Origin of the sequence: Nonomuraea sp. LPB2021202275-12-8 (assembly GCF_037044575.1) — a bacterium.
Taxonomy (GTDB): Bacteria; Actinomycetota; Actinomycetes; order Streptosporangiales; family Streptosporangiaceae; genus Nonomuraea.
Genome location: NZ_JBAHWD010000007.1, coordinates 171,217 through 285,569, shown reverse-complemented (window position 1 = coordinate 285,569; position 114,353 = coordinate 171,217). Strand labels below are relative to the sequence as shown.

The window sequence follows — 114,353 nt, the reverse complement described above, 5'->3', positions numbered from 1 at the left end:
CGGGGAAGGCCGTCAGCACGGCCCGATACGCGTCCTCCTGCTCCTGCGCCTGCGGAGGGTGCCTCCTGCCCAGGTAGAGGAACTCGGTACGGAAGAGGCCCACGCCCTCGGCGCCGGCCTCCAGCGCCGCTTCGAGATCGCCGGGGCCGCCGATGTTGGCCAGCAGCGGCACCGGGAACCCGTCGCTGGTCCTGCCGGGGCCCTGGATCCGCGAGATGGCCGCCAGCCTGGCGGACGCCTCGCTCTCCGCCTCGGCCACGTCCGACTCCGTCGGCTGCGCCCGTACCTCGCCCGAGGTGCCGTCGACCAGCACCTGGACGCCCGGTTCGAGGCGGGTCGCGCCCGCGCAGGCCACCACGGCGGGCACCCCGAGCGCCCTGGCCATGATCGCCGTGTGGCTGGTGGGCCCGCCCTCCTCGGTGACGAAGGCGGCCACGGACGTCCTGGACAGCAGCGCGGTGTCCGCGGGCGCGAGGTCGTGCGCGACCAGCACGTACGGCTCGGCGCCCGGGGCGGGCAGGCCGGGCAGCACCTGGCCGGTGAGCACCGCGATCACCCGGTCCCGGACGTCGTCGAGGTCGGCCGCCCGCTCGCCCAGGTAGCCGCCGACCCCGGCCAGCACGTCCCGATATTTGGTGAATCCTTCATAGACGGCCCGCTGGGCGGCCAGGCCGCGGTCGATGTACGCCCTGATCTTCACGACCAGGCCGGGATCCTCGGCCATCAGCGCCTGCGCCTTGAGTATCTCCCTGGCCTCGCCGCCCGCGCGGTCGCCACGCGACTCCAGCTCGCCGGCCACCTGCGCCAGCGCCGAGACCGCGCGCTCCTTCTCCTGATCCGCTTCACCCGCGTATGTGGCGCCCTCGGGGGGTTCGGGCACGTGGGTGGTCAGGATGTAGGCGGGTCCGTGCCCGATGCCCGGGCTGACCCCTACCCCCCGCAGGTTCATGGCGTCGCGGCGATGCTCGCGAGCTGGTCGAGGATCTCTTCGGACCCCTCGCCCTCGGCTCTGATCACGATGGTCTCGCCCTGACGGACGTCCAACCCCATGATCTGCAGGATGCTCTTGCCGTTGACGGGATCACCTCCCGTCGCCTTGGAGACGCTGATGTCCATCGGCGCCTTCATGGCCGTCTGCACGAACGTGGCCGCGGGCCGGGCATGCAGTCCCACCTCCGCCGCCACGGTCGCCTTGCGCTCGCCCATGAATCCTCCTTCCTTCTGCCGGTCCAGACCAGCCGGACCTCGAATGCCGCTCACGCCCACTGGAAGAGCTCGTCCCCGGCGTGCACCGTGCCCAGCGCCACGCCGGTCACCGCACCGGCGACCGCGTCCAGGGCGACCACAGGACAGACCGGAGACCGCCCGCCGGCCTCGATCGCCGCCGGATCCCAGGCCACGACCGGCTGTCCGGCGGTCACCCTGTCGCCCTCTGCCGCCAGCAACTGGAACCCCTTCCCCTTGAGCTGGACCGTGTCGATCCCCAAGTGCACCAGAACGCCCTTGCCGTCATCTCCTACGATGACGTACGCATGCGGGTGCAGCTTCATGATTTTTCCAGCTATGGGGGCGACGGCCTCCAGCGGCCCCCGCATCGGGTCGATCGCCGTTCCCGGCCCCACCATGCCTGCCGAGAAGACGGGGTCCGGCACCGCCGCCAGACCCACGGCCGCCCCCTCGACCGGGGCGAGAACAGTCGTCATGGTCTCGCCCTCTAGCCGATGATGTCCTCGATGTCGCTGGCGATGGTGTCCGCCTCCGGCCCGACGACGACCTGCACCACGTTGCCCGCGGCCATCACGCCGTGCGCGCCGGCCGCCTTGAGCGCGGACTGGTCGACCTTGGACGCGTCATGGACCTCCGTGCGCAGCCGGGTGATGCAGGGCTCGATTTCGATGATGTTGTCCGCACCGCCGAGACCGGCGATGATCGCGTTCACGTCGGCCGCCATCCGGGCCTCCTCGTCATGGCTCTGCGACCAGGCTAAACGACGCTGTGTGATCAGTCCGTCTGGGTCACCTTGTTGAGCCCGCGCGGCGCGTCGGGGTCGATGCCGAGCTTCCTGGCCAGCGCCTCGGTGAGCAGCTGCCCGGGCACGATGAGCCCCATCGGCGCGACCCACTCGGGCAGGTCGGGGCCGTTGAGCGCGGCCGTGCCCGCGCCGGCCAGGGCGTTGCCGCCGCCGATGGTGAAGGCCTGCGCGCCCGCCGCGACGACCCGCTCGGCCAGCGCCACGGTGCCCTGCAGCGTCGGGCTGTTCTCGGCCGCGACGAGCAGCGCCGGGGTGTCGGCGTCGACCACGGCGATCGGGCCGTGCAACAGGTCGGCGTACGACAGGCCCATCGCGTGCAGGTAGCAGGCCTCCTTGAGCTTGAGCGCGGTCTCCAGCGCGGTGGAGAAGGCCAGCCCGCGGCCCGAGACGACCACGCCGGGCTTGTCCGCCAGGCCCTCCACGACCGCCTCTATGTCCCCCGGCTCGGCGATCAGCTTCCCCACCGCCTCGGGCACTCGGAGCAGGTCGTCCTGGTCCACGTCGGCGCCGAGCCCCAGCGCGAGCACGGCCAGCGCGGCGAGCTGCGTGGTGTAGGTCTTGGTGGCGGGGACGGCCTTCTCCTCACCGGCGACCGTGCACAGCGCCAGGTCGGCGACCTGCGCGAGCGGGCTGTCCGGGCCGCCGTTGGTGACGCCGACCGTCCTGGCGCCGCAGTCACGCGCCCAGGCCAGCGTCTCCACGATCTCTTCGGTACGGCCGGACTGGGAGATGGCGACCGCCAGGACGCCGTCGAGGTCCAGCTTGCGCTTGTAGGTGGTCGCGATGGACGGCGCGGCGAGCGCCGACAGCCTGCCCGCGTGCGATTCGACCAGGTAGCGGCCATAGACTGCGGCGTTGTCGGAGGTGCCACGCGCGATGAACAGAAGCTGGCGGGTCTGCTCGCCCAGCGCCCTCACCTCGCCGACCCTGGGGAGCAGGGAGTCCAGCGTGGCCCGCAGCGCCTGGGGCTGCTCGGCGATCTCGCTGCGCATCTTGGTCATCTGGCGCTCATCCCTCGAAGTTTTGCCGTACGGACTTGACCCTGTTTTGCGACATGTGGTCTAGTCCGGACTAGACCAGTACGAACCATAGCTCATCGCCCAGGTCAGATCGAGGGGAGGATCCGTGGCGCACATCGATCCGGACAGCCCGGTGCCCAAGTACTTCCAGCTCCGCGAGATCCTGCTCGATCTCATCGACAGCGACGAGCTGAGCATCGGCGCCGCCATCCCGTCCGAGCGGGAGCTCTGCCAGCGCTTCGGCCTGTCACGGATGACCGTGCGGCAGGCCGTCGACCACCTGGTGTCCGAAGGTCGCCTGCACCGGGTGCCGGGCAAGGGCACGTTCGTCGCCAGGCCCAAGATCGAGCTGGCGTTGCAGCTCACATCCTTCACCGACGACATGCGGGCTCGCGGCATGGCGCCCGGCTCGCGCGACCTCGACCGGAGGACCGTGCGCGCCAGCGCCCACCTGGCCAAGGAGCTCGGCATCCAGCCGGGCGAGGAAGTGCACTTCATCGAGCGCCTGCGCACGGCCGACGGCGAGCCGCTGTCGATCGAGCGCGCGCACATCCCGGTCAAGCTGGCCCCCGACCTGGCCGAGCACGACCTGTCCGGCAGGTCTCTGTATGAGCTGCTGGAGAGCCGCTACGGGCTCGTCATGGACGCCGGCGAGCTCACCATCGACGGCGGCATCGCCGACCCGAGCGACGCCGACCTGCTGAAACTCCCCCGCGGCGGAGCCGTGCTGCTGCTGCAGCGCAGATCCTTCTCCGGTGGCGTCTGCGCCGAACTGGGCGTGTCCACCTACCGCGCCGACCGCTACCAGTTGCGCACCATTCTGGAAATGCCCGCAAGACGGGGTTGAGGGCCCGACCCGGAGGAACGCCCGGTGAACGAGACCACCGCCGCCCGGCCTTCGCCGTTCTCACGCCTGATGAACGTGCTCCAGCGGCTGGGCCGCTCACTCATGCTGCCCATCGCCGCCCTCCCCGTGGCGGCCCTGCTGCTCCGCTTCGGCCAGCCCGACATGCTCGGCGCCAACGGCGCCGAACCCGGCGGGCTCGCCGACGTGGCCGGCCTGAGCTGGATGAACGACGTCGCCGAGGTGCTCGCCGCCGCCGGGGGCGCGCTGCTCGAGAACCTGCCCCTCCTCTTCGCCGTGGGCGTGGCCATCGGCTTCGCCCGTAAGGCCGACGGCACCACCGCGCTCGCCGCCGTGGTGGGCTATCTGGTCTTCGACCGGGTGACCAAGGTGATGTTCTTCGGCTCGGCCATCAGGGACACGGTCGTCATCAAGGAGGCCCAGGACCAGGGCGTCGTCGAGATCATCGACCGCGGCCTGCAGAACCCCACCCAGGTGCTCGGCGGCATCATGATGGGGCTGGTCGCCGCGCTGCTGTGGCAGCGGTTCCACCGCATCAAGCTGCCCTCGTGGCTGGCGTTCTTCGGCGGGCGCAGGTTCGTGCCCATCATCACCTCCCTCGCGGCGCTCGCCCTCGGCGTGCTCATCGGCTGGGTGTGGCCCATCCTCGGCGGGTGGATCGGCCAGGCGGGCGAGGCCCTGACCACCCTCGGCCCGCTCGGCACCGGCATCTACGGCCTGATCAACCGGCTGCTCATCCCCCTCGGCCTGCACCACTTCGCCAACTCCATCGTCTGGCACGTGGTGCCGCAGTGCGAGGTAGGCGGCCGGGTGCTGGGCGGCGACTGGAACTGCTACTTCGGCGGCGCACCCGAGTCAGGCCAGTTCATGGCCGGCTTCTTCCCCATCATGATGTTCGCGCTGCCCGCCGCCGCCCTGGCCATGTGGCGGGCGGCTCCCGCGCACCGGCGTGCCACCGTGGGCGGCATCATGCTGTCGGCGGCGCTGGCCTCGTTCGTCACCGGCATCACCGAGCCGATCGAGTTCGCGTTCATCTTCGTGGCGCCCGTGCTGCTGGCCGTGCACGCCGTCCTCACCGGGCTCGCGATGGCGCTCACCACGCTGATCGGCGGCCAGCTCGGCTTCGGCTTCTCCGCGGGCCTGCTCGACATGCTGCTCAACGCCAGTAAGTCCAACACCCAGAACTTACCCGGCATACTCCTGCTCGGCGTGATCTACGGCGTCGTCTACTACGTGGTGTTCAGCTTCCTGATCCGCAGGCTGAACATCATGACCCCCGGCCGCGAGCCGGAAGCCGACGTGGACTCGGGCGAGCCACGCGACCCGTAGCCCGTTTTCCGCCACCCAGGTCGTGGTAGGAACCGACCGACCCCCGTGAGCTGCGGGGGGTTCCATGACCAGCACGGGCACCTCGGCCTTCGCGGTGTTGCAGCGCGTCGGCCGCTCGCTCATGATGCCCATCGCCGTCCTGCCCGCGGCCGGGCTGCTGTTCCGCTTCGGCCAGGACGACATGCTCGGCAAGGACGGGCTGGGCGGCCTCTGGCCATGGCTGCTGCCGGTCGCCGAAGTGCTGGCCGCGGCCGGCGGCGCCCTCTTCGACAACCTGCCGCTCCTGTTCGCCATCGGCGTGGCGATCGGCTTCGCCCGTAAGGCGGACGGCTCCACGGCGCTCGCCGCCCTGACCGGCTACCTCGTCTTCGACCGCGTCACCAAGACGCTGTTCTTCGAAGCGGGCGGCGGAGCCGTCTACGACCGGGTCGCCATCACCACCGTCCAGGACGGCGCCACCCTCAACCTGGCCGCCCAGAACCCCACCGGCGTGCTCGGCGGCATCCTCATCGGGATCGCGGCCGCGCTGCTCTGGGAACGCTTCTACCGGATCAAACTGCCCTCCTGGCTGGCCTTCTTCGGCGGCAGGCGGTTCGTGCCGATCGTCACCGCCGTCGCCGCCGTGCTGCTCGGTGTCGTGTTCGGCCTGCTGTGGCGGCCCGTCGCCGACTGGCTCGCCACCGCCGGCGACTGGCTGTCGGCCCACGGCACGGCAGGCGCCGGCATCTACGGCGTAGCGAACCGGCTGCTCATCCCCCTCGGCCTGCACCACGTCCTCAACACCATCGTCTGGTTCACGCTGCCCGAGTGCCAGGCGGGCGTGAACGGCGCCACCAGGGACGCGGCAGGCGACCTGAACTGCTACTTCGCCGGGGAGCAAGGCGCCGGCATCTTCATGACCGGCTTCTTCCCCGTCATGATGTTCGGCCTGCTCGGCGCGGCGATCGCCATGTGGCGTGCCGCCCCGCCGGACCGCCGCGCCACGGTCGGCGGCATCATGCTCTCGGCCGGCCTCACCTCCTTCGTCACCGGCATCACCGAGCCCCTGGAGTTCGCGTTCATCTTCGTCGCCCCGGCCCTGTTCGCCGTCCACGCGGTGCTGACGGGCGTGTCGATGGCCCTCATGGCCGAACTCGGCGCCCGCCTCGGCTTCACGTTCTCCGGGGGCGCCATCGACATGCTGCTCAACGCCGGCAAGTCCAACACCCACCGCCTGGAACTGATCATCATCACCGGCCTCATCTACGCGGTGCTCTACTACGCCCTGTTCACCTTCCTGATCCGCCGCCTCGACCTGCCCACTCCCGGCCGCGAGCGCGACACCCCCGAGACGACCTGACCGAATCCAGGATTTCCGCCATCCCCGAAGTGTTTGGGGCCGTGACCTGAGCGAACACACCAGGACCGGAACGGCGGGCGAGGAGGCGCCACCCGCTCCAACTCGCGGTGATCTTCTACGCCAGGAGCCGCAAACCAGGGCGGGAATCGAAGAAGTTGGCGGCCGACGTATCTGCGGCCCGGACCGGAAACTCCTTGTACTGATCTCTCATCCCCCCATGACATCTGGAAGGACCACCAATGTCATCGTCACGTCCTCGCGTCGGCATCACCCCCGTCCCCGACTCGCCGTACGACGGCGACCGCGGCAGAGCCGGAACCGCTCGCCCCGACGTCCACGGATCGCTGGCACTGGACTCCAGGCCCCTCGTGTGGGGCCCGCCGGGCGCCGTGCCCGACGAGCGCAAGCTGCGCCACCTCGGGCAGGCCCTGGCCGAGGTGCTCACCGGCCGCCGCCCGCCCGAGACGGTCGCCGACCGGCTCACCGGCCAGGCATACCGGGAGCTGGTCAGGGCCGGCAGGATGATCGACACCCGCCGCCCGCCCTTCGCCGGCGCCCCGCACATCAAGGAACCCAGAGACGGCGCCATCGAGATGTGCCTGCTGGTGCACTGCGACGAACGCAGCCACGTCCTGGCCGTCCGCCTGGAACGGCGCGGCGTCCAGTGGCTCTGCACCGACTTCGAGACCGCCTGACGACCATCCGCTGAAGCGTCCCTGAGAGGCGCCGCGCTTCTCAGGACCTCGATGGACGGGAACGTGGGCGCCGTACGGCGGCGGGCCCGGCGCCGTACGGCGCCCTCGCCCGTGTCGCAGGCGAACGACATCCAAGCGCCCAGAACGCGAAAACCCCCGCTCAAGCGAGCGGGGGCCTTCGTGCGATCTGTCGATCAGGCGGCGTTCTTCGGGTCGCCGTGGCAGCGCTTGTACTTCTTGCCCGAGCCGCAGGGGCACGGCGCGTTGCGCTCGACGTTGCCGTAGGCGGCACGCTCGGCCGAGGTGCGGACCCGCGTGTGCTCGACCTCACCCGCCTCGCCCGGCGCGGTGTACTCGAGTTCGGCCGGCCGCTCGGGGCCGCGCAGACCACGGGCGATGATGGAGCGGGTCTCCGTCATCATCGGGTCCTCTTCCTCGACGATCGGGTTCTCCTGGATCTCAACCTCGAGGTTGAACAGGAAGCCGACCGAGTCCTCCTTGATGCCCTCGAGCATCGCGGCGAACATCTCGAAGCCCTCGCGCTGGTATTCGATCTGCGGGTCCTTCTGCGCATAGGCCCGCATGCCGATGCCCTCGCGCAGGTAGTCCATCTCGTAGAGGTGCTCGCGCCACTTGCGGTCGAGCACCGACAGGATGACGCGGCGCTCCAGGTCGCGGGTCGCCTCGCCGCCCCACTCCTCCTCGCGCCTCGCGTACGCCTCCAGGGCGTCCTGCTTGACCTTCTCGGCGATGAACTCGGAGGTCAGCTCCTCGCGGCCGCCCGCCTCCGTGATGAGGTCCTCGAGCTTGAGCGAGATCGGGTAGAGGCCGGAGAAGGCCTTCCACAGCTTGTCGAGGTCCCACTCCTCGGCGAAGCCCTCGGACGTGGCGCCCGCGACGTAACCCTCGACGACGTCGCCCATGAAGCCGCGCACCTGCTCGTGCAGGTCGGCGCCCTCCAGCACCCGCAGGCGCTCGCCGTAGATCACCTTGCGCTGGCGGTTCATCACCTCGTCGTACTTGAGAACTTCCTTGCGGATCTCGAAGTTCTGCTGCTCGACCTGGTGCTGGGCGGAGGCGATGGCCTTGGAGACGATGCCGGACTCGATCGGCTGGTCGTCGGGGATGTTGAGGCGCGTCATGATCATCTCGACCCTGGCCGAGTTGAACAGGCGCATCAGGTCGTCGCCGAGCGAGAGGTAGAAGCGCGACTCGCCCGGGTCACCCTGACGGCCGGAGCGGCCGCGGAGCTGGTTGTCGATGCGGCGCGACTCGTGGCGCTCGGTGCCGAGGACGTAGAGGCCGCCGAGATCGGTGACCTCGTCGTGCTCGGCCTTGACCGCCGCCCGCGCCTTCTCCAGCGCCTCGGGGTAGGCCTTCTCGTACTCCTCCGGCGTCTCGATCGGGTCGAGCCCGCGCTGGCGCAGCTCCAGGTCGGCGCGGAACTCGGAGTTGCCGCCGAGCATGATGTCGGTGCCTCGACCGGCCATGTTGGTGGCGACGGTGACGGCGCCCTTGCGGCCCGCTTCGGCGATGATCGACGCCTCGCGCGCGTGGTTCTTCGCGTTGAGCACCTCGTGCGGGACGCCGCGGCGCTTGAGCGCCTTCGACAGCCGCTCGGACTTCTCCACCGAGGTGGTGCCGACGAGGACGGGCTGGCCGGCCTCGTAACGCTCCTTGATGTCCTCGACGACCGCGTTGAACTTGGCGTCCTCGGTCTTGTAGACGACGTCCGCCTGGTCCCTGCGGATCATCGGGCGGTTGGTCGGGATCGGGACCACGCCGAGCTTGTAGGTCTGGTGGAACTCGTTGGCCTCGGTGACGGCGGTGCCGGTCATGCCGGACAGCTTCTCGTAGAGGCGGAAGTAGTTCTGCAGGGTGACCGTGGCGAGAGTTTGATTCTCGTCCTTGATCTTCACGCTCTCCTTGGCCTCGATGGCCTGGTGCATGCCCTCGTTGTAGCGGCGCCCGTGCAGGATGCGGCCGGTGAACTCGTCGACGATCAGGACCTCGCCCTCGGTGACGATGTAGTCCTTGTCCTTCTTGAACAGCTCCTTGGCCTTCAGAGCGTTGTTGAGGAAGCCGACCAGGTGGGTGTGCTCGGGCTTGTAGAGGTTGTCGATGCCGAGCCAGTCCTCGACCTTCTCGACGCCCGACTCCAGGATGCCGACCGTGCGCTTCTTCTCGTCGACGATGTAGTCGCCGGTGCTCTCCTCGCCCGGGTTCTTCGCCTCGACGCCCCTGCGCAGACGGGGCACGATCTTGGCGAACTCGGTGTACCACTTGCCCGACTGCTCGCCGGGGCCGGAGATGATCAGCGGCGTGCGGGCCTCGTCGATCAGGATGGAGTCGACTTCGTCCACGATCGCGTAGTTGTGGCCGCGCTGCACGCACTCGTCGAGCGCCAGGGCCATGTTGTCGCGAAGGTAGTCGAAGCCGAACTCGTTGTTGGTGCCGTAGGTGATGTCGGCCTCGTACTGCTTGCGCCGCTCGTCGGGCTGCTGGCCCGACAGGATCATGCCGACCTCCAAGCCGAGGAAGCGGTAGATGCGGCCCATGTTCTCGGCGCCTACCTTGACCAGGTAGTCGTTGACGGTGATGACGTGCACGCCCTTGCCAGCCAACGCGTTGAGATACGCGGGGAGCGTACAGGTCAGGGTCTTACCCTCACCGGTCTTCATTTCGGAGATATTGCCCATGTGCAGGTTGGCGCCGCCCATGATCTGCACGTCGAAGGGCCGCTGGCCGAGCACGCGGCGGGCCGCCTCGCGCACGGTCGCGAACGCTTCGGGAAGCAGATCGTCGAGCGATTCACCGTCGGCAACGCGCTGCTTGAATTCGTCCGTCAGCGCGCGCAACTCCGCGTCGGACAGGCTTGTGAAGTCGTCCTCAATGGAGTTGACCTGGTCTGCGATCCGCTTGAGCTTGCGCAGGATCTTGCCTTCGCCGGCACGTAGGATCTTGTCGAGAATGGCTGCCACTTTATGTAAAGCTCCTCGCAGGTCTACCCCGGCGGCGCCGCCAGGAGGAGAGGCCGAGACAAACTTCCCCGTTGCCATCGTAGGCGGTTCGGCAACCAGACACAGCCACCGTGCCGACAAGGGCGCAGGGCGCGTCTGGGAGAATGGCTCAAGGCAGAGGGTATGCCGGTTGAGAGCCGGTTCGCACCGATAAGCGGGATTTCCGGCGAAGGGAAGGATTTGCCATGGTTGAGGGGCAGAAGACGGAACAGACCGAGCATCTCGGCAGCCATGGCGGCCGGGCGTCTTCGTGGCTCGCTGTGACGGTGATGCTGGTCGGGACCATCGTCGGCGGCTTCGGACTCACCGCCGCCAACTGGACCATCGTCTGGGTCGGCGCCGGTCTCTTCGTGGTGGGAGGGATCCTCGCCCTGGTCTTCGACATCTTCACCGACGTCGTCATCGACGCGCCCCGGGTGGGCCTGCGCGCCGAAGACCACCGCTGACCCGGCGGGGCGACCAGGTCGGGGCACCTGCCGGGTGCCCCGACCCCATGCACGCACACTGACGGGCGCGCCTTCGTCGGAGCCGAAACGGCCCGACCCGGCCAGTACGGATCGCGAACGTTCACCAGCACGCATCGACGCGCACCTTTCGTCGGAACCCGCCACCCAGCCGGCACGGCCACGGACGCACCTTTCGCCGGGACAGTGACGATGCGGCCTGCACGGGGTCACCGCTGACGCCCGGCTCCCGCCGAGCCCCGGCCTCACCCTCCGCGTCCTCCACCGAGGCGCACCGCGAGACTCCTCAATCCCACGCTGAGGCGTACCAGCGTGGCTGCCCGGTCCTCCGCCGGCCCTTCTCAGCCGAGCACAGACCTCCTTCCGCAGGTGGCGGGCGCATCCTCCGATGCCCGCCCGTTTCTGTCAGTGCCCGCCGCTAGCATTCCGGCATGCTTCGCCGTACGGAATGGCCGACATGACGGACCTGACAGCCGAGGAGGCCCGCAGGATCATCCTGCGCGCCCAGGGCTTCGTCGGCGCGGACGCGCGCCGGGGCGGGGTGCCCGCGATGCTCCGCAGGCTCGGCGCGGTGCAGCTCGACACGATCTCGGTGCTGGCGCGCTCCCACGAGCTGGTCGCCTACGCGCGTCTGGGCGGGGTGTCCAGGCCGACCGTCGAGCGCGCCTACTGGGACGATCCCGCCCAGAGCTTCGAATACTGGTGCCACGCCGCCTGCATCCTGCCGATCGAGCACTGGCCCCTCTACGCGTTCAGGCGGCGCGACTTCCGCGAGCGCCGCTACCGCTGGCACGAGGTCCCCGACAACGTCGACAAGCTGCTGCAGCAGGTCCGCGACAGCGGCCCGGTCACCACCTCGGACGTGGGCGGCGCCAAGAACGGCGGCCCGTGGTGGGACTGGTCCGACTCCAAGATCGGCATCGAGTGGCTGCTCGACATCGGCGAGGTGGTCTGCTCCCGGCGCGTCGGTTGGCGCAGGGTCTACGACCTGGCCGAGCGAGTGGTCCCCGCCGACCTCGCCGCACAGGAGCTCTCCGACGAGGAGTGCATCATCAGGCTGGCGGCCATCGCGGGCCGTGCGCTGGGCGTGGCCACCAGGGGCGATCTGATCGACTTCCTCCGGCTCAAGGGCCGCTTCTCGGCCATTCTCGACGAGGCGCTCCTGAGCGGCGCCACCGGCCTGGTGCCGGTCCGCGTCGCCGGCTGGCCCGCCACCCGAGCCACCGCCAGATCCGCCACCACCGTCACGACCCGGGCCGGCACCTCCGCCGAGGTGGGGGCGGCCTTCAGCACGGAAGGGGCCGGAGCCGGTTCATCGGCGGCCGGCACGGATTCGTCGGTCATCAGCACAGGAGGGATCGGCGCACAGTCCTCCGTGATCAGCGCTGGAGGGATCGTCACGGACTCCTCCGTGGTCAGCACCAGAAGTGTCAGCAGCTCGACTCCCGGTGGCGCGGCCAACGCCTGGGCGGACCCGGCCGCACTGGAGTCGGAGCCTCGCGGCCGTCACCGCACGACGCTGGTGTCGCCGTTCGACTCGCTGATCTGGCACCGTGGCCGCACCGAGCGCGTGTTCGGCTTCAACTACCAGCTCGAGCTGTACGTCCCCAAGCACAAGCGGGTGCACGGCTACTTCACCATGCCCGTGCTGGCCGGTGGCCGCCTGATAGGCCGCGTCGACCCCGCCCGCGAGGGCACCACGCTGGTGGCCAGACAGCTCAGCCTCGAGCCGGGACTGACCAGCGCCAAGTGGATCGACGCCCTGCGAGACGCGCTGTGGAGTGCCGCCGAGTGGGTGGGCTGTGACTCGGTCCGAGTCGAGCGCACCGACCCGCCGGACCTGGCTCCCCTGCTGAGCAGACCGCCCACCTGACCTCCACTCCAGCGTGGGGCTCCCCGCACGAGCCGACCGACCTCGCGCTCCGGCCCTGCCACGGGCCGGCGCTCCGCTCACGACCCCGCCGGACCTCGCGTTCCAGCTCCGCCACCGACCGGAGGCCACCGCACGTCCGAGAAAGCCTGAGACGCCGCCACACGGCCTGCGACGGCCCCTACGGGAGCCGTATTGCCGCGACCTCGGCATCGCGGCCATGGATCGTCAGACGAGGCGCTCGCACCGGCTCTGAAGGCCGCACGACAGGTCCCTGTCGGCGGCCCGTGGAGGGCTGGCTCCCCGTGCCCCGCGCGGAGGGGCGGTGGGGTCAGGTGATCTCCAGCATGCGTTCGCGGACCGCGTAGACGACAGCCTCCATCCGCGAATGCAGTTGCAGTTTGTCCAGGATGTTGCGGACGTGGTTCTTCACGGTGTTCTCGGAGATGAACAGCTGCTTGGCGATCTCACGGTTGTTCATTCCCTTGGCCACCAGGCGCAGGACCTCCATCTCGCGCTCCGTCAGGCGCGGGACCGGCAGCTGGGGTGGGCGTTCGCTCTCCTTGCGGCTCATGTTGGCGAACTCGCTGATCAGCTTGGCCGCCATGGCCGGGTTGATTAACGACTGCCCTTCGTGCACACCGCGCACTGCCGCCGGGACGTCGTTGATCTGGACGTCCTTGAGCAGATAGCCGGTGGCCCCGGCCTTGATGGCCTCGAAGAGGTCCTCCTCCTCGTCGCTCACCGTCAGCATGATGATCCTGGTGCTGGGGACGGAGGCCTTGATGCCCTTGGTCGCCTCTATGCCGTCCTGCCTGGGCATGCGTACGTCCATCAGCGCCACGTCGGGCATGAGGCGGTCGGCCAGTTCGACCGCCTCCTGCCCGTCGCTCGCCTCACCGACCACCTCGATATCGGGCTCTGCGGCCAATGCCAGCGCCAGACTCCGCCTGATCAGCTCGTGATCGTCAACGATCATCACGCGGATCGGCTCGCCGCTCGGCGGGGGCGCGTCGGCGGATCCCGTCACGAAGCCTCCCTGATCCGCCTCGCGACCGCTGTGTCCTCGCTTCGCTCGCTCACTTTCGCCTGACTGAGCTCGCTCACGTCTCCTCCTCGTCGGGGGCCAGAGCCGTCGAACCGCAATGATGGCACGTGTGCCGTGGTTCTCGGGTGGTCGAGAAGATCTTTTAGCGGATTGATCAGGGCTCTACGAGCCGCAACACGCCGTAGTTATATCCGCGCCGGTTGTACACGACACACGGCTGGCCGCTCTCCTTGTCACGGAACAGGTAGAAGTCGTGGCCGACCAGCTCCATCTCGAGGAGGGCCTGGTCGATGGTCATGGGTTCCGCTCGGTGGTATTTCTCCCTGACGATGAGCGGCCCGTCGCCGTCCATCTCGATGGGGACGATGTCGTCGTCGTACGGCTCGTCTGCCGGCAGGTCGGCTTCCTGCTCGGTCTCGGGGATGACGGCGGCCTGCTGGGGAGGCGGCCCGGCCAGATCCGGCATCGCGGTGATCTCGGCCATGGACGGCTGGCCATGATTGCCGTGGTGTACTTTGCGCCGGTCGGCGAGGCGCCGCAGGCGTCCTTCCAGCTTGTCGAGTGCCATGTCGAGGGCGACGAAGCGGTCGTCGGCGGAGGCTTCGGCGCGGATGGCGGGTCCTCGGGAGTGAATGGTGAGCTCGACGCGCTCGCGCTGGTCGGCGAGGCGCGGATTGCGCTCCTTCGACACCTCCACATCGACTCGGATGAGTTTGTTGTCCAGACGCTCGATCCTGGCCAGCTTGGTCGTCACGTGGTCTCGGAACCGATCACTAACTCCTGTGTGCCGGCCCTTGACGATGATGTCCATGCAACAGCCCCCCTTCGTCTAACGACTGAGAAAGAGCGCCCGACGACGTGCATGCCGGGCGGGGTCTTCTGTCTGCCTCTCTGTCACCGTTACCCTCTTCCGACGCGTAGTCACCGGGAACCCGGGCGGCACCCGTCCGGCCGACCTGGTCTTCGACCCCACATCCGCCTGCTGAGGATTTCGCGGCACTGTTGCCACTACTGCCCTTCTCTCCTGGCGAGGGACATCTGGACCCTCGGGGAGGCAGGACTTACCCCTAAGCCGCACCGTGATCGGTCGACAAAGAGTCGCCTTACGTGGACCGTTTTGCCTGCGGCTGGCATCGGCTAGCAGAGCCGGGAGCCCCGGCTCTGCGCAACCACGGACCCGAACGGGTGCCATGTTCAGACGCTATCCGGATCGGCGGCGAATGTCAGCCGGAGGATCGCCCAAAGGATCACTTTCTGTGATTTTCTCTGGGTGTTTCGGCTGTGACGGATGCCCCGTTTGACCGGAAGGCATCCCTTATGCAGGCGCGAGAACAGACGGCTGAGCTGCACCACTACGCCCAGCGGGTTACGGACATGTGACCGCAGGGTCAGACCCTAGAATTGGATCTTTCTTTACTGACCGTAACCGTAATCGTTGTCCCTATTTTCGGCGTGTCGCGGCGACGGTTACGGCCAGGGGCACTAATCTGCCCGCCGCCCGCAGCGCCCGGGCCGCCTCGGCGAGTGTGCAGCCCGTGGTGACGATGTCGTCCACGAGCAGCACAGGCGCCCCTGGCGGCGCGCCGGGGGCGTCCAGCACCCGGAGGGAGGAGGCGAGGTTGGCGGCCCGCTCCGTCGAGCTCAGCCCCGCCTGGTCGGCCACCCGCCGCGCCTGCCCCAGCGCCGGCCACACCCGAGCCTCCACCCCCGAGGCGGTCAGCCGCCGCGCGGCCAGCGCGGCGAGCCGGCCCACCGGATCGTGTCCCCGCGTCCTGACGGACCGCCGCGCGCTGGGCACCGGCACCACGGCGAACGGCCCGGCCAGCCGATCGGCGTGCGCCCCGACGGCGCGGGCGGCGGTGAAAGCCAGCACATCCGCCAGGGCCGACGCCATCGCCGCCTCCCCGCGCTCCTTGTAGGCGACGACGGCCTTGCGCACCACTCCTGAGTACGGTGCGGCCGACCAGCATTCGGGCAGCCCGGCAGGACACGGCTCCGGCATCCGGCGCGCGGGGGCGGTCACGCCGGCCAGACAGCCGTCGCACAACCGCGCCCCGGCACGGCCGCATCCCACGCACGGCTGCGGCAGGAGAAGATCCAGCCAGGCGTTCAGCACGCCGCCAAGCATGCCGGTCCCGACCGACATTCGGCGGGGTACAGGCCTCCCGGCTGCCGCTATCCCAGGGCGAAGAGCGGGGCGTCGACCGCGGTCGCGGGCTTGGGGGTCCAGGTCTGCTTGTCGCGCCCGAACTCCAGGATCTCCTTGCCGTCCTCCGTCGTGGCGAGGATGACCTCGCCCACGGCGGCCAGGCTGACGAGCGGCTTGCTGGTCGAGGGGAGCTGGGTGGTCTCCCCGTCGCTCACGTTGATCTCCTTCACCACCTGGCCGGCCTTGGTCTGTACGAGCACCAGCAGGTGACCGCCGTCGCCCCAGGCGATGTCGCGGATCTCGTCGTCGCCCTCGGCGGAGGTGAGCGGGTGGAAGTTGCTCAGCATGGTGCCCGCGCCACCGCCTGCGAGCGCGCCGACCTGGACCTCCTTGGTGCCGATCCGGACCGCGACCCGTACGCCGTCCCTGGCCATCCTGAGCGAGGTGACGTCCAGGCCCTGCAGGGCCGGGGCGGCGACGTGCTCGGCCGCCCTGCTCACGGCCGGGTGGGACCGGAGCACGCCGCCGTTCTGCCGGTCGAAGGTCCACAGGCTGCCGTCGCGGTGCCAGGAGGGATCCGTCAGCTTCGTGCCCGGGATGGACTCCTGCCAGCGGGCGTCGGCGGCGTGCCTGGTCACCCAGATGCCGCCGGAGGTGGCCCTGGCGGCGATGCGGTCCCGATCCTTGGAGATGGCGAAGCCGGAGTAGAGCTCGCCCGGCTGGCCGGCGGGACCCGCGAGGGGAAGGCCCTCGCCGTCGCTGCCGAGCATGTGGACCGCGCCCTTGCTGGCGTAGAAGACCTGGTTGTCCTCGCCGCCGAGCCAGCTCTCGGGCAGGCTGGCGGGGACGATGAGCGGGCCCGACGAGGAGAAGGGCTCGCCGTCGAGCTGCACTTCCAGGGCGCGGCCGCTGGCCAGCCTGTTGTCGCTCAGGCTGGCTCTGAGCTGGGCGGTCAGGCCGCCGACGAAGATGTCGCCGGTGGCGAACGGGCCGGTGAGGTTGACGACCACGCGGTCCTCGCTGGACCTGATCGACCTGACCCGCGCGCCGGCGGGGAACTCGTTGCCGACGGCGCCCTGCAAGCCGCTGGTCGGCCCCTGGATGAGGCGTTCGACGATGGTCTGGGCGTAGCTCTCCGTCGGCTTGATGCGCAGCCGTACGCGGTCCGCCACGAGCCGGTCCGGCTCGCCGTCGCCGCCGGAGGTGCCGTTCAGGTAGTACAGGTTCGTGGGGCGGTACGCGCGCCGCACGTCGGCGTCGGTCAGCAGCAGGCCCTGCGGCAGGAGGTTGACGCGGTAGGCGCCACTGCGGTCCTTCACCAGGGTGATCGCCCTGCTGATCTTGGGATCCTCCGAGGGGCCGATCGGGACGTAGGTGCCGTCCTCGTTGATCTGGGCCATCTTGTTGCCGAGGATCGTGACGATGGTCTCTTTCTTCTCCTTGTTCTCGACGATGTCGTCGAGCCGGAAGGAGTCGTCGATCACGGTCACCGCGCCGTCGGGCTTCCAGACGCGCCGGGCCTCCTCCGTCAGGTAGAGCGGCAGGATGCTCGGGTCGTCGCCGTAGGCGGCCATGGCGGCCTGCAGGCCCTCCACGACCTGCTGCGCGCCCCACTGCGGCTGGGGCGGCACGGCCACCATGCGCTGGAAGGGCACGGTCACCGAGTCGCCGCTGCCCGCCTCGTCCACCGGGAACGGCCCGCCCACGGGGATCACTGCGCAGCCCGATCCGGCGATGACGGCGGCCGAGACGACGGCGATCATGGCGGCGAGGCGCCTAGTCAAGGTCATGGCCGCCTCCGTCGCCCACAGCGGGCAGCAGCACGGGGGTCATCTGTCCCCGCCAGGTGCGGCGCATCTCGATCTCGGGTGGCACCAGCGACAGCGGCGAGCCCTTCAGGTCGACCCCGGCCCTCCTGGGGAGCGTCAGCCGGAACTGCGAGCCCTCCCCCGGCTGGCCCCACGCCTGCAGCCAGCCGCCGTGCAGCGTGGCGTCCTCGCGGGAGATCGCCAGGCCCAGCCCGGTGCCGCCGATGGTCCTGGCCCGCGACGGGTCGGCGCGCCAGAACCGGTCGAACACCAGGGTCTCCTCCCCGGCCTTGAGACCGATCCCGTGGTCGCGCACGGCCACGGCGACGGCGTCCCTGTCCGCGCCCACGGTCACCACGACGTCCCTGCCCTCGCCGTGCTCGATGGCGTTGAACAGCAGGTTGCGCAGGATGCGCTCCACCCTGCGGTTGTCGATCTCGGCCATGCACGGCTCGTTGGGCAGCCTGAGCTCGAAGCGGGTGCTGTGGCGCTCGGCCAGCGCCTCGGAGTCGGCGATCGCGCGCAGCACCACGTCACGGACGTCCACGGAGTCGACGTCGAGGTCGGCTGCGCCCGCGTCGTAGCGGCTGATCTCCAGCAGGTCGGCGAGCATCGACTCGAAGCGTTCGAGCTGCGCCTGCATGAGCTCGGCCGAGCGGGAGGCCATCGGATCGAAGTCCTCGCGGGCGTCGTACAGCAGGTCCGCGGCCATCCGGACGGTGGTCAGCGGGGTGCGCAGCTCGTGCGAGACGTCGGAGACGAACTGCCGCTGGACCTGGGAGAGCTCCTCCAGCTGGTGGATCTTCAGTGCCAGGTTGGCGGCCATCTCGTTGAACGAGGTGGCCAGGCGGGCCAGGTCGTCCTCGCCGCGCACCTTGAGCCGCTCGTCGAGCTTGCCGGAGGCCAGGCGCTCGGCGGCCTGCCTGGCCAGCCGCACCGGGCTGACGACCTGGCGCGTGACCAGGTAGGCGATGGCGGCGAGCAGGAGCACGAGCCCGAAGCCGACCACGACGATGGCGAGCCGGACGTTGGAGAGCATCTGCTCTTCGTCGCTGATCGGGAAGAAGTGGTAGACCTCGTAGCCGTCCGACAGGTTGACCATGGCGCCGATGACCAGCGTCTGCGTGGGCTGGCCCTCGCCGGCGAAGCGGATCGGCTGGGTGGAGCGCTGGGGCCGGTCGACGAACTTCTCCGCCTGGCGCCTGAGCATCTGCTGCAGGGCCGGGGGCACGTCCCGCGGCGTGACGTTGCCCGAGGCGCGGGACTGGCCGGGCTTGGCGGTGTTGAGTATCAGCACCTCGTAGCGCGTCTTGGAGCCGTCGCCGCCCGCCCCGATGATCGCGTCCATCACCTCGTCGAGCGGGTCGGCGGGCACGTTCTTGCCGGCGTCGGCGGGTTTGGCCTGGGCGTCCTGCTGCCGGTTGAGCGCGTCGGCGATCCGCAGCCGGTCGGCTGAGGCGTCGCTGGCGGCCGACTGCTGGCGGCGTTCGATGACCGAGTTGTTGATCTGGTCCGACAGGAAGGCGCCCAGCACCACCACCACGATCACCGAGATCACCAGCGTGCTGGTGACGACCTGGAGCTGGAGCGAGCGCCGCCAGACGCGCCGCGCCCCGCCCGCCACGCGCCGGGCCCGCCGGCGCACCCCGCCGAGTATTTGGCGGAGTGTCCGGCGGCGGAGGCGTCTGGTCTTGGTCGGGGGCATGGCGGTGAGGCGGGCAGGCTACGCGGGTCCGGCTTTGTAGCCCACGCCGCGTACCGTCACGACGATCTCGGGGTGCTCGGGGTCCTTCTCGATCTTGGCCCGGAGACGCTGCACGTGCACGTTGACCAGCCGCGTGTCGGCCGCGTGGCGGTAGCCCCAGACCTGTTCGAGCAGGACCTCGCGGGTGAACACCTGGCGCGGCTTGCGGGCCAGGGCGACGAGCAGGTCGAACTCGAGCGGCGTGAGGTTGATCGTCTCCTCTTCCCGCTTGACCGAGTGGCCGGCCACGTCGATGGTGATGTCGCCGATCTGCAGGATCTCGGGGGTGGGCTCGTCGGTGCGGCGCAGCCGCGCGCGCACCCTGGCCACCAGCTCCTTCGGCTTGAAGGGCTTGACGATGTAGTCGTCGGCGCCGGACTCCAGCCCCAGCACGATGTCGATCGTGTCGCTCTTGGCGGTGAGCATGACGATCGGAACGCCGGACTCCGCCCTGATCCGGCGGGCGACGTCGATGCCGTCGGCTCCGGGGAGCATCAGGTCGAGCAGAACGAGATCCGGGCGAGTGTCCCGGAAAGCGTCCAGCGCTTTGTCACCGTCGCTGACAAAGGATGGTTCGAAGCCTTCGCCGCGCAACACGATGCCCAACATCTCGGCGAGAGCGGCATCGTCGTCGACGACCAGCACGCGACCTTTCATGGCCCCTCATTCGTTCTACGCATTCTGGGACATACCAGCACGATCGCTGAAGGTTACCCTCGCTCGGCCCATGTGTGGGACATCAGACCGGCGAAAGGTGAATTTTAGGCTCGCAGCCACGATCGCATTCTCAGTCTGCGGTAACGGAGTGACTTTCGGCCATCCCTGAGCGAGATCCGTGGCTCCAATCGCCAGGGAATGCGGCCGTGACGAGCCCGCGAATCACCCGGACGACACCACTGACCCGCCCAGCGTGCCAGGATTGGGATATGTCAGACGGTCACGGCTCCACGTCCGAGACGCCATCAGGCTGGGCCGCGGAGCAGCCCCCGCCTTACGGCGCGCCTCCGGCATCTCCGTGGACCGCCCCCGGCAGCGCACAGCAGGCCCCGCCCGGGCAGCCGTACGCGCCCGGTCCCCAGCCCCCGAACCAGCCCCCGAACCAGCCCCCGAACCAGCCCCCGGGGCAGCAGCTTCCTGGTCAGCCCCCGCCACCGCACGGTCAGGCGCCGCCGCCTTACGGGCAGATGCCGTACGGCGCCGGATACGGCTACCAGCCGCACCCACCGGCACTGCGGCCGGGCATCATCCCGCTGCGCCCGCTGCGGCTGGGCGACATCTACGACGGCACGATCAAGCTGGTCCGGTCCAACCCCAAGTCCGTGCTGGGACTGTCGGCGATCGCCGCCCTGCTCGCCGCCATCCCGCTCGCCGTCGGGCAGGCCTTCCTGTTCGGCAGCGTGGGCAGCGTCCTGAGCGACCCCACGCTGGCCGAGACCGGCGACGTCGGCGCCGTGTCCGGCGGTTTCATCGCCCAGTACGGCGGCACCTTCGTCTCCTACGCCATCAGCTTCGTCGTGGTGACGCTGCTGACCGGCGTGCTGACCCGCATACTCGGGCGCGCCGTCTTCGGCGGCAAGATGACCACGGCCGAGGCATGGCAGGCGGCCAAGGGCCGGATGCCCGCGCTGTTCGGCGTGGTGGGGCTGATGGCCCTGGTCATGCTGGCGCCGCTGGCCGTGTTCGCCGCCGTGCTCGCCGTGATCATCTCGACCGGCATGGCCGACTCCCCCGAGGCCGCGGGCTTGCTGGTGCTGCTCTTCCTGGTGCTGTTGCTCCTCTACCTCGGCTACGTGCTGTTCTTCAGGACGCGCTTCGCCTTCGCGCCCGCCGCCGTGGTGCTGGAGGGCAGAGGGCCGATCGACGCGCTGCGCCGCTCGTGGAACCTGGTGACCGGCGACTTCTGGCGGGTCCTCGGCATCCTGCTGCTCACCATTCTGGTGGTGGGCATGGTGGCGACCGTGCTCCAATTCCCGTTCGTGATCGGAGGCACCGTCGTCGGGGTGATCGGCGGCGGCTCCATCGGGACCGTCATCGTGGGCGCGATCCTGGTGGCGATCGGCGGCACGCTCGGCGCGATGATCACCTATCCCTTCGAGGCGGGGGTCGCCGGACTGCTCTACGCCGACCGACGCATGCGCGCCGAGGCCTTCGACCTCGTCCTGCAGACGGCCGCCATCGAGCAGCAGCGCCAGGGCTGGGTGCACGCCTCGGCCGACGAGCTCTGGCACCCGTCCCACTCCGCCAGGCCGTGACGCCGATCGGCAGGGACGAGGCCGCGGCCCGGGCGGCGCGGGAGCTCCTCGATCCCCAATACACCGACGAGCAGCTGTTCGACCGGCTCTACCGCTACTTCAACCAGTTCCTGGGCGACCTGATGGACGGGGTGGCGGGCGGCGGCACGACCGGCGGGATCATCGCCGCGGTGGTCATCGTGCTGATCCTCGTCGGCGTGGCGGCACTGATCGGCTGGCAACTGCGCCGGACCAGCCGCCGCAACGGGACGGCCGCGGGCGCCCTGTTCGGCGAGCGCGCGATGTCCGCCGCCGAGCACCGCCTGGCGGCGGAGCGGCTGGCGGGCGAGGGCCGGTGGTCGGAGGCGATCCAGGAGCGGCTGCGCGCCATCGCCAGGGACCTGGAGGAGCGCGCGCTGGTCGACGGCATGCCCGGCCGCACGGCCGATGAGCTGGCCGCCGAGGCCGGCGCGGCGCTGCCCGGCTTCGCGGGCGAGCTCGCGGCGGCGGCCCGGTCCTTCGACGACGTCACCTACGGCGGCATCGCGGGCACCGGCGACGCCTATGCGACCATGACGGGCCTCGACGAGCGGCTCCGCTCCGCCAGACCTGCGCTCCTGGGAGGCGCCCCATGAGCTTCGGCACGCCATCCCCGCAGCTCGCGACGCCGGGCTCGGAGCCCGGCCGGACGCCGCCGCCGGCCGGGGGCGACGACGGGCCGGCCACCTCCGCCACCTCCCCCACCATCCGCTCCAGGTGGCGGGCCATGCGGTGGGCCGTGCTGCTGGGGCTGCTCTTCGTGCTGATCGCCGTCGGGAGCGTGCTGTTCGGCCCCGAACAGGGCGAGCCGCGCCCCCTGGACCCCGCCGACACCTCGCTGTCCGGTTCGAAGGCGCTCGCCGAGCTGCTCCGGGCCGACGGCGTCACGGTGGACCGGGTCGACTCGGTGGAGGCGGCCGCCGCCAAGGGCCCCGGCCGCGTGCTGCTGATCACCAGCACGCTCTTCTTCGACGACCACGACCTGGCCGAGATCCAGGGCGACCGGGTCGTCGTCGGCAGCCGCTACCTGGACCTGGACCAGCTCGCGCCCGGCGTCGAACGGGTGCCGGAGGCCGTGCGCCAGCGCTCGCGGGAGCCGGAGTGCGCGCTGCCCGCGGCCAGGGCGGCGGGCAGCGCGTTCATCGGCGGCGCGTCCTTCACCGCGCCCGCGGGCGCGACCGGGTGCTACCCGGCGGGCGACGGGTGGACGCTGGTCAGCTATCCGAACGCGGGTGGCACCACCACGGTCATCGGCAGCGCCGAGTTCATGACCAATCAGCGGCTGACCGAGGACGGCAACGCCGCGCTCGCCCTGAATCTGCTGTCCACCGGCAAGCCCGTCACCTGGCTGGTGCCCCCGGACGACCCGCCCGTGGGCCAGTTGCCCGGCGAGGCGGGCAGGTCGGTGTACGACCTGATGCCGGCCGGCATTCCGTGGGCGGTCCTCATGGCCTGCCTGACCGTGGTGCTGGTGGCGTTCTGGCGCGGCAGGAGGCTCGGACCGGTAGTGGTGGAGAAGCTGCCGGTCGTGGTGCGGGCCGCGGAGACGGTGGAGGGCCGGGGGCGGCTCTACCGGGCCAGGCGGGCCAGGGCCAGGGCGGCCGACTCGCTGAGGGCGGGCGCGATCGACCGGCTGACGCCGCGGCTCGGGCTCTCGTCCGGCGCGGACCGCCACGAGGTCGTGGCGGCGCTGGCCGTACGTACCGGGCAGGATCCTCAGCAGGTCGGCGGCGCGCTCTACGGACCGCCGCCCGCGGACGACGGCGGGCTGGTCGCCCTGGCCGGATACTTGGACTTCATCGAAAGGAAGGTCAGTGAACTTTGAGGAGACCACCCGGATGACGAGCTCCGCGGATGCGGCCAGGGAGGCGCTCGGCGCCCTGCGCGCCGAGGTGTCCAAGGCCGTGGTCGGGCAGGACGCGGTGGTGACCGGGCTGGTCATCGCGCTGCTGTGCAGGGGGCACGTGCTGCTCGAAGGCGTGCCGGGTGTGGCCAAGACGCTCATGGTGCGCACGCTGTCCGCGGCGCTGGCGCTGGACTTCAAGCGGGTGCAGTTCACGCCCGACCTGATGCCGGGTGACGTGACGGGTTCGCTGATCTACGACGCGAAGACGGCTCAGTTCGAGTTCCGTGAGGGGCCGATCTTCACGAACCTGCTGCTCGCCGACGAGATCAACCGTACGCCGCCGAAGACGCAGGCCGCGCTGCTGGAGGCGATGGAGGAGCGGCAGGTGAGCGTGGAGGGCGATCCCCGCATGCTGCCCGACCCGTTCACGGTGTGCGCGACGCAGAACCCGGTCGAGTACGAGGGCACCTACCAGCTTCCCGAGGCGCAGCTCGACCGGTTCCTGCTGAAGCTGACGGTGCCGCTGCCGCCGCGCGACCAGGAGATCTCGGTGCTGGAGCGGCACGCGTCCGGCTTCGACCCGCGCGACCTGTCGGAGGTCAAGGCCGTGGCGACGGCCGCGGACCTGGCGGCGGGGCGCGAGGCGGTGTCGACGGTGCACATCGCTCCCGAGGTGCTCGGCTACATCGTGGACGTGGCACGGGCCACCAGAAACTCTCCGTCGCTGCAGCTCGGCGTGTCGCCGCGAGGCGCGACCGCGCTGCTGGCCGCCTCCCGCGCGTGGGCGTGGCTGTCAGGGCGGGCCTACGTGACACCTGACGACGTGAAGGCGCTGGCCAGGCCGGCGCTGCGGCACCGCGTCCAGCTCCGGCCCGAGGCGGAGCTGGAGGGCGCGACGGCTGACGGCCTGCTCGACGGCATCCTGGCCTCGGTCCCGGTCCCGCGCTGATGGCTCTGACGGGACGCGCCGGGCTGGTCGCGGCGCTCGGGATCGTCGTGGTGCTGATCGCGCCCGCGCCGGGGCCCGCCGTGGCGGGGGTCTGCCTGCTGCTGGCCGCCGCGGTCATCGTGGACCTGGTGTTCGCGGGGGCGGTGCGGCCGCTGCGCTTCCACCGTTCGGGCGAGCGGCTGGTCCGGCTCGGCCAGCGGGCCACGGTCGAGCTGGTGGTGGAGAACCCCGGCCGCAGGCGGGTGCGCGGCGTGCTGAGAGACGCCTGGCCGCCCTCCGCCGGCGCCTCTCCCCGGTCACTCGAGCTGGACGTGCCGCCGGGCGAGCGGCGCAAGCTGGTGGTGACGCTGAACCCGACCCGGCGCGGCGACCGCGAGTCCGTCTCGGTGACGGTCCGCTCGCGAGGCCCGCTGGGCCTGGCCGCCCGGCAGGGAGGCCACCGCGCGCCCTGGGCCGTGCGGGTGCTGCCGCCGTTCCTGTCGCGCAAGCACCTGCCTTCCCGCCTGGCCAGGCTCCGCGAGCTCGACGGCCGGCACCCGGCACTGGTGCGCGGGCAGGGCACCGAGTTCGACTCGCTGCGCGAGTACGTGGTCGGCGACGACGTGCGCTCGATCGACTGGCGAGCCACCGCGCGCCGGCACGACGTCGTCGTGCGCACCTGGCGGCCCGAGCGCGACCGGCGGGTGCTGATCGTGCTCGACACCGGCCGCACCTCCGCCGGCCGGGTCGGCGACGCGCCGATCCCGCTGGCCGGGGCCGCCGCGAACGGCTCGGGCGGGCTGTTCAGGCCGGACCCGCGGCCCGCGCCCGGCTGGCCGAGGCTGGACTGGTCGATGGACGCGGCCCTGCTGCTCGCCGCGCTCGCCGCCAGGGCGGGCGACCAGGTGGACTTCCTCGCCTACGACCGGGCGGTGCGCGCCTGGGTGTCCGGCGCCTCGCGGACGGAGCTGCTGTCCTCACTGGTCAACGTGATGGCGCCGATCGAGGCCGAGCTCATCGAGGCCGACTCGCAGGGCATGGTGGCCGCGATCCTGTCGCGGGCCAAGCGCCGCTGCCTGGTCGTGCTGCTCACCGACCTCAACTCGGCCGCGCTGGACGAGGGCCTGATGCCGGTGCTGCCGCAGCTCTCCTCGCGCCACCTGGTGCTGGTCGCGAGCGTCTCCGACCCGCTGGTGGCGGACATGGCCGCGCACCGGGGCACGGCGGAGCAGGTGTACGACGCGGCGGCGGCCGAGCATTCCCGGCTGGAACGCCGCCGCATCACGGCCAGGCTGCGCCGCCACGGCGTCGAGGTGGTGGACGCGCTCCCGGAGGACATCGCCCCCGCCCTGGCCGACCACTACCTCGCGCTCAAGGCCGCAGGGCGTCTCTAGGCGCTCGGGGCCACGTCCGGCGCGCGTTCGAGGTCGCCTGTCTCGTTCCGGCGCACCGCCCGGCGGCCGAAGAGGATCACGTACGCGAGGAAGACGGCCTCGGCGAGCACCCCGATGCCGATGCGGACGCCGGTGGGCAGGCCGGACGGGGTGACGAACGCCTCGATCAGTCCCGAGACGAACAGCACCACGACCAGCCCGAGCGCCACGGCCATCACCGCCCGCCCCTGCTCGGCCAGCGCCTCGGCCCGCCTGCGGTGGCCCGGGTCGATGACGGTCCAGCCCAGGCGCATGCCTGCGGCGGCGGCGAGGAAGACGGCGGTCAGCTCCAGCAGGCCGTGCGGGGTGATCAGCCCGAAGAAGATGTCGAGCTTGTCCCTGGAGGCCATAAGCCCGCCGGAGACGCCGACGTTGGCGGCGTTCTGCCAGAGCACCCACGGGATCGGCAGGCCGAGGAAGATGGCGTAGACGATGACCTGGAGCGAGACCCAGGCGTTGTTGATCCAGACCTGGGTGGCGAAGGAGGAGGCCGGGTGCTCGGAGTAGTAGTCGGCGAAGTCCTCCTCGACGAGCCGGGTGATCTCCTCGGGGGTGGCGATCGCGGCCTGCACGTCCGGGTTGGCGGCCACCCACGCGCCGAACACCCAGGAGACCGCGATGAAGATCAACGATGTGGCCAGCCACCACCATCTGGTCCGGTAGGCGACCACCGGGAAGGTGACGGTGAAGAACCTCACCAGCTCGCGCCAGGCCGGGGTGTGCGCCCCCGTCACGGCCGAGCGGGCCCTGGCGACCAGGGCGGACAGGCGGCCCGCCAGCATGGCGTCGGTCGAGGAGGAGCGGACGATGGACAGGTGGGTGGACACTCTCTGGTAGAGGTCGACCAGCTCGTCGACCTCCGCCCCGGTCAGGGAGGAGCGGTGCTTGACCAGATATTCCAGCCTGTCCCACACAGGGCGGTGCGCGGTGACGAACGCGTCGATGTCCACCCGACCATTGTGGCCGGTCAATCAATGGGCCATTGCCGTTAGGCTCCACATATGTCAGAGGTTGTGACCGGCGACGCCGTCGTCCTCGAGGTGCGGGTGGCACAGATGCCCTCGCGGTTCCTGGCGCTGCTCATCGACATGGCGGTCCAGGTCACCGTGCTGGTCGTGGCGTTCCTGGTCCTGGAGGCGTTCTCCGTGATCACCGACCCCGCCCTGTACGCCGCCGTCTCGATCACGCTCGTCGTGCTCGTCCTGGTGGGCTACCCGGTGATCTTCGAGACGACCACCAGGGGGCGCAGCCTCGGCAAGCTGGCGCTCGGGCTCCGGGTGGTCAGCGACGACGGCGGCCCCGAGCGGTTCCGGCAGGCGCTGTTCCGGGGGCTGGCGGGGGTGATGGAGTTCTGGATGTTCTCCGGCGCGCCGGCGCTGATCTCCTCGCTGATCTCACCGCAGGGCAAGCGGCTGGGCGACCTGTTCGCGGGCACGATCGTGATCTCCGAGCGGGCGCCGCGCGACATCGGGCAGGCCATCGTGATGCCGCCGCCTCTGGCGGCCTGGGCCGCGACGCTGGAGATGTCTCGGCTTCCCAACGAGGTGACGGCCGCCGCCAGACAGTATCTGCTCCGGTGGCACGACCTGTCGCCGCAGATCCAGCACGAGATGGGGATCAGGATCGCGACGCAGGTGGCGGCGTTCGTCTCTCCCGCCGCGCCTGCGGGGGTGCCGCCGCACGCCTACCTGAGCGCCGTCCTGGCCGAGCGGCGCAGGCGGGAGCAGATCCGGCTGGCCCGGAACACGGGCGGCAACGTCCCGGCGCCCCAGCACCGGCCGCCGGCCTACCCGCAGCCCGCGCCGTACGCCTCCCCGCAGGGGCAGCCGTACCAGCCGGCGCCCCCGCAGAGCGGGCCCTACCCACCCCCGCAGGGCCAGCCTTACGCGCAGCCGGCGCCCTCCCCGAGCGGGCCCTACTCGCAGCAGGCCCCCTCAGGCGGCCGCCCACCCGCGCCGGAGTCGCCGGAGACGACTCCGGGCGGGTTCGCGCCCCCGCAGTGAGGGAGCGCCCGCGCGGGCCGCTCAGTAGGCGTACTGGGTCTGCGCGTTGAGCGACCTCTGCCGGACCTTGGCGGCCGGATCGGTGCGCTTGTCGTTGATCCGCAGCACGTCCAGCCCGCGCTGGATGTCGCTGCTGTAGATGTGGCCGTTGTAGTAGTACGCCGACCACGAGCCGGCGACGTCGCGCGGCCTGAACGGGCCGCGGTCGAAGTAGCCGATCTCCTTGGGGGCGGCCGAGTCGGTGAAGTCCCAGATCGAGACGCCGCCCTGATACCAGCCCTGGACCATGATGTCCCTGCCCTTGACCGGGATCAGCGAGCCGTTGTGCGCCACGCAGTTCTCGGCGGCGCTCTGGTGGCGGGGGATCTTGTAGTAGCTCCTCTTGACCAGCTCGCCGTCCACGATGTCGTAGATCGCGTCCGCGCCCAGCTCGGGCTTGGTCGACTTGGTGCAGGTGGCCAGCATGCCGCCGCCGAGCTCGTCGGTGAACACGACTTTGGTACCCGCGTTGTTGAACGTCGCCGAGTGCCAGAACGCGAAGTTCTCGTCGGTGACCGTGGCGGTGACCTTCGGGTGCTCCCGGTCGCTGATGTCCATGAGCACGCCGTCGCCCATGCAGGCGCCGGCGGCGAGGTCCTTGGCCGGGAAGACGGTGATGTCGTGGCAGCCGCTGGTGGGGACGAGCAGCCTGGCCCCGGTCTCGTTGCCGCCGTCGGGGAACAGCACCGGCGTGGCGACGACCTTGGCGGCCTTGGGGTTCTTCAGCGGCACCTTGACGATCGAGATCCGGTCATGGGGCGGCTTGCAGCCGGGGAGCCGCTGGCCGCCTTGCAGGAGTCGCTCGTCAGCGACTCGTCCACGGACAGGAAGAGCAGGTTGCCCTTGACCGAGATGTCGTTCTGGGCGCCGTAGCAGGCGACGCGGCTGACGACCTTGGGCTTGGCCGGCTTCTTGATGTCGTAGACGGTGAAGCCCAGATAGTTGCCCTGGTAGGCGTAGTCGCCCTGGAAGGCCAGGTCGCTGTTGTACGCCTCGGGCTCCTTGAACGGCGCCTGCTTGGGGACGTTGGCCACGTGCTTGACGTTGGCGCCGGCCTTGACGTTGGCGCCGGCCTTGACGTCGTCCGCGGCGTGAACCGGGGACGCCGCCAGGGCCAGCGCCACTCCCGCCAGCGCCAGGGCGCGGCCGAATCTGGACGCCAAAGAGGACCTCCTGCATAGGGGTGACGTAAAGCCACCCACTATGTCAGGAAATAACGTCCCTTATTCGTCGGAGGCGTAATCGCGACCCCAGCCCCACTCGCGGTAGGACTGCTGGGTCTGCACGTTGAGCAGTTTGCTGTGTACGCGGGTCGCGCTGTTGGTCCGCGGATCGTTGATTTTGATGATGTCCAGGCCGTTGTCGAAGTCGGCGGCGTAGACGTAACCGTTGTAGTAGTAGGCGGACCAGACGCCGCCGCCGCTTCCGTCGGCCTTCGGGCCGCGCTCGAAGTAGCCGAACTCCTGCGGCCTGGCCGGGTCGGTGAAGTCCAGGAACGAGACGCCGCCCATGTACCAGGCCTGGACCATGATGTCCTTGCCCTTGACCGGGATCAGCGAGCCGTTGTGCGCCACGCAGTTCTCGGAGTCGGCCTGGTGCCGCGGGATCTTGAAGTAGCCCTTGAAGACGAGCCGGCCCCGGTCGACGCGGTAGATGGCGTCCGCGCCGCGGTTCGGCCCGGTGACCTCGTTGCAGGTGGCCGCGCCGCCGCCGCCGAGCTCGTCGGTGAACAGCACCGTCTTGGCGTCGTTGGTGAACGTCGCCGAGTGCCAGAACGCGAAGTTCGGGTCCGTGGTCCTGGCCGTGATCCTCGGGTTGAGCCGGTTGGAGATGTCGAACAGCACGCCGTCGCCCATGCAGGCGCCCGCCGCGATGTCCTTCTCCGCGTAGACGGTGATGTCGTGGCAGCCGGTGGTCGGCAGCAGCAGGCCCGGCTGGGTCTCGTTGCCGCCGTCGGGGAAGACGACCGGGGTGGCCGCCACCGTCGCCGCCGCGGGGTCACGCAGCGGCACCTTGATGATGGAGAGCTTGTCGTGCGGCGGCTGGCAGTCCGGGAAGGTCGGGTCGGGGTTGTAGGAGGAGACGTAGACGTAGACGTTCTTGAGCCGGTCGAAGCCCTTGCCCGGCACCAGCGTCAGCGTGTGGGACCCGCAGTTGGTCTCGACGGCCTTGATGTACCTGGGGTTGGCCTTGTCGCTGATGTCGAAGATCCGGACGCCCTCCCACGACTCCTTGACGTCCGCGCCCTGGCCGGTGCTGCTGCACGAGTCGTTGTTGCGGGAGCTGTCGACGGCGCCGAAGAGCAGGTTGCCGTAGACGGACACGTCCATCTGGCCGCCGGGGCACACCACCGAGCTGACGACCTCGGCCTTCTTCGGGTTCTTGATGTCGACGATGGAGAAGCCGCCGTAGTTGCCGACGTAGGCGTAGTCGCCCTGGAAGGCGAGGTCGGTGTTGATGGTGCCGGCGAGCGGGGCGGGCTTGGGCAGGTTCAGCACGTGGGTCACGTTCGGGCTGGTGACCACGGTGTCGGCCGGTGGGATGTCGCTGGACATGGCCGGTAACGCCGTCAGCCCCAGGGCGACGGCGATCCCGGCCACGACCAGCGCGCGGCGCTTGCGTGTCATGGCGGATCCTCCTCGATCACAGATGTGCTGCGGCCTCACGCCAAAGGCGGCGGGGGCTTGTGGCCCCCGCCGCCGGCGAAGATCAGTGATGGCCGCGTTCGCGGTACTGCTGCTGGGTCTGCGCGTTCAGGATGTCGAACTTGACGCCGTTCGCCCTGTTGGTACGCGGGTCGTTGATCTTGAGTACGTCCAGGCCCAGGTTGAAGTCCGAGCCGTAGATGTAGCCGTTGTAGTAGTAGGCGGACCAGAACCCGCCGCTCAACGCGGGCGCGGTGTTGTCGGGGCCGCGTTCGAAGAAGGCGATCTCCTGCGGGTTGGCCGAGTCGGTGAAGTCCACGACGGAGATGCCGCCCTGGTACCAGGCCTGGACCATGATGTCCTTGCCCTTGACCGGGATCAGCGAGCCGTTGTGCGCGACGCAGTTCTCGCTGGGGTCCTGGTGGCGGGCGATCTTGAAGTAGCTCTTGAAGGCGAGCTGGCCGCGCTGGATGTCGTAGTAGGCGTTGGCGCCGCGTGTGGGGCCGATCTCCGGGTTGCAGGTCGCCCTCGTGCCGCCGCCGAGCTCGTCGGTGAAGATGACCTTCGAGCCGTCGTTGTTGAAGGTGGCCGAGTGCCAGAAGGCGAAGTTGGCCTCGTCCCTGACGGTCGCGGTGACCCTCGGCTGCTCAGGGTCGCGGATGTCCATCAGGACGCCCTCGCCCATGCAGGCCCCGGCGGCGATGCCCTTCTCCGGGTAGGCGGTGATGTCGTGGCAGCCGGTGGTGGCGGACTTGCCGTTCGGGTACGGCGCGGGCAGGCCGGGGTTGCCGCCGTCGGGGAACAGGTTCGGCGTCGCGATCACCGTCGCGGCCGCCGGGTCGCGCAGCGGGACCTTGATGATCGAGATCAGGTCGTGCGGGGGCTGGCAGTCCGGGAAGTTCGCGTTCGGGCTGTAGGACGAGACGTAGATGTAGACGTTCTTGCCCCGCCTGTCCGGCACCAGCGTGTGCGTGTGCGAGCCGCAGTTGGTCTCGATGGCCTTGATGTACTTCGGGTTGCGCTTGTCACGGATGTCGAAGATCCGGACGCCTTCCCACGACTCCTTGATGTCGGCGCTCTGGCCCGTGCTGCTGCACGAGTCGTTGTTGCGCGAGGAGTCGACCGAGCCGAACAGCAGGTTGCCGTATACGGACACGTCCATCTGGCCGCCGGGGCAGACCACCGAGCTGACCAGGGAGGTCCTCTTGGGGTGCTTGATGTCGTAGATGGAGAAGCCGTAGTAGTTACCGACATAGGCGTAGTCGCCCTGGAAGGCCATGTCCGTGTGGATGTCGGCGAGGGCCTCGGGCTTTGGCACGTTGGTGACGTGCTGGATGTTCGGGCTCATGACGATCTCGCCAGGAGCCGGGATGTCCGCAGCCTGAGCAGGGACGCCGGCCATCGCTAAGGCGATCGCCGCTCCCGCCAGGATGAGGGCTCTGCGGGGGGACAGCACTGGAGGAATCCTCCTATAAAGGGGACATAAATGTATGAAATCTTCGCCCACGCCGCTCATTCCCGGCCAGCACGCAAGATGTCAAATGTTATGCCGGTTTGCCCTCTTTTGTTGATCATTCATACGATCTAGAATGCGCAGTTCCGACCAAATCAGTCAGGGAGGCTGGGTGCGCGCCGCGCTCATCGTCGTCGTCACGGGCACGGTCATCGCCCTGTCGGGCTGCACCGCCGAGGCGCCACCGGCGCCGCGAGCCGACTCCACGGCTCCGGTGATCGCACCGGGCCGGCCCGGCGAGGAGGCCAGGACCCTGTCCCCCAGCGAGGCCGCGACCGCCGTGCCCACGGCCACCGCGAACGCCGCGGACGTGAAGTACGTCCAGGACATGATCGTCCATCACCAGCAGGCGCTCGACATGGCCCTCCTGGCGCCGAACAGGGCCGCCTCCGGCAAGCTGAAGAGCCTGGCCTCGCGGATCACGGACAGCCAGGGCCCGGAGATCCAGTACATGCGCACCTGGCTGCAGGAGCAGGGCCAGCGCATCCCCGACCATCACGCCGCCCACGAGGGCATGCCGGGCATGGCAACGCCGCAGCAGCTCGAACAGCTGAAGGCCGCCTCCGGGACGGCCTTCGACAAGCTGTTCCTGCAACTCATGATCAACCACCACCTGGGCGCGATCAAGATGTCGGGGCAGGTGCTGACCGGCGGCGCGCACATCCGGATCGAGGAGCTGGCCAACGACGTCGGCGTGACGCAGACGGCCGAGATCCGCCGCATGCAGGAGCTGCAGGCCCCCGCCTAGAAGCGGGCCGCCCAGCACGGAGCGCACCGGCCGGCTAGGAGCCCACCCGCCAGGAGTGCAGGTAGGCCTCCTGGTCGCCGGTGAGCACGTCGATGCCGATCCCGGTCGCCGCCAGCTTGAGCCGGGCCACCTCGTGGTCGATCTCCTCCGGCACGTCGTACACGCCGGGAGCCAGCCGCACCCGCTCACGGGCGAGCCAGGCGACGGCGAGGGCCTGTGCCGAGAACGACATGTCCATCACCGCGGCCGGATGCCCCTCGGCGGCGGTCAGGTTGACCAGCCGCCCCTCGGCCAGCAGCAGCAGCCGCCGCCCGCCGGGCAGCACGTACTCGTCGGTGTTGGGCCGTATTCCGCGGTGCACCTCCTCGGCCATCTCGTCCAGGGCCCGAACGTCGATCTCCACGTCGAAGTGCCCCGCATTGGCCAGGATCGCCCCATCCTTCATCGCGGCCAGGTGCTCGGCCCGGACCACGTCGCGGTTGCCCGTCACGGTGATGAACAGGTCGCCCACCTGGACGGCCTGCTCCATCGGGCACACCTCGTAGCCCTGAAGGGTGGCGTCGAGCGCCTTCACCGCGTCGATCTCGGTCACGATCACCCGCGCGCCCAGCCCCTTGGCCCGCTCCGCCACCCCGCGCCCGCAGAACCCGAACCCGGCGACCACCACGGTCCGCCCCGCCAGCATGGTGTTGGTGGCCCGCATGATCCCGTCGAGCGTCGACTGCCCGGTGCCGTAGCGGTTGTCGAACATCCGCTTGGTCCGGGTGTCGTTCACGGCGACGACGGGAAACCGCAGCGCGTCCTCGGCGGCCATCTGCCGCAGCCTGATGATCCCGGTCGTGGTCTCCTCGCACCCGCCGGAGACCCCGTCGAGCAGGTCGGTCCGCTCGGTGTGCAGGATGTTCACCAGGTCACAGCCATCGTCGAGGACCAGATCGGGCCCCACATCGAGGGCCTGGTGAATGTGCCGGTAGTAGGTCGCCCGGTCCACACCGGCCCTGGCGTGCACCGCCATCCCGTAAGCACGCAGCGCCTCGGCGACATCGTCCTGCGTGGACAGCGGGTTGGAGGCGGCAAGCGCGATCTCGGCGCCCCCCGCCTTCAGCGCCCCCATGAGCACGGCGGTCTCGGCGGTGACATGCAGGCAGGCGGCGATCCTCAGCCCGTCGAGCGGCCTCTCGGCGCCGAACCGCGCCCCGATCGCCGTCAACACCGGCATCGAACGAGCGGCCCAGGAGATCTGCCGCTCACCGGTCTCCGAGAGATCCATTGCCAAGCCCTAACCGAAGAACACGGCCAAGAACGCGCTCGTAACGGCGCGCCACCCGTGAGCCTTCACGACCGGCCATGACAGACGGGAGTGGCGTCGGCGCGTGCGGGCGACTTGGCCTGCCGTAAAAAATGGTCTTGAGCGCTCCGTGGGAGCGCGCTGACAAGGGAGAGCCCCAGGGGGGGGGAGAGCACCTCTCTCCCCGGGAGGCTCCGGAAGGAGATCCCCTTCCGGAGCACCTCTCGTCAGAGGAATCAGTAGCGGTAGTGGTCGGACTTGTACGGGCCCTCGACGTGGACGCCGATGTAGGCGGCCTGCTCCTTGGTCAGCTCGGTGAGCTTGACGCCCAGCGCGTCCAGGTGCAGGCGGGCGACCTTCTCGTCCAGGTGCTTGGGCAGCGTGTAGACGCCGATCGGGTATTCGGCCGTCTTGGCGAACAGCTCGATCTGCGCGATCACCTGGTTGGTGAAGGAGTTGGACATGACGAACGACGGGTGGCCGGTGGCGCAGCCCAGGTTCATCAGGCGGCCCTCGGCCAGCAGGATGATCGAGTGGCCATCGGCGAAGACCCACTCGTCGACCTGCGGCTTGATGTTGCGCCGCTCGATGCCGGGGGTCTTGGCCAGCCCGACGATGTCGATCTCGTTGTCGAAGTGGCCGATGTTGGAGACGATCGCCTGGTGCTTCATCTTCGCCATGTGGTCGGCGGTGATGATCTTGAAGTTGCCGGTCGTGGTGACGAAGATGTCGGCGATGCCCACGACCTCGTCGAGGGTGGTCACCTGGAAGCCGTCCATGGCCGCCTGGAGCGCGCAGATCGGGTCGATCTCGGTCACGATGACCCGGGCGCCCTGTCCGCGCAGCGCGTCGGCGCAGCCCTTGCCCACGTCGCCGTAGCCGGCGACCACGGCCACCTTGCCGCCGATCAGCACGTCGGTGGCGCGGTTGAGGCCGTCGATGACCGAGTGGCGGCAGCCGTACTTGTTGTCGAACTTGGACTTGGTGACCGAGTCGTTGACGTTGATCGCCGGGAACAGCAGCTGGCCGTTCTTGTGCATCTCGTAGAGGCGGTGCACGCCGGTGGTGGTCTCCTCGGTCACGCCCTTGATGCTCTCGGCGATCTTGGTCCACCGCTTGTCACCGGTGACCGTGCGCTTGAGCAGGTCGATGATGACGTGCCACTCCTCCGGGTCCTCGTCGGTGGCGGCGGGGACGGCGCCGGCCTTCTCGTATTCGGCGCCCTTGTGGACGAGGAGGGTGGCGTCGCCACCGTCGTCGAGGATCATGTTGGGGGCGTCACCGCCGGGCCAGGTGAGGGCCTGCTCGGTGCACCACCAGTATTCCTCCAGCGTCTCGCCCTTCCAGGCGAAGACCGGCACACCCTGCGGGTCGTCGACGGTGCCGTTGGGGCCGACGACGGCGGCGGCGGCCGCGTGGTCCTGGGTGGAGAAGATGTTGCAGCTGACCCAGCGGACCTCGGCGCCGAGCGCGACGAGGGTCTCGATGAGGACGGCGGTCTGGATGGTCATGTGCAGCGAGCCCATGATCTTCGCGCCGCGGAGGGGCTGCGAGGCCGCATACTCCTTGCGGATCGCCATCAGACCGGGCATCTCATGCTCGGCGAGCCGGATCTCCTTGCGACCGAAGTCGGCAAGTGAAAGGTCGGCGACCTTGAAGTCCATCTGGTTATCCCCTCGCATCACTACGGTGTCGCGTCGAGTTTAGGCGGCCGGAGGGCCCCATCGCATCCCAAGCCCATCGAACTTGACGTAAGAATGTAAGGATGCGGATCACGGAAGCTGCCAAGCGACTCGGCATGTCCCCCAGGATGCTCCGATACCGGGAGGCACTGGGGCTGCTGCCGCCGGTTCGCGAGCAGGGCGCGCACCGCCGGTTCGGCACCGAGGAGCTCGCCGCCGTGGCCCAGGCGGTGGAGCTGGAGAAGCGGTTCGACGTCTCCCCCGCCGAGCTGGCCTTCGCCGTGCGCGCGCTCAGCGAGCCCGCGGTGGCGGCGGCCGTGCGCGATCTCGGCGTGCGGATCGGCCGCATCCAGGTGCCGCGCAGGGCACTGGACTTCGAGCAGGAGAAGGCGCTGCGCCTGCTGCGAACCGCCGCCCCCGGCCGTACGTCAAAGAGGGCATGAGAGAGCTGCTGATGGCCACCGTGCTCGCCCTTTCCCCGGTGCAGGCGGGCAGTGAGGTGAAGGTCTACTTCTCCAAGGGGTTCGGCGTCCCCGGCAAGGTCGTCGCCGTCTCCAGGACGGCGCCCCACCGTGGCGTCGCCAGGTTCGCCGTCGAGCAGCTCATCGCCGGCCCGACCGCGGCCGAGCGGCGCCGGGGGCTGCATTCCGAGCTGAGCCGCCAGATCCGCGGCAAGTCCGACTGCGGCGCGGACTTCACCCTCAAGATCAGAAAGGGTACGGCCACGCTCCGCTTCTGCCGGACCGTGTGGGGCAACGGCGTGGGCGGCGACGCGCGGATCCTGCACGGCATCGCCAGGACGCTCAAGCAGTTCGGGACCGTGAAGAAGGTCGTCACGCTGGACAAGGACGGCCGCTGCCTGTTCGACCAGACCGGTACGGGCACGTCCTGCATCACCGGCCGCGAGTGACCGGCCGAGTCGTGCCCCGCCCTCGGGGGCGGGGCACGACTCGATCAGGCCTTGCTCGGCGCGCGGTAGAGGTCCGGCTCCAGGTAGATCACCCGGGCGATCGGCACGGCCTCGCGGATGCGCCGCTCGGCCTCGTCGATCCCGTCGGCCACCTCGGCGGCCGTGTCGTTGTGCGTCACCGCGATCTTCGCCGCCACCAGCAGCTCCTCCGGCCCCAGATGCAGCGTGCGCATGTGGATGACCCGGTCGACCTGCGGCGTGGAATCGAGCGCGGCGCGGATCTGGCTCTCCGTCTCCGGCGCGGCGCCCTCACCGAGGAGCAGCGACTTGGTCTCGACGGCGAGCACCACCGAGATGACGGCGAGCAGCACACCGATCATCAGCGTGCCGATGGCGTCCCAGACGGGGTTGCCGGTGACCACGGCCATCGTCACGCCGAACAGGGCGAAGATCAGACCGAGCAGGGCGCCCAGGTCCTCCAGCAGGATGACCGGCAGCTCCGGCGACTTGGACCGGCGGATGAACGAGACCCATCCCTGCTCGCCGCGGACCGCGTTGGCCTCCTTGATGGCCGTGCGGAACGAGAACGTCTCGGCGATGATCGCGAAGATCAGCACGCCGAACGCCCAGGCCGGCGTCGTGAGCGGCTCGGCGTGGGTCAGCTTGTGATAGCCCTCGTACAGGGAGAACAGCGCGCCGATCGCGAACAGCACCACGGCCACGACGAACGCGTAGAAGTAACGCTCGCGACCGTAGCCGAACGGGTGCTCCTGAGTGCTGGCCCGCTGCGCCCGCTTCCCGCCGAACAGCAGCAGCACCTGGTTGCTTGAGTCGGCCACCGAGTGGATGCCTTCGGCCAGCATCGACGAGGAGCCGGTGAAAGCCGCCGCCACGAACTTCGCCACCGCGATGGATATGTTCGCGACCAAGGCCGCAATGATTGCTTTGGTTCCGCCGCTCGCGCTCACCGGTCGTCTCCCAGTCTTACGATCACGTACAAAGGCCTGAAACGGGATCCTATTGCGAAATTCTGGCCTTAAGCTCAGTGATCGCCGGCACGGCTGTCGGATCGATGCCGTAACCCAGCGCCAGGTAGGTGCTGGCGTAGTCGCCGAGCCCGACCAGCGAGGCCAGCCGCTCCAGCGGGTGGGTGCCGTCGGCGGCCAGCTCGGTGACCGGCACGTCACGGTCGTGCGCGAGCCGCACGGCGGCCTCGCGGCTCCTGGCCACCTGCGGATGCTCCTCCACGTCGCGCAGTATCACGAGCCTGAGCGAACGGCTCGAGGTCTCGGCGAAGATGTCACGCGCGGCCAGCGGCCCGTCGAACGCGGCCACCTGGTTGTGGCCGGCCTCGGGCAGCTCGCCGGAGATCGCCGGATACTTGGCGTTCGCGTTGAGCTGGCCCGCCAGGCGGTCGGCGGCGACGGCGGCCAGCCGCGACGAGCCCCAGATCATCGGGACGCTCTCGGCCAGATCCATGGCCAGCGTCTTGCCCGGGTTGATGAACGACTCGCTGGACGGCCGGCACCGGTGCGCGATGTCCTCCAGCGACTTGGCCACCCGCTCGAACACCTCGTCGTCGGCACGCACCAGGCCCAGCGAGACGGCGGCCACGACGAGCGGGACCGTCACCAGCCAGAGGTTGGCTCTGGGCTGCCCCTGCGTCGGGAGCGGCACGTGGACGGCCGACGCCTGCGTGGCCACCGCCTCCAGCGGGGAGCCCGCGGGCCCGAGGGCCAGCAGCGTGCAGCCGCGCCGCACCGCCTCGGCGGCGACGGAGAGCGTCTCCTCGGTCTCACCCGACCAGGAGATCGCGACGACCAGGTCGGTGGCGCCCACCCAGCCGGGAAGCTGGTAGGAGCGCAGGGTCACCACGGGCACCGGCGCGCTGTTGCCGCAGACCGCGGCCAGAATCTCGCCCGCGATGGCCGAGCCGCCCATACCCGCGACCACGACGGCCCTCGGCCGGACGTCGGCCGACAGCCGGCCGACGCCCGCCTCGATCGCACAGCGGTGGCCGGTGCGCACCTGGGCGGCGGAGGCGGCGACGGCGAGCAGCATGCCGCCCGGGTCGGCCTCGCTCAGGTGGTGCTGGTCGTCGAGCCGCTCCGGCTCCCAGGTCACGGCTTCCTGGCCTCGTCGACGAGCAGCACGGGGATGTCGTCGCGGACCGGATAGATCAGGCCGCAACCCGTGCAGGCCAGCTCCTCGGACTCGCTCTCCGCGCGCAGCGGTGACTTGCACGCCGGGCAGGCCAGGATCTCCAGCAGCCAGTCGTCGATCTTCACTGTGTTACCTCTCTCAGCATGTCGAGGACCTCGTCCCTGACTGCCGTCATCGTGGTCTGGTCGGCCGCCTCGGCGTTGAGCCTGAGCAGCGGCTCGGTGTTGGACGCCCGCAGGTTGAACCACCAGCCGGGCGCGCTCACGGTCAGCCCGTCGAGCTCGTCGACCTCGCCCCGCCCGGCGAACGCCGCACGCACCCGGCGCAGCGCCTCTTCCTGGTCGGGGACCGTGCTGTTGATCTCGCCCGTGGCGTGGTAACGCGAGTAGGCCGCCACCACCTGCGACAGCGGGCGCTCCTGCTCGCCGAGCGCGGCCAGCACGTGCATCGCCGCCAGCATGCCGGAGTCGGCGAACCAGAAGTCGCGGAAGTAGTAGTGGGCCGAGTGCTCGCCGCCGAAGACCGCCCCGGTGCGGGCCATCTCCGCCTTGATGAAGGAGTGGCCGACGCGGGTCCGCACCGGATCGCCGCCGTGCTCGCGGACGATCTCCGGCACGCCGCGCGACGTGATCAGGTTGTGGATGATCGTCGAGCCGGGGTGCTTGGCCAGCTCTCGCGCGGCCACCAGGGCGGTGATCGCCGACGGGGAGACGGACTCGCCCCGCTCGTCGATGACCCAGCAGCGGTCGGCGTCGCCGTCGAAGGCCAGTCCCAGGTCGGCGCCCGCCTCGACCACGGCCTTCTGCAGGTCGCGCAGGTTTGCCGGCTCCAGCGGGTTGGCCTCGTGGTTGGGGAATGAGCCGTCGAGCTCGAAGTAGAGAGGGGTCAGCTCGATCGGCAGCCCGTCGAACACCGCCGGGACCGTGTGGCCGCCCATGCCGTTGCCGGCGTCGACGACGACCTTCAGCGGCCGGATGCCGTACAGGTCGACCAGCGTGCGCAGGTGGTCGGCGTAGCCCTGCAGCAGGTCCTTCTCGATCAGGGACCCGGTGGGCGTCGCCGTGACGCCGACCAGCTCGGCCGCCCGGTCGCGGATCTCGGTCAGTCCCGTGTCGCCGCCGATGGGCACCGCGCCCGCGCGGCACATCTTCATGCCGTTGTAGCGGGCCGGGTTGTGGCTGGCGGTGAACATCACGCCGGGCAGGCCGAGGCTGCCGCTGGCGTAGTAAAGCAGGTCGGTGGAGCCGAGCCCGGCGTGCACCACGTCGGCGCCGCGCGAGCGCGCGCCGCGGACGAAGGCGTCGGCGAGCGGCACGGAGGACTCGCGCATGTCGTGCGCGACCACGGCCGCCAGGGCTCCGGTCACTTCCACGAAGGCCGCCCCCACGGCCTCGGCGGTGGGCTCGTCGAGCTCGTCTGGCACCACGCCGCGGACATCGTAAGCCTTGAAGATCTTGGCGAGGTCGCCCACTCCAGCTCCGCCCCTAGGTCGTTTCTCCGGCTGGGACGAGCCTACCGGTCACGATGCTGCTGGGCCGACCTCAGCACCCGCAGGTGCCCACGCCGTCCGACCTCGACTCCCTGGCCGACGGGCTCGCCCGCACCGGAGGGGGTCGGCCTGGCGGCCTCCCTGACGGCGTTGGCCAGCGCTTCGAGATCGTCGGAGCTCGGCGAGCCGCTGTCCGTGGGGAGGCGGACCACCTCCCAGCCGCGGGGGGCGGTCAGCCGCTCGGCGTGTTCGGCGCACAGGTCATAACAGTGTGGCTCGGCGTACGTCGCCAGAGGGCCGAGAACTGCGGTCGAGTCGGCGTATACGTACGTGAGCGTGAAGACGGCAGGCTGACTGCAAGCGGTGCGGGAACAGCGGCGGACGGGGCTCACGGAGGGACCGTATCTGGTAAGAGTGCGGGGCGCCACTATCTGAGCGCTCTTAACGAGCGTGTCGCCACAATTCGGACACCTGTCGCAGCCTTTCCACCCACATGCACCGATGGCGTCCCCCCTTAGACTTGCCGTGTGACTTCCAAGCGCGGTCCCAAGCGGCGTGACCGGCACGGTCGCGGCCTGCGCGGGCCGCTCGCCCCCTCCTACGTGCCCATGTCCAGGGCCCGCAGCGAGCGCTTCGACGACCTGGTGCTCGACGCGGTGGACCGGCTCAGGCCCAAGTGGGGCAAGCAGCTGTCGGCCGTGGAGTTCGCGGTGGAGGAGGTGCCGCCGCTGAGCGAGCTGGGAGACGGGCCCGGCGTCGGCACGGGCCCCATCCCGTTCGGCCGCGCCGACACGGCCAAGGGCCCGAATCCCGCCTCGGTCGTGGTCTACCGGCGGCCCCTGGAGGCGCGCGCCCGCGACCGCGACACACTGGGCGCGCTCGTGCACGACACGGTGGTGGAGCAGGTCGCCACGCTGCTCGGCCTGTCACCCGACACGGTCGATCCCGGTTACGACGAGCGCCGCTAGGGCAGCACCGCGCGCGAGGTGTCGGCGAGCTCGGGCAGCATGGTCCAGATCCGGGCCTGCGCCAGCGGCTGCGTGGTGATCAGCAACCCGCTCCTGGACCGCTCCGCCAGCACCCGCCCGCCGTAGACCCGGCCCGCCACGGGCGTGACCACGATCCCGTACACGCCGCGAGCCCGCACCGGCACGTCCTTGGTGCGCCCGGTCGGCACCTCCACCTCGAACGGCGGCTGCGCCTCGCCGCCTTCCGGCACCACCTGCACGCGCACCCGCCCGGCCGGGCCTCCCGCCGGGCCCGGCGCGGTCAGCACCAGCCGGGCGCCCGCGCCGTTGCCCGCGACCGCGCTGCCGAGGTCGAGCGGCGGCGTGCCCGCGGTGAACGCCACGTCGGACTGCTCCCCGGTGCCGGTGATCACCAGTCCGGCGACGATCGGGGCCGTCGAGGTGAGCACCAGACCGGCGGACTCGCCGCCGATGCCGGTGGTCACATCGATCGACAGCACGCCGCCCGCCGGCACGTCGACGGTCTCGCGGCCCTTCATCGCGTAGTCGGCGCCCTGGGTCACCGCCCTGATCTGGACGGTGGCGTCGCTCTCGCCCGGCGCCGCGATCAGCAGCTCCCGCCTGCCGCCACCGCCGGGGATGCCCGGCACCACGACCCGCGTGGCGGGCGGCGCGGCGGCGGGCAGCCAGTCGACGCCGCCGCTCTCCACCGAGGCCCTGGCGGCGACCGCGAGCCTGCCGGTGACGGCGGTGACGCCGACCGCCATCACGTCCGCCGACGGGGCGAGCGTCCTGAGGTCGATCGCGCGGTGCTCGCCCGGCCCGATCTCCAGCCCGAGCCCCTTGTCACCGGAGACGAGCCCCTCCGCGGCGAACACCGTCACGTCGGCCAGGGCGGCCGCCTTGCCGGGGTTCACCAGGTGCAGCGTCACCCGGGCCGCGGCGGGGCCCGGCCCGACCAGCCAGGTCTCGGCCGCGGGCTCGGCGCACCGGACCCCGGCGAGGCCGCGCTCGCCGCCCCTGGTCACGCGGGTGGTGTATCCGGCCTCCAGGCCGCCGGGGCCGGTCACGACGTACGGCTTCGCGTCCTTGATCGTCTCGCGGGACAGCGTTCCGGGCAGGTAGACGCTGACGCTCGCGCCGCGCGTGCCGGGACAGACCGCGGTCGCCGCCTCCACGGCCACCTTCCTCGGCTCGGCCGCCCGGGCGGGCGAGGGAGCGGGCCTGGTGACGTACGCGATGCCGTACAGCACGACCAGCGCCGACAGGACCAGCGCGAGCGGGCCGAACCTGCTCTTCGCCGCCGCCCTCATCGCGCGCCCACCAGCACCGGGGCGGGAGGCTGCGCGCGCTCCTCCACGGGCTCCTCGCGCCTGCCGGGGGCCGCCAGCAGTGCCACCGCCAGCACCAGCGCGCCTTGGATCCACAGCCAGGGACCGTGCAGGATGTGCGCGGGCTGGGCCGGCACCTGGGCGGCGGGCTCGGCCAGCCGCCACAGCCCACCGGCGTCCGACAAGCTCATGCGCCGCAGCGAGAGCTGCGAGTCCAGGGTCCTGGCCAGCTCGGGCGAGACCGGCGGCGCCACCGCCACCATCGCCACGCCGTGCTGGGCGAGCGTCGCCGCGTCGTTGCCGCCGCGCCCGCCCGCGAGCCCCTCCGCCGCGGTGGCGACCTGGGCGCGCGCCTCGGATCCGACCGGCAGCTCCGCCTCTCCGATCAGCGGGGTACGGCCGCGCAGCACGGTGAACTCCGATCCCCTGATGAGCAGCGTGCGCTCGCCCCGCCCGGAGTGGATCACGGCCAGGGCGGGCAGCGCGTCCGGCGCGTCGTTCCGCAGCGGCCCGGACACGCCGTGCAGCATCCAGTGACCGGCGGCGAGCAGCGGCGTGCTGAACGCCACGGCGGCCACCAGCGTCGCTCCCAGCCTGCGCAGGCCGCCCCTGGCCCGCAGCCCGGTCAGCCGGTGCGCGCTCAGCGCGACCGGCACGAGCAGCCCGGCCGCGGCCACCGCGAGCGGCACGCCCGGCCAGGCCGGCGCCCCGGCCACGCTGATCCGGCCGGTCAGCGTCGCGACCAGCACTCCGGACAGCGCCACAGCCCACCCGGCCACCACGGCCACCACGGCCGCCCGCCCGCTCCCCACGAGCAGCGCGGCCAGGGCCACGGCGAGCAGCCCGGCGGTCACCCACAGCGGCGGCAGCCCGGGGCCACCCGGGCTGAGCGCCAGCAGCGACTCGGGGGCGAGCCGGGCGTCGACCAGGTCGGGATCGTGCAGCCCCGCTTCGAGCAGGAACCTGGCCGGCTCCACCACCAGCCCCGCCAGCCACGGCAGCAGCAGCGCGACCGGCACGGCCAGCGCGATGCCCACGGAGATCGCGGCACGCCGCACCTTCCACAGGGCGAGCGCGCCGAGCACCGCGAAGATCGGATAGAGCAGCGGGACGAAGGCGGTCCCCACGGCGAGGAGCAGGCCGAGACCCCAGCTCGCGCGGCGGGCGCGGCGGCGCTCGCCGGACAGCACGCTCGCGCCGAGCACCGCGTAGGCGGGCAGCAGCACGAGCACGACCGCCGTGCCGAGCCGTCCCCCGGCGATCGCGCCCGTCGTGACGGGCAGCAGCGCGTACGACGCGGCCACCCATACGCGCACGGGCACCCCCGAGCCGGGGACTGCCGCGACGAGCCGGCGGGACGCCAGGTAGGCCGACGCCCCCGCGAGCGGGACCGAGCCGAGCAGCAGCACCGAGACCGCCAGCCAGGTCTGCCCGAACGCCAGCGTCGAGAGGGCCGCGATCACCGCCACGTACGGCGGGGCCCAGTCCGCCGAACCGAGCCCGACGTCGTGGTAGCCCTCGGTGTAGAACGCCCACAGATCTCCCGCTCCGCCCGTCACCGGGACGAGCGCGCCACCGCCGAGCCTCTCGCCTCCCAGGAGGGAGCGCTCGGCCACCAGGGCGATCAGGGTGAGCCCGAGCACCAGCAGCACGCCGGGGCGGCCGAGGAAGCGCTTGACGCCGCCGGAGTGGTCCGCCGGGGCCTGCTCGCTCTCCTCGTCACCCCGGGCGGCATCCGGCGCGGCCTGATGGTGGCGGCCCGCGGAGTCGACGGGGCCCTCGCCCGCGAGGAAGCTCTGCACCATGTCGGCCAGCCGCCGGTAGGCCGCTCCGGGCGGCGTGAGCAGCCGTTTGATCCGGAGATACCCCTTCGTGCGGCCTTCGTGCCTGGCCCGTCGCGCCCTGGCCAGCCGCAGCGGGTGGGCCAGGATCGAGCCCAGCGCGACGATCTCGTCCAACGCGTTCGCCGGCTGCTTTCCGACGATGAGGAGCAGCACTCGGAAGAACGAGCCGAACACGTTGCGCAGCAGCGCCCAGAGCATCGCCCTGAGCGGCAGGTTGACCATGATGACGAAGATCGCGTTGCGCCGGTCCAGCCTGCGCGGGTGGTCGCCGCTGACCGTGATGCGGCGGCACCTGCGTGCTGCCGCCTCCGCGTGCCAGGCCACGGCTTCGGTGACGTTCAGCACCTTGTGGCCGGCGTTGCGCACCCGCCAGCACAGGTCCAGGTCGTCGCGGAAGAGCGGGAAGAACGGGTCCAGGCCGCCGGTCCGCTCCCACACGTCGCGGCGGATCAGCATGCCCGCGGTGGACACCGACAGCACCTCGCGGGTGCCGTCGTGCTGCCCCTGGTCGAACTCCCCCGGCTCCAGCCCGGTGTCCCTGCGCCCGGTGCGGTCGACGGTGACGCCGATCTCCAGCAGCCGCCTGCGGTCCAGCCAGTCGCGCAGCTTCGGGCCGAGCACCGCCGCCTTGCGGTCCTGGTCGGCGGCGCGCAGCAGCGCCTCCAGGGCGCGCCGGTCGGGTGCGCAGTCGTCGTGGAGCAGCCACAGCCACTCGTTCTCGCCGCCGGCCGGCAGCTTGCCGAGCACCTCGGCGACGGCCTCCCCGAAGCCGGTGGAGCGGGGCAGCCTGAGCACGTTGCCGCCGCCGAGCGCCTCGGCCAGCAGGTCGGCCGAGCCGTCTCTGCTGCCGTTGTCGGCGCCGACCACGCGATCCGGGCGGCGGCTCTGGCTCAGCAGGGCCTGGAGGGTCTCCCTGAGCCAGCGTCCGCCGTCGTGCGCGACGACGATCACGGTGACGAAGGGGCGGGACATGGGCGTGCGGCTCCAGAGGGGTGATCATCAGGGGGCTGATCAGCCGCGCCCACCATACAGGTCACACCTTGCACACATACGAAAAAGGGTCACACGGCGAACCGTGTGACCCTCCTCCGGATATATCCCTATACGGCCTCGCGTTTGATTCGTCTGCGCTCCCGCTCGGACAGCCCACCCCAGATGCCGAAGCGCTCATCGTGTTCGAGTGCGTACTCCAAGCACTCGGCACGAACTTCGCACGATCGGCACACCTTCTTGGCCTCTCGGGTGGAGCCGCCCTTTTCCGGGAAGAACGCCTCCGGATCAGTCTGCGCGCACAGTGCGCGCTCCTGCCAGCCGAGTTCTTCAGCGTCAAGCTGATCCTGTGCGATGACCAGATCGGTCACTGCACACCTCCCTGCCGCCCGCCCGCAATGGAGCCCCCCATGGAACGCCTTCCTTGTACCCACCCACGGGAAGGCGTAACAACATGGTTGTAATTACACGCGTGTGCCGTACGTGGCGTCAAGCGGCATGCTGGTATCCGGGGAAAGACCAGCTCTCGCCCCGGTCGTGCCTGGCATGTGATGTTCGCACCCGCTTCAGGCCAGAGTCCTGGGTGATGGACGGGTGTGTTCAACGCTGTCAGCGGTCGGAACCGTAGCAGGGCGGGATAGAGCTCCGCCCTCTGCGCCACCTCTTCTCTAGCCGTGCTTTGCCGGTCCGTTACCTGCGTGGCTCGTTGGGCGTGTATATGGCCGTCGGGTCGATCGGGTCATCCCCCTGCCGGGGCTGCTCGCCCAGCGCGTCACCGAACGACGACTGGTCCAGCCGGACGGTCGACTCGGCCGGCGTCTCGGCGCTCCAGCCCGGCGCCTGGTGGTGCGGCTGGTAGCCCTGCGACTCGTACTGACCCTGCTGGGGCTCGTACGGCGCCTGCGAGTGCGGTGCCTGCGAGTGCTGGGGCTGCGCGTGCTGCGGCCGGGCGGGCTGGGACTGCGAGTGCTGCGGTTGACCGTGCTGGCCGTGCTGCGGGTGGCCGAACGGGTCGTCGTACGACCTGGCCGGGCTCGAATAGTCCGGGACCCTGAGGTCGGGCTGGGTGCCGGCGCCCGACTGGTAGGTCTCCGCCTGCTGGTAGGCGTCGAGGAGCTGCTGCGAACGCGGATCCACGGGCAGGTCCGGCTCGGCCGGCTCGTGGGCCGGGGTCGCGAACTCACTGCCGGAGTACCCGGTGAACGGCTGCCCGCCCTGCTGCTGGCCCTGCTGGTCGAAGGCGGACGGGCGCTCGTAGTACGCCTGCTGGCCGTACTGGGACTGCTGGGGCTGCTCGGCCTGGGGGTACGGGACGCTGGGCGCGGTCTCGCTCGTGTTGTAGGGCTGGCCGGCGGTGCCGAACGCGCCGGGCGGTCCGTCGGGGGCGGCGTACAGGTTCGGCCTGCTGTCGGCCGCGGGCGCGTACGGATTGGGCCGGTCGTCGGCCGGCGGATACGCGTTCGGCTGGCCGCCGGAGGGAGCGTAGCCGCCCGCCTGGCTGTCCGCCGGAGGGGCGTACGGGTCCCCGGCCTGGCCGTAGGCGTCCGGCCGGCTCTCGGCCGGCGCGTAGGGGTTCGGCGCGCCGTAGACGTTCGGCTGGCTGTCCGCCGGGACGTACGGCGCGGGCTGGTACTCCGCCTGCGACTGGAATCCCGCGTCCGGCGCGGTCTCGGACGGCGTGTACGCGGCGTGCGCGGGCTGGCTCTGCGGCGTGTACGGGGCCTGGCTCGGCGGGCTGTACGGATCCTGCGCCTGCGAGCCGTGCGCGTCCTGGGTCCGCTGGCCGAAGGGATCCTGCCCCTGCGAGCCGTACGGGTCCTGCCCCTGCGAGCCGTACGGATCCTGCCCCTGCGGGGTGTACGGGTCCTGGGCCTGCGGGGTGTAGACGTCCTGGGGCTGCGGAGCGTAGGCGTCCTGGGTCTGCGGAGCGTAGGCGTCCTGGGGCTGCTGGCCGTACGGCTCCTGAGCCTGGCCGAAGGGGGCCTGAGCCTGCGGGCTGTACGGGTCCTGCGACTGGGAGGGCTGGCCGTAGCCGTCGAACTGGCCGGCCGGCTGCTCCGCCTGGCTCTGGTCGCGGTCGGACGGGGCCGCGGGCAGGGCCGGGAGGGCCGCTCTGGGCTGAGGCTGATAGGCGTCCTGCGCCTGAGCGGGCTGGTCCTGCGGGCCGAACGGCGGCTGGGCCTGGGCGCTGTAGGACTGCTGCGGGTACGGGGGCTGCTCGGGGTGGCCGCCGTGGCTCGGCGGCTGCTGCCCGTAGCCCTGCTGGCCGTACGGCGGCTGCTGGCCCTGGACAGGCGGCTGCTGGCCGTACTCCTGCGACGGCGGCTGCTGGACATACGCCGGCTGCCCCTGCGACGGCGGCTGCTGGCCGTATCCGGGCTGGCCCTGGGACGGCGGCTGCTGGCCGTAGGCGGGGCCGCCCTGCGACGGCGGCTGCGGGCCGTACCCCTGCGGGCCGTACCCCTGGAAGCCCTGCGCGTAGCCCTGGGCTGCGGCGCGGCGCTCGGGGAGGACCTGCGGCAGCAGGTAGACCAGCGCGACGGCGGTCAGCGCGAGCAGCGGCGCGCCCATGAGCACGAACTCCACCGTGGAGCGTGCCCCGGCGCCGGCGAACAGGCCGAGCAGCAGCGACAGCGCGCCGAACACGGTGGCGATGCCCAGGAAGGCCGCCGCGATGTAGGCGACGGGCTTGGCCTTTGGCGAAGGCTGGCCGACCTTGGTGACCAGGATCACCGCGCCCAGGAGCAGCGCCGTGGTGACCGGGCTGGTCAGGCCGGTGAAGTGGCTGAATGCCCGTTCGACGAAGGATGAGCTGCCGCCGAACGACTCCGAGGAGCCGATCAGGATCCGGCCCAGCGTCAGCAGGATGTCCAGCCCGCCGGCGGCCAGCATGATCCAGGCGGCCGGCTCCTTCAGCCGGGCGACGTCAAATTTGCTCACAACTACCCCCAACGGACCCTTTGGCCCGAAGGGAGTTTGCCACATCATGGACTTACCCCGCGGGAGTCCCATGGAGCTCGTAGATCACGATAGCCGTTATCTTCCCCGTAAATCCGCCTTTTTCGGAGGTTGCGGGATGAACTAAAACGGCTCCCGTGGGAGGGCTTCCCGGGCCCGGTGGAAGACTGGCCGCATGCACATCCTGTCCCTCGCCGGCGGCATCGGCGGCGCCCGCTTCCTGCGCGGCCTGCGCGCGACCGCACCCGACGACCAGATCACCGTGATCGGCAACACGGGCGACGACATCACCCTGTTCGGCCTGCGGGTCTGCCCCGACCTCGACACCGTCATGTACACGCTGGGCGGCGGCATCGACGAGGAGCAGGGCTGGGGCCGCGCCAAGGAGACGCACGTCGTCAAGGAGGAGCTGGCCGCCTACGGGGTGCAGCCGCAGTGGTTCGGCCTGGGTGACCGCGACTTCGCCACCCACATCGTGCGCTCCCAGATGCTGGAGGCCGGCTACCCGCTCTCGCAGATCACGCAGGCGCTGTGCGCGCGCTGGCAGCCGGGGGTCCGCCTGCTGCCGATGAGCGACGACCGCTGCGAGACGCACGTGGTGATCTCCGACGAGCACGGCAGGCGCGCCGTCCACTTCCAGGAGTGGTGGGTCCGGCTGCGCGCGTCCGTCCCCGCCGAGTCCATCGCTCTCGTCGGCGTCGACCAGGCCAAGCCCGCTCCGGGCGTGCTGGAGGCGATCGCCGACGCGGACGTGGTCATCCTGCCGCCGTCCAACCCGGTGGTGAGCATCGGCACCATCCTCCAGGTGCCCGGCATCCGCGACGCCCTCACGGCCAAGACCGTGGTGGGCGTCTCCCCCATCATCGGCGGCGCCCCCGTCAGGGGCATGGCCGACGCCTGCCTGACGGCGATCGGGGTCGAGACGAGCGCCCAGGCGGTGCTGGAGCTGTACGGCGCCGACCTGATCGGCGGCTGGCTGGTCGCCCCCGAGGACTCGGCGGTCGCCTTGGAGGGCGTCCGGGTCGAGGCCCGGCCCCTCCTCATGCACGACACGGACTCGACCGTCGCCATCGCGCGCGCCGCCCTCGACCTGGCCCAGGAGCTCGCCCGATGACCGCAGATCAGCACCAGCCGCCAGGAGCCGCCCCCGGCCAGGTCGAGATCGTCGGGGTGCGCGGCATCGGGGAGGTGCGGCCCGGTGACGACATCGCCGCCCTGCTCAAGGACGCCGGCCTGCGCGACGGCGACATCCTCGTCGTCACCTCCAAGATCGTGAGCAAGGCGGAGGGCCGGATCCGCGAGGCCCCCGACAGGGCCAAGGCGATCGAGGACGAGACCGACCGGGTGGTCGCCCGGCGCGGCGACACCGTGATCTCGCAGACCCGGCACGGCTTCGTCATGGCCGCCGCCGGAGTCGACGCCTCCAACACCGATCCAGGCACCGTGCTGCTGCTGCCCGAGGATCCCGACGCCTCGGCGCGCCGGATCAGGGCGGGGCTCGCGCACAGGGTCGGGGTGATCGTCTCCGACACGTTCGGCAGGCCGTGGCGGCAGGGGCTGACCGACGTGGCCATCGGCGCGGCGGGCGTCACGGCGCTGGCCGACTTCCGCGGCGCGGCCGACACCCACGGCAACCCGCTCAGCGCCACCGTGACAGCCCTCGTGGACGAGGTCGCATCCGCCGCCGAGCTGGTCAAGGGCAAGCTCGACGGGGTGCCCGTGGCCATCGTGCGCGGGCTGTCGCACCTGGTGACCGAGGACGACGGACCGGGGGTCAGGCCGCTGGTGCGCCCGGCCGACGAGGACATGTTCCGCTTCGGCTCGCGTGACGTGGTGTTCGCGCGCCGCACCATCAGGGCGTTCGGGGACCGGCCGGTCGACCCCGAGGCCGTGCGGCGGGCGGTCGCGGCGGGCATCGCCGCCCCCGCGCCGCACCACACGACGCCCTGGCGGTTCGTGCTCGTCGAGTCCGCCGCGACCAGGATGCGGCTGGTCGACGCCATGCGCGAGGCGTGGATCGCCGACCTGCGCGGCGACGGCTTCACCGAGGAGTCGATCGCGAAGCGGGTCAGGCGCGGCGACGTGCTGCGCGACGCCCCCTACCTGGTGGTGCCGTGCCTGGTGATGGAGGGCTCGCACACCTACCGGGATGATCGGCGCAACGCGGCCGAGCGGGAGATGTTCGTGGTGGCGACCGGCGCCGGCGTCGAGAACTTCCTCGTCCAGCTCGCCGTCGAGGGGCTGGGCTCGGCGTGGGTGTCGTCAACGATGTTCTGCCGCCCGGTGGTGCGCGAGGTGCTGGACCTGCCGCAGGAGTGGGATCCGATGGGCTGCGTCGCCATCGGCCACGCGGCCGCCCCTCCGCGCGACCGCGCGCCGCGCGATCCACGGGATTTCTACGTGACGCGCTGACGGGCCTGACTCACCACTTCCAGGAGCGGTCACGAATCGGTTTACCGTTAGGAAACTTTCCTTTACATTTGGGCCAACCCCCCAAGTAAAGGAGCCGCTTCAATGAGAAGGTTGCTCACGTTACTGGCCGCGGCGGTGATGACCATCGCCGCAACGATCTTCGTCGCCTCCCCGGCCCTGGCCCACGGCTATGTCAACTCGCCCCCCAGCCGCCAGGCGCACTGCGCCCAGGGCCGGGTCGCCAACTGCGGCGACATCATCTACGAGCCGCAGAGCGTGGAGGGGCCGAAGGGCCAGCGCAACTGCCACGGCGGCCTCAGCCGCTTCGCCCAGCTCAGCGACGAGAGCAAGCCCTGGCCCGTCACCTCGGTCGGCACCACGGTCAACTTCAACTGGACGCTGACCGCCCGCCACTCCACCAGCACCTGGGAGTACTACATCGGCAACACCCGGGTCGCCAGCTTCAACGACGCGGGCCGCCAGCCCCCGCCGCAGGTCTCGCACACCGTGAACCTGTCCGGTTTCAGCGGCCGGCAGAAGGTGCTCGCCGTCTGGAACATCGCCGACACGCCCATGGCCTTCTACGCCTGCATCGACCTGCAGATCGGCGGCGGTGGCGGCAACCCCACCCCCACGCCCACGCCCACCCCCACGCCCACTCCGACGCCGACCCCCACGCCGACCGTCAGCCCGGGCGGCACGTGGAAGGCCGGCACCGCCTACAGCACCGGTTCCACCGTCACCTACGGCGGCGCCACCTACCGCTGCCTCCAGGCGCACACCGCACTCACCGGCTGGGAGCCGCCCAACGTCCCGGCCCTGTGGAGCAGGATCTGACCTCGGCCAGCCGGAGAGCGGCGCCCCCGCCCTCCGGCGCCGACTGATCGAAGGGGGTGCCGGACACCGGCACCCCCTTCACCGTCTCTACGAGGCCGTCCCGCAGGTGGGATGGCACAGGCGGCGGGCCAGGGCGGCGAGGAAGACGTCGATGATCTCGCCCGGCTCCTGGGCGACGTGCAGGGACCCGTTCGTGACCGAGGTGATGCCTGACAGGCCGTCGCGGTCGACGCCGTTGCCGAAGGCGATGATGATGACCTGGACCGGCCTGTCCGGCTTCCACTCGGCACGCAACCGCTCGACGAGCTGCGAGAGCTTGATGCCGTGGCCGTCGTCCTTGCCTGCGGTGATCACCAGCAGCGTGTTGTTCATCTCCTCGCGGTATTCGCTGCCGACCTTGCGGAAGCCGCTCAGGATCGAGTCGTAGAGCGAGCTGTCCCGCTTGGGGTGGGCGGTGATCGTGGTGGTGAGCTCGTTCAGCCGGCCGCGCCTGACGAGCTCGCCCGTCTCCGGGCGGTTGATCGGGCCGAGGCTCACCCGCTCCCGGTAGCCGTTGATCCCGCCGATCCTCTCGGCGAACTCCCACAGTCCCATGTGCGTGGACTCGGGGAAGAGCTGCAGCCCGGTCCTGGCGGCGTCCAGCGCCACCGCCACCCTGGTGCGGCCGCCCAGCGGCTCGGCCATGTGCTTGGAGGTGTCGCTCAGCACGAGGATGTTGGTCGGCGGGGCGAGCCTGCTCCATGCCCGCAGCGCCTCGTCGATGTCCTCGTGCGACACCGAGGGCCGGACCTTGGGGGTGGTGACCGGGCTCTGCGCTCCCGCCGTGACCGGGCCCTGCGTCCCGTCACCCGACCGGAATCCCGCCTCCCGGACCAGTTGCTGCGCCTCGGCCCCGCGCAGCCACTCGGCGAAGGCCGTGGACGCCTCGGCCACCGTCGGATCGGTGGCGGTCACCACGTACGGGTAGTCGAGGGTGATCGTGCCCTCGCGCGGGTGCAGCGCGACGACCGGGTCCGCCGACGGGCTCAGGTTGTGGTTCCGCACCGACTGCTCGGGCACGATGACCACCGGCCGCTGCCAGAACGCCCGGTTGTCGACCGCCGCCAGCATGCTGCGGTAGTCGGGCGCCGAGCCCGCCTGCGCCCACCGGACGAACGCGGTGAGCGCCTTGTCGGCCTCCGGCCCGGTGCCGACCACGTCCCTGGCCGCGGCGACGGTGGCGATGCCCGCCCCCGCCAGCGACGGGTCGGGCACCCGCACGATGTCGGGCTCCTCCTCGGTGGGCGCCACCCGCCCGCGCACCGTGGGCGGGAACACCATGCGCCAGTTCATCTCCGTCTTGCCGACCGAGAAGCGCTCGGCGAGCGAGGAGCGGGTCGCGAACACCAGCGGCGAGGTCGCCACCACGGTCTCGCCCGCGGGCAGCGCGCTCGCCCCCTGCTTGCGAGCCAGGCGGATCCAGGCCGAGGAGTCGGAGATCCAGCCGTCGGGCCGCTCGCTCAGCACGCCCGCCCGTTCGCCGATCAGCGTGCGCAACACCGTGGCGGGAGGCTGCTCGGTCACCTGGACGAGCACGCACCGCCCGCCGGCGGTGGTCCTCGTCTCGTTGAACCGCCCGGCCGCCTCCATCGCCGCCGGAGCCACGTCGAACGCGGCCGCCACATCAACCAGAACAGGCTCTCGTGTGGAGCACAGGGCACCGCGGCCGCCGCCGAACAGCACCACCAGCATGCCCGCGACCACAGCCACGACCGTGACACCCGCCAGCATCCCGCGCCGGAGCGCTCTCCCCCGTCTCTGCTCGGGAGATAACGCGGCGCGGTGTCGGCCAAACCGCACGGTGAACCTCTCTCGGTGGGGGGTGACGATTCTCCCAGCGCCTCCCACAGCAGGCGCAAGGGTCAGTAGAACTTGTTATAACTATGCCAGCGGAAGTACCCGCCGCACGCTCTGGCACACTCCGTCGCTGGCCTCGGACGCGGCCAGCCGCTCGGCGCCCGGCCGGCCGTACTCCGTGGTGCGCTGCCGCACCGGCCTGCCGGTGATCCCGGCCATCTCGCGCAGCTCGCTGATGGTCTTGTACGAGCCGTTCTCCGACCCGGCCATCCGGCTGATCGTCTCCTCCATGAGCGTGCCGCCGAGATCGTTAACCCCGCCGTTCAGCACCTGGCGGCACAGGTCGTCCTGGAGCTTGACCCAGGAGCACTGGATGTTGGCGATCGCCCCGTGCAGCAGGATCCTGGCCAGCGCGTGCACCGCCCGGTTCTCCCGTGCGGTGGGCCCCGGCCTGGCGACGCCCGCCAGGTAGATGGGCGCGCTCGTGTGCACGAAGGGCAGCAGCACGAACTCCGAGAACCCGCCGGTCTCCTCCTGCAGCCGCCGGATGAGCTTGATGTGCTTGACCCAGTGCAGGTGGGTGTCGACGTGCCCGTACATCATCGTGGAGGTGGTCGGGATGCCCACCCGGTGCGCGGTGGTGATCACGTCCACCCACTCGGCGGCGGGCAGCTTGCCCTTGGTCAGCACCCAGCGCACCTCGTCGTCCAGGATCTCCGCCGCCGTGCCCGGCAGCGAGTCCACCCCGGCCTCCTTGGCGGCGTGCAGCCAGTCCTCGACCGACAGGTTGGTGCGGCTGGCGCCGTTGATGACCTCCATCGGCGAGAAGGCGTGCACGTGCATGTCCGGCGTCCTGGCCTTGACGGCCCTGGCGATGTCGAAGTACGCCGTCCCGGGCAGGTCGGGATGGATGCCGCCCTGCATGCACACCTCGGTCGCGCCCGCCCGCCACGCCTCCTCGGCGCGGTCGGCCACCTGGTCCAGGCTCAGCGTGTAGGCGTCGGCGTCCGTCCTGCGCTGGGCGAACGCGCAGAACCGGCAGCCGGTGTAGCAGACGTTGGTGAAGTTGATGTTCCTGTTGACCACGTACGTCACGTCGTCCCCGGCGGCCTGGCGGCGCAGCTCGTCGGCGATCCCGGCGAGCTCCTCCAGCGCCTCCCCCTCGGCCGACAGCAACGCCACGGCCTCGGCGTCGCTCAGCCCCGCTGGATCGCTCTCAGCCCGGCGCAGCGCCTCCCGCACCTCCCCGGGCACTCCGGGACCGCTTCGCGCCGCCGCTGCTCCCGGCACCGGTGCGGCGGGATCCAGCCGGTCCCGCAGCGCGTCCCAGTCCCCGTAGACGTGATCGAAGTCATCGCGCCGATCATGGGTGCGCCCGGAGGTGTCCACCTCCACATGCAGATCCACCCGCCCTGAGGAGGAGAACCCGCCGTCAGGCTCCTGCCAGGGCAGTCCCTGGGGCATGGCCCCCTCCCGGGCGAGCCCCGTCTCGGGATCCGCGAGCGCAGCCACGTGCCCGAACAGGCGGGGGTCCAGCCACGGCTCCCCCGCCTGCACATACTCGGGGTAGATGGTCAGCCGCTCCCGCAACCGGAACCCGTGGTCGGCGGTGCGCGCGGCGAGCTCCTCGATCTGCGGCCACGGCCGCTCGGGGTTCACGTGGTCAGGCGTCAGGGGCGACACGCCGCCCCAGTCGTCGATCCCGGCCCGGATCATCAGCTCGTACTCGGAGTCCACCAGGTTGGGCGGCGCCTGCACGCGCGCCCGCGGACCCAGCACCAGCCGGGTGACGGCGATGGTGGCGGCCAGCTCCTTCAGGTCCGCGTCCGGCAGACCGCGCATGGCGGTGTCCGGCTTGGCGCGGAAGTTCTGGACGATGACCTCCTGGATCGCGCCGTACTCGCGGGCCACCCGCCGGATGGCGAAGATGGACTCGGCCCGGTCCTCGACGGTCTCGCCGATGCCGATCAGGATCCCGGTCGTGAACGGCACGTTGGTCCGCCCGGCGTCCTCCAGCACGCGCAGCCGCACCGCCGGGTCCTTGTCCGGCGAGCCGTAGTGCGGCTGCCCCTTCTCCTCGAACAGCCGCCTGGACGTGGTCTCCAGCATCATGCCCATCGACGGCGCCACCGGCTTGAGCCGCTGGAGGTCCCGCCAGCTCAGCACGCCGGGGTTGAGGTGCGGCAGCAGCCCGGTCTCCTCCAGCACCCCGATGGCCATCGCCCGCACGTAGGAGAGCGTGTCGTCGTAGCCGTGCGCGTCGAGCCACTCGCGTGCCTGGTGCCAGCGGTCCTCGGGCCGGTCGCCCAGGGTGAACAGGGCCTCCTTGCACCCCATGGCGGCGCCCTGCCTGGCGATCTCCAGCACCTCGTCCGGGCTGAGGAAAGGGGACTCGAGCTTGTGCGGCGCGGTCGCGAACGTGCAGTAGCCGCAGCGGTCCCGGCACAGCCTCGTCAGGGGGATGAACACCTTCCTGCTGTAGGTGATGACCCCCTCCCGTCCGACGGCCTTAAGCCCGGCGTCGCGCACCCGGGAGGCGTGGTCAAGGAGGGTTTCAAGGTGCTCGCCACGCGCGTGCAGGAGCACGGTGGCCTCGGCGACGTCCAAGGTCTTGCCGTCACGGGCACGGGCGAGAGCACGGCGGAACGCGGAATCACTGACGAGACTCATAACGGCACACTACGACCAGCTGAGTTCCCGGCCCGCACTCAGGGGCCCGGGTTAGAAGGACCGGTAATCGCGGGCGGCCATCCTGGGGCCGCGCGCGGGCGGGCGCAGACCCGTGAGCGTGATGAGGAGCGCGGCCCGATGCCGGTGCCCCCGGTAGGGCTCCAGCAGCCGCATCATGCCGGGATCGTCGGTCTTCTCGCCGGTCAGCGCATATCCGACGATCTTGGCCAGGTGGAAGTCGCCCACGCTGACCGCGTCGGGGTCGCCGAACACTCGCTGGCGCACCTCCGCGGACGTCCACACCCCGATCCCGGGCAGGGCCCGCAGCAGCCGGTCGAGCTCCTCGCTGGTGGTGGCGGCCTCCAGCTTGGCGACGTGCCAGGCGGCGGTGGCGATGGTCCTGGCGCGCACGGCCTCGGCCCCGGCCTTGTGCCAGTGCCAGCTGGGGATCTCCCGCCACACGGCCGGCTCGGGCATGACCCGCATCCCTTCGGGCGCCGGTCCCGGCGCCGGCTCGCCGTACCTCTGCAGCAGCCACCGCCACGCCCGCCACGCCTCGCGACCGACGACCTTCTGCTCCAGCACGGCGGGCACCAGGGCCTCCATGACCCTGGCCGTCCTGCCGATGCGCAGCCCGGCGTGCTTCCTCGCCACGTCGTCCAGGACCGCGTGCCGCACCCTGAAGCCCGAGACGTCGTCCTCGGCGCCGAGGAGCGCGGGCAGCCTGTCCAGCATCCACTCGGCCCCCGGCCCCCAGGCGTGCCCGTGCACCTGCCGGTGGCCGGCCGACACCTTGAGCGTGACGGGCCCGTCGGGGGTGCGCGAGGTGCGCCAGATGGCGCCGTCGAGCGTCTGGCGCCATGCCGGGTCGCCGGAGCCGCGCTTGTGCGGCGCCAGCTCCATTCCGACCTCGACCGGCCCCGCAGGGGCCCAGACGCGCTCCTTCATCGGCCGACCGGGCCCGATCCGGTGTCCCTCATCTTTCCAGCATGCCCGCCACCGGTCAGACGTCGCTCGAGTAGCGGACCGCGCGCTCGGGCAGCTCCACGCCAGGCCAGATGCGCACCCCCGCCCGCAGCTCGTTGCCCGGTCCGACGACCGCGCCGTCGCCGATGACCGCGTCGCGCACCACCGTGCCCGCGCACACCCGCGCTCCCCGCCCCACGACCGAGTCGGTCACGCTGGCACCCGCCTCGACGACGCAGTCGTCGCTCAGCACCGAGCCGACGACCGTGGCGCCCGCCTCGACGACGCAGCGGGCCCCCACGGCCGTGCCGCCCTGGATCTTGGCCTCCGGCGAGACGAGCGCGCCCGGCAGGGCGAGGTATTCGCCCGTCGGCCCCGGCAGGGCGAGCGACTCCAGGCGGCCGAGCACCAGGTCGCGCGAGCCCTGGACGAACGCGGCGGGCGTGCCGACGTCGAGCCAGTAGGTCCGGTCGGCGTAGCCGAGCACGAGCCGGCCGGACTCGATGAGGCCGGGGAAGGTCTCCCGCTCCACCGACACGACCTCGCCGCGCGGGATCTCGTCGATGACCGAGCGGGTGAACACGTAGCAGCCGGCGTTGATCCGGTTGGTGACCGGGTTGGGGGTCTTCTCCAGGAACGCCGTCACCCGGCCGTCGCCGTCCGTGGGGACGCAGCCGAACCGGGTCGGGTCCTCCACCTCCGTCAAATGGAGCGTTACAGCGGCGTCGCGAGCGAGGTGGTCGCGCACCTGCCGGCCGATGTCGTGACCGGACAGGATGTCGCCGTTGAGGATGAGCACCGGGTCGGACGGCCCGGACGACAGCGCCTCCGCGGCGTTGCGGATCGCGCCCCCGGTGCCCAGCGGCGTCTCCTCGGTCATGTATTCAAGCGAGAGCCCGAACCCCGAACCGTCGCCGAACTCCGGCTCGAACATCGAGGCCTTGTAGGAGGTCGCGAAGACGATCCGGCGCACGCCGAACGAGCGGGCACGTGCCAGTTGGTGGGCCAGGAACGGCACTCCGGCGGTCGGCAGCAGCGGCTTCGGCGTGCCCAGCGTCAGCGGACGCAGGCGCGTGCCCTGCCCCCCGACCAGGAGGATCGCCTCGAGGTCTGGCAAAGAGCTCTCCATAACTGTGCGAGGTTACCGAACTATTCGATGGCGCGTTGATAAGAGCTGAGATGCGCCTCGGCCGACGCCTCCCACGTGAACTCGCGTGCCCTCGCCAGCCCTGCCTCGCGCAGCTGCCGCCTCCTGTCCGGCGCGGCCAGGAGCTGGCCGAGCGCGGCGGCGATGCTGTCGGCGTCCGGCTCAGTGTAGGCGACCGCGTCGCCGCCCACCTCGGGCAGCGACGTGCGGTGGGTGGTCAGCACGGGCGCGCCGCAGGCCATCGCCTCCAGCACGGGCAGGCCGAACCCCTCGCCCCTGGACGGGAAGGCCACCACGAGCGCCCCGCCGAGGAAACCCGCCAGGTCGGGCACGCTCAGGTAGCCGGGCCGCACCACCTTGACGGTGGCCTCGACCTCCCGGCAGGCGGCGTCGACGTCGTCCTCGTGCACCCCGCCGCCGAGCACCAGCGCGGGCGGCTCCCGGAGGTTCTTGACGGCGGTGGCGAAGCCGCGGATCAGGTTTGGAACGTTCTTGCGAGGGTCGAGCGCACCCAGGAAGGCCACGTACGGCTGGCCGTGCAGGCCGCACCTGCTGAGCGCCCGCTGGATCTCCGCCTCGCTCGGCGGATGGAACTGCTGCTGGTCGACGCCGTGGTAGGCGACGTCGATGCGGGTCGGGTCGGCGGAGAGCACCCGCACGAGCTCGTCCCTGGTCGCCTTGGACGGCACGATCACCCGGTTGGCGTGGCGCACGGCGGTGCGCGTGGCCGAGCGGAAGAAGGAGGCCTTGGCCGGGCTGTGCTGGTCCGGCTCGGTGAACCAGGTGACGTCGTGGACCGTCACGACCGTCCGCACCCCGGAGCGCAGCGGGATGGAGTAGTAGGGGGCGTGGATCACGTCGGCCCCGGCCCGGTGGGCGAGCAGGGGCAGGCCCGTCTGTTCCCAGGTGAGCCTGGCCGCCCGGTTGGTGAGCGAGACGGGTCCCGGGATGACGCGGGCCGACGGGGCGATGGCGCGGTATCTCTCGGCGTCCGCCCGCTGGCAGACCACCGCGAGGTCGGCGCCCACCCGGTCGAGCGCCATCACCAAGCCGTCCACATACCTGATCAACGCACCGCGGTCCGCGGGAACTGCGGCCGCATCGACGAGCACTCGAGGCATTACGAAGATCTTCTCCCCTCAAGATCAACGTGGGATCTGGTGTCCCCCTCTAGGTTCAGCTTATGACCAGCCTCCCCTAAATCGTGTGCCAAATCACACCGAGTCGCGCCGCGCCGAAATTCCGGCCAATCCGGCGCAGATCAAGTCGCCGAGAATGATCACTATCCGCGAGCAGAGGGCCACCGCGATGGCCGGGCCGCTGTCCATGACGGGCCCGAGCGCCGCCACCATGGCGACCTCACGCACCCCCGCCCCGGCGGGCACGACGAAGGTCAGGATGCCCAGGCACCACGACAGGGCGAACGCGCCGACGGCGAACGGCAGGCCCATCTCGGGGGCGATGAAGAACAGGTGCACGCCGTAGCAGGTCCACCCGAGCAGCGCCCAGCCGAGCGCGGTCAGCATCCCCCGCCGGGTGAGCGGCCGTTCCAGCGGCTCGCGCTTCAGCCTGCGCAGGCCGAAGCCGATCACCCCGTTGATCACCTTGGGTTCGAGCAGCACCAGGAGCACCGGAACGAGGAGCAGCAGCCAGCCGAACCGGTCCCAGCCGAGCGTGCCGAGCGCGACGAGCAGTCCGGTGGCGAGCTGGATGGGCATCATCAGGAAGAACGCCGCCGCGCTGCGCGGCCGCGGCACGCCGAGATCGCGTCCCATCTCCATCTGGGCGAGCACCGGCCAGAGCGCGCCGGGGATGTACTTGCCGAGCTGGCCCACGAAGAACACCTTGGCCGCGGGCCGCAGCGGCAGCGGCGAACCCAGGTCGGCGAGCAGGGTGCGCCAGGTGAGCATGGCCCCGAGCAGGGCGGCGACGACGGCGACGAGCGACCCGGCGAGCATCGGCCAGCTCAGCGCGGCGAACCCGGCGACCACGGCGTCCCACTGAGACGCCACGGCCCAGCCGCCGAAGGCCAGCGCGAGCAGGAGGAACCCGATCCGCACCACCCGGCGCACCAACGTCCCCCTGCGAGCGGGCGCCCCCTGTCCGGCCGTCACGCCCCCCTCGGCCCCGCTGGTGGAGGTCTCGCGGTCGCCGGCCGTCTCGGGGCGGCCCGGCGTACCGGAGTCGTTCACAGCGGGCGTACCGGCTCGGGGGGCTGCGGGAGCGCGGCGCCCGCGGGGCGCCGCGGCGTCTTCGTCGCCACCCACAGGTAGGTCGGCACAAGAGGGAGGAGCAGCCGCAGCACGGCGCGCGGCGTGCGGGCCAGCACGGCCTGCGCCACGCGCCCCGGCGTCCCCGGGAACAGCTCGGACCCGGCGAACCGGGTCGGCGTCGCCAGCACCGGGAAGGTGTAGTCCCACACGTGGAAGGCCCGCAGCATCCTGCGCAGTCCGCGCCGGGTGCGGAAGCGCTCGTAGTAGTGGTCGGCGCGGCCGGAGGCGCGCACGTAGCGGTCGGCCAGCGCCGGCGGCAGGTAGGACAGGAACGGCAGCTTGTAGTGCGGCTCCATGACGCCGAGCCGGTTGCCGAGTCCCAGGTAGAGGACGCCGTCGTCGGAGAGCACCCGGCGCATCTCGGCCACCACCGCGTCGGGGTCGACCACGTGCTCGTAGATGTGGTTGAAGACCAGCACGTCGATCGAGCCGTCGGGGAAGGGCAGCGCCGTGCCGTCGCCGCAGACGAACGCCACCCGCTCGCCGAACCGGTCGGCCGCTTTGCGCAGCCCCGGCACGTCGATGTCGATGCCGAGCGTGCGCTTGGCCCCGGCCGCGGCGAGCTCGTCGGCGATGAAGCCGGCCGAGCAGCCCACGTCGCCCACGGTCAGCCCGCCGAGCGGCCCGTGGAAGTGCTCCAGCACCGCGATGATCTTCGCGGCCTTGCGCCTGCGCTTCTCCTCGTCGAGCATCGCCGACTGGAACTCGGAGTAGGCCAGCTGCGCGACCCGTTGCTTTCCCACGCCGCCCAACAGTACCCGCGCTCGCCACCGGCAGCCGTCGAACCCGGCTTCGGACGGGGCGAGAATCCGGACACGGCTCACGTCATCAGGACAGTCTGGCTCTACCTGGCGTATCGCGCGTAACCTTGGCGGATGATCCGCCGCCTGTTGCGCGTCGTCCTGGCCCTGGTCGCGCTGGGTTTTCTGGGTTACGCCCTGGCCCGCAACTGGGACGACACCCGGGCGGCCGTGGCCGAGATCTCGCCGTGGGCGGTGCTCGGCGCGTTCGTGGCGGTGCTGCTCGGCCAGTTCTGCATGCTGCTCGCCTGGCGCGCGGTGCTCGCGGGACTGGGATCGCCGCTGCCCGTACGGGTGGCCGGGCGGATCATGTTCGTGGGCCAGCTCGGCAAGTACATTCCGGGCGCTGTCTGGGCCTACGCCGCGATGATGGATCTCGGCCGCGACCACGGCAGCCCGCCGCGCAGGACGTTCGCGTGCATCTCGCTGGCGCTGGTGATCAACCTGGGAGTCGGGATCGCCATCGCCGCCGCGACCCTGGCGACCCAGGAGGTCGTGCGCCAGGCGTGGTATCTGCTGCTGCTCGTGCCCGTGATCGCCGTCTGCCTGCATCCCCGCGTGCTCACCTGGGGGCTCAACGTGGCGCTGCGCGTGGCGCGCAGGCCGGCGCTCGACAGCGTGCTGCCCGGCCGCACGGTGCTGGTCGCGGTGGGGTGGACCGCGCTCGGCTGGTTCGTGTACGGCCTGCACACCTGGATGCTCGCCGGCAGGTGGGACCTCTACGTGATCGCGACCGGCGCCTACGCGTTCGCCTGGGCGACGGGGCTGCTCACCTTCGTGGTGCCCGCCGGGGTGGGGGTGCGGGAGGGCGCCCTGGTGCTCGTGCTCGCGCCGATCATCACCACCGGCCCGGCCTTCGCCGTGGCGGTGCTGTCACGGCTGGCGTTCACCCTGGCCGACGCGGCGGCCGCCGGGCTGGCGCTGCTGCTCGGGCGTCAGGTGTCCAGGAGCGCGGCCGTGTACGCCGACCAGAAGGGCGCGGGGTCGACCGCCTTGACCCCCGACCGCAACCTCTCCGGCTCGCCGGAGGCGTAGAAGCCCTCGATCGCCCGCCTGAGCGCCGCCACGTCGCCGGGCTCCACCAGCAGGCCGTCGACGCCGTCGGTCACATGGTCGGCGAGCGCGCCGACGCGGGTGGCGATCACCGGCACGCCGTGCTCGTGGCCGAGCCACACGTTCTGGCTGGCGGTGGCGTTCCTGTAGGGCAGGACGAGCGCGTCTGCCTCGGCGAACAGCTTGGGCACGTCGTCGGCGGCCACGTAACCGGGCCGCAGGTCCACCCGGTCGCCGATCCCCAGTTCCTCGATCAGCGCCCTGGTGCCCTCCAGGCCGCCCCAGAACTCGCCCGCCACGGTCAGCGCGACCCCGTCAGGAAGCGCGCGCAGCAGCAGGTCGAGTCCCTTGTACGGGCGGACGATGCCGAAGAACAGCAGCCGGTGGCGCACCTCGTCGGAGCGTCCCGCGTGGGTGGAGGGCAGGTGCGGCGGCAGCGCCGACACGCGGACGGGACCGGCCGTCAGCTCCCCTGCCAGCGCGGCCTGCTCCCCGGAGTGGGTCAGCGCCCCGTCGACGCGCTTGAGCAGCGCCTTCATCAGCGGCCTGTCGTACGGCTTGCGCTCGTGCGGCAGCACGTTGTGGCAGAGGGCAATGGTCCTGACTTTTCGGCCTATGCCGTACAGGATCCCCAAATATGCGGGGACCTGCACCGGGCTGAGGACGGCCAGGACCACCAGGTCGGCCGTGCGCAGCCGCCTGCCGGCTGCCACCCACCCGTCGGGCCGGCGCCAGTCGAGGTCGCGCACGGTCTTCGGATAGGGGACGCCCTCGGGTGCGGAGATCGTCTGCTGCCCCGGGTAGAGGAACGACGGATACTGCGCCTTCCACGACTCGATCACCACGTCGTGGCCGAGCGCCGCGAGCCGGTGCGCCAGCTCGGTGGTGTGCTGGGCGCCGCCCCCCTTGTACGGATAGGTGGGGCCGACGATGGCGATCCGCACGCTATTCGCCCCGCGACCGCACGATCAGGTCCGCCAGCAGCGCCACCGACCCGATGAGCAGGCCGGACAGGAAGATCATGACGGTGTTGGCCGGGAAGTAGAAGGGATGCTGGATCATGTCCCACACGCCCTTGACGAACCCGATCGCCACCAGCCAGAGCGCCGGCGGCATGAGCACCTTGAGCGGGTTGAAGTACATGATCATCCGCAGCACCTGCAGGATGTACCGGTAGGCGTCGGACACGAAGCTGAACTTCGACTTGCCCGCCCGCTTGGCGTAGTCGATCGGCAGGTAGTAGATGTCGTGCTGGTTGGACAGGAACGACAGCGTGATCGTCGTCACGCAGGAGAACCCGGGCGGCAGCAGGCGCAGGTAGGGCCTGGCCACCGACTTGCGGAAGGCCCGCAGCCCCGAGTTGAGGTCGGGGATCGTCTGCCCGGCGAGCTTCTCCGCCACCTTGCGGATCACCCACTTGGCCGGGACCCGCAGCAGCTTGTGCGAGCCCTCCTCGCTGGTGCGCGCGCCGACCACCTGGTCGACCGTCTGGTCCTTCTCCAGGAGCTGCACCAGCTCGGGGATGCGCTCGTTGGGGTAGGTCATGTCCGCGTCGGTCCAGACGACGATCTCGCCCCTGGCCTCCTGCGTGCCGATCCTGCGCACGGTGCCGGAGCCGCCGTTGCGGTGGAAGGCGCGGATGCGCAGATGGGGATAGCCGGCCGCGGCCTCCTGCAGCCTGGCCAGCGTCGCGTCGGTGGAGCAGTCGTCGACGGCCACCAGCTCGTAGGTGTAGCCGCTGGAGTCCATCGCCCTGGTGATGCGCTCGACTTCGTCGACGACGTGGTCCTGCTCGTTGTAGCAGGGCAGGACGATGGTGACGTAGGGCGCTTCTTCCACGGCGGATCCACTCTGGGGGGGCTCAAGCGTGCTCACGTGCGTCGAGGGTACTCTGCCCCGCCGGAAGCCGAGTCCACATCCGGGCAGGCAGGCGTCAAGCCATCGCCATCCACACGTTGACCCGCAACGTCCAGGTGCCGTCGGGCGGCCCGGTCAGCGAACGCTCGTCCTGCGGCGTCACCAGGGCGATCACCTGCGACGCCGCGCCGTACGGTGAGACCTGCCAAGGCTCGGCGGCCAGCACGACGGGGGTCCGGCCGGCCGCGCGCACCCGTTCGATCAGGCGGTGCACCTCCGGCTCGGCGGCGGTGTCCCCGGCGGCCCGGCGCACCTGTGCGGCCGGGACATCGCACATGCCGCGCACGACCTGGGTGAACCGGTTGGCCGTGACCCGCTCCACGATCAGCACGGAGGCGTCCGGCGGGATCCGCGCGCACATGGCCGCCACCGCCGCCGCCTCCCCGCGCTCCACCGGGGTGAACGCGGTGCCGATCGAGGTCACGACGGGCGGGACCAGCAGGAGCAGCACGCCCACGGGCGCCACCCAGCGCTGGACCGCGCGCAGGCGCCGGCCGGGCCGGGCGGTGTCGCGCAGCCGGTCGTCCAGCCGGTCGCGCAGCCGGCCGAGCCCCCACACGGCCAGCAGGATCAGGCCCGGGATCACCACCGGCACCAGGCGGCGGGCCGCCCAGGGATGGTCGGGGGTGATCTCCGGGCGGAGCAGGGTGGTGACGGCGGTCCAGCCGACGACCGCGAGGGGCAGCAGCCACTCGGGCGAGCCGCCGCGCAGCAGCCGCCGCACCAGGACGGCCGCGGCCAGCGTGGCGAGCACGATCGCGGGGACGCCGATGTACCAGGCCACCCAGTGCAGCGAGTTCTCGAAGTAGAGGCGGGAGCCGTCCTGGGGCAGCCCGTTGGCCTTCTGGATCTGCTCGATGAAGATGTACGTGAGCCGGTCCTCCGGCGTGGCGGGCGTGCGGCGCACGGTCTGCAGCCACGGCCGCGCGGCCAGCGCGGCCATCACGAGCACCACCAGCGCGGCCGCGGCCTCGGGCAGCCGGCGCGGCAGCCGCACGCGGGCCAGCAGCGGCGCGGCGGCCGTGCCCGCGAGGGTGAGCAGCAGGACGACGGCGCAGATCAGCAGCAGCGGCTTCACGGACCGCGACAGGTAGTCCAGGTACGGCCGGGCCAGCAGGTAGGCGGCCAGCAGCCCCACCCCCACCCCGGCGGCGACCCCGGCCAGCAGCGCCCCGCCAAGCCCTGCTCCTGACCAGGGCGGCTGCCCGGCGAGGCCCGGCGATCCCCCCGCGTCGCCGCCCTTGGCGCGGGATCGGGCGAGTCTTCGCATCCCGATCAGCAGTCCCGCGAACGCCAGCGCGGGCAGCACGTCCCGCAGCCCGTCCACTCTGACCAGCACGCTCAGCCCGAACACCAGGCCGGCCAGGGCCATCTCCAGCCGCCGCCGAGCCGGCGACGGCGCGGCGCCATCGGGCTCACCTCCACCTGGCGAGCCGCCGGCCAGGGAGTGCCTGCTCAGGGTGTCGTGGATCAGCGCCAGGCCGCCGAACAGCAGGATCATCGACGGGATCTCGCTGAACGTGGTGCGCGAGGTGTAGAGGACCGGCATGCAGGCCGCGAACGCCAGCGCGGCGACGGGCGCCCAGCGCGCGCCGGCCAGGCGCGCCACCAGCCCGGCCAGCGCCAGCACCGCCAGGGCGCCCAGCACGGCGGGCGTCACGAGCAGAGCGCCGAACCACTCGCCGAGAGCGAACAGCATCGGCGCGCCGGGCATGAACTGCGGCACGACGGCGCCGTCGACCGTGTAGAGCCCGACGCTGTGGAAGATCAGCGCTGGGTCGGCCCCGCCGAACGCCTCGGCGTGCGCCGGGATCGGCAGCGAGCCGTGCCCGGCGAGCCAGATGGCGTACTGCGCGTAGGTGGCGGGGTCGCGCTTCACGGCGAGTTGCTCGCTGTGCATGACGGCGTTGAAGACGCCGGATCCGGCCGCGATCGCGAGCACCGCCGCGACCTGCCGGGCGCTGGCCTCGACGGTCTTCGCCGGGCGGCGCGCACCGGCCCAGCACAGCAGCGCGACTACGGGCGCCCCCACCAGGAAGGCGGGAAGCGGCTGGTAGGCGCCGAGCAGCAGCAGCGGCAGCCCGGACAGCAGCCAGCCGGCCACGGCCAGCGCGGGCAGCACCGAGACCGCCGCGAGCACCCGGCCCGCCGGCGGCCTGCGCGTCTGTTCGAGCCGACCGAGTTCCATCGGTTTGCGAGCGTATCCAACATCACGATGACCGCTCGCCGGTCCCCCGCCAGGCGGGCGACCCGGCGTGTCCGCGGAGCCGAAGGATGACGGTCCGCTGGTCGAAGCCCGGTAGCGTACGCGACGTGCCGGTGGAACGGGAAGACGTGCGAGTGGATGACGGCGCCGGCGAGCGGCGGGACGCCGGGCCCGCGCCTGTTGCCAGGGCCGCCCTCTTCGTGCGGCGGCACGGCTGGTTCGTGGGGCTGCTGGCCGTGGGCGCGGCGCTGCGCGTGGTCGCGGCGCTCGGCTACCGGCCGGCGCTCTGGTTCCCCGACACCTACACCTACATCGTCACCGTCTTCAAGCCGCGCCCCGACCTGGTGCGGCCGGCGGGTTACTCGATGTTCGTCAAGTTGCTGGAGCCGTTCCACGCGTTCGGGGTGGTCGCGGCCGTGCAGCACCTGCTCGGGCTGGCCACCGGGGTGCTGGTCTACTGGGCGGTGCTCCGGCGGGTGCGGCGCGGGTGGGCCGCGACGCTCGCCGCGGCGCCCGTGCTGCTGGACGCCTACCAGATCCAGCTGGAGCACCTGCTCGTCTCCGACACGCTCTTCATGTTCCTGGTCGTGCTGGCCGTGGTGCTCAGCCTGGCGGACCGGCCCAGCGCCGTCACGATCGGTCTGCTGCTGGCCGCCGCCACCCTCACCAGGACCGTCGGCCAGCCGCTGATCCTGCTCCTGGTGGCCTGGTTCCTGCTTCGCAGGCAGGTCCGGCCGGCCGCTGTGCTGCTCGCGGCGGCGCTGGTGCCCGTCATCGCCTATGGCGCCTGGTTCTACGGCACCTACCAGCGCGTCGGCATCATCGGCGCGAACGGCGTCTTCCTCTACGCCCGGACGATGTCGTTCGCCGACTGCGCCCGGATGGATCCTCCGCCGGATCTGCGGGTGCTGTGCGACGCCCGGCCACCCGAGCAGCGGCCGCCCTCTCAGGAGTACATCTGGGCCAAGGACGCGCCGCTGGTGGCGCTGCCCGGCATCACGTTCACCGAGCAGACCGACGACCTGGCGGGCAGGTTCGCCACGCTGGCCATCCGCACGCAGCCGCTGGACTACGCGGCCTCGGTGCTGTCGGAGCTGGGACGTTCGTTCGTGTGGGGCCGGCCGGTCTATCCCGACCAGGAGATCTACGACTACTACCAGTTCCCCACGACCAGCCCGGGGCCGCCGGGCCGCTACGCGGCCCAGCTCGGCGTCGACTACTCCCGGCACTACGAGCGGGGGCCGATCGGCACCGCCGTCGTCGAGCCGTACGCGGGGTGGATGCGGGCCTACCAGGACGTGGCGCGGCTGCCCGGCGCGGTGCTGCTGGCCGTCCTGCTCGTCCCGCCCGCGCTGGCGGCAGGCCGGCGACTGCACGACAGGCGGGCCGGAGCTCCCCCGGGCCGGTGGCGGGAAGCCGGTCCGGCCCCGTGGCTGCTGCCCTGGTCGACGGCAATTGTGCTGTTGGTCACGCCCGCCGCCGCCGCCGAGTTCGACTACCGCTACGTGCTGCCGGCCGTTCCGCTGGCCTTCCTGGCAGCCGCCCTTGCCTGTGGGAATCGTAAAGACTTCCTGAATGATATTCCACGAAATGTCCGGCTCTGAGTATGCTTTGGCCGACAAACATCACGCCTGGGTCACGGTCGATTCCGTCGGTCATGGCTGCGGGTACGCCGTACGTGACCTAGTCTCTTGGCGCAGTACGACCAAGCCAGCGCGTGGAGCGTAGCGAACGAGGCTAGGGGGCGCATGAGTGACCACAGAAGCGCGTCCACTCCGGACCGCAGGGTCGCCCCGCCACAGCCCGGCAGCCGGATGGCTCGCAGGCAGGCGGCGGCCGTCCCGTCTGCTCGCAAGCAGGCCCCTCCGCCGCCACCCGACGGCGGCGGGCCTCCGCCGCCACCCGAAGGCCCGCCGCCGTCCGGCCACCGAGGCGGTGGCGGCAGGGGCGACGGCAGGATGCGGGTCCTCGCCTGGGTCAGCATCGCCGCCACCTCCCTCATGGTCGCCGGATCGCTGACCGGCTACACCCTCTACCGCGACGCCTTCGGCAACATCAACCAGAAGAGCGTCAAAGCGGACATCATCACCCCGCGTCCCCGCGACACCGGGGCGCTCAACGTGCTGATCGTCGGTTCCGACACCCGCGCGGGCAAGGGCAACGCGCGGTACGGCCAGGAGCTCGCCAGGACCGCCGACGCGGGCGGCAAGCGCACCGACACGATCATCCTCATGCACATCTCCCCCAACCGGGACAAGGCGCGGCTCATCAGCTTCCCCCGCGACTCGATGGTGGACATCCCCAAGTGCAAGAACGAGTCGACCAAGCAGGAGATGCCGCCCCAGCGAGCGATGATCAACTCCGCCTACAACACCGGCGGCATCGCGTGCACGATCTCGACCATCGAGACGCTCACCGACATCCGCGTCAACCACTTCGTCGAGGTCGACTTCAGCGGCTTCAAGAACATCGTGGACGCGCTCGGCGGCATCGAGATCTGCCTCAAGTCCGGCGTCAACGACAAGGACTCCAAGCTGGTCCTGCCGCCCGGCAAGAGCCTGCTCAACGGCGAGAAGGCCCTGGGTTACGTACGCCTGCGCAAGTACGGCGACAACAGCGACATCCAGCGCATCAGGCGCCAGCAAATCTTCCTCAGCAAGGTGGTCGCCAAGGCCACCAGCGGCGACCTGCTCACCGACCCGGGCAAGCTGACCAGTTTCATCAAGGCCGCGGCCGGCTCGGTGACCATGGACCCGGACCTGGCCAACGACCCCGAGCAGCTCATCGAGATCGCCGCCAGCGCCAAGGAGCTGACCGCGGGCGGGGTCAAGTTCACCACGATCCCGTGGATCCCCGACCCCGAGGACGAGAACCGGGTGGTCTGGAAGCAGCCCGACGCCGGCGACCTGTTCCACGCGATCAAGAGCGACACCGAGATCGCGCCCCCGTCGCCCTCGGCCACCGCCAGCACCGCGCCCAAGACCACGATCAAGCCGGAGCAGGTGCAGGTCCAGGTGCTCAACGGCACCACCACCAAGGGCCGGGCCCGCGAGGTGGCCGACCTCCTCACGAAGGAGGGTTTCAAGGTCACCCAGCTCGGCAACTACCAGACCTCTGACGGCCAGAGCCTGTCCACCACCGAGATCCGCTATCCGAAGACCGCCTCCACCGGCGCCGACTACGCCGGCGTGCTGGCCGGCCAGGTGACGCCCAAGGCGGATCCGGAAGCGGGCAGGGCCAAGGCCACCACCACCGAGGCCTACTACGGGCCGGCGACGAGCGCGACCACCACGCCGAGCGGCACGGCCAAGAAGGTTCCGGTCATCCAGCTCATCGTCGGAGCGGACTTCAAGGGGGTCAAGGTGACCAAGCTGCCCGACAGCGTCGAGAAGTCCACGATCACGGCCTCGGAGCAGAAGAACGTCTGTGTGTAACCCTCCAAGTTGGCTGTGTAAGCCCGGCAATCACGGGCTTGTCGTGAGACAGGACCCCGAAGCCGGGATATCGTGTTGCGGGTCGGCGACGCGGCTCGCCTTGCGCCGTCAAGGGCGATGCTGGGCAGGCCGCTTCGCGTTCCCCGGCCCCGAGCGAAGCTGAGCGACTTTCCTGTGTCTGAGACCAAGCACTCTCCCCCGGTCACCGCTCCGAGCGACGAGAGTGCGGGCCCCGCCAACACAGGCGCCCGATGGCCGCTGCCGGAAGAGACCTTCTGGAGCGAGCAGACCGACCCCCACGGCGTGCTGCCCGAGGGGGACAAGCAGGGCAAGCCGGAGGCCGCGAAGGAGCCCGAGCCGCCCAAGCGCAAGCGCGACCCCTACCTGGACAACGTCAAGTTCGTCCTGATCGCCCTGGTGGTCGTCGGCCACTCACTGGTGCCGACGCTCAGCGCCGACTCATCCCGGGCGCTCTACATCTTCATCTACACCTTCCACATGCCGCTGTTCGTGCTCATCAGCGGCTATCTGTCCCGGAATTTCTGGAACTCCAACGCGAAGACCAACAAGCTGGTCGACACGTTCCTCGTTCCGTACGTGATCGTCGAGGTCGGCTACGCCGCGCTCCGCTTCTCGCAGGGCCAGAAGTGGAGCCTGACGATCATCGATCCGGCCTGGCTCAACTGGTATCTGCTGGCGCTGCTGTTCTGGCGGCTGTCCACGCCGGTGTGGAAGCGGATGAAATACCCCATCCCGGTGGCCATCGCGATCTACCTGTTCGCCGGGTTCTCGCAGATCTCCGGCGACTTCAGCATGGACCGGTTCTTCGGCCTGATGCCGTTCTTCGTGATCGGGCTCGTCATGCAGCCGGAGCACTTCGAGCGGCTCAACCGCCGCTGGATCAAGATCGCGTCCGCGGTCACGGTGCTCGCCGCCGCCGCGGTGGCCATCGTGATCGCCCCGAGGGCCCCGCTGGCGCCCTTCTACTTCAAGGACAGCTTCCAGGACATGGACCTGTCGTGGTGGATGGGCCTCGGCGTGCGGACCGGGATGCTGATCTGCGCGCTGGCCATGTGCATCGCGGTGCTGGCGCTGGTGCCCAGGGGTGAGACCTGGTACTCAGATCTCGGCACCCGCACCCTCTACTGCTACCTGCTGCACGGCATCCCGGTGCTCATCGCCAAGGAGCAGGGTTGGCTGGAGCTGCCCTGGCTGCACGGCCCGCTGGGAGTCCTGGCGATCAGTTTCAGCTGTTTCGCCCTGGCGATCGTGCTGTGCCTGCCGGAGACGCGGACGGTGTTCAAGTGGGTGCTGGAGCCCCGCCTGACATGGCTATACCGGCGGCCATCCAGGAGTTAAGCGGTAGTTTCACCCGCATTCACGCCTATGACCTGGTAAGCCCCGAGCATCGACGCATGCGGGTATGCGTTGCCACGACCGTCCATCATCCCGAGGACGCCCGGATCATGCACCGGCAGATCCGGGCCCTGCTCGACGCGGGCCACGAGGTGACCTACGTCGCGCCGTTCAGCTACTTCAACGTGACGCCCGCCGCGGGCCTCACCGCCGTCGACGTGCCGCACGAAGCCGCCTACGGCAGGGCGCGCGCGGCGCTCAGGCGCGGCGTCAGGGACGCGGACCTGCTGATCGTGCACGACCACCGCCTGCTGCGCACGCTGCCGTTCCGGCGGCCACCCGTCGTCTGGGACGTGCGTGAGCAGGTCTCCGGCGGGCGCCTCGCGCGTGCCGGACGGCGGCATCACGTGATCACGCCCGCCGCGGTGCCGGAGGCCACCCTGGTGTCGCCCGCCCCTCCGCCACCCGGCGACACCAGGGTGGTCCATCTCGGGCGGCTGTCGGCGGACAGGGGCGTGCACGAGCTGATCGGGCTGGCCGGACGGCTCGCCCCGCACGGCATCCGGCTGGACCTCATCGGCGCGGCCGGGCCGGGAGCGCGCCCGCTGCTGAGGGACGCCCAGCGGGTGGGCCTGCTCGACTGGTTCGGCCACGTCCCCCACCGCCACGCCCTGCGCATGGTCGAAGGGGCCCTGGCCGGGCTCTCGCTGGCGAGCACTCCGGGCGGGACCCCGACGAAGATCCTCGACTACATGGGCCGCGGACTGCCGGTCGTCACCACCGCGCCGGGCGCCTCGCTGGTGGAGCAGGCCGGCTGCGGCCTCGTGGTGCCGCTGGACGTGGACGCCGTCCTGGACGCCGTCCTGGACCTCAAGGAGGACCCGGAGCGGCGGCTCGCCCTCGGCAGGCACGGTCACGCCCACGCGCTGGCCCGCCATCACTGGCCGGACCAGGCGGCGGCGTTCGTGGCCAGGATGGAGGGCTGCGCGGGCGTGCCCGCCCCCGCCCCCTCACTGCCGCTACACAGGCCTGTGTACGTACGCCGATCCGCGGAGTGATGGTCACCGTGCTCGCCGGTTGATGTACTGGAGGGCATGGCATCGCATCTGATCCAGGGCCGGACGGTGGGCATGCCTGTCCGGATACGGGACGTGACGGTCTGCAGCGCCATGTACGCCGTCCGCGCCGACGCCGCGCGGGCGGTCATCGCGTACTCAGGGCTTGACGTGACGGAGGTCGTCCCCGGCAAGGCCGTCTGCGTGCTCCTGTTCGCCGACTACCGTGACGGCGACCTCGACACCTACCACGAGTTCGGCATGGCCTTCCTGATCAGGCCGCCCGGCTCGGCGGGCGCCACAAGACCGGGTGATCTGCGAAATTCGGCCGCGTTCGTCCACTGGCTCCCGGTCGACGAGCACTTCACCATGGAGGCCGGGCGCGCGCTGTGGGGTTTCCCGAAGGAGCGCGCGGACATCGACCTGCGTCTCGGCTCGCCCTACAAGCGCTGCATCCTGCGCAAGGACGGCAGGCTGGTGCTGGACATGCTGGTCAAGCCGGGCATCCCGCTGCCCGGTCCCGGGCCGCAGGTCGGCTTCGACGCCTTCACCCACCGCGACGGCGTCACCAGGCGCGTCCCGGTGACCTTGCGGGCACGCGGCGTCCACGTCCGGCCGAGCGGCGCCCTCATCAGGCTGGGCAACCATCCGATCGCCAAGGAGCTCAGCGAGCTGGGCCTGCCGAAACGCCCCCTGCTGGCCTCCACGGTCGCCCACGCCGCCCTGTCGCTGCGGGAGGCCGAGCCCCTCCTCTGACCGGCGCCGAGCAGGCCGACGCGGGCGCGTCCGCCCGGAAGCTCCAGGCTGAACGAGGTGGGCCTGCCGTCGCGATCGCGACCTCAGGCCTCACACGATCGGCGGGCGGCCCAGTTTCACCATGCGCCAGGCGGTCCGCCAGGCCATCGGGCGGCGCTCGCCGGCGGGCGTGCGGAGCCCTTCGAAGAACCCGGTGAACCACGCCTTCAGCGCCATCCCCGACCGCCGCTCGCGGATCAGGGTGAGCACCACCCAGTCGATCAGGTAGAGCGCCGCGAGCGGCCAGGGCAGGTTGCGCCGGGCCAGCCACACGCGGTTGCGCGCGTTCAGCCGGTAGAACTCGGTGTGCCGCGTCGGCGGCACCTGCGGGTGGTACATGACGGTCTCGGCGTCGTACTCGATCCGGTAGCCCTCGCCGAGCAGCCGCCAGGCCAGGTCGGTCTCCTCGTGCGCGTAGAAGAACCGCTCGGGGAGCCCGCCCACCTGGAGGAAGGCCGAGCGCCGGATGGCGCACGCGCCGCCCAGGAAGGTGGTGACGGGCGACGAGCGCTCCGGGTCGCCGGCGCGCAGGCGCGGGACGTGGCGGCGCTGGCCGATGCCGCCGTCGGGGTCCATGACCCGGAAGGAGATCACGGCCAGGTCGGGCTCGGTCGCGAACCGGTCACGGACGTGGGCCACGACCTTCTGGTTGGCGTACCAGCCGTCGTCGTCGAGGAACAGCACCACATCACCGGAGCACTCCTCGACGCCGCGGTTGCGGCCTGCGGGAATGCCGGTGTTCTCGTCAAGCCGGACCGTTCGCACGGTCGCGGACGAGCCAACGGGTGGCGTCGCCGACACCTCGGGCACGTCGGCTCCGTTGCCGACGATCACCACCTCGACGTCGCCGTCGACCTGGTTGAGCGCGGACTCGACCGCCCGGGTCAGCTCCGCGACCCGGTTGCCCATGGTGAGGATGACGCACGAGATCTTCAACGAATCATCGTCCTGACGCGTTGAGAGCACGGGCGGAGCATTCTTTCATGATCACCGAGTCTGCTGGTCTGACTATTGCCTGATATGGGTGGAGCTAAGCGTATCGGAACCGATAGTGAACCCCCACCGAACCGCGGACGTCCGATCAATACGACGGACGAGGAGCCCTGTCGGTTCCGACATGAGATCACGCAAGCCGCCTCGATGCCATGATGCTGACCAGATGGAGGACGACCTGTAGGCATGCCGCCACGAAGCAGGCGACCAGCAGCACCCGGGTGGCCGTGAGATCCCCGGCCACCGCGTCGATCACCGCGGTCGCCAGCGCGAGCAGCGACAGCTCGATCGGCTGCACGATCCGATGGAACTTCGTCGCCGACAGCACCTTCCGGCCCAGCCCGAGCAGCCCGGAGCGGAACTGCACCCCGGACGCCTCGGAGGCGGCCGAGAGGCCCCCCTTGGCCCGTGCCACGTCCACGAGGTCGGTCTCGACCTTGATGAGGATCGCGCCGAGCGCGGCGGCGACCCCCAGCACGGTGTACCAGTCGGGCAGCACGGCCGACGCCCGCCAGCCCAGCCCGACGAGCACCGCGGCCTCGGTGAAGTAGGCGCCGACGCGGTCCAGGTAGACGCCGGCCAGCGAAGTCTGCCCCGTCCAGCGGGCCAGCTCGCCGTCGGAGCAGTCCAGCAGCAGGTAGACCTGCACGAGCACGGCGGCGAGCGCCGCGGCCCAGAGTCCCGGCAGCGCCAGCACGACTCCGGCCACGATCCCCGCGACCGTCATCACCCAGGTGAGCTGGTTGGGCGTGACCGACGTCTTGGTCATCAACCATGTGACGTAGATGGAAAGCCTGCGCATATAGAGCACGCCGGCCCAGTGCTCGCCGTTGCGGCGCTCGAGGTGGCCTGCGGGCTGGGCGACCCGCCGCAGCTCAGCGACCGAAGGCCCGGACATAGTCCTCCACCCGATCGCCGATCTCGGACTCGGGCAGGCGCAGATGCTCCAGGATCGTGTAACGGCCGGGACGGGTGGCGGGGGCCAGCGCGACAGCCTGCGCGAACTGCTCGCTGCTCAGCCCGATGTCGGCCGGGACGACGGGCAGCTCGTGCCTGCGCAGGCAGTCGGTGACCTGCGCCAGCCTGGCGGCGTCCTCCCTGAGGAAGAAGCAGAAGGCGGCGCCGATCCCGGCGAGCTCGCCGTGATTGGAGGTGCCGGGGAAGAGCTGATCCACGGCATGAAGGATCTCATGGTCTCCACCACTCGCGGGCCGAGACGAGCCTGCGATCACCATCGACATGCCGGAAAGGATCAGAGACTCGGCCAGAACGGTCAGGAAAGCGTCGGATTCGATGGAGTCGGTGCGGCCGATCAGCGCCTCCGCGGCGGTGCGGGCCATCGCGCACGCCAGCCCGTCGATGGGCTCGCCGCGCTCCACGTTCCCCAGCTGCCAGTCCTCGATGGCCGACAGGTTGCTGACCACGTCGCCGACGCCCGACCTGACCAGCGAGCTGGGCGCGCTGTGCACGAAGTCGAGGTCCACCAGGATCGCCAGCGGCATCGGCACCCCGAACGTGCCCTTGCCGCCCTCGTACAGCAGCGAGGCGGTCGGCGAGCAGATGCCGTCGTGGGAGAGGTTGGTGGCGACCGCCACCATCGGGATGCCGGCCAGCGACGCGGCGTACTTGGTCGCGTCGATGGTGCGGCCGCCGCCGACGCCCACGACCACCTCGTAGGCACCCTTACGCAGGTCGGCGCCGAGCGAGACGGCCGCCTCGACCGACCCGTCGGCGACCCTGAAGACCTCGGCCTCGCCGAGTGTGGGGGCGATCAGTCCCTCGATGTGGTCACCCTGGCCGGGCCCGACGGCCACCGCGACCCTGCCGGAGGTGGCCACCCGGCTGTCGGCGAGCAGCGCGCCGAGCTGCACCACCGCACCGCGCCTGACCTCCATGGTGAGCGGCGCGGGCAGCATCCTCGCTAGAAGCGGCATCCAGACCCCTCAGTAACGGACGGCTATGGTGCGAGCCTTCGCCAGGTCGTCGTGGTTGTCCACCTCGACCCAGTCCACCTCACCGATGGGCGCGACGTGGATCTGCTCGCCGCGCTCGACCATCTCCTGATAGCCGTCCTCGTAGTAGAGCTGCGGGTCACGCTCGAACGTCGCCTGCAGCGCGTCGGCCAGGCGAGCGGCGGCGCCCGGGCGGATGAGGGTCGCGCCGATGTACTCGCCGTAGGCGTCGGACGGGTCCATGAGCTTGGTGATGCGCCGCAGCGAGCCCCCGTCGGAGAGGGTCACCTTCATCTCCTCGTCGGCGAGCTTCTTGACGTCGTCGACGGCCAGCAGGATGTCGCTGGTCTCGGGCGCCGACAGCAGCGTCTTCTCGACCGAGACCGGGTGCACGGTGTCACCGTTGACCAGCAGCGCCCCCTGGGCGAAGTAGTCGCGGGCGCACCACAGGGAGTAGGCGTTGTTCCACTCCTCGGCCTTGTCGTTGTGCACGAGGGTGAGCTCCACCCCGTGGCGCTCCTCCAGCTCCCGCTTGCGATCGTGCACGGCCTGCGCCGCGTATCCGATGATGACCACGACCTCCCGCAGGCCCACCTCGGCGAGGTTGCGCAGCGAGATGTCCATGATCGTGGTCTCACCGTCGACCGGCACGAGCGCCTTAGGCAGCGTGTCGGTGTACGGCCGCAGGCGTCGTCCGGCTCCAGCGGCCAGCACCATTCCCAGCAACGTGCACTCCTCAGTCGAGCATGACTACGTAGGCCCAAAGGTTAGTTGGCTTTAGGCCCTGTGCGGGTAATCCGCCGTTAGTCTTGCGTTCCCGCATCGGCCGCTTCCACCCGAGAGCGCGGGGCGGCGAGCCAGCACGTCAGACTCTCCCAGCCGAACACGCCCCACAGATAGAGGGCGAGCAGCGCGAACCCGCCCGTCGTCCAGCCGACGAGGACCGCCAGGCCGATCACGATCGAGCGCCCGTCCCAGCCGAGTCCCAGCGTCGACAGCCACGGCGGCGGGTAGACGTGCTGCCGCAACCGGTAGACCAGGTCGTAGTGGTGGAAGGCGATCGCCCCGAGCAGCAGGAAGATCAGCACCGGATGCACGGCGTGGGAGAACCCGCAGGCCGCGATGAAGGTGTACTCGATCACCCGCAGGACGGGCGGCGCGAGCCAGTCCAGCCTGCCGTCGTGCGGGTGCGAGCTGCCCGGCCCGGCCAGCAGCAGCGTCACGGCGGGCGCGAACACCGCGATGGCGTCGGCGCCGGCGACGCCGATCAGCAGCAGCACGCCGGTCACGAAGGCTCCGACGATCAGCGGCGGAAGCGGCGGGAGCTGCCCGGCCACGAGCACGCCCATGCCGCGCGAGAGCGGCCCGTCGTCGCGGTAGGCGACGACCCTGCTGTTCGGCACCGGGATCATGTGCACCGAGATCATTCTACCGACCTCACGATTCGCCCGGCGAGTTGGTACAAAGCGGCCACGCTCCCCCAGCCGAGCAGCGCGAGGAAGGTCACCCGGGCGTTGAACAGGACAGCGGTGACGGCGATCAGGGCCATCCGCTCGCCGATCGGCAGCACGATCGCCTTCCTCAGCCAGTGGACGACGCTGCCGCGCTCCATCCGCTGGGCGAACCTGAGCACGCCCTGCCTGGGGACGCGGCGGCGGCCCGCGTCGGCCGGCTCCAGCAGCGAGCGCACCGGTCTGGCCCACGTCGCGCCGACCCGGCCGGCGTCCGCGACCGATCCCGCGTAGGAGAAGTGGAGGGAGTGCCGTACGGACTGAAGGATCATCGCGGCGACGGCGAGGAACCAGATCCCGGCCGGGTTGCCGCTCGGGAACGGCTGGACCGCGACGTAGCCGTAGGCCAGCCCGACGTAGACGACGTACTCCTTGAGCCGGTCGGCCATGCCGTCGGCCCACGCGCCGAGCGGCGAGAAGCTGCGCGTGTAGCGGGCGAGCTGGCCGTCGAGGCAGTCGAGCACGAACGACAGATAGAGCAGCACGGCTCCGAGCAGCCGACCGCCGAGGGTGCCGGCCGAGAACCACACCGCCGACAGCACCGCCAGGCCGATCGAGATGCCGGTGACGGAGTTGGGGGTGAGCTTGAGCGCGGCGGCGGGCCGGATCAGGTAGCGCGACCAGGACGAGACGAAGAACGTGGCGAAGAAGCCGTCGCCGGACTTGACCGAGCCGTCGAGGCGGACCCGCGCCTCGTCGACGTCGGCGAGCCTGCTCACGGCGGTGTCGGCGGAAGCCTGGCCGGTCACCCGGTTGCAGTGCAGCTCGCCGAGCGCCGCGGCGCGTACGCGCACGCCGGACCTGACCAGCCCGACCAGCAGCAGGTCGACCGCCTCCACCGGGGTGACCGGGCCGAGCCTGCCTGCCTCGGCCAGCTCGGCCAGCTCCTCGGCGACGTCGGCGAGTGTGGCCAGATCGGCCTCGCCGGCCTGCAACACGCCGGCGAAGGAGGCGTTGGCCTCGGGGACGGTGTGGAAGGAGCTGCCCGCGGCAGCGATCTTCCCGCCCTCGATCCGCACCGGGGGGCGCATCGGCCCGCCCGCCGCGCCGCCTGCGACCAGCGCCCGCGTGTCGTGCGCGGGATGCTCCAGGAGCGCGGCCAGCGCCTCGGTGTGGGCGACGACGTCGGCGGGCAGCACGGCCACGGCTCCGGAGGAGACGCGTGCGATCTTGGCGATGCCGCGCAGGTCGGCGGCCAGCCCGCCGCCGGCGGAGACCACCTGGACGTCGCGGATGGGCAGCTCGGCGAGCTGGTCGGCGAGCCGGTCGAGCAGCGTGCCGTCCGCGCAGGAGAGCCTGCAGGCCGGTGTCGTGGCGAGCAGGACCACGGAGGTGGTGGTGCTCACGCGGGTCATTGAGTCAGGCAAAGCGCAGGTCCTCCCGTTCGCAGAGGGAGTGCGTGGACTCAGAGTAGCGACAGGTACACGCGAAATCACGGAAGCCGGACCGTTACCCTCGAAGTATGAATTCTCGGCTGAGCTCCGTCGGGGTGGTCCTCGCGGGCGGCGTTGGGCAGCGGGTCGGGCTCGGTACTCCCAAGCAGCTCATCAAGATCGCCGGAAGGACGATCCTGGAGCACACGATCGCCCTGTTCGACGGCTCACCCGAGATCGACGAGGTGGTCGTGCTCATGACGCCGGGGTTCGCCGAGCCTGTCAGGGAGCTCGTCCGGCGGGGCGGTTTCGACAAGGTCGTCCAGATCGTCGACGGCGGCGCCAGCCGCACGGAGAGCACCTGGCGGGCGCTTCGGGCGCTGGGCGAGCGGGAGTGCAACGTGCTGCTGCACGACGCTGTACGCCCCCTCCTGGAGCCCCGGATCATCACCGAGTGTGTTCGGGCGCTGGAGAGGCATTCGGCCGTGGAGGTGGCGATTCCGAGCTCCGACACGGTCCTGGTGGCGGGACACGGGCCCGGCGGCGAGGAGATCGTGGCGGACGTCCTCGACCGGTCGCGGCTGCGGCGCGCGCAGACGCCGCAGGGATTCCGGCTCTCCGTCATCAGGCGGGCCTACGAGCTGGCGCTGGCCGACCCCGAGTTCGGCACCCGGCCGGCCACCGACGACTGCGGCGTGGTGCTGCGTTACCTGCCCGACGTGCCGATCTTCCTGGTGCCGGGCAGCGAGCGGAACATGAAGGTCACGCATCCTGTCGACGTGTCCATCGCGGAGCGGCTGCTGCGGCTCGCCGCCGCGGGCGCGCCCGCCGTCACGCCGGACGGCTACCGGCAGGCGCTGGCCGGCAGGACCGTGGTGGTCTTCGGCGCCGACGGCGAGTTCGCGCGGCTGGCCGGGGAGCACGGCGCGCGCGTGCTCGCCTTCCCGCGCGACGAGGTGAGCGTTGCGGAGCCGGAAGCGGTGGCGAAGGCGCTGGCCGGCGCCGGCGCGGTCGACTACGTCGTCCACCTGGCGGACGTGCCGCGCGGCGGCGCGCTGGCCGAGGTCGGCGACGAGGTCGTGGCCGAGACCGTGGGCGCCGGTTACCTCGGAGCGATCAACGTCGCCCGAGCGGCGCATCCCCACCTGCGCGAGAGCGGCGGCCGCCTGCTGCTGCGCACGGCCGCCGGCGACACGGGCCTGGCCTCCTCGACCAGGGCTGCCGTGGCCTGTCTGGTCAGGTCTCTGGCCGAGGAGTGGGCCGCCGACGGCGTCGGAGTCTGCTGCGTCAACCCCTCCGAGCAGGCGCACGCGGTCGCGCTGGCCTGCCTGGACGGGCTGGTCGCCGGCATGACCGGCCAGGTCGTCGACGCCTGACGGTCAGCGGGGCGCGCGGGCGAGCCTTCGCGGGCTCGTCAGGAAGCCCCACCCCCATGACATGTGCATGGCGGCGTAGACGAGCGGCAGCCTGACCTTGGCCGCGGTGGGCAGGCCGCTGCCGGTCAGCGCCGAGCCGGCCACGATGGCCGCCACGTAGCCCCCGGGGATGACGAGCCCGAGCGGGAAGACCGGCGAGACCAGCACGCCGAGCAGCATGGCCAGCACCGCGGCGGGAGGCGCGAGATAGCGCAGGTTGATGGTGCCCTCGTGGGTCCGGGAGACCACCCGCCGCCACCTGCCGTAGTGGAAGTACTGCTTGGCCAGCGCCTTGACGTTGGGCCGCGGACGGTAGGAGACGCGCATGCGCGGCTGGAACCAGACGAGTCCGCCGGTCCGGCGGATGCGGTGGTTCATCTCCCAGTCTTGGGCCCGCTGGAAGTGCTCGTCGTAGCCGCCGACCCGGTCGAGCGCCGAGCGCCGGAAGACGCCCAGATAGACCGTGTCGGCGGGGCCGGCGGTGCCTCCCACGTGGAAGGCCGCGGCGCCGACCCCGATCTTGGAGGTCATGGCGCGGGCTACGGCCTGCTCGAAGGGCGTGACGCCCTCCGCCGCCATGATCCCGCCGACGTTGTCGGCTCCGGTCTCGGCCAGCGTCTCGACGGCGACCCTCAGGTAGTCGGCGGGCAGCATGGCGTGCCCGTCGACCCTGGCGATGATGCCGTTGCGGGAGGCCGCGATCGCGGCGTTGAGCGCGTTGGGGGTGCGGCCTGTCGGGTTGGGCACGACGGTCACCCGGCGGTCGGACGCGGCGATGGCGTCGGCGACCTCCTGGGTGCGGTCGTGGGACGGGCCCACGGCGAGGACGACCTCGATCTCACCCGGGTAGTGCTGGGCGAGGACCTGGTCGACGGCTTCGCGTAGGTGCCGCTCCTCGTTGAGGACCGGCATGACGACGGAGATGGGCGGCCAGCCGCGCGTCTCCGCTGGCGCGTGCGGCGAGTCGGGGAACTGCTTCATGGCGGGGCTCACGCTACTGTACGGGCAGGGGAGGAAGGCAATCGAAAGCCCAATCCTCCGGGCATCACAGAGGGGGACGGCAATGCGCGACCCGAGCGAGGAGGACGCCGGGGTGCACGTGGGCGGGGACGCCTACGGCGGCGTCAGGCTCGCCGGCGGCCGTCCGCGCAAGCCACGCAAGAGCGCCAGGGCGCGGCGTCGCAACGCGATCGTCGGCGGCCTGCTCTCGGCCGGCGTCCTGGTCGGCACCGGGGTGGTCTGGGCGACCCCGCGCCAGATCGGCTCGGTCGACGCCGGCGTCTCGCAGACGGCTCCCCGCGGGGCCGAGAACATCCTGCTCGTCGGGGTGGACAAGCGCGACGACCTCACCCGCAAGAAGCAGAACGAGCTCAAGCTCGGCCGCGAGGCCGGGCAGCGCACCGACACCATGATGGTCATCCACCTGTCGGAGGACCACAGCAAGGCGACGGTGGTGAGCCTGCCGCGCGACACCTGGACGACCGTTCCCGGCCAGGGCGATCACAAGATCAACTCGGCCTACCAGTTCGGCGGGCCCAAGCTCGCCCTGCAGACCGTCAAGCAGGCCACCGGCCTGGAGATCCACCGCTACATCGAGGTCAACGTCCTCGGCTTCGTCGACGTGGTCGACTCGCTCGGCGGCGTCACCGTGTGCACCCCGGTGGCGATCAACGATCCCAAGACCGGCCTCAACCTCGCCGCCGGGACCCACGAGCTCATGGGCGTCCAGGCGCTCGGCTACGCCCGCACCCGTGCCACCGCCCGTTCCGACCTCGACCGCATCGACCGGCAGCAGCAGGTCATCTCGGCGCTGCTGGACCGGGCGCTGAGCGCCGGCACGCTGGCCAACCCGGCCAAGCTCGCCTCCTTCGTCAACACCACGCTCGGCACCGTCAAGGTCGATCCCGACGACGGGCTGCTCGGGCTGGCCGCCCAGCTCAGGGACGTCAAGCTGGACAATGTGCAGTTCGCGGACGTGCCGCTGGCCGACGTCGACTTCAAGACCCCCACCGGCGAGTCGGCGGTGCTGTGGGACAAGCAGGCGGCCCGCGAGATGTTCCGCCGCATCGAGGCCGACGAGGACCTGGCCAAGCCCACCCCCACGGCGTCACCGTCGGCCAAGGCGTCTGCCAAGGCCACCATCCCGCCGCAGCGGATCTCGCTCAAGGTGCTCAACGGCACGCCGATCAACGGTCTCGGCGCCCGCACCAGGACGGCTCTGATCGCCTACGGGTTCCAGGTGCCGGATCAGGCGGGCAACACCCCTCGCAAGGACTTCGCGAAGACGCTCGTGCGTTACGGCGCCGGCCGCGAGGATTCGGCGCGCACGGTGGCCGCCGCCATTCCCGGCGCCGAGCTTCGCCAGGCCGACATCAACGGCATCGAAGTGGTCACGGGCAGCGACCAGCCGAAGGTCGCCAAGCCGAAGTCCACCTCCTCACCGTCGGCCAAGCCCAGCGTTACCCCGACAACTCAAACGGCGACTCAGAACATATGTAAGAAATAGGTATAACTATTCGCAGCCCGGGCACGTTAGCCCCATGGTGGTCAGATATTGGCAGGAGGATTTCTGCACGGTGCTGCACATCGCGGGCGATCTCGACGTCTCCGGTGCACCACGCCTGCGGGCCGAAATCGAGCAGGCGCTGGCCTCGGCCGACCCGGTCAGACTGGTCATCGACCTGACCGAGGTGCCGTTCTGCGACTCGGTGGGCCTCGGCGTGCTGGTGTCCACGCTCAACCGCGTGCAGCACGCCCGCGGCAGGATGATCCTGGTGCTGGGGCCCGGGATGATCAGGCATCTGCTGACGATCACCAACCTCGACAGGCACTTCGAGACGAGCTCCTCGATCGGAGAGGCACGCGCCGCGCTGGGCGAGGCCGCCTGACCGCTGCGCGACACGCCGCCAGGGTGCGAGACGATGTCCTCGACATCCCGGCACCCCTCCCCGCGGCCTGCGAAACCCGGGGAGAGCCCTTCAGGCGTGGAGGCTCTCGCGTTGTTCGACCAGTTCCCCGAACCCGCCCGATCCCAGCTCGTGTCCGCCCATGAGGAGGGCCGGACCCGGCCGGAGTGGTGCTTCGTGGCGGGGCGGACACGGCTGGCGTTCTGGGCGCCGTTCCGCGGCGCCGAGCCGGTCATCACCTGGCAGTTCGAGCCGGGTCCCGACCCCGCCGCCGCCTCCCGGCTGCTCCGCCATGGCCTGGAGTCCGCAGCACTGAGCAAGATCATCCACGACATCTCGCTTCCGCCCGGCCTGACACCGGTCGTCGACCGGGCGGTCGAGCACCAGGCCCTGCTCGGGGCCGGGTTCGGGATGGAGGTCGAGCGCCTCCTGCTCGAATGGCAGGCGGGCGGCGACCTGCCCGACGACCCGGGCAGGCTGCGTTACCGCCCGGCCAGGGAGCTGGCCGCCGAGGAGGTGCTGGACGTGCTGATGCGCATCTCGGAGGGGTCGCTCGACCACGACACGCAGGTCGAGGTGGCCACCTCGGGCGCCGAGCACGAGGCCCGATGGATGTACGACGACCTGCTCAACCGCAAGGCCAAACCCGACTGGTTCGTGGTCGGTTATCTGGACGGCTCACCCGTCGGGCTGGTGGCCCCCGACGACCACTCGATCGCCTACATCGGGGTGGTGCCCGAGCACCGGGGTCACGGCTACGTCAACGACCTGCTGGCCAGGGGCACCCGGACCCTCGCGGAGGCCGGTGTCGAACGGATCGTCGCGGCGACGGACATCGCCAACGCGCCCACCGCGGCGGCGTTCAAGCGAGCCGGATACGCCGAGGTCGGACGCCTGTTCCGCTACTACTGGAGGGCGGCATGAGACTTGGCGTGATGTTCGACCGCGATCTGCCGCCGGAGCAGCTGGTGCCCTTCGCGCGAGCGCTGGACGGCATGCCGGCGGTCCACGACCTGTGGGTGGTGGAGGACCTGGGCTGGACAGGCGGCATCTCCTCCGCGGCGACCGCCCTCGCCGTCACCTCCCGCCTGCGCGTCGGCATCGGCATCACCCCGGCGCCGCTGCGCAACCCGATGCTGCTGGCCATGGAGCTGGCCAACCTCGCCCGCCTCCACCCTGGACGGCTCGCGGCCGGCATCGGCCACGGTGTCCAGGACTGGATGGCCCAGGCGGGCGCGGCGGCGCCCTCACCGCTGGCGCTCCTGGAGGAGACGATCACCGCCGTCCGCGCCCTGCTGCGCGGCGAGACGGTCACCCTGCAGGGCAGGTCCGTCCACCTGGACGGCCTCTCGCTGGTCCATCCCCCGCAGGAGGTCCCGCCGGTGCTGGCGGGCGTGCTCAGCCCCCGCTCGCTGGCGCTGTCGGGCCGGGTGGCGCAGGGCACGATCCTGCCGGAGGGATTCGGGCCGGAGCGGCTCCCGGACGCCCTGGAGCGGATCGGCGCGACCGACGACCACGAGCTGGTGACGTTCACCTACCTCTACGTCGGCGACGACGCGCCCGCGGTCACCCGTGACGTCGCGGCGGGCGTCGCCGAGTTCCTGCGGGTCGCCCCGCAGGAGGTGTCGATGGCCGTCGGCTCAGCGGAGGAGGCGGCGGCGCAGGTCAGGGGCCTGTGGTCGGCGGGCGCCCGCACGGTCGCCGTCCGCCCCATCGGCTCCGACCCGCTCACCCACGTCACCCGGCTGCTGGCCGCCCTCTGACGGACCGTACGCCCCACGTACGGTCCCACCCGCCTCCCGTCTCTCCGATATGGGCCCGCGAGGAAGATGGGGGCTGCTCCGCGGTAGAGGCGCTCACGCCGGAAACGTAGCGGCCTGCCTTCTGCTGATCGTCGCCCTGTCAGTGCCGCCCTCGGCGTGCGAGGTGCGGAAGGTGCGGCGGTAGGTGTCGGGCGGCACGCCGACCGTGCGGTTGAAGTGCCGGCGCAGCGTCGTGCCGGTGCCCATGCCGGTGGCTGCCGCGATCGCCTCGACACTGTCGTCGGTGGTCTCCAGCAGTTCCTGCGCGCGGCGGATCCGCTGGGTCAGCAGCCATTGCAGCGGGGTGGTGCCGGTCACCGACCTGAAACGGCGGCCCAGGTTGCGCGAGCTCATGGCGGCCTGGCGGGCCAGGTCCTCCACGGTCAGCGGATGGTCCAGCCGTTCGATCACCCACGGGAGCAGCTCCGCGAGCGGGTGGTTCTCCTGCGCGGGCACCGGCGAGGTGACGAACTGGGCCTGGCCGCCGGCCCGGTGCGGCGGCACGACCAGGCGGCGCGCGACCGCGTTCGCGACCGCCGAACCGTGGTCGAGGCGGACGAGGTGCAGGCACAGGTCCATCGCGGCGGCCTTGCCTGCTGAGGTGAGCACGCTGCCGTTGTCCACGTAGAGCACGTCCGGATCGACCTTCACCCGGGGATAGCGCGTGGCCAGCACCTCGGTGTGCGCCCAGTGCGTGGTCGCGCCCCGCCCGTCCAGCAGGCCGGCGGCGGCCAGCACGAACGCGCCCGTGCAGAGGGCGGCCACGCGCGCACCCGCCTGGTGGGCCGCGCGCACCGCGTCGATGAGGTCGCCGGGCGGGTCCGCGTCGACATCGCCCCAAGCCGGGACGATCACGGTGTCGGCGCTCGGCAGCCGGTCGAGCCCGTGGTCGGGCTCCAGCCGGAACCTGCCGGCCTGTACGATGCCTGTTCCGCAGCCGATGAGGCGGTACCAGGGGCCGGCCATGCCGGCCGGTGCGGTGCCGAACACCTCGTAGGCCACCGACAGTTCGAAGTGCAGCATCCCGTCGGTGACGGCGACCGCGACAGTCTTCATGTCCGAAATTGTACGAGGCGTGGCGTTCCAGACACTCGTGCGGGACGGCCGCCGCCGCCATGATATTTGCAGTGGAACAACTGAGCACGATGGGGGAAATGATGGGTTCGGGTCAGGCGGTAGCGGTGTACGGCGCGTACGGGCACACCGGGCGCTTCGTGGTGGCGGAGCTGCAGGATCGCGGGTTCGTCCCGGTCCTCTCCGGCCGCGACGCCGGGAAGCTGGAAGCACTGGCGGCGTCCTTTCCAGGGCTCGACGTCCGGCCCGCGTCGGTCGACGATCCGGCGTCGCTCGACCGCGCGCTGGCCGGCACGGCAGCGGTGATCAACAGCGCCGGGCCCTTCGCCGCGACGGCCGCCCCGGTGATCGAGGCGGCGCTGCGCGCCGGCATCCCGTACGTGGACGTGGCGGCCGAGATCGAGGCCAACGCCGACACGTTCGCGCACTTCGCCGAGCGCGCCCGCGCCGCCGGGGCCGTGATCGTCCCCGCGATGGCCTTCTTCGGCGGTCTCGGCGACCTGCTGGCCACCGCCGCGATGGGTGACTGGACGGCCGCCGACGAGGCGCACGTCGCGTACGCGCTGAGCAGCTGGCACCCCACCGCGGGGACGCGCGCCGCGGGCACGGTCTCCCGGGACCGGCGGGACGGGCGGCGGGTCCGCTTCACCAACGGGAAGCTGGAGTACCACCAGGACGCCCTGCCGTCCCTGAAGTGGACGTTTCCCGAGCCGATGGGCGTCCGGCCCGTCATCGGGGAGTTCAGCATGGCCGACGTCGTCACGATTCCCAGCCACCTGGCGGTCCCCGAGGTGCGCTCGTACATGACGGTCGAGGCGGTCGAGGACCTGTCGGCCCCGGACACGCCGGCGCCGGCGGCGGCCGACGAGCGCGGGCGCTCCGACCAGACGTTCCTCGTCGACGTCGTCGTGCGCTCCGGCGGCGCGGAACGGCGCGCCACGGCGAGCGGCCAGGACATCTATGCCATCAGCGCGCCGCTCGCGGTGGAGGCGGTCCGCCGCGTCCTCACCGGTCAGACCAGGACGACCGGGGTCGCCTCCGCCGGGGAGATCTTCGACGCGGCCGACTTCCTCCGCGCGCTGTCCGCGCACCTGTCGTTCGAACTGCGTCAGTAACCGCCGTCGGGGCCCCTCCGCGGTCCCTCATCAACGGCACTTCGGGCAGGCTGCGCATCCTCGGCGAGGACGGCATGATCAGCGGCGAGCGCCTCCGGTCGGCGGACGTCAGGGCACGCACCGGCACGGGAGCGATCAACCTGTCGTTCACCGCACCTCCGGCCAGACTGGACGCTCGCTCCGGGGACGGGCGGGTGACGGTGGCCGTGCCCGAAGGCGCGTACGCCAGGAGCGCGACCGGCGACGTCCGGATCACCGCGAACTAGGCGCCTCGCACCGGCCCCGCTCCTCTTCCCGAGCCCCACAGCGAAGGCGACCGCCGTACGGCGGTCGCCTTTCTCGCCATCCTCGATCAGGAAGTCCGGCCCGCGCCCTCAGTCGTCGTCGCCGTCCTGCTCTTCGTCCGGCCCCTGGGTGTTGACCACGTCCGGGTCGTCGTCACCGTCGTCGCCACCGCCACCGCACGCGCCGGTCAACCCCACGACCGCCACCATGGCCGCCGCGGCCAGCATCGTCTTCCGGCCGGTCCTGCCGATCATGCAACCTCCAGAGTCCTTGCTGTCCGGACGCCGGCAGACGCCCGATCACCCCTGTATCCCGCCCCAAGGCGATCTAACGTGCCACCTCCGATTCGCCACGTTCACCCCCACTGATAGGCCACCGGCCCGTCCGGTCCTGGAAGATCCGGCGGGCCGTCGGCCTCATCGTGGGCCGGCGCGCCCGAGCCGAGGAGCGTGCGGGTCAGCGCCGCGCGCTCTTCGAGCATCCCGTCCAGCGCCCGCTCCAGGAACTCGCCGGTGAGCGCGGTCACCTGTCCCTGCGCCCGCAGCGTGTCGAGCACCGCCCGGCGCAGCAGCTCCTTGAAGAACGATGCCGTCGCGCCCCCCGTCCTGGCCACGACCGGTTCGAGGTCGGCGTCCAGGGGCAGGTCGCGGGCGTAGAGGCGGAGCAGTGCGGCCCGGCCGGTCGCGTCGGGCTTGGGGATCTCCACCGCGAGGTCCACCCGTCCGGGGCGGTCGGCGAGCGCCCGTTCCAGCACCTCGGCCCGGTTCGTGGTGAGCACGAACGTCACGTCGGCGTCGGATCCCACCCCGTCCATGGCGTCGAGCAGCGCGAACAGCAGCGGGTTGCCGTCCTCGGAGTAGGAGCGGTCCTGTGCCACGAGGTCCACGTCCTCCAGCACCACGATCGCGGGCTGCAGCCGCCTGGCCAGCCCCGCCGCCTGGGTGACGAACCTGATGGCCGACCCGGTCATCACGATGACCGTGCATCCGGTCATCCGCGCCATCAGGTAGCGGACGGTGTGGGTCTTGCCCGTACCCGGCGGCCCGTGCAGCAGCAGGCCGCGCTTGAGGTGCTGCCCGTGCTCGCGGAGCCGTACGGCGTGCTCGGCCACCCCCACGATGTGCCGTTCGATCGTCTCCAGCACCCCGTCCGGGAGCACCACCTGATCCGGCCCCAGCTCGGGGCGCGGCAGGAACGTCACCAGGTCGTTGCCCCGGTGCTCGCTCCACTCGAACGACAGGATCTGCCCCTGATAGACGTCGTGCGCGCGCATCAGCCGCTCCACCTCGTCCCGGGTACGGGTGGCACTCGGCCGGTCGGGAGCCAGCACGACCACCTGGCACTGCGGCGACATGTGCTCGCTCGCGCCCCGCAGCCCCAGCACCACCGGCGTCCCCTCGGGGGAACGTGTCAGCACCAGCCCGAGCGAGATCACCTCGGTCGTCTCGTCGGGCCCCACCGCGGCCGTCTCGTAGTCGACCGCGCCCGGCTCGAACCGCTCCCACCCTCGCGTCGCGCTCGCCAGCATGTTGACGAAGTCGGTGTGCTCCCGCCCCTGCCCCGCCACCCCGAACCAATCGGCATGGGCGCTGTGCTCCGCCAGATAGGCGTCCACTCCCCGTTGGATGTTGACGTGCTCCCAGGCGGGGAACGTCGCCACCACGTTCACCACATATTGCAGATCACACCCGAGATGCCCCACGACCCGGGCCACTAATTCCGGCGGCTCTTTTCCCGCCGTCAGGCTGAGATGCGCGTCCTGCACCAATTCGCTCAGCGCCCGCGCCAGCTCCCTGGCTTCACCGATATCCATCCCCTCACCCTGACAGAACCGGTCGTATCGCACCTCTGATTAATGCGTTCCACGTGCGAAAAGGGACGCCGGAGCGGGCACCGTATAGACAATCTCCATAGAGGAGATCTTGACTAAGGGTGCACATGCGCCACTCGGGTGTGTCCGGGCTCCGTCATCCATCTCCAGAGGGACTGGAAAATGATCGAAATAACGGGCTTGACCAAACGCTATGGCAATAAGACAGCGGTGGACGGATTGACGTTCAGTGTCCAGCCCGGGCAGGTCACCGGGTTTCTCGGGCCCAACGGCGCGGGCAAGTCGACGACCATGAGGGCCATCCTCGGCCTGGACCGGCCGGACGCGGGCAGCGTGACTGTCAACGGCCGCGGCTACGTCGGCCTGTCCAGGCCGATGCACGAGGTGGGGGCGCTGCTGGATGCCCGCGCCGTGCATCCCCGGCGTACGGCGCGCAACCACCTGCTGTGCATCGCCCAGACCAACGGGATCCCCGCCGGGCGCGTGGACGAGGTGCTGCGCCTGGTCGGGCTGGAATCGGTGGCACGCATGCGGGCCGGCGGCTTCTCCCTGGGCATGGGCCAGCGGCTCGGCATCGCGGTGGCGTTACTCGGGGACCCGAAGGTGCTGTTGTTCGACGAACCGGTCAACGGCCTCGATCCCGAGGGCATCAAGTGGATCCGCGAGTTGATGCGCGGCCTGGCCGCGGAGGACCGCACCGTCCTGGTCTCCAGCCATCTGATGAGCGAGATGGCGCAGACCGCCGACCATCTCATCGTGATCGGCAGGGGCAAGCTGATCGCGGACATCGGGATCAGCGAGTTCGTCCGGCAGGGGCAGAACGTGCTGGTGCGGGCCGACGAGCACGAACTGCTCACCCGTCGCCTGACCGAGGCCGGCGCCACCGTTCTGCCGGGAGCCGACGGCGCGCTCATCGTCACCGGTCTGGAGGCCGGCAAGATCGGCAGGGCCGCGCTGGACGCCGGGGTGGCGCTGACGGAGCTGACGCCACAGCGCTCCCTTGAGCAGGCGTACATGGACCTGACCCGTGACAGCGTCGAGTTCCACGCGAGCGCGGCATGAGCGCGGCCTTCGCGGACACGATCCGCTCTGAGTGGACCAAGTTCCGCACGATCCCGGCCAACATCCCCACGTTGCTGTCCGCCGTGGCGCTGATGGTGGGCGCGGGCGCCCTCACCGCCAACGGCGCCGCCGAGAACTACCAGGCGAACTCCCAGGCGGCCAGAGCGCTGTTCGACCCCACCTACATCAGCATGTACGGCGGATTCCTGTTCGCTCAGATCACCGTGGGCGCGCTGGGCGTCCTGATGGTGACCCACGAGTACGCCACCGGCCTGATCCGCACCAGCGCGACCGTGGTCCCGCGGCGCGGCCGGCTGCTGACCGCCAAGACGGCGACGTACGGGCTGGTGGCGCTCGTGATGGGCTGGGTGTCCAGCTTCGGGGCGTACTTCCTCGGGCAGACGGTGATCGGCGCGGGCGGCGGCCCCACCGCCACGCTCGGCCAGCCGGGAGTCCTGCGCGCCGTCGTCGGGATGGGCCTGATCTGGGCGCTGGTCGGCCTGCTCGGCGTGGCACTGGGCATCCTGCTGCGGGCCACCATGGCCGCCACGACCGTGCTGGTGGCGGTGAACTTCATCATCCCCGTCATCGGGCCCCGGCTCATGCCGGATGCGGTCGGCGAATGGGTGACCACCTACTGGCCCATCTCGGCCGGCCTCCAGATCACCACCACCGTGCAGAATCCCGACCGGATGCCGCCGTGGACGGGGCTGGGGGTGCTTGCCGCCTTCACCGCGGTGCTGCTGGTCGCGGCGTTCGCTCTGTTCCGCTCGCGCGACACCTGATCAGGCCGGGACGTGGCTCTCCTTCGCTGGAGGGCCATGTCCGGCTATCAGAGTCCGTTTGCTCGCTTTCGGTGGGATTCGAACTCCCAGGGGTCGTGGGCGCTGACGAGCGAGACCTCGTCTCCGTGGCGGCGGACCAGTTCGCGCAGCCGGGCCTGGGTGCCGACCCTCAGGTCGTGGTGAACCTCCGAGCTGGTCTGCACCAGGTCCAGGAGCGGGTGCGGGTGGGGGTCCTCGTCGAGCTCGCGGTGGTAGTAGTAGGCGTCGCCGCAGTGCAGGATCCAGCGGTCGCCGTCGTGCACCGCGACACCGGTGTGGCCGTCGGTGTGGCCGCCGAGCGGGACCAGGCGGATCTCCGGCGGAAGGCCCTTGGCCCGCAGGGAGGTGAAGCCGAACCAGTCCTCGCCGGAGTCCGCCGGGTAGGTCACCCAGTGCGGGTCGTGCGCCCAGTGGGCCGGGCGGTAACGGAAGCTGGGCGCCTGGCCGAGCGCCGCCTCCAGTTCGGCGGCCAGCACGTGGACCCGCGCCTCACGGAAGTCCGGGAGGCCGCCGCAGTGGTCCACGTCGAGGTGGGTCACGATGATGTGGCGTACGTCGGCAGGGTCGTACCCCAGCCGGGCCACCTGCCGGATGGCGGTCTCGTCCTCGTCCAGCACGGGCTGGGACAACTCGACCCAGTCTGCGCCGAGGGTGTCGCCGGGGTTGCGCACGTCGTCCAGGCCGAGACCGGTCTCGACGAGGACCAGCCCGTCGGAGTCGGTCTCGATCAGCAGGCAGTGGTTGACGGCGTGCGCGGGGGCCAGGCCAGGGTAGGTGGGTTCGATCTGTCGCACGGACCCGCAGTTGAGGTGATGGATCTGCATGGCCGCCAGCTTGCTACTTGAAGCGTGGTTCAAGTCAAGGGGCCGTGGTGGGCGAACCGCTGGACCTCGCCCCCGGGCTCAGCAGTCTCTCCAGCTTCTCGCCGGCCTCCTCGAACCCGGCATCCGAGATCCGTTGCAGCTCGCGCAGGTCACCCGCCGCGACCGCGCGTCGCGTAAGCAGGAACCCGGCGTGCATGGATCCCTCGTCCAGCAACTCGCTCAGCGCCTCGAGGTCGCCGTCGGCATCGGCGAGGTCGGCCAGCCGGTCCAGGGCGGTCTCGTTGCCTTCGTCGGCCAGCTCGCGCAGGGTCTCCCGGTCGAAATTCTCCATGACACCATGATGCGACCTTGCCCCTGGGGAAAGGTCAAATGCGACCATGGCTGTGTGATCACCATCGGGCAGCTCGCGAAGTACGTCGGGGTGTCGACCAAGACGATCCGCGTCTACCACGACAAGGGGCTGCTCCCGGAGCCCGGCCGCGACGCCTCCGGCTACCGCCGATACGATGCCGGCCACGCCATCGAGCTGATCAAGATCCGAACCCTCGCCGAGGCCGGTGTCCCCCTGGCCCGCATCCGGGACCTGAGGTCCGCAACCGACGAAGAGCTCCGGCAATCCCTCCACGAGATCGACACCGATCTCAGCGCCCGCATCCGTGACCTGCGGGCAACCCAGCAGCGCCTGCGACAACTCGCTGACGGGCAACTCCAGGTGCTGCCCGCCGAGGTCGGCAGCCACGTCGAACAGCTGACCCGCCTGGGGTTCACCAGGCGATGGGCAGCACTGCAGCACGACCTGTGGATCCTGGTGTTCGCCACCCACCCGGACACCGCGATCACCCTGTTCCATGACCAAGCCCAAATTCTGGCCGACCCGACCTTGCGGCAACTCTTCCTCGACTACGACCAGGCGTACGACCTCGACCCCCACGACCCCCGCATCGACGACCTCGCCCGCCGCATCATCCAGGCCACCCGCGACCGATACGGAGCCGATGACCTGCCCGGACAGGACGTCAGCACCGAGATCCCCGCACTCATCCAAGGAGCTGTCAACGCCTCCTCCCCAGCGTGGCAACGGCTCGACACCCTCATCCGCGAACACCTGGCCACCTGACCTCAACACCCTGGCGCAGTTAGCGAAAGGAGACGGATCATGGCGACGTATCGCGTCCGATCTGCTCTGGAGCGAAAGCCGTGACGCCTGAGACGCAGGCCGCAGCCGTCGCGCACGACGGCTTCGTCACGTACGACGAGCTCAGCGCGGGGTCGATGCGTGGTGAATACGCGCTGGTAGCGCGCGCAAGGGCTGGGAACCCGGCACGTTCACTGACGTGGCCCGTAATTGGCGTTGCGTGGTTCGACCGGTCCGCCAGGACATGTCGTGAAAGCAGTTGGACGGGTGGCGTTATCGTGTCTCCGTGACGACGCTCAGCAGTGCGACCGAAGCCTCGGAATCGAGATCCACACGACCCCGGGCCTTCATCGTCACGATCTACGGGCTGTACGCGCGCGAGGTAGGCGGCTGGATCAGCGTCTCCGCTCTGATCCAGTTGATGGGGCAGCTCGAGGTCGATGCGCCGTCGGTGCGTTCGGCCATCTCCCGGTTGAAGCGCCGGGGCCTGCTCGAGGCGCGGAAGGCCAACGGGTCGGCCGGGTACGGCCTGTCCCAGCAGGCCCGAGAGATCTTGGACGAGGGCGATCAGCGGATCTTCGGCCGCCGGCGTGCCGAACTGGCGGACGGATGGTTGCTCGCGGTCTTCAGCGTCCCGGAGGCGCAGCGGCAGCAGCGGCATCTGCTGCGGTCGCGGCTGAGCTGGCTCGGGTTCGGCGTGACGGCGTCGGGGGTGTGGATCGCGCCGCACTACCTGTACGAGGAGACCCGTGAGGTGCTGGAGCGCCACGACCTGTCGGGTTATGTGGATCTGTTCCGCGCCGACTATCTGGCCTTCGGGGACGTCTCCGAACTGGTGGCCCAGTGGTGGGATCTGGAAGGGCTGCAACGGCTTTACGACGAGTTTCTGAGCTCGTTCTTCCCGGTGCGGGACCGCTGGCGGCAAGGCGGCGCCGGCAGTGACGCCGAGGCTTTCGGCGACTATGCGCGGGTGCTGACCGAGTGGCGACGACTGCCGTTCCTCGATCCGGGGCTGGCGCCGGAACTCCTGCCGCCCGACTGGCACGGGGCGCGCGCGGCGGCGTTGTTCGACGAGTTGAGGGAGAGGCTGACCGAGCGCGCGCACCGCTTCGCCAGCTCGGTGATCGAAGAACACAAGGGCCGCCCCGCGGCGGCGGATCAGCTGTAGAGCGGGTTGTTCGGGCCTGCCTGTCCGCACCCGTCATCGGTGACCGGGCTGTCAGATGACGGCTGCGGAACGGCGAACGGCATGAAACCGGGGACTGCGTCTTCTTCCAGGAGATCTACGGTCTGTCTGTGATGAGCCGGTCCTCCGGGATGACAGCCACTCCCAGGATCTCGATCATCGCCTCCGGCTGCCACAGGGCGGTGCAGCCGATGCCTGCCATGGCCGGGTAGACGGGCCCGGCGAGCTCGCGCCAGACACGGCCGATCTCCCTGCCGTGCGCTTGGTAGTCGGGAATGTCGGTCAGATACAGCGTGATGCTGACCAGGTCCTCCGGCCGGCCCCCCACCTCCCGGAGCGTGGTGAGGACGTTGCCGAAGGCCTGGCGGAACTGCTCGACGATGCCGCCTTCGACGATCTTCATGTTCTTGTCGAGTGCGGTCTGGCCGCCGAGATGCAGCGTGTTGCCGGCCAGGGTTCCGTGCGAGTAGCCGCTCGGAACCGGCAGTTGGGCCGGGTTGACAGGAATCGGGGTCATCACGCCTCCGTCGAGTCACGGTCCGCGCTGCCCCAGGCAGCCACGGTCTGGGTATTGACTTTATATGACGTCCGTGAAAAAAACGCTATACGCTACTCAGTGAGACGTCCAGTGGGAGGCACGAGGATGAGGTTCGCCACGTTGACCGAGGTCGGTGGCCGTACGACGGCAGCCGTCAGCTTGGACGGCGGCTGGCACCGGCTGCCGGCGCCGGATTTGTCGGCCTACCTCGCGGCGTTCCACGACCGGCCGGTGACCGACCTGCTCGGCGAGGAGGTCCAGGGCGCCCGCGCGGCACTGCCCCTGCCCGCGCCGGGCAAGGTGGTCTGCTGCGGTCTGAACTACGCCGACCACATCACCGAAACGGGACGTGAGCTGCCCACCCATCCCACCCTCTTCGCCAAGTACGCCGACACGCTGACCGGTCCGACCGAAGAGATCCGGTTGCCAGCCGGTCTCGACGTGGACTGGGAGGCCGAACTGGCCGTGGTCGTGGGCACCGAGATCCGCGGCGCCGACCGAAGCGAGGCCGCCGCCGCGATCTGGGGGTACACGGTCGCGAACGACGTGTCGGTCCGCGACTGGCAGCGCAGGACCCTCCAGTGGTTCCAGGGCAAGGCGTGGGACCGCACCACGCCCATCGGCCCGGTCGTCGTCACCGCGGACGAGATCGATCCGGCCGCGGGTCTTCAGGTGGTATGCCGGGTCGACGGCGTGGAACGCCAGCGTGACAACACCCGCTCGCTCGTCTTCGACGCCCCCTCGCTGGTGGCGTACGTGTCGACGTTCACCCGCCTGCGACCTGGCGACCTGGTGCTCACCGGGACGCCGGGCGGCGTGGGGATGGGGATGACGCCTCCGGCCTATCTCACGGACGGCGCCGTCCTCGAAACCGAGATCTCCGGCATCGGCGTTCTGCGCAACCGGATCGCGTTCACCAAGGATTAGGAGTCGATCATGCAGCCGACCGAGGGAGACCTCAGCAACTTCCGCCTGGAGGGCGACAACTCCATGTATGCCACCGAGAGCGGCCTGGTCGTCCCGGTCGTCACCCGAGGTGGGCTGGAGTCCGCTCTGACCGGCCAGTCGGAAGGCGCCTCGCGCATCGCCGGTGTGAGCCCTCAGCACACGCCGGCGACCCGGATCTGGTTCGGGAAGGTCAGCAACGAACCCGGGTACCGCTCGGCCCCGCACCACCATGGCGAGGCTGAGACCGGTGGATACGTCCTGTCCGGCCGGGCACGCATCTACTTCGGGGAGAAGTACGAGGACTACACCGACATGGAGGAAGGCGATTGGGTGTTCGTCCCGCCCTTCATGCCGCACGTCGAGTGCAACCTGGACCGCAACCGGCCGCTCACCTGGATGACCGCCCGCACGCCCGACAACATCGTCGTCAACCTCGCCGACGTCGCGGACGAGGCGCTGAGCGACTGGGTGAACCGGCCGTGACGGCCCCCGCCGGGCACGGCGCGGTGCCCACGTCTGAAATGTTCGCGGCAGCCGTCACCCTGAAGGAGGCCGAGCCGGAGCACCACGACGTGGCCTTCACCGCGGTGACCCAGCCCTGCCCCTGGCCCAAGGCCTACGGTGGCGACCTGGTGGCCGCGGCCGCGGCTGCGGCCATGCGCACGGTCCCGGAGAGCGGCAAGACGCTGCACTCGATGCACTCCTACTTCATGCGCCCGGCCGACATCGGCGCCGAAGTCCGCTACGAGGTGGAGGTGCTCCGCGACGGTCGCGGCTACAGCACGCGGCAGGTCCGCGGCTACCAGAACGGACGGCCCGTCTACGTGGCGCTCGCTTCGTTCGCCGCCGGCGAGCCGAGCGGCACCTTCGCCGTACGACCTCCCGAGGCACCGGATCCGGACACGCTGCCGTCCTCGGCCGCATACCTCGAGGAGCGGTCCGGCGGGACGATGACGCAGGAGTCGAAGGCGTACTGGAGCGGTGGACGCAGTTTCGACATGCGCCACGTCCCCGGGCCCGTCTACCTGACCGTCGACGGAGACCCGACACCCCACCAGGCCGTCTGGGTGAAGCCGTACGACGACCTGCGACCGGTCGAGGGCCTGACCCGTACGCAGCGCGACCTCGCCGCACTCTCCTACGTCTGCGACTACACCATCCTCGAACCGGTGCTGCGCGTGCTCGGTCTGCCGTGGGCTCAGCCCGGACTGGTCACCGCGAGCCTGGACCATGCGATGTGGTTCCACCGGGCGCCGGGCGAAGGAGTCGTCGACAACTGGTTGCTCTACGCGCAGGAGGCCGTCTCCGCCGGATCCGGACGCGGCGTCGGGCTCGGACGCTTCTTCACCCGCGACGGAGAACACCTTGCCACGGTCGTCCAGGAGGGCATGATCCGCGCGTCCTGATCATGGATCGTTCCCCCGAACTGCTGCTGGCCGCCGACGCGGCTCCGGAAGGGCCTCCGATGCAACTCTCACCCACCTCCCACACCGACACCTTCGCCCGCGATCACCTGCCGCCGATCACGCAGTGGCCGCGGCTGGAATTCACGACCGATCTCCTCGAGTATCCGGACCGCCTCAACGCGGCCGGGGAGATCATCGACGCCTCCGTCGCGGCTTTCGGCCCCGATCGACCGGCGATCCGTACCGACGCGGGCGAGATGTGGACCTACGGCGACCTCCAGCGGCGCACCAACCAGGTCGCCCAGGTCCTCGTCGAGGACCTCGGCCTCGTACCCGGCAACCGGGTGCTGCTCCGGTCCCCCAACAACCCCTGGGCGGTCGCCTGCTGGCTCGGGACGCTGAAGGCCGGAGGCGTCGTCGTCACGACGATGTCAGCGCTGCGCGCCCGCGACCTCGCCCCCGTGCTCGCCAAGTCCCAGCCGACGATCGCGCTGGTCGACCACCGGTACGTGGAGGACGCGGAGGCCGTGCGCGACAGCGACGCCCCCGGCCTGACGGTCGTGCCGTTCGGCGGCTCCGGCGACGACGACCTCATCGCACGCTGCGCGGTCAAGCCGGGCGAGTTCACCGGCGTTCCCACCGCCGCCGACGACGTCGCGCTCTGCGGGCCGACCTCGGGCAGCACGGGCGCCCCCAAGATCACCACCCACTTCCACCGCGACATCCTGTCCATCGACAACACCTTCGGCCGGGGCGTCCTCCGGCTCACGCCCGATGACGTGGTCGCCTGCACAGCCCCCCTGGCGTTCACCTTCGGTCTTGGAATGCTCGTGGTGTTCCCGCTCAGGGCCGGTGCCTGTGCGTTCCTCGTGGAAAGCGCGACACCGGCGCAGCTCGCGAACCTCGTCGAGGAGCACCGGGTCACGGTGCTGGCCACCGCGCCGACTGCCTACAAGCAGATCCTGAAGGCGGGCGAGATCGCCAAACTACGCGGCCTCCGCGCGGCGGTGAGCGCCGGCGAGCACATCTCGCAGGACATCTGGGAACAGGTCGAGGCGGCCATCGGACTCAAGATCATCGACGGTATCGGGGCCACGGAGATGTTGCACATCTTCATCTCCGCGGCCGGCGACGACATCCGGCCCGGAGCGACGGGCAAGCCGGTTCCCGGATTCCGGGCGACCATTCTCGGCCCGGGCGGTGAGGAACTGCCCGCCGGCGCCGAGGGCCGCCTGGCCGTGATCGGCCCGGTCGGCTGTCGCTACCTGGACGACCCGCACCAGGCGACGTACGTCGTCGACGGCTGGAACGTCACCGGTGACACCTTCTACCGGGACGAGGACGGCTACTTCTACTACTGCGCACGCACCGACAACATGATCGTTTCCTCGGGTTACAACATCGGTGGTCCCGAGGTCGAGGCGGCCATCAACACCCACCCGGACGTGATCGAGTCCGCGGTCGTCGCCGAGCCGCACCCCGAGCGGGGATCGATCGTGTGCGCGTTCGTCGTGCTCAGGGACGGCGCCGACGGCGACGCGGCGAAGGCCAAGGAGATCCAGGACTACGTCAAGCAGCAGCTGGCGCCGTACAAGTATCCGCGCGATGTCCGCTTCTGTACGTCGCTCCCGCGCAACCCCAGCGGGAAGCTCCAGCACTTCGTCCTCCGGGAGCTCATCGAAGAGGAGCAGGGCCGGTGACGTCGCCGACTCGCAGTGAGAGGAAGACCCGTTGAAGATCGCAATCGTCGGCGGCGGCCCCGGTGGTCTCTACTTCGCGGCGTTGATGAAGCAGCTGGACCCGGCCCACGAGATCACCGTCTGGGAGCGCAACGCGCCGGACGACACCTTCGGGTTCGGCGTCGTCTTCTCCGACGAGACGCTGGGAGGCATCGAGAACGCCGACACCGTCATCCACGACCAGATGGCCCGTCGCTTCGCCCGCTGGACCGACATCGACATCGAGTTCAACGGCCACGCCTTCACGGTGGGCGGACAGGGCTTCGCGGCGATGAGCCGGAAGGAGCTTCTGCACCTGCTGCAGCAGCGCGCCGCGGACCTGGGCGTGACCGTCCACTACGAGACCGAGGCGCCGGATGCCGACGAGCTCCGCGCCGCGAACGACCTCGTCGTGGCGGCCGACGGCCTCAACTCGAGGATTCGCACCAAGTACGCGGACATCTTCGCCCCCTCGCTCGACCACCGGCGGAACAAGTACATCTGGCTGGGCACCGACCTCGTGTTCGAAGCTTTCCAGTTCTTCGTCAAGCAGACGGAGTGGGGCACCATGCAGATCCACGGGTACCCCTACTCCGCGAGCGGCTCGACCTTCATCGTCGAGATGCACGAGGACGTGTGGCGTCGCGCGGGATTCGACGCGACCGAGAGCGAGTCGTTCGCCCCTGGAGTATCGGACGAGAACGCGGTCGAGAAGATCAAGACGATTTTCGCCGACGAGCTCGCCGGGCACCAGGTCCTCACCAACAACTCCAAGTGGCTCAACTTCACGACCGTTCGCAACGAGTGCTGGCACGACGGCAACGTCGTGCTCCTCGGGGACGCCGCGCACACCGCGCACTTCTCCATCGGGTCGGGCACGAAGCTCGCGATGGAGGACGCCCTCGCGCTGGCGGCGTGCCTGCACGAGCACCCGTCGCTCGGCGAGGCGCTGGAGGCGTACCAGTCGGAGCGCAAGCCCGTGGTGGAGTCGACCCAGCGCGCGGCGCAGGCCTCGCTGGAGTGGTTCGAGAACATCGGGATCTACTCCGGCCAGGATCCCGTCCAGTTCTGCTTCAACCTGCTGACCCGATCGCGACGGATCACCTTTGAGAACCTCAAGGACCGCGACCCGGAGTTCGCCCACCGCGTCGAGCAGGCGTTCGCCGCCGCGGCCGGGGCGGATGAGGTCGCTCCGGCGATGTTCCAGCCGGTCGACATCGGGCCGCTGCGGTTGAAGAACCGGGTGATCGTGTCGCCGATGGACATGTACTCCGCGGAGGAGGGCGTGCCCGACGACTTCCACCTCGTGCACCTTGGCTCCAAGGCACTGGGCGGAGCCGGGCTCGTGATGACCGAGATGGTCTGCGTCTCCCCCGAGGGGAGGATCACCCCCGGCTGCACCGGCCTGTGGAACGACACGCAGCGTGACGCCTACCGCCGGGTGACCGACTTCGTGCACTCGCGGACCACGGCGAGGATCGGCCTCCAGCTCGGCCACGCGGGGCGCAAGGGCTCCACCAGGCTGATGTGGGAGGGCATCGATCAGCCCCTCGCCGAGGACAACTGGGAGGTCATCGGCCCGTCCGCGCTGCCGTACGGGAAGAAGTGCCACCTGCCTCGCGAGGCCGACCGCGACGACATGGACAAGGTGGTGGCCGACTTCGTCGCCGCCGCGGAACGCGGCGTCGCGGCCGGCTTCGACCTCATCGAGATCCACGCCGCGCACGGCTACCTCCTTTCCGCCTTCCTCTCACCGGTGGCCAACAAGCGGACCGACGCCTACGGCGGTTCCTTGGCCAACCGGCTGCGGTTCCCCCTGGAGGTCTTCGACGCCGTACGCGCGGCCGTACCCGAGGAGATCCCGGTGACGGTCCGCATCTCGGCGACCGACTGGATGCCGGACGGCAACACCTCGCAGGACGCGGTCGAGATCGCCCGAGCCTTCGTCGCGCACGGGGCGGCGGCCATCGACGTGTCGTCGGGCCAGGTGACCCAGGAGGAGCAGCCGGCGTTCGGGCGCTCCTACCAAACGCCGTTCGCCGACCAGATCCGCCGGCTCGTCGCCGAGCCGGCAGGCGTGAAGGTCATCGCCGTGGGCGCCATCTCCTCCTACGACGATGTGAACTCCATCCTGCTGGCCGGACGGGCGGACCTGTGCGCCCTGGGGCGGACCCACCTCTACGACCCCCAGTGGACCCTGCACGCCGCGGCCGAGCAGGAGTATCGAGGCGAAGGCGCCGGGTGGCCGATCCAGTTCCGCGCGGGAAGCCGGAAGCCTCCGTCGTCGCGCACCGACAAGGTCGCGCCGCGCCTGGCGCTCCTGCGGCGCCAGGCGGACCAGCACATCCACGTCCGATGGAAGCCGGGGCGTGAGCACACTCTCGTTTCATGATCGGAACAACGCCTTGCTGACTCCGCGCGGTATCCACCGCACCCGGGTGGAATGGATCGACACCGACGCGGCAGGGATCTACCACAACTCCGCCGTCGTCCGGTACGTCGAGGCCGCGGAGGCCGAGCTCATGCGGGCCCGCGGACTCCTCGAGTACTTCCCCCGGGCGCCGCGGGTCCGTTACGAGGTCGAGTTCGCGGCGCCCCTCCGGTTCGGGCAGGAGGTGACAGCGGTCGTCGAGCTCGACCGGATCGGGACCACCTCGATGTCGTTCGTCTTCGACGTGTGGGGCGAGGAGCTCCCCGGCCGCCCGCGGGTGCGGGCCGCGTTCGGACGCTACGGCACGGTGCACGTCGGCAGCGGGCACGACGGCGAGGTCGCGGCTCGCAGCACACCATGGCCGGCCGCGTGGGTGGATGCACTCCAGCGCCCGCAAGGACAGCGGCCCCCGCCCTCGTGACGGGTCGCCCGACGGTTCCGGCGCCCCCTGGCGTCGGCGGGAAAACCGTTCGATCATGCTGACAAGCAGTGGATACGCTTGCGGTTTTCGCGGAACAATCGTGGAGGCGGCTGTGGCGATGCCGAAGAAGGGCTCGCGGCTCATCACCGTCGACGGCACTGCCTACCGCTGGCGTGTCAGCCACCGGCCGACATACAGCCAGGACAACAGCTCGAGTCCGCTCAGATTCGCCGTTGAGCGAGCCGAGGAGCCGGGAGACGTTCTCGTGGTGTCGCTCCCCTGCGCCCGGCCGGACAACTGGGACGGAGAGCGCACGGTCATCGTCCGTCCCGTCCTCGTCAGCGGATGCGTCCGGCGGGCCGTCGAACAAGGATGGAACGCGGGACGACCAGGCTCGGGATTCCCCCTCGCCGTCACCGAGGACGAGCTGGCCGCGTTCCTGGGCGGACCGCCGCAGTACCTGATCCCCTTCCTCTGGGGCATGATCCCGGAAGGCGGCGGCATCCGAGACCTCCCTCGCTGCACTCAGATCTGGAGCCGGGACGAGCCGAGCACGTAGGGAGGCAGTCCCTCTCCGCCGAGGACGAGCGCGCACCGACATACCGCCGCCTCCTAGCTTTGTGCGTTCAAGCACAGGACCTAGGAATGGGCGAGGCACTCAAGTCATGCGTAGACGGCTCAGCAAGGCACGCCGGCGAACCCTCGTGGCGGGAATGAGCACCGTGCTGGTGGCGGCGATCGCGAGCGTCCACGGACCCGCGACGGCGACCGCGAACGTCCAGCAATCCGTGGCGGCCCAGCCCGGAGGTCTGAGCGCCTACGACGAGCTGGTCCTGTCGCACGGGCCTGCCGCCTACTGGCGGCTGTCGCACCCGTCCCACGGTACGGAGACCGACCGGGCCGGCAACGGGTACAAGGGCACCTTCCACAATGTCACCAGCTCGGTTCAGCTTCCCAACCGGGACGGCGCCTCGGTATTCAACGGATCATCCGGATACTTCGAGGTGCCCAACGCCGGCAAGTTCCACATCTCCACGACCGGCAAGTTCACCGTGGAGGCATGGATCAGGCCGCACACCTTGCAGTTCCCCAACGAGGAGCACACCGGCTACGTCTACTTCCTGGGGAAGGGCACGAAGTCGAACAGCGGCGGCGACCAGGAGTGGGCGGGCCGGATGTACTCCAAGGTCACCGATGACAACCGCCCCAACCGGATCTCCGGGTACGCCTGGAACCTCGCCGGCGGCTACGGCGCCGGAGCGGGCTTCCAGGAGACCGTGAAGGTCAACGAGTGGATGCACGTCGCGTTCACCTTCGACACCTCCGAAGGCGAGTACGGCAAGGTGCGCATCTATCGCAACGGCGTGCTCAAGGGCTCCTCGAATCTGGTCTTCCGCCCCGGCCAACCTGACGAGGTCATCGTGAAGCCCAAGCCCGGATCGGCCCCCGTCCGAGTCGGGACCCGCAGCAAGGCGTCCTGGTTCAAGGGCGCCGTCGGAAAGTTCGCGATCTACAACCGGGCGCTCACGAACAAGGAGCTCGCGACCCACTATGCCGCGATGACCGCGGCGAACACGCCGGACTTCAACGCCGACGGCGTGGGTGACATCTTCTCGGCCAAGACCGGATCGCTGGACCCCTGGACCGGCAGGGGGGCCAACAACTTCTGGGGCAGAACCCGCATCGGAGACGGCTGGGCCGGCTTCACCCGGCCGATCGCGGGCGACTTCGACGACGACGGGCGCACCGACCTGATCGCCGCCGAGAAGAGCACGGGCCTGCTGCACGTCTGGAACGGCGAAGGCGGCAACCAGTTCACCACCCCGGTGAAGCTCGGGCCAGGCTGGACACCGTACGCGGACACGCTGACGTCCGTGGGCGACATCAACCAGGACGGCCACACCGACATCGCGGCCGTCCACAACGACACGCTGTACCTCTGGAACGGCCTGGGCGGCAACCGGTTCGCAAGCGTGAAGACCGTCGGTCCCGGCTGGACGCCGTACTTCTGACCCGATCTCGGCTCGTCGGCGTCTGTGTCAGCTGACGTCCGGCAGGGTGGAAGAATCCGGATCCTCGGGTGCGAACTCGGGATACATGCCAGTCATGAGATCCCAGAACGAGCGGTACTCGATCTCTCCAGGACGCCAGGCGGCCAGGTCAAATGCCTGCCACTCGCCGTCAGCTCCCACAACGTGCGGGTTGAGGAGACAGACCTGGCCGTCGACGTCCTCCGAGATGCAGAGCATGTCACCGACCGAATCGCCCCATACAGCCATGTAAGGGGCGATGTCACGGATCCAGCCGACCTCGGCCAAGGGCAGTACGCGCAGGCACGAACAGCTTTCCTCATCCCAGCCGTTGGAAACCTGGAGAAACTCCCTGTAGCTCGGCGGAAGACGCATACCAAAACGTTCCTCGTGCCGCGCCAGTTCGGCCTCGCCGGCGCCGGTCGCCCCGAGCCACTCCGGAGGTGGCTGCGCCTCCACCAGGTGCCGCGATCCCGGCGGCGCGGAGGCCACGCTCCGCGCGTGCCGCTCGTGGATTCTGCCGTTCACGGTCCGAAGAAGATCGGCCCAGGGATAGCGCGGACCATCAGAGGCATGGGGCGTGATCACGGATCCACCGTACGGCACCATGATCGGTAAGGGCATTACCCGATGTACGGCGTACCGGTCCATGCGCCGATCGACGCCCACCCGCCCTCTTCCGCCCGCCGCCGATCCTCGGGGCCGCGTGCAGGCTGCGGAAACCGTCTGGAAGCCCCAGCAGCTCCAGCCTTGCGCATGATCACTTACCGGGTTCTCGCACGTCAACTGGCTACTTGAGCAACTGCCGAGCCATCACCATCCGCTGGATCTGGTTCGTACCCTCGTAGATCTGGGTGATCTTGGCGTCGCGCATCATGCGCTCCACCGGGAAGTCCTTCGTGTACCCGTAGCCGCCCAGCAGCTGCACCGCGTCCGTGGTGATCTCCATGGCCGCGTCCGAGGCCGCGCACTTGGCGGCGCTGGACAGGAACGTCAGGTCCTTCTGCGGGGTGCCGTGCATGGCCAGTTCGGACTTGGCCGCCGCGTGGTAGGTGAGCTGCCTGGCCGCCTCGAGCTTCATGGCCATGTCCGCGATCATGAACTGGAGGCCCTGGAAGTCGGCGATCGCCCGGCCGAACTGCTTGCGCTCCTTGACGTAGCCGATGGCGTAGTCGAGGGCGCCCTGGGCGATGCCGAGGGCCTGGGCGGCGATGGTGACGCGGGTGTGGTCCAGGGTCGCCAGGGCCGTCTTGAAGCCGGTGCCGGGGGCGCCGATCATGCGGGATTCTGGGATGCGTACGTTGTCGAGGATCACCTGGCGGGTCGGCGAGGCCTTGATACCGAGCTTTCTCTCCTTCGGCCCAAAAGAGACGCCTTCGTCGGACTTTTCTACGACAAATGCGGAAATGCCGCGAGCACCTGCCGACGGGTCCGTCACCGCCATCAGCGTGTAGTACTCCGAGACGCCCGCGTTCGTGATCCACATCTTGGCGCCGTTGAGCACATAGTGATCGCCGTCCTTGACGGCCCGGGTCTTCATCGCGGCGGCGTCCGAACCGGCCTCCGACTCCGAAAGGGCGTAGGAGAACATCGCCTCACCCCGCGCGACCGGCGCGAGGTAGCGCGACTTCACCTCCTCCGAGGCCGACAGCAGCAGCGGGACCGTGCCGAGCTTGTTGACCGCGGGGATCAGCGAGGACGAGGCGCAGGCCCGCGCCACCTCCTCGATCACGATCACGGCGGCCAGCGCGTCGGCCCCGGCTCCTCCGTACTGCTCGGGCACATGGATGGCGTGCAGGTCGGCCGCGACGAGCGCCTTGTAGACGTCCCAGGGGAACTCCTCGGCCTCGTCCGCCTGGGCGGCATGCGGGGCGATCTTCTCGTCGGCGAGGGCCCTGACCGTCTCCCTGAGCATGTCGTGCTCTTCGGCGGGCGCGTACAGAGGAAAGCTCATGCTCGAATACTAGGACGTCCGAGCATCTTGTTACCAGTCAGTACGGTTTGTCAGGATGACCAGGTGGCACGAAGCAGGTAGCGAGGAGCCGGTAACATGCCTCGCGATCGGAAGGAGCTCACTCGTGCCATATCGCCTCACGGTGATCGGGACCGGATACCTGGGCATCACCCATGCGGCGTGCATGGCGGACCTCGGTTTCGAAGTTCTGGGTCTTGACATCGACGCCGACAAGATCGACCTGCTCAACAACGGTGAGCTCCCGATCCACGAGCCCGGGCTGGAGCCCGTGTTGCGCCGTGGCCTGGAGTCCGGCCGACTCCGCTTCACCACCTCCTACGAGGAGGTCGCCGCCTTCGGGGACGTGCACTTCGTCTGCGTGGGCACCCCTCAGAAGCGCGGCGAGTACGCCGCGGACGTGTCGTACATGGACAACGCCATCGCGTCGCTGGCTCCGCTGCTCGATCGCGAGTGTCTGGTCGTCGGCAAGTCCACGGTGCCGGTGGGCACCGCGGGCCGGCTGGCCGAGATGCTCACCCGGCTCGCTCCGGCCGGCTCCCAGGCGGAGCTGGCCTGGAACCCCGAGTTCCTGCGCGAGGGCTTCGCCGTCCAGGACACGCTCAACCCCGACCGCATCGTGCTCGGCGTCCGCACCGAGCGGGCCGAGAAGGTGCTGCGGGAGGTGTACGAGCCGCTGGGCGAGGTGCCCATGGTCGTCACCGACTTCGCCACGGCGGAGCTGGTCAAGTCCGCCGCCAACTCCTTCCTCGCCACCAAGATCTCCTTCATCAACGCCATGGCCGAGGTCTGCGAGGCGGCCCACGCGGACGTGCAGCAGCTCTCGCTGGCCCTGTCGTACGACGACCGCATCGGCGGCCGCTACCTCAACCCGGGCCTCGGTTTCGGCGGCGGCTGCCTGCCCAAGGACATCAGGGCGTTCATGGCCCGCGCGGGCGAGCTCGGCGCCGACCAGGCGCTGACGTTCCTGCGCGAGGTGGACATGATCAACATGCGCCGCCGCGCCCGCATGGTGGACCTGGCGCGAGAGCTGGCCGGCGGCTCCTTCCACGGCTGCACCGTCGGCGTGCTCGGCGCCGCCTTCAAACCGAACTCCGACGACATCCGCGACTCCCCCGCGCTCGACGTCGCGGTCACGATCGGCCACCAGGGCGGGCAGGTCACCGTCTACGACCCGATCGCGCTCGACAACGCGCGCAAGGCCCACCCGGAGCTCAAGTACGGCGACTCCGCCGTCGAGGCGGTCCGCGGCGCGCACGTGGTGCTGCTGCTCACCGAATGGCAGGAGTTCGTGGACCTCGACCCGGAGCAGCTCGGCGCCGTCGTCGCCTCCCGCAGGATCGTCGACGGCCGCAACGCGCTCAACTCCGAGGCGTGGCGCTCGGCCGGCTGGCACTACCGGGCGCTCGGCCGCCCGTAGCGATCCGGAGGGAGCGCCCGCACGGGACGCTCCCAGGAAGCGCGTACGGGCGCGTGAGGGCATCCGGGCCCCAGGGTGGCACTTTGGGGCCGTACGTCCCGCTATGGGCTCTTTGAGCCCGTTTGAGAAGCTGCTGCGGCAGGCTGCGCCAGGGTGGCGGCCTCGGCGCGCAGGCGCTCGCCCTTGGCGTAGGCCTGCTCCTTCAGCCGGCCCTGAAACTCCTCCATGCGCGAGCGCAGGGCGGCGTCGGAGGCGGCCAGGATGCGCACGGCCAGCAGTCCCGCGTTGCGCGCGCCGCCGACGGCGACGGTCGCCACCGGGACCCCCGCGGGCATCTGCACGATCGACAGCAGGGAATCCATCCCGTCGAGGTGTTTCAGCGGCACCGGCACGCCGATCACCGGCAGCGGCGTCACCGAGGCCAGCATGCCGGGCAGGTGCGCCGCCCCGCCCGCGCCCGCGATGATGACCTGGACGCCGCGGGAGGCCGCCTGCCGGCCGTACTCGATCATCTCGGTGGGCATCCGGTGCGCCGAGACCACGTCGGCCTCGAACGGGATGCCGAACTCCGCGACGGCCTCGGCGGCCGCCTTCATCACGGGCCAGTCGGAGTCGCTGCCCATCACGATGCCGATCGTCACGCGTACTCCCCGGTGGTCAGGTGGACGGCGGCGTGGCGGGCGCGGGCGCGGACCTCGTCCAGGTCGGTGCCGAGCGCGGTCACGTGGCCGATCTTGCGGCCCGGCCGCACCTGCTTGCCGTAGAAGTGCACCTTGATGCCGGGGTCGTGGGCCATCACGTGCTCGTAGCGCTTGAACAGGTCCGGGTCGTCGCCGCCGAGCAGGTTGGCCATGACGACGACCGGCGCCGTCATCGTGGGCGAGCCGAGCGGCAGGTCGAGCACGGCGCGCAGGTGCTGCTCGAACTGGGACGTGCGCGAGCCCTCGATCGTCCAGTGGCCGCTGTTGTGCGGGCGCATGGCCAGCTCGTTGACCAGCAGCCCGTCAGACGTCTGGAACATCTCCACCGCCAGCAGCCCGGTCACGCCGAGCTCGTTGGCGATGTCGAGCGCGACGCGCTGGGCCTGGGCCGCCTGCTCGGGGTCGAGCCCGGGGGCCGGCGCGAGCACCTCGACGCAGATGCCGTCCTGCTGCACGGTCTCCACGACCGGGTAGCTGACGCCCTGCCCGTGCGGCGAGCGGGCGACGAGCACGGCCAGCTCGCGGTCGAACGGCACGAACGCCTCGGCCATCAGCGGGACCTCGGCCGAGAACGCGTCGGCGACGTCGGCGTCGGTGCGGCACATCCACACGCCGCGGCCGTCGTAGCCGCCCCTGATCGCCTTGAGCACCACCGGCCACCCGTGCTCGGCGGCGAACGCGGTCGCCTCGCCGGCGTCGGCGACGCGCGCCCAGGCGGGGCAGGGCGCGCCGATCTCGGTCAGCCGCTCACGCATGACGGCCTTGTCCTGGGCGTGTACGAGCGCGTCGGCGCCGGGGTGCACCTCGACGCCGTCGGCGGCCAGGGCCCTGATGTGCTCGGTCGGCACGTGCTCGTGGTCGAAGGTGATCGCGTCGCAGCCCTTGGCGAAGTCACGCAGGTCGGACAGGTCGCGGTAGTCGCCGATCCGGGTGTCGACGATGACCCTGGCGGCGCTCTCGTCAGGGGCGCCTGCCAGCACCCTCAGTTCTATGCCGAGAGCGATCGCGGGCTGCTGGGTCATCCTGGCGAGCTGGCCGGCGCCAACCACGCCGACGACCGGTCCGATGGGGCTGTATGCGTTCACGTGAGGTGAGCATACCCGTCCACTTCCAGGAGGTTCGGTGGAGAATCGCATACTCAGGCGGCGGGCAGCGGAAGGTGGTCGCAGTCGCAACGCGGTCAGCCGGAACATCCGGCGCATCGAGACCATGCTCCACGCCGACCTGTCCGACCCCCAGCAGAGGCTCGCGCTCCAGCTCGCCTGCCGGGCGGCGAGGCTACCTGGGTGATGTTCTTTGTCGGGAATGTTCGCCACGCTGACGCGGGGCAGTAAGGTACGCCGGTAGGCTGAGATGGTCATCCATGACTAGGGAAGGGCCGAGCAAGAGACGTGCAGGTTCTCAAACGCCTCTACCAGCGACTCGTTTCCCTGGTGTTCCACGAGCTGGGCAAGTTCGGAACGGTCGGCGCCGCCGCTTTCGTGGTCGACACCGGCATGTACAACCTGTCCCTGGCCCTGTTCGGCCTGGGGCCGATGACCTCCAAGGTGCTGGCGGCCGTCATCTCGATCACGTTCGCCTACCTGGGCAACCGCTACTACACGTTCCGGGATCGGGAGCAGAGCGGTCTGGGCCGTGAATACTTCCTGTTCTTCCTGCTCAACGGCATCGCGCTGCTGTTCGGCGTGCTGGTGATCGGCTTCGTCACCTACACCCTGCACCTCGACGACATCGTCAGCCTCAACATCGCCAACATCATCGGCGTCGGCCTCGGCACCCTCTTCCGCTACTGGTCGTACAAGAAGTGGGTGTTCCTGGAGGCGACCGAGCCCATCCCGGCCGAGCTCCCTGAGGCCGGGATCAGGCAGGACCGCTGACCACCCGGTTGCGGCCGTTGTCGTCGGTGGGACGCAGGAAGATCGCGAACTTCGCCGGACGCCGCCGTACCAGCTCCAGCCGTCCGCCGTCGGCGGCGGCCAGGGCGCGCGCGAGCGTCAGGCCGAGACCGGTGCCACCGCCCCCGCTCACGCTCCGCTCGAAGATCTTGGGCGCGATCTCGTCCGGGATGCCCGCCCCCTCGTCGGCCACCTCGATCACCACATAGTTGTCGCCGCAGCTCGTCGTCACCGTGACGGTGCCGCCGCCGTGGCGCAGGGAGTTCTCCAGCAGGGTCGCGATGACCTGGCCGAACCCTCCGGTGGTGGCCAGGGCCTTGAGGTCGCGGGTGCCTTCGAGCACCAGCGTGCGGCCCACGCCGCGGAAGACCGGCTGCCACTCGGTCACCTGCTGGATGAGCACCTCGTCGATGGAGACCGGCTCCGCCTGGGCGTGGCGTTGCCTGCGGGCCGCGGCCAGCAGCTCGTCGATCACCGCTGTGAGCCGCTCGGCCTGCACGATGGCCGCTTCGCCCTCCTCCCGCACCACCACGGGCTGGTCGGAGGCCGCGACGATCTCCTCCAGCCGCATGGTGAGCCCGGTCAACGGGGTGCGGAGCTGGTGGGAGGCGTCGGTCGCGAACTCGCGCTCACGGGTGAGCAGGTCGGAGATGCGGGTGGCGCTGCGGTCCAGGACCTGGGCCACCTTGTCCAGCTCGGGGATGCCGTAGCGGTGCTTGCTCGGCCGGGCGTCACCCGAGCCGAGCCGCTCGGCGATCTTGGCCAGGTCCTGCAAGGGCAGCGTCAACCGGCGCGACTGCACGATGGCCAGACCCACCGCGACCGCGAGAGCCGCGACGGCCAGGGCCACGATCAGCAGCAGGCGGGCATAGACGTCCTGCTCTATCTGGGCCCGGTCGCGGCTCACCCGGACGAAGATGCCGCTGTCGGACTCGGCGTCCTCGGTCATCTGCTCCCCCGAAGACGGCGGGGTGCCGACGATGGTGGCCTTGGGAGGGTTCCCGCGCTCGAAGATCTGGATGTAGCGGTCCGGATACTTCTGCTCCAGTTGCTTGGGGTCGAGCGGCGTCTCCTGGATGCGGGCGTACTCGACCTCCCCCACCAGGCGCGTCGCCTCCGCCCTGAGCTCCTGGGCGGCCTCGTCGACGATCAGTCGGCTGACCACGAGGCCCAGAGGCACCCCGAGCAGCAGAACGGCGATGACCGCGACGACCAGGGTGGAGGTGAGCAGGCGTCGGCGCATGCCTACTCGCGTTCGAAGCGGAAGCCGACTCCCCGGACAGTGGTGATGTAACGGGGCTTGGCGGCGTCGTCGCCCAGCTTGCGGCGCAGCCACGAGATGTGCATGTCGAGAGTCTTGGTGGAGCCCCACCAGTTGGTGTCCCACACCTCCCTCATGATCTGCTCGCGCGTCACCACCTTGCCGGCGTCGCGGACCAGGACCCTGAGCAGGTCGAACTCCTTGGTCGTCAGGTGCAGCTCCTTCTCTCCCATCCAGGCACGGCGGGAGTCGGCGTCGATGCGGACCCCCTGGACCACCGGGGTCTCGGAGGTGCCGCGGCGCAGCAGCGCCCGCACGCGGGCGAGCAGTTCGGCGAGCCGGAACGGTTTGGTGACGTAGTCGTCGGCGCCGGCGTCGAGTCCGACGACGGTGTCGACCTCGTCGACGCGGGCTGTGAGGATCAGCACCGGGGTGCCGTGCCCTTCGGCACGTATCCGGCGAGCCACCTCCAGGCCGTCCATCTCAGGCAGGCCAAGGTCAAGAACGATCAGGTCGATGCCCCCCGACAGAGCCCTCTCCAGGGCCTGCGGGCCGTCGGGGCTCACCTCAACCTGATAGCCCTCGCGGCGCAGGGCGCGCGCGAGCGGCTCGGAAATCGAGGTGTCATCCTCGGCGAGAAGTACGCAGGTCATGAAGCGATCGTAGGACCTTAGAGGATCGTTTCCCGGGCACAGCGCACGGTTTGACTCGTCGTTGACCTATCCATTGACCTGGCCAAACACGGCTAAACATCGGTTAGTCGTGATTAAATTACCGCGATTCTCGGGGAGGAAACCAATACACGAGCATGCCCCGCGGTGACACCGTCAATCCACTCCCGGGCGTGTCGCGCCGCGCCGGCCCCGAAAACGCGTCAGCCCGCCCGGAGGAGCGCGAGAACTCCCCCAGGGCGGGCGTCAGGCGTGATCTCAGTCCGAGTCCGAGGACGGCGGCTCGGCGTAGCGGGCCAGGTAGAGCTGCTCACCGAGGGTCTCCATGAGCCCGAGCTCGGTCTCGAGGTAGTCGATGTGCTTCTCCTCGTCCTCAAGGATCTCCTCGAAGATCCTGGCGGAGGTCACGTCGCCCTTCTCCCTCATGAGCTGGATGCCCGGCCGGAGCCGTTGCACCACCGAAAGCTCGACCTCCAGGTCCGCCCTGAGCTGCTCGCGCACCGTCTGCCCGATGTGCAGCGTGCCGAGCCGCTGGTAGTTGGGCAGTCCTTCCAGGAAGAGAATGCGATCGGTGAGCCGCTCGGCGTGGCGCATCTCGTCGATCGACTCTTCACGGGTGTACTCGGCCAGCTTGGTGTAGCCCCAGTTCTCCTGCATCTTGGCGTGGAGGAAGTACTGGTTGATCGCTGTGAGCTCCGCGGTGAGCTGCTCGTTGAGCAACTCGATGATCTGCTTGTCGCCCTGCATGAACGGGCCCCTTGTGCTAAGCGGTGGTCAGTGCGTCAGACCGCTTCAGGATCGCACAAATCTTCCGCACACAAGAAGCGCAGTCCCCTCCAGCACCCGTGGTGTCGCGAACTTGCTTCGCGCTTCGGGCGCCGCTTGCGATGCAGTCGTGAACCTCGTTCTCGGTCACTGCGCGGCAAACGCACACGTACATCTGGGGCGAGCCTCTCAAGGGAAGTGAGCCATCTTTGGTTAGGCACACCTAAGATAGCTCACTTAAGTAAGGCTTGCCTATGTTAGGTGGGCCACAGTGGCTGACGACCCCGCGAGGGTTCAGTGACCTCGGGCGATCCACTCCTCCAGATGCGGCGCCTCGGTCCCGATCGACGTCGAGTCGCCGTGCCCGGTGTGCACGACCGTCTCGGGAGGCAGCGTCAGCAGTTTGTCCCTGATCGAATCGACGATCGTGGGGAACGACGAGTAGGAGCGCCCGGTCGCCCCCGGCCCGCCTTTGAACAGCGTGTCGCCGCTGAACAGCACGCACACGTCCGGCGCGTACAGGCAGACCGCCCCGGGCGAGTGGCCCGGGGTGTGCAGCACCTCCAGCGAGATCCCGCCGGCCTCGATCTTCTCGCCGTCGGCCAGGGGAACGTACGGCACCGAGTCCCCGTACACCTGCGACCAGAGGACCTCGTCGGCGGGGTGCAGCCGGATCGGCGCGCCGGTCAGCTCGGCGAGCTCGGCCGCCGCGTTGATGTGGTCGTTGTGCGCGTGCGTGCAGACGATGGCCTTGACGTCGCGCTCGCCCACCCGCTGGGCGATGGCCCGCGCGTCGTGCGCGGCGTCGATGACGATCACCTCACGGGCGCCGCCCACCAGCCAGACGTTGTTGTCGACGTCCCACGTGCCACCGTCGAGCGAGAACGTTCCCGAGGTGATGACCCTGTCGAGCATCTAGAGGATCACCACCGAGCGCAGCACGTCACCGCGCCGCATCTTGGCGAACGCTTCCTCGACCTCGTCGAGCGCGATCGTCTCCGACACGAACCTGTCCAGCGGCAGCCGGTGCTGCAGGAACAGGTCGATGAGCATCGGGAAGTCGCGGCTGGGCAGGCAGTCGCCGTACCACGACGACTTGAGCGACCCGCCGCGGCCGAACACGTCGAGCAGCGGCAGCTCCAGCCGCATCTCCGGCGTCGGCACGCCGACGAGGACGACGGTGCCGGCCAGGTCGCGGGCGTAGAAGGCCTGCTTGTAGGTCTCCGGGCGGCCCACGGCCTCGATCACCACGTCGGCGCCGAAGCCGCCGGTGAGGTCGCGGATCGCCTCGACCGGGTCGCCGGTGCTGGAGTTGACGGTGTCGGTGGCGCCGAAGCCGCGCGCCCACTCCAGCTTGCGGTCGTCCACGTCCACCGCGATGATCTTGGCTGCCCCGGCGAGTGACGCGCCGAGGACCGCCGCGTCACCGACCCCGCCGCACCCGATCACCGCGACCGAGTCGCCGCGGGTGACGCCTCCGGTGTTGATGGCGGCGCCGATCCCGGCCATCACACCGCAGCCCAGCAGCCCGGCGACCGACGCGGGCGCCTCGGCCGACACCTTGGTGCACTGCCCGGCGGCGACCAGCGTCTTCTCCAGGAACGCGCCGATGCCCAGCGCGGGTGAGAGCTCGGTGCCGTCGGCCAGCGTCATCTTCTGGGTGGCGTTGTGGGTGGCGAAGCAGTACCACGGCCTGCCGCG

The 114,353-nt window shown here is 70.5% G+C and carries 106 protein-coding genes and 1 pseudogene (2 of these 107 only partly in view); 47 read left to right on the top strand and 60 right to left on the bottom strand.

The features are described 5' to 3' along the window. The 5 genes in view from ptsP to V5E28_RS16600 are tightly spaced (at most 50 nt apart) and all read right to left on the bottom strand, a layout consistent with a single transcriptional unit that may run on beyond the window. Positions 1-949 carry the 5' portion of a phosphoenolpyruvate--protein phosphotransferase gene (ptsP, locus tag V5E28_RS16620; protein WP_336207799.1) on the bottom strand. It extends 731 nt beyond the left edge of the window, so only the first 949 of its 1,680 coding nucleotides appear in the window; the start codon lies at positions 947-949; its stop codon lies off the left edge, out of view. Then, complete coding sequence (locus V5E28_RS16615; RefSeq protein WP_336207798.1) at positions 946-1,206, bottom strand: HPr family phosphocarrier protein; 261 nt, start codon at positions 1,204-1,206, stop codon at positions 946-948. The genes ptsP and V5E28_RS16615 overlap by 4 nt, the downstream gene beginning before the upstream one ends. A gap of 50 nt (positions 1,207-1,256) precedes the next feature. Further along, on the bottom strand, positions 1,257-1,703 hold the full coding sequence (locus V5E28_RS16610) for a PTS sugar transporter subunit IIA (protein WP_336207797.1): 447 nt from the start codon (positions 1,701-1,703) through the stop codon (positions 1,257-1,259). Between the two features lie 11 nt (positions 1,704-1,714). Continuing rightward, positions 1,715-1,951: a PTS glucose/sucrose transporter subunit IIB gene (locus V5E28_RS16605; RefSeq protein ID WP_336207796.1), complete on the bottom strand. Its 237-nt coding sequence runs from the start codon at positions 1,949-1,951 to the stop codon at positions 1,715-1,717. 50 nt (positions 1,952-2,001) lie between these two features. Further along, on the bottom strand, positions 2,002-3,024 hold the full coding sequence (locus V5E28_RS16600) for an SIS domain-containing protein (protein ID WP_336207918.1): 1,023 nt from the start codon (positions 3,022-3,024) through the stop codon (positions 2,002-2,004). A 133-nt stretch (positions 3,025-3,157) separates the two neighbouring features. Between V5E28_RS16600 and V5E28_RS16595 the strand changes: the two genes are divergently transcribed. The 4 genes from V5E28_RS16595 to V5E28_RS16580 all read left to right on the top strand — a co-directional run bounded on the left by V5E28_RS16595 (position 3,158) and on the right by V5E28_RS16580 (position 7,279). Next, positions 3,158-3,898: a GntR family transcriptional regulator gene (locus tag V5E28_RS16595; RefSeq protein WP_336207795.1), complete on the top strand. Its 741-nt coding sequence runs from the start codon at positions 3,158-3,160 to the stop codon at positions 3,896-3,898. 24 nt (positions 3,899-3,922) lie between these two features. Beyond that, a complete protein-coding gene (locus V5E28_RS16590; RefSeq protein ID WP_336207794.1) occupies positions 3,923-5,245 on the top strand; it encodes a PTS transporter subunit EIIC in 1,323 nt (440 codons plus the stop codon). 64 nt (positions 5,246-5,309) lie between these two features. Continuing rightward, positions 5,310-6,584 (top strand): PTS transporter subunit EIIC, encoded by a 1,275-nt coding sequence (locus V5E28_RS16585; RefSeq protein ID WP_336207793.1) that lies wholly within the window; start codon positions 5,310-5,312, stop codon positions 6,582-6,584. Between the two features lie 239 nt (positions 6,585-6,823). Beyond that, positions 6,824-7,279, top strand: coding sequence for an Rv3235 family protein (locus tag V5E28_RS16580; protein ID WP_336207792.1), 456 nt, complete (start codon positions 6,824-6,826; stop codon positions 7,277-7,279). 194 nt (positions 7,280-7,473) lie between these two features. On the opposite strand, the gene secA is transcribed toward V5E28_RS16580, so the two are convergent. Next, positions 7,474-10,260: a preprotein translocase subunit SecA gene (secA, locus tag V5E28_RS16575; RefSeq protein ID WP_336207791.1), complete on the bottom strand. Its 2,787-nt coding sequence runs from the start codon at positions 10,258-10,260 to the stop codon at positions 7,474-7,476. Positions 10,261-10,484: 224 nt separating this feature from the next. Here secA and V5E28_RS16570 point away from each other — a divergent pair, with 224 nt between their 5' ends. Next, positions 10,485-10,745 carry an HGxxPAAW family protein gene (locus tag V5E28_RS16570; RefSeq protein WP_336207790.1) on the top strand — a complete coding sequence of 87 codons (261 nt, stop codon included), beginning with the start codon at positions 10,485-10,487 and terminating at the stop codon, positions 10,743-10,745. 475 nt (positions 10,746-11,220) lie between these two features. After that, positions 11,221-12,636 carry a winged helix-turn-helix domain-containing protein gene (locus V5E28_RS16565; RefSeq protein ID WP_336207789.1) on the top strand — a complete coding sequence of 472 codons (1,416 nt, stop codon included), beginning with the start codon at positions 11,221-11,223 and terminating at the stop codon, positions 12,634-12,636. Between the two features lie 328 nt (positions 12,637-12,964). Here V5E28_RS16565 and V5E28_RS16560 read toward each other — a convergent pair whose 3' ends face one another. From V5E28_RS16560 to mtrA, 6 genes are all read right to left on the bottom strand, one after another. Then, positions 12,965-13,612: a response regulator gene (locus tag V5E28_RS16560; protein ID WP_225276997.1), complete on the bottom strand. Its 648-nt coding sequence runs from the start codon at positions 13,610-13,612 to the stop codon at positions 12,965-12,967. Positions 13,613-13,835: 223 nt separating this feature from the next. Continuing rightward, positions 13,836-14,492 (bottom strand): ribosome hibernation-promoting factor, HPF/YfiA family, encoded by a 657-nt coding sequence (gene hpf, locus V5E28_RS16555; protein WP_336207787.1) that lies wholly within the window; start codon positions 14,490-14,492, stop codon positions 13,836-13,838. A gap of 630 nt (positions 14,493-15,122) precedes the next feature. Beyond that, the gene (locus V5E28_RS16550) at positions 15,123-15,797 is read right to left on the bottom strand and encodes a ComF family protein (protein ID WP_336207786.1); all 675 of its coding nucleotides are present in this window, start codon (positions 15,795-15,797) and stop codon (positions 15,123-15,125) included. Between the two features lie 59 nt (positions 15,798-15,856). Beyond that, complete coding sequence (locus V5E28_RS16545) at positions 15,857-17,620, bottom strand: LpqB family beta-propeller domain-containing protein (protein WP_336207785.1); 1,764 nt, start codon at positions 17,618-17,620, stop codon at positions 15,857-15,859. Then, positions 17,607-19,343, bottom strand: a complete 1,737-nt coding sequence (mtrB, locus tag V5E28_RS16540) for an MtrAB system histidine kinase MtrB (RefSeq protein WP_336207783.1) — start codon at positions 19,341-19,343, stop codon at positions 17,607-17,609. Before mtrB ends, V5E28_RS16545 begins: the two co-directional genes overlap by 14 nt. 18 nt (positions 19,344-19,361) lie before the next feature. Next, a complete protein-coding gene (gene mtrA, locus V5E28_RS16535; protein ID WP_336207782.1) occupies positions 19,362-20,039 on the bottom strand; it encodes an MtrAB system response regulator MtrA in 678 nt (225 codons plus the stop codon). A 269-nt stretch (positions 20,040-20,308) separates the two neighbouring features. On the opposite strand from mtrA, the gene V5E28_RS16530 reads away from it, so the two are divergent. From V5E28_RS16530 to V5E28_RS16510, 5 genes are read left to right on the top strand one after another with little or no spacing between them, the layout of a single operon-like run. After that, positions 20,309-21,634: a glycerophosphoryl diester phosphodiesterase membrane domain-containing protein gene (locus tag V5E28_RS16530; RefSeq protein WP_336207781.1), complete on the top strand. Its 1,326-nt coding sequence runs from the start codon at positions 20,309-20,311 to the stop codon at positions 21,632-21,634. Then, positions 21,631-22,248, top strand: a complete 618-nt coding sequence (locus tag V5E28_RS16525; RefSeq protein WP_336207779.1) for a DUF4129 domain-containing protein — start codon at positions 21,631-21,633, stop codon at positions 22,246-22,248. Before V5E28_RS16530 ends, V5E28_RS16525 begins: the two co-directional genes overlap by 4 nt. Further along, a complete protein-coding gene (locus V5E28_RS16520; RefSeq protein ID WP_336207778.1) occupies positions 22,245-23,477 on the top strand; it encodes a DUF4350 domain-containing protein in 1,233 nt (410 codons plus the stop codon). Before V5E28_RS16525 ends, V5E28_RS16520 begins: the two co-directional genes overlap by 4 nt. A gap of 13 nt (positions 23,478-23,490) precedes the next feature. Next, positions 23,491-24,447 (top strand): AAA family ATPase, encoded by a 957-nt coding sequence (locus V5E28_RS16515; RefSeq protein ID WP_336207917.1) that lies wholly within the window; start codon positions 23,491-23,493, stop codon positions 24,445-24,447. After that, complete coding sequence (locus V5E28_RS16510) at positions 24,447-25,820, top strand: DUF58 domain-containing protein (protein ID WP_336207776.1); 1,374 nt, start codon at positions 24,447-24,449, stop codon at positions 25,818-25,820. Before V5E28_RS16515 ends, V5E28_RS16510 begins: the two co-directional genes overlap by 1 nt. Here V5E28_RS16510 and V5E28_RS16505 read toward each other — a convergent pair. Beyond that, positions 25,817-26,809 carry a stage II sporulation protein M gene (locus V5E28_RS16505; RefSeq protein ID WP_336207775.1) on the bottom strand — a complete coding sequence of 331 codons (993 nt, stop codon included), beginning with the start codon at positions 26,807-26,809 and terminating at the stop codon, positions 25,817-25,819. The genes V5E28_RS16510 and V5E28_RS16505 overlap by 4 nt on opposite strands. 51 nt (positions 26,810-26,860) lie before the next feature. Between V5E28_RS16505 and V5E28_RS16500 the strand changes: the two genes are divergently transcribed. After that, a complete protein-coding gene (locus tag V5E28_RS16500) occupies positions 26,861-27,862 on the top strand; it encodes an RDD family protein (protein ID WP_336207773.1) in 1,002 nt (333 codons plus the stop codon). A gap of 21 nt (positions 27,863-27,883) precedes the next feature. Here the strand turns inward: V5E28_RS16500 and V5E28_RS16495 are convergent. The 3 genes and pseudogenes from V5E28_RS16495 to V5E28_RS16485 all read right to left on the bottom strand — a co-directional run bounded on the left by V5E28_RS16495 (position 27,884) and on the right by V5E28_RS16485 (position 32,002). Further along, a pseudogene (locus tag V5E28_RS16495) lies at positions 27,884-29,034 on the bottom strand (LVIVD repeat-containing protein). A 90-nt stretch (positions 29,035-29,124) separates the two neighbouring features. Further along, positions 29,125-30,528: an LVIVD repeat-containing protein gene (locus V5E28_RS16490; protein WP_336207771.1), complete on the bottom strand. Its 1,404-nt coding sequence runs from the start codon at positions 30,526-30,528 to the stop codon at positions 29,125-29,127. 82 nt (positions 30,529-30,610) lie between these two features. Further along, the gene (locus V5E28_RS16485) at positions 30,611-32,002 is read right to left on the bottom strand and encodes an LVIVD repeat-containing protein (protein ID WP_336207770.1); all 1,392 of its coding nucleotides are present in this window, start codon (positions 32,000-32,002) and stop codon (positions 30,611-30,613) included. Between the two features lie 169 nt (positions 32,003-32,171). Between V5E28_RS16485 and V5E28_RS16480 the strand changes: the two genes are divergently transcribed. Then, positions 32,172-32,807, top strand: a complete 636-nt coding sequence (locus tag V5E28_RS16480) for a DUF305 domain-containing protein (protein WP_336207769.1) — start codon at positions 32,172-32,174, stop codon at positions 32,805-32,807. A 34-nt stretch (positions 32,808-32,841) separates the two neighbouring features. Here V5E28_RS16480 and V5E28_RS16475 read toward each other — a convergent pair whose 3' ends face one another. Next, the gene (locus V5E28_RS16475) at positions 32,842-34,077 is read right to left on the bottom strand and encodes an adenosylhomocysteinase (protein WP_336207768.1); all 1,236 of its coding nucleotides are present in this window, start codon (positions 34,075-34,077) and stop codon (positions 32,842-32,844) included. Positions 34,078-34,331: 254 nt separating this feature from the next. Then, positions 34,332-35,759 (bottom strand): adenosylhomocysteinase, encoded by a 1,428-nt coding sequence (gene ahcY, locus V5E28_RS16470; RefSeq protein ID WP_336207767.1) that lies wholly within the window; start codon positions 35,757-35,759, stop codon positions 34,332-34,334. Positions 35,760-35,860: 101 nt separating this feature from the next. Here ahcY and V5E28_RS16465 point away from each other — a divergent pair, with 101 nt between their 5' ends. Together V5E28_RS16465 and V5E28_RS16460 are read left to right on the top strand one after the other, a co-directional pair. Next, positions 35,861-36,220: a MerR family transcriptional regulator gene (locus V5E28_RS16465; protein WP_336207766.1), complete on the top strand. Its 360-nt coding sequence runs from the start codon at positions 35,861-35,863 to the stop codon at positions 36,218-36,220. Then, a complete protein-coding gene (locus V5E28_RS16460) occupies positions 36,217-36,687 on the top strand; it encodes a GerMN domain-containing protein (RefSeq protein WP_336207765.1) in 471 nt (156 codons plus the stop codon). The genes V5E28_RS16465 and V5E28_RS16460 overlap by 4 nt, the downstream gene beginning before the upstream one ends. Before the next feature lie 44 nt (positions 36,688-36,731). Here the strand turns inward: V5E28_RS16460 and V5E28_RS16455 are convergent, their stop codons facing one another. From V5E28_RS16455 to V5E28_RS16435, 5 genes are read right to left on the bottom strand one after another with little or no spacing between them, the layout of a single operon-like run. Then, positions 36,732-37,655 (bottom strand): cation diffusion facilitator family transporter, encoded by a 924-nt coding sequence (locus V5E28_RS16455; RefSeq protein ID WP_336207764.1) that lies wholly within the window; start codon positions 37,653-37,655, stop codon positions 36,732-36,734. Positions 37,656-37,704: 49 nt separating this feature from the next. Then, positions 37,705-38,811: an SIS domain-containing protein gene (locus V5E28_RS16450; protein WP_336207763.1), complete on the bottom strand. Its 1,107-nt coding sequence runs from the start codon at positions 38,809-38,811 to the stop codon at positions 37,705-37,707. Then, complete coding sequence (locus tag V5E28_RS16445) at positions 38,808-38,975, bottom strand: Trm112 family protein (protein ID WP_336207762.1); 168 nt, start codon at positions 38,973-38,975, stop codon at positions 38,808-38,810. The genes V5E28_RS16450 and V5E28_RS16445 overlap by 4 nt, the downstream gene beginning before the upstream one ends. Then, positions 38,972-40,321: a phosphomannomutase/phosphoglucomutase gene (locus V5E28_RS16440; RefSeq protein ID WP_336207761.1), complete on the bottom strand. Its 1,350-nt coding sequence runs from the start codon at positions 40,319-40,321 to the stop codon at positions 38,972-38,974. Before V5E28_RS16440 ends, V5E28_RS16445 begins: the two co-directional genes overlap by 4 nt. 41 nt (positions 40,322-40,362) lie before the next feature. Further along, positions 40,363-40,731, bottom strand: coding sequence for a DUF3499 domain-containing protein (locus V5E28_RS16435; protein WP_336207760.1), 369 nt, complete (start codon positions 40,729-40,731; stop codon positions 40,363-40,365). A 135-nt stretch (positions 40,732-40,866) separates the two neighbouring features. Here V5E28_RS16435 and V5E28_RS16430 point away from each other — a divergent pair, with 135 nt between their 5' ends. Then, positions 40,867-41,307, top strand: coding sequence for a metallopeptidase family protein (locus tag V5E28_RS16430; RefSeq protein WP_336207759.1), 441 nt, complete (start codon positions 40,867-40,869; stop codon positions 41,305-41,307). On the opposite strand, the gene V5E28_RS16425 is transcribed toward V5E28_RS16430, so the two are convergent. The 4 genes from V5E28_RS16425 to V5E28_RS16410 form a co-directional block, all read right to left on the bottom strand. Further along, entirely contained in the window at positions 41,304-42,620 is a 1,317-nt protein-coding gene (locus V5E28_RS16425) for a DUF5719 family protein (RefSeq protein ID WP_336207758.1), read from the bottom strand. The genes V5E28_RS16430 and V5E28_RS16425 overlap by 4 nt on opposite strands. Continuing rightward, complete coding sequence (locus V5E28_RS16420) at positions 42,617-45,454, bottom strand: glycosyltransferase family 2 protein (protein ID WP_336207757.1); 2,838 nt, start codon at positions 45,452-45,454, stop codon at positions 42,617-42,619. Before V5E28_RS16420 ends, V5E28_RS16425 begins: the two co-directional genes overlap by 4 nt. A gap of 128 nt (positions 45,455-45,582) precedes the next feature. Then, a complete protein-coding gene (locus V5E28_RS16415) occupies positions 45,583-45,843 on the bottom strand; it encodes a WhiB family transcriptional regulator (protein ID WP_185088496.1) in 261 nt (86 codons plus the stop codon). A gap of 319 nt (positions 45,844-46,162) precedes the next feature. Continuing rightward, positions 46,163-48,412, bottom strand: a complete 2,250-nt coding sequence (locus tag V5E28_RS16410) for a hypothetical protein (protein ID WP_336207756.1) — start codon at positions 48,410-48,412, stop codon at positions 46,163-46,165. A gap of 193 nt (positions 48,413-48,605) precedes the next feature. Between V5E28_RS16410 and cofD the strand changes: the two genes are divergently transcribed. The 3 genes from cofD to V5E28_RS16395 all read left to right on the top strand — a co-directional run bounded on the left by cofD (position 48,606) and on the right by V5E28_RS16395 (position 51,679). Beyond that, complete coding sequence (gene cofD, locus V5E28_RS16405) at positions 48,606-49,544, top strand: 2-phospho-L-lactate transferase (RefSeq protein WP_336207755.1); 939 nt, start codon at positions 48,606-48,608, stop codon at positions 49,542-49,544. Beyond that, on the top strand, positions 49,541-50,842 hold the full coding sequence (locus V5E28_RS16400) for a coenzyme F420-0:L-glutamate ligase (protein ID WP_336207754.1): 1,302 nt from the start codon (positions 49,541-49,543) through the stop codon (positions 50,840-50,842). The genes cofD and V5E28_RS16400 overlap by 4 nt, the downstream gene beginning before the upstream one ends. 102 nt (positions 50,843-50,944) lie before the next feature. After that, on the top strand, positions 50,945-51,679 hold the full coding sequence (locus tag V5E28_RS16395) for a lytic polysaccharide monooxygenase (RefSeq protein ID WP_336207753.1): 735 nt from the start codon (positions 50,945-50,947) through the stop codon (positions 51,677-51,679). Between the two features lie 87 nt (positions 51,680-51,766). Here V5E28_RS16395 and V5E28_RS16390 read toward each other — a convergent pair whose 3' ends face one another. The 7 genes from V5E28_RS16390 to V5E28_RS16360 form a co-directional block, all read right to left on the bottom strand. After that, complete coding sequence (locus V5E28_RS16390) at positions 51,767-53,428, bottom strand: substrate-binding and VWA domain-containing protein (protein WP_336207752.1); 1,662 nt, start codon at positions 53,426-53,428, stop codon at positions 51,767-51,769. 171 nt (positions 53,429-53,599) lie between these two features. Then, positions 53,600-56,185, bottom strand: a complete 2,586-nt coding sequence (locus V5E28_RS16385) for a bifunctional FO biosynthesis protein CofGH (RefSeq protein ID WP_336207751.1) — start codon at positions 56,183-56,185, stop codon at positions 53,600-53,602. 51 nt (positions 56,186-56,236) lie between these two features. Beyond that, positions 56,237-57,133: a DNA-3-methyladenine glycosylase family protein gene (locus V5E28_RS16380; protein WP_336207749.1), complete on the bottom strand. Its 897-nt coding sequence runs from the start codon at positions 57,131-57,133 to the stop codon at positions 56,237-56,239. 55 nt (positions 57,134-57,188) lie between these two features. After that, positions 57,189-58,268, bottom strand: a complete 1,080-nt coding sequence (locus V5E28_RS16375) for a sugar phosphate nucleotidyltransferase (RefSeq protein WP_442945822.1) — start codon at positions 58,266-58,268, stop codon at positions 57,189-57,191. A gap of 32 nt (positions 58,269-58,300) precedes the next feature. After that, positions 58,301-59,356 carry a glycosyltransferase family 4 protein gene (locus V5E28_RS16370; protein ID WP_336207747.1) on the bottom strand — a complete coding sequence of 352 codons (1,056 nt, stop codon included), beginning with the start codon at positions 59,354-59,356 and terminating at the stop codon, positions 58,301-58,303. Between the two features lie 156 nt (positions 59,357-59,512). After that, positions 59,513-60,490: a lysylphosphatidylglycerol synthase transmembrane domain-containing protein gene (locus V5E28_RS16365; RefSeq protein WP_336207746.1), complete on the bottom strand. Its 978-nt coding sequence runs from the start codon at positions 60,488-60,490 to the stop codon at positions 59,513-59,515. After that, positions 60,487-61,314: a class I SAM-dependent methyltransferase gene (locus V5E28_RS16360; protein WP_336207745.1), complete on the bottom strand. Its 828-nt coding sequence runs from the start codon at positions 61,312-61,314 to the stop codon at positions 60,487-60,489. Before V5E28_RS16360 ends, V5E28_RS16365 begins: the two co-directional genes overlap by 4 nt. 132 nt (positions 61,315-61,446) lie before the next feature. Here V5E28_RS16360 and V5E28_RS16355 point away from each other — a divergent pair, with 132 nt between their 5' ends. After that, on the top strand, positions 61,447-62,406 hold the full coding sequence (locus tag V5E28_RS16355) for a lysylphosphatidylglycerol synthase domain-containing protein (RefSeq protein WP_336207743.1): 960 nt from the start codon (positions 61,447-61,449) through the stop codon (positions 62,404-62,406). Here the strand turns inward: V5E28_RS16355 and V5E28_RS16350 are convergent. From V5E28_RS16350 to V5E28_RS16340, 3 genes are all read right to left on the bottom strand, one after another. Beyond that, on the bottom strand, positions 62,307-63,368 hold the full coding sequence (locus V5E28_RS16350) for a glycosyltransferase family 4 protein (protein WP_336207742.1): 1,062 nt from the start codon (positions 63,366-63,368) through the stop codon (positions 62,307-62,309). The two genes, V5E28_RS16355 and V5E28_RS16350, sit on opposite strands and share 100 nt — an antisense overlap. A 1-nt stretch (position 63,369) precedes the next feature. Then, positions 63,370-64,263 carry a glycosyltransferase family 2 protein gene (locus tag V5E28_RS16345; protein ID WP_336207741.1) on the bottom strand — a complete coding sequence of 298 codons (894 nt, stop codon included), beginning with the start codon at positions 64,261-64,263 and terminating at the stop codon, positions 63,370-63,372. 94 nt (positions 64,264-64,357) lie between these two features. Next, positions 64,358-66,529 carry a hypothetical protein gene (locus V5E28_RS16340; protein WP_336207740.1) on the bottom strand — a complete coding sequence of 724 codons (2,172 nt, stop codon included), beginning with the start codon at positions 66,527-66,529 and terminating at the stop codon, positions 64,358-64,360. A 125-nt stretch (positions 66,530-66,654) separates the two neighbouring features. Here V5E28_RS16340 and V5E28_RS16335 point away from each other — a divergent pair, with 125 nt between their 5' ends. From V5E28_RS16335 to V5E28_RS16315, 5 genes are all read left to right on the top strand, one after another. Beyond that, a complete protein-coding gene (locus V5E28_RS16335) occupies positions 66,655-68,151 on the top strand; it encodes a hypothetical protein (RefSeq protein WP_336207739.1) in 1,497 nt (498 codons plus the stop codon). Positions 68,152-68,295: 144 nt separating this feature from the next. After that, positions 68,296-69,981 (top strand): LCP family protein, encoded by a 1,686-nt coding sequence (locus V5E28_RS16330; RefSeq protein ID WP_336207738.1) that lies wholly within the window; start codon positions 68,296-68,298, stop codon positions 69,979-69,981. A 174-nt stretch (positions 69,982-70,155) separates the two neighbouring features. Next, entirely contained in the window at positions 70,156-71,340 is a 1,185-nt protein-coding gene (locus V5E28_RS16325) for an acyltransferase family protein (RefSeq protein ID WP_336207737.1), read from the top strand. A gap of 56 nt (positions 71,341-71,396) precedes the next feature. Further along, positions 71,397-72,395, top strand: a complete 999-nt coding sequence (locus tag V5E28_RS16320) for a glycosyltransferase (protein WP_336207736.1) — start codon at positions 71,397-71,399, stop codon at positions 72,393-72,395. Between the two features lie 36 nt (positions 72,396-72,431). Continuing rightward, positions 72,432-73,148 carry an acetoacetate decarboxylase family protein gene (locus tag V5E28_RS16315; RefSeq protein ID WP_336207735.1) on the top strand — a complete coding sequence of 239 codons (717 nt, stop codon included), beginning with the start codon at positions 72,432-72,434 and terminating at the stop codon, positions 73,146-73,148. 90 nt (positions 73,149-73,238) lie between these two features. On the opposite strand, the gene V5E28_RS16310 is transcribed toward V5E28_RS16315, so the two are convergent. The 6 genes from V5E28_RS16310 to V5E28_RS16285 form a co-directional block, all read right to left on the bottom strand. Then, positions 73,239-74,123, bottom strand: coding sequence for a glycosyltransferase family 2 protein (locus V5E28_RS16310; protein ID WP_336207734.1), 885 nt, complete (start codon positions 74,121-74,123; stop codon positions 73,239-73,241). Between the two features lie 187 nt (positions 74,124-74,310). Further along, positions 74,311-75,078: a CDP-alcohol phosphatidyltransferase family protein gene (locus V5E28_RS16305; protein ID WP_336207733.1), complete on the bottom strand. Its 768-nt coding sequence runs from the start codon at positions 75,076-75,078 to the stop codon at positions 74,311-74,313. After that, positions 75,056-76,096 (bottom strand): iron-containing alcohol dehydrogenase family protein, encoded by a 1,041-nt coding sequence (locus V5E28_RS16300; RefSeq protein WP_336207916.1) that lies wholly within the window; start codon positions 76,094-76,096, stop codon positions 75,056-75,058. Before V5E28_RS16300 ends, V5E28_RS16305 begins: the two co-directional genes overlap by 23 nt. A gap of 27 nt (positions 76,097-76,123) precedes the next feature. Next, entirely contained in the window at positions 76,124-76,858 is a 735-nt protein-coding gene (locus V5E28_RS16295; RefSeq protein WP_336207732.1) for a phosphocholine cytidylyltransferase family protein, read from the bottom strand. 77 nt (positions 76,859-76,935) lie between these two features. After that, positions 76,936-77,544, bottom strand: a complete 609-nt coding sequence (locus V5E28_RS16290) for a DUF5941 domain-containing protein (RefSeq protein WP_336207915.1) — start codon at positions 77,542-77,544, stop codon at positions 76,936-76,938. An 11-nt stretch (positions 77,545-77,555) separates the two neighbouring features. Beyond that, a complete protein-coding gene (locus tag V5E28_RS16285; RefSeq protein ID WP_336207731.1) occupies positions 77,556-78,989 on the bottom strand; it encodes a CDP-alcohol phosphatidyltransferase family protein in 1,434 nt (477 codons plus the stop codon). Between the two features lie 116 nt (positions 78,990-79,105). Here V5E28_RS16285 and V5E28_RS16280 point away from each other — a divergent pair, with 116 nt between their 5' ends. After that, positions 79,106-80,392, top strand: coding sequence for a bifunctional cytidylyltransferase/SDR family oxidoreductase (locus V5E28_RS16280; protein ID WP_336207730.1), 1,287 nt, complete (start codon positions 79,106-79,108; stop codon positions 80,390-80,392). A gap of 3 nt (positions 80,393-80,395) precedes the next feature. Here V5E28_RS16280 and V5E28_RS16275 read toward each other — a convergent pair whose 3' ends face one another. After that, positions 80,396-81,412: a glycosyltransferase family 2 protein gene (locus V5E28_RS16275; protein ID WP_336207729.1), complete on the bottom strand. Its 1,017-nt coding sequence runs from the start codon at positions 81,410-81,412 to the stop codon at positions 80,396-80,398. Between the two features lie 82 nt (positions 81,413-81,494). Here V5E28_RS16275 and V5E28_RS16270 point away from each other — a divergent pair, with 82 nt between their 5' ends. From V5E28_RS16270 to V5E28_RS16255, 4 genes are all read left to right on the top strand, one after another. Further along, on the top strand, positions 81,495-82,937 hold the full coding sequence (locus V5E28_RS16270; RefSeq protein WP_336207728.1) for an LCP family protein: 1,443 nt from the start codon (positions 81,495-81,497) through the stop codon (positions 82,935-82,937). A 34-nt stretch (positions 82,938-82,971) separates the two neighbouring features. After that, positions 82,972-83,319: an STAS domain-containing protein gene (locus V5E28_RS16265; protein ID WP_336207727.1), complete on the top strand. Its 348-nt coding sequence runs from the start codon at positions 82,972-82,974 to the stop codon at positions 83,317-83,319. A 96-nt stretch (positions 83,320-83,415) separates the two neighbouring features. Next, positions 83,416-84,261, top strand: a complete 846-nt coding sequence (locus V5E28_RS16260) for a GNAT family N-acetyltransferase (protein ID WP_336207726.1) — start codon at positions 83,416-83,418, stop codon at positions 84,259-84,261. Further along, the gene (locus V5E28_RS16255; RefSeq protein WP_336207725.1) at positions 84,258-85,100 is read left to right on the top strand and encodes an LLM class flavin-dependent oxidoreductase; all 843 of its coding nucleotides are present in this window, start codon (positions 84,258-84,260) and stop codon (positions 85,098-85,100) included. Before V5E28_RS16260 ends, V5E28_RS16255 begins: the two co-directional genes overlap by 4 nt. 93 nt (positions 85,101-85,193) lie before the next feature. Here the strand turns inward: V5E28_RS16255 and V5E28_RS16250 are convergent, their stop codons facing one another. Beyond that, positions 85,194-86,195 (bottom strand): helix-turn-helix domain-containing protein, encoded by a 1,002-nt coding sequence (locus V5E28_RS16250; RefSeq protein ID WP_336207724.1) that lies wholly within the window; start codon positions 86,193-86,195, stop codon positions 85,194-85,196. A 98-nt stretch (positions 86,196-86,293) separates the two neighbouring features. Here V5E28_RS16250 and V5E28_RS16245 point away from each other — a divergent pair, with 98 nt between their 5' ends. Together V5E28_RS16245 and V5E28_RS16240 are read left to right on the top strand one after the other, a co-directional pair. After that, entirely contained in the window at positions 86,294-87,328 is a 1,035-nt protein-coding gene (locus tag V5E28_RS16245; RefSeq protein WP_442945821.1) for a saccharopine dehydrogenase family protein, read from the top strand. 74 nt (positions 87,329-87,402) lie between these two features. Next, positions 87,403-87,594, top strand: a complete 192-nt coding sequence (locus V5E28_RS16240) for a hypothetical protein (protein ID WP_336207723.1) — start codon at positions 87,403-87,405, stop codon at positions 87,592-87,594. A 108-nt stretch (positions 87,595-87,702) separates the two neighbouring features. On the opposite strand, the gene V5E28_RS16235 is transcribed toward V5E28_RS16240, so the two are convergent. Together V5E28_RS16235 and V5E28_RS16230 are read right to left on the bottom strand one after the other, a co-directional pair. Continuing rightward, positions 87,703-87,867 (bottom strand): hypothetical protein, encoded by a 165-nt coding sequence (locus V5E28_RS16235; protein WP_336207722.1) that lies wholly within the window; start codon positions 87,865-87,867, stop codon positions 87,703-87,705. A gap of 101 nt (positions 87,868-87,968) precedes the next feature. Then, positions 87,969-89,426: an ATP-binding protein gene (locus V5E28_RS16230; RefSeq protein WP_336207721.1), complete on the bottom strand. Its 1,458-nt coding sequence runs from the start codon at positions 89,424-89,426 to the stop codon at positions 87,969-87,971. Between the two features lie 180 nt (positions 89,427-89,606). Between V5E28_RS16230 and V5E28_RS16225 the strand changes: the two genes are divergently transcribed. Together V5E28_RS16225 and V5E28_RS16220 are read left to right on the top strand one after the other, a co-directional pair. After that, positions 89,607-90,506: an ABC transporter ATP-binding protein gene (locus V5E28_RS16225; protein WP_336207720.1), complete on the top strand. Its 900-nt coding sequence runs from the start codon at positions 89,607-89,609 to the stop codon at positions 90,504-90,506. After that, positions 90,503-91,291, top strand: coding sequence for an ABC transporter permease (locus V5E28_RS16220; RefSeq protein WP_336207719.1), 789 nt, complete (start codon positions 90,503-90,505; stop codon positions 91,289-91,291). Before V5E28_RS16225 ends, V5E28_RS16220 begins: the two co-directional genes overlap by 4 nt. A 47-nt stretch (positions 91,292-91,338) precedes the next feature. Here V5E28_RS16220 and V5E28_RS16215 read toward each other — a convergent pair whose 3' ends face one another. Then, positions 91,339-92,154, bottom strand: coding sequence for an MBL fold metallo-hydrolase (locus tag V5E28_RS16215; RefSeq protein ID WP_336207718.1), 816 nt, complete (start codon positions 92,152-92,154; stop codon positions 91,339-91,341). Between the two features lie 34 nt (positions 92,155-92,188). Beyond that, positions 92,189-92,485, bottom strand: coding sequence for a hypothetical protein (locus V5E28_RS16210; protein WP_336207717.1), 297 nt, complete (start codon positions 92,483-92,485; stop codon positions 92,189-92,191). Positions 92,486-92,539: 54 nt separating this feature from the next. Between V5E28_RS16210 and V5E28_RS16205 the strand changes: the two genes are divergently transcribed. Continuing rightward, positions 92,540-93,271 carry a MerR family transcriptional regulator gene (locus V5E28_RS16205; protein WP_336207716.1) on the top strand — a complete coding sequence of 244 codons (732 nt, stop codon included), beginning with the start codon at positions 92,540-92,542 and terminating at the stop codon, positions 93,269-93,271. A gap of 304 nt (positions 93,272-93,575) precedes the next feature. Then, positions 93,576-94,457, top strand: coding sequence for a PaaX family transcriptional regulator (locus V5E28_RS16200; RefSeq protein ID WP_336207715.1), 882 nt, complete (start codon positions 93,576-93,578; stop codon positions 94,455-94,457). Positions 94,458-94,572: 115 nt separating this feature from the next. On the opposite strand, the gene V5E28_RS16195 is transcribed toward V5E28_RS16200, so the two are convergent. Further along, complete coding sequence (locus tag V5E28_RS16195; RefSeq protein WP_336207714.1) at positions 94,573-94,992, bottom strand: RidA family protein; 420 nt, start codon at positions 94,990-94,992, stop codon at positions 94,573-94,575. Between the two features lie 126 nt (positions 94,993-95,118). Between V5E28_RS16195 and V5E28_RS16190 the strand changes: the two genes are divergently transcribed. From V5E28_RS16190 to V5E28_RS16155, 8 genes are all read left to right on the top strand, one after another. Continuing rightward, positions 95,119-95,940, top strand: coding sequence for a fumarylacetoacetate hydrolase family protein (locus V5E28_RS16190; RefSeq protein WP_336207713.1), 822 nt, complete (start codon positions 95,119-95,121; stop codon positions 95,938-95,940). Between the two features lie 9 nt (positions 95,941-95,949). Next, positions 95,950-96,444 (top strand): cupin domain-containing protein, encoded by a 495-nt coding sequence (locus V5E28_RS16185; RefSeq protein ID WP_336207712.1) that lies wholly within the window; start codon positions 95,950-95,952, stop codon positions 96,442-96,444. Next, positions 96,441-97,367 (top strand): acyl-CoA thioesterase, encoded by a 927-nt coding sequence (locus V5E28_RS16180; RefSeq protein WP_336207711.1) that lies wholly within the window; start codon positions 96,441-96,443, stop codon positions 97,365-97,367. The genes V5E28_RS16185 and V5E28_RS16180 overlap by 4 nt, the downstream gene beginning before the upstream one ends. A 2-nt stretch (positions 97,368-97,369) precedes the next feature. Beyond that, the gene (locus tag V5E28_RS16175; RefSeq protein ID WP_336207710.1) at positions 97,370-99,067 is read left to right on the top strand and encodes an AMP-binding protein; all 1,698 of its coding nucleotides are present in this window, start codon (positions 97,370-97,372) and stop codon (positions 99,065-99,067) included. A 31-nt stretch (positions 99,068-99,098) separates the two neighbouring features. Further along, positions 99,099-101,477 (top strand): bifunctional salicylyl-CoA 5-hydroxylase/oxidoreductase, encoded by a 2,379-nt coding sequence (locus V5E28_RS16170; RefSeq protein WP_336207709.1) that lies wholly within the window; start codon positions 99,099-99,101, stop codon positions 101,475-101,477. Beyond that, complete coding sequence (locus tag V5E28_RS16165) at positions 101,455-101,937, top strand: acyl-CoA thioesterase (protein ID WP_336207708.1); 483 nt, start codon at positions 101,455-101,457, stop codon at positions 101,935-101,937. Before V5E28_RS16170 ends, V5E28_RS16165 begins: the two co-directional genes overlap by 23 nt. A gap of 112 nt (positions 101,938-102,049) precedes the next feature. Beyond that, entirely contained in the window at positions 102,050-102,496 is a 447-nt protein-coding gene (locus tag V5E28_RS16160) for a hypothetical protein (protein WP_336207707.1), read from the top strand. A gap of 154 nt (positions 102,497-102,650) precedes the next feature. Next, complete coding sequence (locus V5E28_RS16155; RefSeq protein ID WP_336207706.1) at positions 102,651-103,949, top strand: LamG-like jellyroll fold domain-containing protein; 1,299 nt, start codon at positions 102,651-102,653, stop codon at positions 103,947-103,949. 27 nt (positions 103,950-103,976) lie between these two features. On the opposite strand, the gene V5E28_RS16150 is transcribed toward V5E28_RS16155, so the two are convergent. Together V5E28_RS16150 and V5E28_RS16145 are read right to left on the bottom strand one after the other, a co-directional pair. Continuing rightward, on the bottom strand, positions 103,977-104,555 hold the full coding sequence (locus tag V5E28_RS16150) for an SMI1/KNR4 family protein (RefSeq protein ID WP_336207705.1): 579 nt from the start codon (positions 104,553-104,555) through the stop codon (positions 103,977-103,979). 202 nt (positions 104,556-104,757) lie between these two features. Next, a complete protein-coding gene (locus V5E28_RS16145) occupies positions 104,758-105,921 on the bottom strand; it encodes an acyl-CoA dehydrogenase family protein (protein WP_336207704.1) in 1,164 nt (387 codons plus the stop codon). A gap of 124 nt (positions 105,922-106,045) precedes the next feature. Here V5E28_RS16145 and V5E28_RS16140 point away from each other — a divergent pair, with 124 nt between their 5' ends. After that, positions 106,046-107,359 (top strand): UDP-glucose dehydrogenase family protein, encoded by a 1,314-nt coding sequence (locus tag V5E28_RS16140; protein ID WP_336207703.1) that lies wholly within the window; start codon positions 106,046-106,048, stop codon positions 107,357-107,359. Positions 107,360-107,460: 101 nt separating this feature from the next. On the opposite strand, the gene purE is transcribed toward V5E28_RS16140, so the two are convergent. Both purE and V5E28_RS16130 read right to left on the bottom strand, forming a co-directional pair. Beyond that, positions 107,461-107,982: a 5-(carboxyamino)imidazole ribonucleotide mutase gene (gene purE / locus V5E28_RS16135; protein ID WP_336207913.1), complete on the bottom strand. Its 522-nt coding sequence runs from the start codon at positions 107,980-107,982 to the stop codon at positions 107,461-107,463. A 14-nt stretch (positions 107,983-107,996) separates the two neighbouring features. Beyond that, a complete protein-coding gene (locus tag V5E28_RS16130) occupies positions 107,997-109,145 on the bottom strand; it encodes a 5-(carboxyamino)imidazole ribonucleotide synthase (RefSeq protein ID WP_336207702.1) in 1,149 nt (382 codons plus the stop codon). Between the two features lie 37 nt (positions 109,146-109,182). Between V5E28_RS16130 and V5E28_RS16125 the strand changes: the two genes are divergently transcribed. Together V5E28_RS16125 and V5E28_RS16120 are read left to right on the top strand one after the other, a co-directional pair. Further along, positions 109,183-109,350 carry a helix-turn-helix domain-containing protein gene (locus V5E28_RS16125; RefSeq protein WP_336207701.1) on the top strand — a complete coding sequence of 56 codons (168 nt, stop codon included), beginning with the start codon at positions 109,183-109,185 and terminating at the stop codon, positions 109,348-109,350. Positions 109,351-109,451: 101 nt separating this feature from the next. Then, positions 109,452-109,937, top strand: a complete 486-nt coding sequence (locus V5E28_RS16120) for a GtrA family protein (RefSeq protein ID WP_336207700.1) — start codon at positions 109,452-109,454, stop codon at positions 109,935-109,937. Here the strand turns inward: V5E28_RS16120 and V5E28_RS16115 are convergent. The 6 genes from V5E28_RS16115 to V5E28_RS16090 all read right to left on the bottom strand — a co-directional run. Then, positions 109,921-111,198: an ATP-binding protein gene (locus V5E28_RS16115; protein WP_336207699.1), complete on the bottom strand. Its 1,278-nt coding sequence runs from the start codon at positions 111,196-111,198 to the stop codon at positions 109,921-109,923. The genes V5E28_RS16120 and V5E28_RS16115 overlap by 17 nt on opposite strands. A gap of 2 nt (positions 111,199-111,200) precedes the next feature. Beyond that, positions 111,201-111,869: a response regulator transcription factor gene (locus tag V5E28_RS16110; RefSeq protein WP_043620820.1), complete on the bottom strand. Its 669-nt coding sequence runs from the start codon at positions 111,867-111,869 to the stop codon at positions 111,201-111,203. A 276-nt stretch (positions 111,870-112,145) separates the two neighbouring features. Next, entirely contained in the window at positions 112,146-112,634 is a 489-nt protein-coding gene (gene bfr, locus V5E28_RS16105) for a bacterioferritin (RefSeq protein WP_336207698.1), read from the bottom strand. 16 nt (positions 112,635-112,650) lie between these two features. Next, on the bottom strand, positions 112,651-112,827 hold the full coding sequence (locus V5E28_RS16100; protein WP_336207697.1) for a (2Fe-2S)-binding protein: 177 nt from the start codon (positions 112,825-112,827) through the stop codon (positions 112,651-112,653). A 119-nt stretch (positions 112,828-112,946) separates the two neighbouring features. Next, positions 112,947-113,567, bottom strand: a complete 621-nt coding sequence (locus V5E28_RS16095; RefSeq protein WP_336207696.1) for an MBL fold metallo-hydrolase — start codon at positions 113,565-113,567, stop codon at positions 112,947-112,949. After that, positions 113,568-114,353: the 3' portion of an S-(hydroxymethyl)mycothiol dehydrogenase gene (locus tag V5E28_RS16090; protein WP_336207695.1), read on the bottom strand. Its footprint extends 300 nt past the window's final position; the window shows 786 of its 1,086 coding nt (coding positions 301-1,086); its start codon lies beyond the right edge, outside the window; it ends in the stop codon at positions 113,568-113,570. It abuts the gene before it with no gap.

Bases quoted from the DNA above. Each gene is read 5' to 3' on its own strand.
- V5E28_RS16190 (WP_336207713.1), top strand. From the start codon at position 95,119: ATGAGGTTCGCCACGTTGACCGAGGTCGGTGGCCGTACGACGGCAGCC.
- V5E28_RS16565 (WP_336207789.1), top strand. From the start codon at position 11,221: ATGACGGACCTGACAGCCGAGGAGGCCCGCAGGATCATCCTGCGCGCC.
- V5E28_RS16235 (WP_336207722.1), bottom strand. From the start codon at position 87,867: ATGATCGGCAGGACCGGCCGGAAGACGATGCTGGCCGCGGCGGCCATG.
- V5E28_RS16340 (WP_336207740.1), bottom strand. From the start codon at position 66,529: ATGGAACTCGGTCGGCTCGAACAGACGCGCAGGCCGCCGGCGGGCCGG.
- V5E28_RS16290 (WP_336207915.1), bottom strand. From the start codon at position 77,544: ATGATCCCGGTGCCGAACAGCAGGGTCGTCGCCTACCGCGACGACGGG.
- V5E28_RS16185 (WP_336207712.1), top strand. From the start codon at position 95,950: ATGCAGCCGACCGAGGGAGACCTCAGCAACTTCCGCCTGGAGGGCGAC.
- V5E28_RS16195 (WP_336207714.1), bottom strand. From the start codon at position 94,992: ATGACCCCGATTCCTGTCAACCCGGCCCAACTGCCGGTTCCGAGCGGC.
- V5E28_RS16245 (WP_442945821.1), top strand. From the start codon at position 86,294: ATGATGGGTTCGGGTCAGGCGGTAGCGGTGTACGGCGCGTACGGGCAC.
- V5E28_RS16220 (WP_336207719.1), top strand. From the start codon at position 90,503: ATGAGCGCGGCCTTCGCGGACACGATCCGCTCTGAGTGGACCAAGTTC.
- purE (WP_336207913.1), bottom strand. From the start codon at position 107,982: ATGGGCAGCGACTCCGACTGGCCCGTGATGAAGGCGGCCGCCGAGGCC.
- V5E28_RS16315 (WP_336207735.1), top strand. From the start codon at position 72,432: ATGGCATCGCATCTGATCCAGGGCCGGACGGTGGGCATGCCTGTCCGG.
- V5E28_RS16305 (WP_336207733.1), bottom strand. From the start codon at position 75,078: ATGTCCGGGCCTTCGGTCGCTGAGCTGCGGCGGGTCGCCCAGCCCGCA.
- V5E28_RS16175 (WP_336207710.1), top strand. From the start codon at position 97,370: ATGGATCGTTCCCCCGAACTGCTGCTGGCCGCCGACGCGGCTCCGGAA.
- V5E28_RS16610 (WP_336207797.1), bottom strand. From the start codon at position 1,703: ATGACGACTGTTCTCGCCCCGGTCGAGGGGGCGGCCGTGGGTCTGGCG.
- V5E28_RS16520 (WP_336207778.1), top strand. From the start codon at position 22,245: ATGAGCTTCGGCACGCCATCCCCGCAGCTCGCGACGCCGGGCTCGGAG.
- V5E28_RS16400 (WP_336207754.1), top strand. From the start codon at position 49,541: ATGACCGCAGATCAGCACCAGCCGCCAGGAGCCGCCCCCGGCCAGGTC.
- V5E28_RS16330 (WP_336207738.1), top strand. From the start codon at position 68,296: ATGAGTGACCACAGAAGCGCGTCCACTCCGGACCGCAGGGTCGCCCCG.
- V5E28_RS16605 (WP_336207796.1), bottom strand. From the start codon at position 1,951: ATGGCGGCCGACGTGAACGCGATCATCGCCGGTCTCGGCGGTGCGGAC.
- V5E28_RS16510 (WP_336207776.1), top strand. From the start codon at position 24,447: ATGGCTCTGACGGGACGCGCCGGGCTGGTCGCGGCGCTCGGGATCGTC.
- V5E28_RS16500 (WP_336207773.1), top strand. From the start codon at position 26,861: ATGTCAGAGGTTGTGACCGGCGACGCCGTCGTCCTCGAGGTGCGGGTG.
- ahcY (WP_336207767.1), bottom strand. From the start codon at position 35,759: ATGGACTTCAAGGTCGCCGACCTTTCACTTGCCGACTTCGGTCGCAAG.
- V5E28_RS16280 (WP_336207730.1), top strand. From the start codon at position 79,106: ATGAATTCTCGGCTGAGCTCCGTCGGGGTGGTCCTCGCGGGCGGCGTT.
- cofD (WP_336207755.1), top strand. From the start codon at position 48,606: ATGCACATCCTGTCCCTCGCCGGCGGCATCGGCGGCGCCCGCTTCCTG.
- V5E28_RS16420 (WP_336207757.1), bottom strand. From the start codon at position 45,454: ATGTCCCGCCCCTTCGTCACCGTGATCGTCGTCGCGCACGACGGCGGA.
- V5E28_RS16240 (WP_336207723.1), top strand. From the start codon at position 87,403: ATGATCAGCGGCGAGCGCCTCCGGTCGGCGGACGTCAGGGCACGCACC.
- V5E28_RS16230 (WP_336207721.1), bottom strand. From the start codon at position 89,426: ATGGATATCGGTGAAGCCAGGGAGCTGGCGCGGGCGCTGAGCGAATTG.
- bfr (WP_336207698.1), bottom strand. From the start codon at position 112,634: ATGCAGGGCGACAAGCAGATCATCGAGTTGCTCAACGAGCAGCTCACC.
- V5E28_RS16600 (WP_336207918.1), bottom strand. From the start codon at position 3,024: ATGCGCAGCGAGATCGCCGAGCAGCCCCAGGCGCTGCGGGCCACGCTG.
- mtrA (WP_336207782.1), bottom strand. From the start codon at position 20,039: ATGAAAGGTCGCGTGCTGGTCGTCGACGACGATGCCGCTCTCGCCGAG.
- V5E28_RS16585 (WP_336207793.1), top strand. From the start codon at position 5,310: ATGACCAGCACGGGCACCTCGGCCTTCGCGGTGTTGCAGCGCGTCGGC.
- V5E28_RS16270 (WP_336207728.1), top strand. From the start codon at position 81,495: ATGCGCGACCCGAGCGAGGAGGACGCCGGGGTGCACGTGGGCGGGGAC.
- V5E28_RS16300 (WP_336207916.1), bottom strand. From the start codon at position 76,096: ATGCTGCCCGCGCCGCTCACCATGGAGGTCAGGCGCGGTGCGGTGGTG.
- V5E28_RS16380 (WP_336207749.1), bottom strand. From the start codon at position 57,133: ATGAAGGAGCGCGTCTGGGCCCCTGCGGGGCCGGTCGAGGTCGGAATG.
- V5E28_RS16210 (WP_336207717.1), bottom strand. From the start codon at position 92,485: ATGGAGAATTTCGACCGGGAGACCCTGCGCGAGCTGGCCGACGAAGGC.
- V5E28_RS16215 (WP_336207718.1), bottom strand. From the start codon at position 92,154: ATGCAGATCCATCACCTCAACTGCGGGTCCGTGCGACAGATCGAACCC.
- V5E28_RS16275 (WP_336207729.1), bottom strand. From the start codon at position 81,412: ATGAAGCAGTTCCCCGACTCGCCGCACGCGCCAGCGGAGACGCGCGGC.
- V5E28_RS16615 (WP_336207798.1), bottom strand. From the start codon at position 1,206: ATGGGCGAGCGCAAGGCGACCGTGGCGGCGGAGGTGGGACTGCATGCC.
- V5E28_RS16250 (WP_336207724.1), bottom strand. From the start codon at position 86,195: ATGAAGACTGTCGCGGTCGCCGTCACCGACGGGATGCTGCACTTCGAA.
- V5E28_RS16475 (WP_336207768.1), bottom strand. From the start codon at position 34,077: ATGGATCTCTCGGAGACCGGTGAGCGGCAGATCTCCTGGGCCGCTCGT.
- V5E28_RS16265 (WP_336207727.1), top strand. From the start codon at position 82,972: ATGGTGGTCAGATATTGGCAGGAGGATTTCTGCACGGTGCTGCACATC.
- V5E28_RS16115 (WP_336207699.1), bottom strand. From the start codon at position 111,198: ATGCGCCGACGCCTGCTCACCTCCACCCTGGTCGTCGCGGTCATCGCC.
- V5E28_RS16515 (WP_336207917.1), top strand. From the start codon at position 23,491: ATGACGAGCTCCGCGGATGCGGCCAGGGAGGCGCTCGGCGCCCTGCGC.
- V5E28_RS16490 (WP_336207771.1), bottom strand. From the start codon at position 30,528: ATGACACGCAAGCGCCGCGCGCTGGTCGTGGCCGGGATCGCCGTCGCC.
- V5E28_RS16545 (WP_336207785.1), bottom strand. From the start codon at position 17,620: ATGACCTTGACTAGGCGCCTCGCCGCCATGATCGCCGTCGTCTCGGCC.
- V5E28_RS16320 (WP_336207736.1), top strand. From the start codon at position 71,397: ATGCGGGTATGCGTTGCCACGACCGTCCATCATCCCGAGGACGCCCGG.
- V5E28_RS16580 (WP_336207792.1), top strand. From the start codon at position 6,824: ATGTCATCGTCACGTCCTCGCGTCGGCATCACCCCCGTCCCCGACTCG.
- V5E28_RS16155 (WP_336207706.1), top strand. From the start codon at position 102,651: ATGAGCACCGTGCTGGTGGCGGCGATCGCGAGCGTCCACGGACCCGCG.
- V5E28_RS16145 (WP_336207704.1), bottom strand. From the start codon at position 105,921: ATGAGCTTTCCTCTGTACGCGCCCGCCGAAGAGCACGACATGCTCAGG.
- V5E28_RS16395 (WP_336207753.1), top strand. From the start codon at position 50,945: ATGAGAAGGTTGCTCACGTTACTGGCCGCGGCGGTGATGACCATCGCC.
- V5E28_RS16355 (WP_336207743.1), top strand. From the start codon at position 61,447: ATGATCCGCCGCCTGTTGCGCGTCGTCCTGGCCCTGGTCGCGCTGGGT.
- V5E28_RS16570 (WP_336207790.1), top strand. From the start codon at position 10,485: ATGGTTGAGGGGCAGAAGACGGAACAGACCGAGCATCTCGGCAGCCAT.
- V5E28_RS16530 (WP_336207781.1), top strand. From the start codon at position 20,309: ATGTCAGACGGTCACGGCTCCACGTCCGAGACGCCATCAGGCTGGGCC.
- hpf (WP_336207787.1), bottom strand. From the start codon at position 14,492: ATGGACATCATCGTCAAGGGCCGGCACACAGGAGTTAGTGATCGGTTC.
- V5E28_RS16225 (WP_336207720.1), top strand. From the start codon at position 89,607: ATGATCGAAATAACGGGCTTGACCAAACGCTATGGCAATAAGACAGCG.
- V5E28_RS16425 (WP_336207758.1), bottom strand. From the start codon at position 42,620: ATGAGGGCGGCGGCGAAGAGCAGGTTCGGCCCGCTCGCGCTGGTCCTG.
- V5E28_RS16465 (WP_336207766.1), top strand. From the start codon at position 35,861: ATGCGGATCACGGAAGCTGCCAAGCGACTCGGCATGTCCCCCAGGATG.
- V5E28_RS16385 (WP_336207751.1), bottom strand. From the start codon at position 56,185: ATGAGTCTCGTCAGTGATTCCGCGTTCCGCCGTGCTCTCGCCCGTGCC.
- V5E28_RS16095 (WP_336207696.1), bottom strand. From the start codon at position 113,567: ATGCTCGACAGGGTCATCACCTCGGGAACGTTCTCGCTCGACGGTGGC.
- V5E28_RS16110 (WP_043620820.1), bottom strand. From the start codon at position 111,869: ATGACCTGCGTACTTCTCGCCGAGGATGACACCTCGATTTCCGAGCCG.
- V5E28_RS16255 (WP_336207725.1), top strand. From the start codon at position 84,258: ATGAGACTTGGCGTGATGTTCGACCGCGATCTGCCGCCGGAGCAGCTG.
- mtrB (WP_336207783.1), bottom strand. From the start codon at position 19,343: ATGCCCCCGACCAAGACCAGACGCCTCCGCCGCCGGACACTCCGCCAA.
- V5E28_RS16560 (WP_225276997.1), bottom strand. From the start codon at position 13,612: ATGATCGTTGACGATCACGAGCTGATCAGGCGGAGTCTGGCGCTGGCA.
- V5E28_RS16100 (WP_336207697.1), bottom strand. From the start codon at position 112,827: ATGTACGTGTGCGTTTGCCGCGCAGTGACCGAGAACGAGGTTCACGAC.
- V5E28_RS16460 (WP_336207765.1), top strand. From the start codon at position 36,217: ATGAGAGAGCTGCTGATGGCCACCGTGCTCGCCCTTTCCCCGGTGCAG.